At 41.0% G+C, this 115,343-nt stretch carries 96 protein-coding genes, 2 pseudogenes and 1 riboswitch (2 of these 99 cut by a window edge); of the genes and pseudogenes, 75 read left to right on the top strand and 23 right to left on the bottom strand.

Annotated elements, in window-relative coordinates:
• The 7 genes from ftsZ to ileS form a co-directional block, all read left to right on the top strand.
• Positions 1-827, top strand: partial view of a cell division protein FtsZ gene (gene ftsZ / locus K5J94_RS08630; protein WP_159543621.1) — the 3' portion only. 505 nt of this gene lie to the left of the window's left edge; the window shows 827 of its 1,332 coding nt (coding positions 506-1,332); its start codon lies off the left edge, out of view; the stop codon is at positions 825-827.
• Positions 828-829: 2 nt separating this feature from the next.
• Positions 830-1,501: a YggS family pyridoxal phosphate-dependent enzyme gene (locus K5J94_RS08625; RefSeq protein WP_221912946.1), complete on the top strand. Its 672-nt coding sequence runs from the start codon at positions 830-832 to the stop codon at positions 1,499-1,501.
• Between the two features lie 12 nt (positions 1,502-1,513).
• Entirely contained in the window at positions 1,514-2,122 is a 609-nt protein-coding gene (locus K5J94_RS08620; RefSeq protein ID WP_159564001.1) for a cell division protein SepF, read from the top strand.
• A 4-nt stretch (positions 2,123-2,126) separates the two neighbouring features.
• Positions 2,127-2,384 (top strand): YggT family protein, encoded by a 258-nt coding sequence (locus K5J94_RS08615; RefSeq protein ID WP_159543628.1) that lies wholly within the window; start codon positions 2,127-2,129, stop codon positions 2,382-2,384.
• Positions 2,381-3,175, top strand: coding sequence for a YlmH family RNA-binding protein (locus tag K5J94_RS08610; RefSeq protein ID WP_159543630.1), 795 nt, complete (start codon positions 2,381-2,383; stop codon positions 3,173-3,175). Before K5J94_RS08615 ends, K5J94_RS08610 begins: the two co-directional genes overlap by 4 nt.
• A 9-nt stretch (positions 3,176-3,184) precedes the next feature.
• Positions 3,185-3,967, top strand: coding sequence for a DivIVA domain-containing protein (locus K5J94_RS08605; protein WP_159543632.1), 783 nt, complete (start codon positions 3,185-3,187; stop codon positions 3,965-3,967).
• Between the two features lie 229 nt (positions 3,968-4,196).
• A complete protein-coding gene (gene ileS, locus K5J94_RS08600; RefSeq protein ID WP_221912944.1) occupies positions 4,197-6,989 on the top strand; it encodes an isoleucine--tRNA ligase in 2,793 nt (930 codons plus the stop codon).
• A 246-nt stretch (positions 6,990-7,235) separates the two neighbouring features.
• On the opposite strand, the gene K5J94_RS08595 is transcribed toward ileS, so the two are convergent.
• The 3 genes from K5J94_RS08595 to K5J94_RS08585 form a co-directional block, all read right to left on the bottom strand.
• On the bottom strand, positions 7,236-7,550 hold the full coding sequence (locus tag K5J94_RS08595) for a DUF1827 family protein (RefSeq protein WP_159543636.1): 315 nt from the start codon (positions 7,548-7,550) through the stop codon (positions 7,236-7,238).
• A gap of 55 nt (positions 7,551-7,605) precedes the next feature.
• Positions 7,606-8,052 (bottom strand): NUDIX hydrolase, encoded by a 447-nt coding sequence (locus K5J94_RS08590; RefSeq protein WP_159543638.1) that lies wholly within the window; start codon positions 8,050-8,052, stop codon positions 7,606-7,608.
• 122 nt (positions 8,053-8,174) lie between these two features.
• On the bottom strand, positions 8,175-10,436 hold the full coding sequence (locus K5J94_RS08585) for an ATP-dependent Clp protease ATP-binding subunit (RefSeq protein ID WP_159563965.1): 2,262 nt from the start codon (positions 10,434-10,436) through the stop codon (positions 8,175-8,177).
• A 290-nt stretch (positions 10,437-10,726) separates the two neighbouring features.
• On the opposite strand from K5J94_RS08585, the gene K5J94_RS08580 reads away from it, so the two are divergent.
• The 14 genes from K5J94_RS08580 (at position 10,727) to K5J94_RS08515 (ending at position 23,197) form a co-directional block, all read left to right on the top strand.
• Positions 10,727-10,957 (top strand): YkuJ family protein, encoded by a 231-nt coding sequence (locus K5J94_RS08580; protein ID WP_159543642.1) that lies wholly within the window; start codon positions 10,727-10,729, stop codon positions 10,955-10,957.
• 195 nt (positions 10,958-11,152) lie between these two features.
• Positions 11,153-12,010, top strand: a complete 858-nt coding sequence (locus tag K5J94_RS08575; RefSeq protein ID WP_159564002.1) for a bifunctional methylenetetrahydrofolate dehydrogenase/methenyltetrahydrofolate cyclohydrolase — start codon at positions 11,153-11,155, stop codon at positions 12,008-12,010.
• A gap of 186 nt (positions 12,011-12,196) precedes the next feature.
• Positions 12,197-13,537, top strand: a complete 1,341-nt coding sequence (gene xseA, locus K5J94_RS08570; RefSeq protein ID WP_221912942.1) for an exodeoxyribonuclease VII large subunit — start codon at positions 12,197-12,199, stop codon at positions 13,535-13,537.
• A complete protein-coding gene (locus tag K5J94_RS08565; protein ID WP_159543646.1) occupies positions 13,515-13,730 on the top strand; it encodes an exodeoxyribonuclease VII small subunit in 216 nt (71 codons plus the stop codon). The genes xseA and K5J94_RS08565 overlap by 23 nt, the downstream gene beginning before the upstream one ends.
• A complete protein-coding gene (locus K5J94_RS08560) occupies positions 13,730-14,602 on the top strand; it encodes a polyprenyl synthetase family protein (RefSeq protein WP_221912939.1) in 873 nt (290 codons plus the stop codon). Before K5J94_RS08565 ends, K5J94_RS08560 begins: the two co-directional genes overlap by 1 nt.
• Positions 14,595-15,422 (top strand): TlyA family RNA methyltransferase, encoded by an 828-nt coding sequence (locus K5J94_RS08555; protein WP_221912938.1) that lies wholly within the window; start codon positions 14,595-14,597, stop codon positions 15,420-15,422. Before K5J94_RS08560 ends, K5J94_RS08555 begins: the two co-directional genes overlap by 8 nt.
• Positions 15,409-15,879 (top strand): arginine repressor, encoded by a 471-nt coding sequence (locus K5J94_RS08550; RefSeq protein ID WP_159543653.1) that lies wholly within the window; start codon positions 15,409-15,411, stop codon positions 15,877-15,879. The genes K5J94_RS08555 and K5J94_RS08550 overlap by 14 nt, the downstream gene beginning before the upstream one ends.
• A gap of 14 nt (positions 15,880-15,893) precedes the next feature.
• Entirely contained in the window at positions 15,894-17,552 is a 1,659-nt protein-coding gene (gene recN, locus K5J94_RS08545) for a DNA repair protein RecN (RefSeq protein ID WP_221912936.1), read from the top strand.
• A gap of 178 nt (positions 17,553-17,730) precedes the next feature.
• Positions 17,731-18,570 (top strand): DegV family protein, encoded by an 840-nt coding sequence (locus K5J94_RS08540; RefSeq protein WP_159563970.1) that lies wholly within the window; start codon positions 17,731-17,733, stop codon positions 18,568-18,570.
• Positions 18,563-19,405, top strand: coding sequence for an SGNH/GDSL hydrolase family protein (locus K5J94_RS08535; RefSeq protein ID WP_221912934.1), 843 nt, complete (start codon positions 18,563-18,565; stop codon positions 19,403-19,405). Before K5J94_RS08540 ends, K5J94_RS08535 begins: the two co-directional genes overlap by 8 nt.
• Positions 19,383-19,973, top strand: a complete 591-nt coding sequence (locus tag K5J94_RS08530; protein WP_159559752.1) for a YpmS family protein — start codon at positions 19,383-19,385, stop codon at positions 19,971-19,973. The genes K5J94_RS08535 and K5J94_RS08530 overlap by 23 nt, the downstream gene beginning before the upstream one ends.
• Positions 19,974-20,070: 97 nt before the next feature.
• The gene (locus tag K5J94_RS08525; RefSeq protein WP_003104951.1) at positions 20,071-20,346 is read left to right on the top strand and encodes an HU family DNA-binding protein; all 276 of its coding nucleotides are present in this window, start codon (positions 20,071-20,073) and stop codon (positions 20,344-20,346) included.
• 752 nt (positions 20,347-21,098) lie between these two features.
• Complete coding sequence (locus K5J94_RS08520) at positions 21,099-22,955, top strand: heavy metal translocating P-type ATPase (protein ID WP_221912932.1); 1,857 nt, start codon at positions 21,099-21,101, stop codon at positions 22,953-22,955.
• 65 nt (positions 22,956-23,020) lie between these two features.
• Complete coding sequence (locus tag K5J94_RS08515) at positions 23,021-23,197, top strand: hypothetical protein (RefSeq protein WP_159543665.1); 177 nt, start codon at positions 23,021-23,023, stop codon at positions 23,195-23,197.
• 77 nt (positions 23,198-23,274) lie between these two features.
• Here K5J94_RS08515 and K5J94_RS08510 read toward each other — a convergent pair whose 3' ends face one another.
• Complete coding sequence (locus K5J94_RS08510) at positions 23,275-24,210, bottom strand: dihydroorotate oxidase (RefSeq protein WP_221912930.1); 936 nt, start codon at positions 24,208-24,210, stop codon at positions 23,275-23,277.
• A gap of 233 nt (positions 24,211-24,443) precedes the next feature.
• Between K5J94_RS08510 and K5J94_RS08505 the strand changes: the two genes are divergently transcribed.
• The 6 genes from K5J94_RS08505 to K5J94_RS08480 all read left to right on the top strand — a co-directional run bounded on the left by K5J94_RS08505 (position 24,444) and on the right by K5J94_RS08480 (position 30,903).
• Positions 24,444-25,139, top strand: coding sequence for a phosphoglycerate mutase (locus K5J94_RS08505; RefSeq protein ID WP_221912928.1), 696 nt, complete (start codon positions 24,444-24,446; stop codon positions 25,137-25,139).
• A gap of 365 nt (positions 25,140-25,504) precedes the next feature.
• Complete coding sequence (locus K5J94_RS08500) at positions 25,505-26,026, top strand: hypothetical protein (RefSeq protein ID WP_159543671.1); 522 nt, start codon at positions 25,505-25,507, stop codon at positions 26,024-26,026.
• Positions 26,027-26,119: 93 nt separating this feature from the next.
• Entirely contained in the window at positions 26,120-26,899 is a 780-nt protein-coding gene (locus K5J94_RS08495; protein ID WP_159563975.1) for a formate/nitrite transporter family protein, read from the top strand.
• A 70-nt stretch (positions 26,900-26,969) separates the two neighbouring features.
• On the top strand, positions 26,970-29,057 hold the full coding sequence (gene pbp2b / locus K5J94_RS08490; RefSeq protein WP_408022831.1) for a penicillin-binding protein PBP2B: 2,088 nt from the start codon (positions 26,970-26,972) through the stop codon (positions 29,055-29,057).
• Between the two features lie 12 nt (positions 29,058-29,069).
• Positions 29,070-29,666, top strand: a complete 597-nt coding sequence (recR, locus tag K5J94_RS08485; protein ID WP_159543675.1) for a recombination mediator RecR — start codon at positions 29,070-29,072, stop codon at positions 29,664-29,666.
• 190 nt (positions 29,667-29,856) lie between these two features.
• Positions 29,857-30,903, top strand: coding sequence for a D-alanine--D-alanine ligase (locus K5J94_RS08480; protein WP_221912926.1), 1,047 nt, complete (start codon positions 29,857-29,859; stop codon positions 30,901-30,903).
• Positions 30,904-30,937: 34 nt separating this feature from the next.
• Here the strand turns inward: K5J94_RS08480 and K5J94_RS08475 are convergent, their stop codons facing one another.
• Entirely contained in the window at positions 30,938-31,498 is a 561-nt protein-coding gene (locus K5J94_RS08475) for a folate family ECF transporter S component (protein WP_159563977.1), read from the bottom strand.
• Positions 31,499-31,535: 37 nt separating this feature from the next.
• Positions 31,536-31,626, bottom strand: a riboswitch (THF riboswitch).
• Positions 31,627-31,759: 133 nt separating this feature from the next.
• Between K5J94_RS08475 and K5J94_RS08470 the strand changes: the two genes are divergently transcribed.
• The 6 genes from K5J94_RS08470 to K5J94_RS08445 all read left to right on the top strand — a co-directional run bounded on the left by K5J94_RS08470 (position 31,760) and on the right by K5J94_RS08445 (position 41,098).
• Positions 31,760-33,121 (top strand): UDP-N-acetylmuramoyl-tripeptide--D-alanyl-D-alanine ligase, encoded by a 1,362-nt coding sequence (locus K5J94_RS08470; RefSeq protein WP_221912925.1) that lies wholly within the window; start codon positions 31,760-31,762, stop codon positions 33,119-33,121.
• Between the two features lie 97 nt (positions 33,122-33,218).
• The gene (locus tag K5J94_RS08465; protein WP_159543683.1) at positions 33,219-33,911 is read left to right on the top strand and encodes a TMEM164-related integral membrane acyltransferase; all 693 of its coding nucleotides are present in this window, start codon (positions 33,219-33,221) and stop codon (positions 33,909-33,911) included.
• Positions 33,912-34,329: 418 nt separating this feature from the next.
• Positions 34,330-35,874 (top strand): peptide chain release factor 3, encoded by a 1,545-nt coding sequence (locus K5J94_RS08460; RefSeq protein ID WP_159559736.1) that lies wholly within the window; start codon positions 34,330-34,332, stop codon positions 35,872-35,874.
• A 374-nt stretch (positions 35,875-36,248) separates the two neighbouring features.
• Positions 36,249-36,953, top strand: coding sequence for a DUF6287 domain-containing protein (locus K5J94_RS08455; RefSeq protein WP_221912923.1), 705 nt, complete (start codon positions 36,249-36,251; stop codon positions 36,951-36,953).
• A gap of 406 nt (positions 36,954-37,359) precedes the next feature.
• A complete protein-coding gene (locus K5J94_RS08450) occupies positions 37,360-38,964 on the top strand; it encodes a DEAD/DEAH box helicase (protein ID WP_159563981.1) in 1,605 nt (534 codons plus the stop codon).
• A 121-nt stretch (positions 38,965-39,085) separates the two neighbouring features.
• Complete coding sequence (locus K5J94_RS08445; RefSeq protein WP_159559730.1) at positions 39,086-41,098, top strand: KUP/HAK/KT family potassium transporter; 2,013 nt, start codon at positions 39,086-39,088, stop codon at positions 41,096-41,098.
• Positions 41,099-41,292: 194 nt separating this feature from the next.
• Here K5J94_RS08445 and K5J94_RS08440 read toward each other — a convergent pair whose 3' ends face one another.
• The gene (locus K5J94_RS08440) at positions 41,293-41,559 is read right to left on the bottom strand and encodes a GIY-YIG nuclease family protein (RefSeq protein ID WP_159543693.1); all 267 of its coding nucleotides are present in this window, start codon (positions 41,557-41,559) and stop codon (positions 41,293-41,295) included.
• A complete protein-coding gene (locus K5J94_RS08435; protein WP_408022830.1) occupies positions 41,552-42,325 on the bottom strand; it encodes a tRNA1(Val) (adenine(37)-N6)-methyltransferase in 774 nt (257 codons plus the stop codon). The genes K5J94_RS08440 and K5J94_RS08435 overlap by 8 nt, the downstream gene beginning before the upstream one ends.
• Positions 42,326-42,444: 119 nt before the next feature.
• On the opposite strand from K5J94_RS08435, the gene K5J94_RS08430 reads away from it, so the two are divergent.
• The 6 genes from K5J94_RS08430 (at position 42,445) to K5J94_RS08405 (ending at position 49,420) form a co-directional block, all read left to right on the top strand.
• A complete protein-coding gene (locus tag K5J94_RS08430) occupies positions 42,445-43,182 on the top strand; it encodes a lysophospholipid acyltransferase family protein (RefSeq protein ID WP_167547758.1) in 738 nt (245 codons plus the stop codon).
• Between the two features lie 63 nt (positions 43,183-43,245).
• Entirely contained in the window at positions 43,246-43,926 is a 681-nt protein-coding gene (locus K5J94_RS08425; protein WP_221912920.1) for a ComEA family DNA-binding protein, read from the top strand.
• Positions 43,907-46,198 (top strand): DNA internalization-related competence protein ComEC/Rec2, encoded by a 2,292-nt coding sequence (locus K5J94_RS08420; protein ID WP_221912918.1) that lies wholly within the window; start codon positions 43,907-43,909, stop codon positions 46,196-46,198. Before K5J94_RS08425 ends, K5J94_RS08420 begins: the two co-directional genes overlap by 20 nt.
• Positions 46,199-46,228: 30 nt before the next feature.
• Positions 46,229-47,266, top strand: a complete 1,038-nt coding sequence (gene holA, locus K5J94_RS08415) for a DNA polymerase III subunit delta (RefSeq protein WP_221912915.1) — start codon at positions 46,229-46,231, stop codon at positions 47,264-47,266.
• Positions 47,267-47,353: 87 nt separating this feature from the next.
• A complete protein-coding gene (gene sodA / locus K5J94_RS08410) occupies positions 47,354-47,962 on the top strand; it encodes a superoxide dismutase SodA (RefSeq protein ID WP_159548987.1) in 609 nt (202 codons plus the stop codon).
• A 393-nt stretch (positions 47,963-48,355) separates the two neighbouring features.
• Positions 48,356-49,420 (top strand): serine hydrolase, encoded by a 1,065-nt coding sequence (locus tag K5J94_RS08405; RefSeq protein ID WP_231700353.1) that lies wholly within the window; start codon positions 48,356-48,358, stop codon positions 49,418-49,420.
• Between the two features lie 159 nt (positions 49,421-49,579).
• On the opposite strand, the gene queA is transcribed toward K5J94_RS08405, so the two are convergent.
• Complete coding sequence (gene queA / locus K5J94_RS08400) at positions 49,580-50,608, bottom strand: tRNA preQ1(34) S-adenosylmethionine ribosyltransferase-isomerase QueA (RefSeq protein WP_159543703.1); 1,029 nt, start codon at positions 50,606-50,608, stop codon at positions 49,580-49,582.
• A 347-nt stretch (positions 50,609-50,955) separates the two neighbouring features.
• Between queA and nagB the strand changes: the two genes are divergently transcribed.
• The 10 genes from nagB to alaS all read left to right on the top strand — a co-directional run bounded on the left by nagB (position 50,956) and on the right by alaS (position 63,210).
• Complete coding sequence (gene nagB, locus K5J94_RS08395) at positions 50,956-51,660, top strand: glucosamine-6-phosphate deaminase (protein WP_159563987.1); 705 nt, start codon at positions 50,956-50,958, stop codon at positions 51,658-51,660.
• A gap of 66 nt (positions 51,661-51,726) precedes the next feature.
• Positions 51,727-52,443 carry a pseudouridine synthase gene (locus K5J94_RS08390; protein WP_159583241.1) on the top strand — a complete coding sequence of 239 codons (717 nt, stop codon included), beginning with the start codon at positions 51,727-51,729 and terminating at the stop codon, positions 52,441-52,443.
• Between the two features lie 77 nt (positions 52,444-52,520).
• Positions 52,521-53,666: an MFS transporter gene (locus tag K5J94_RS08385; protein ID WP_159563989.1), complete on the top strand. Its 1,146-nt coding sequence runs from the start codon at positions 52,521-52,523 to the stop codon at positions 53,664-53,666.
• Between the two features lie 77 nt (positions 53,667-53,743).
• Complete coding sequence (locus K5J94_RS08380) at positions 53,744-54,697, top strand: competence protein CoiA (RefSeq protein ID WP_159563990.1); 954 nt, start codon at positions 53,744-53,746, stop codon at positions 54,695-54,697.
• A gap of 9 nt (positions 54,698-54,706) precedes the next feature.
• On the top strand, positions 54,707-56,509 hold the full coding sequence (gene pepF / locus K5J94_RS08375; protein ID WP_221912912.1) for an oligoendopeptidase F: 1,803 nt from the start codon (positions 54,707-54,709) through the stop codon (positions 56,507-56,509).
• 51 nt (positions 56,510-56,560) lie between these two features.
• Complete coding sequence (locus K5J94_RS08370; protein ID WP_221912910.1) at positions 56,561-57,175, top strand: HAD-IA family hydrolase; 615 nt, start codon at positions 56,561-56,563, stop codon at positions 57,173-57,175.
• Between the two features lie 158 nt (positions 57,176-57,333).
• Positions 57,334-58,554, top strand: coding sequence for an L-lactate MFS transporter (locus tag K5J94_RS08365; RefSeq protein WP_159563993.1), 1,221 nt, complete (start codon positions 57,334-57,336; stop codon positions 58,552-58,554).
• A 42-nt stretch (positions 58,555-58,596) separates the two neighbouring features.
• Complete coding sequence (locus K5J94_RS08360; protein ID WP_159563994.1) at positions 58,597-59,298, top strand: O-methyltransferase; 702 nt, start codon at positions 58,597-58,599, stop codon at positions 59,296-59,298.
• A 70-nt stretch (positions 59,299-59,368) separates the two neighbouring features.
• A complete protein-coding gene (prsA, locus tag K5J94_RS08355; protein ID WP_159543721.1) occupies positions 59,369-60,316 on the top strand; it encodes a peptidylprolyl isomerase PrsA in 948 nt (315 codons plus the stop codon).
• Between the two features lie 275 nt (positions 60,317-60,591).
• Positions 60,592-63,210: an alanine--tRNA ligase gene (gene alaS, locus K5J94_RS08350; protein ID WP_221912909.1), complete on the top strand. Its 2,619-nt coding sequence runs from the start codon at positions 60,592-60,594 to the stop codon at positions 63,208-63,210.
• Between the two features lie 378 nt (positions 63,211-63,588).
• On the opposite strand, the gene K5J94_RS08345 is transcribed toward alaS, so the two are convergent.
• The 5 genes from K5J94_RS08345 to nrdH all read right to left on the bottom strand — a co-directional run bounded on the left by K5J94_RS08345 (position 63,589) and on the right by nrdH (position 70,748).
• Entirely contained in the window at positions 63,589-65,244 is a 1,656-nt protein-coding gene (locus tag K5J94_RS08345; protein ID WP_221912907.1) for an LPXTG cell wall anchor domain-containing protein, read from the bottom strand.
• Positions 65,245-65,563: 319 nt separating this feature from the next.
• On the bottom strand, positions 65,564-66,817 hold the full coding sequence (locus tag K5J94_RS08340) for a chloride channel protein (protein ID WP_221912905.1): 1,254 nt from the start codon (positions 66,815-66,817) through the stop codon (positions 65,564-65,566).
• 506 nt (positions 66,818-67,323) lie between these two features.
• Positions 67,324-68,283 (bottom strand): class 1b ribonucleoside-diphosphate reductase subunit beta, encoded by a 960-nt coding sequence (gene nrdF, locus K5J94_RS08335; protein WP_159543729.1) that lies wholly within the window; start codon positions 68,281-68,283, stop codon positions 67,324-67,326.
• Positions 68,284-68,343: 60 nt separating this feature from the next.
• A complete protein-coding gene (nrdE, locus tag K5J94_RS08330; protein ID WP_221912903.1) occupies positions 68,344-70,503 on the bottom strand; it encodes a class 1b ribonucleoside-diphosphate reductase subunit alpha in 2,160 nt (719 codons plus the stop codon).
• A gap of 26 nt (positions 70,504-70,529) precedes the next feature.
• Positions 70,530-70,748, bottom strand: coding sequence for a glutaredoxin-like protein NrdH (gene nrdH / locus K5J94_RS08325; RefSeq protein ID WP_159549789.1), 219 nt, complete (start codon positions 70,746-70,748; stop codon positions 70,530-70,532).
• 555 nt (positions 70,749-71,303) lie between these two features.
• Here nrdH and K5J94_RS08320 point away from each other — a divergent pair.
• The 4 genes from K5J94_RS08320 to K5J94_RS08305 all read left to right on the top strand — a co-directional run bounded on the left by K5J94_RS08320 (position 71,304) and on the right by K5J94_RS08305 (position 76,485).
• The gene (locus tag K5J94_RS08320) at positions 71,304-71,567 is read left to right on the top strand and encodes a phosphocarrier protein HPr (protein WP_012515399.1); all 264 of its coding nucleotides are present in this window, start codon (positions 71,304-71,306) and stop codon (positions 71,565-71,567) included.
• A 2-nt stretch (positions 71,568-71,569) separates the two neighbouring features.
• On the top strand, positions 71,570-73,300 hold the full coding sequence (ptsP, locus tag K5J94_RS08315; protein WP_221912901.1) for a phosphoenolpyruvate--protein phosphotransferase: 1,731 nt from the start codon (positions 71,570-71,572) through the stop codon (positions 73,298-73,300).
• A 349-nt stretch (positions 73,301-73,649) separates the two neighbouring features.
• Positions 73,650-75,077 carry an NADP-dependent glyceraldehyde-3-phosphate dehydrogenase gene (locus K5J94_RS08310; RefSeq protein WP_221912899.1) on the top strand — a complete coding sequence of 476 codons (1,428 nt, stop codon included), beginning with the start codon at positions 73,650-73,652 and terminating at the stop codon, positions 75,075-75,077.
• A 124-nt stretch (positions 75,078-75,201) separates the two neighbouring features.
• Entirely contained in the window at positions 75,202-76,485 is a 1,284-nt protein-coding gene (locus K5J94_RS08305) for a polysaccharide deacetylase family protein (protein WP_159796622.1), read from the top strand.
• Between the two features lie 714 nt (positions 76,486-77,199).
• Here K5J94_RS08305 and K5J94_RS08300 read toward each other — a convergent pair.
• Positions 77,200-78,288, bottom strand: coding sequence for a DEAD/DEAH box helicase (locus K5J94_RS08300; protein WP_221912898.1), 1,089 nt, complete (start codon positions 78,286-78,288; stop codon positions 77,200-77,202).
• Between the two features lie 172 nt (positions 78,289-78,460).
• On the opposite strand from K5J94_RS08300, the gene udk reads away from it, so the two are divergent.
• The 5 genes from udk to K5J94_RS08275 all read left to right on the top strand — a co-directional run bounded on the left by udk (position 78,461) and on the right by K5J94_RS08275 (position 82,084).
• A complete protein-coding gene (gene udk, locus K5J94_RS08295; protein ID WP_159543743.1) occupies positions 78,461-79,087 on the top strand; it encodes a uridine kinase in 627 nt (208 codons plus the stop codon).
• Between the two features lie 9 nt (positions 79,088-79,096).
• Positions 79,097-79,396: a DUF1294 domain-containing protein gene (locus K5J94_RS08290; protein WP_221912896.1), complete on the top strand. Its 300-nt coding sequence runs from the start codon at positions 79,097-79,099 to the stop codon at positions 79,394-79,396.
• 113 nt (positions 79,397-79,509) lie between these two features.
• Complete coding sequence (locus tag K5J94_RS08285; protein ID WP_159546210.1) at positions 79,510-80,007, top strand: GAF domain-containing protein; 498 nt, start codon at positions 79,510-79,512, stop codon at positions 80,005-80,007.
• The gene (gene dnaX, locus K5J94_RS08280; protein ID WP_221912891.1) at positions 80,007-81,686 is read left to right on the top strand and encodes a DNA polymerase III subunit gamma/tau; all 1,680 of its coding nucleotides are present in this window, start codon (positions 80,007-80,009) and stop codon (positions 81,684-81,686) included. The genes K5J94_RS08285 and dnaX overlap by 1 nt, the downstream gene beginning before the upstream one ends.
• Before the next feature lie 194 nt (positions 81,687-81,880).
• The gene (locus K5J94_RS08275; RefSeq protein ID WP_159546206.1) at positions 81,881-82,084 is read left to right on the top strand and encodes a DUF3272 family protein; all 204 of its coding nucleotides are present in this window, start codon (positions 81,881-81,883) and stop codon (positions 82,082-82,084) included.
• Here the strand turns inward: K5J94_RS08275 and birA are convergent.
• On the bottom strand, positions 82,059-83,000 hold the full coding sequence (birA, locus tag K5J94_RS08270; protein ID WP_221912888.1) for a bifunctional biotin--[acetyl-CoA-carboxylase] ligase/biotin operon repressor BirA: 942 nt from the start codon (positions 82,998-83,000) through the stop codon (positions 82,059-82,061). The genes K5J94_RS08275 and birA overlap by 26 nt on opposite strands.
• A gap of 705 nt (positions 83,001-83,705) precedes the next feature.
• Between birA and metK the strand changes: the two genes are divergently transcribed.
• The 13 genes from metK (at position 83,706) to K5J94_RS08205 (ending at position 98,188) form a co-directional block, all read left to right on the top strand.
• Positions 83,706-84,899, top strand: coding sequence for a methionine adenosyltransferase (metK, locus tag K5J94_RS08265; protein WP_159546202.1), 1,194 nt, complete (start codon positions 83,706-83,708; stop codon positions 84,897-84,899).
• A 596-nt stretch (positions 84,900-85,495) separates the two neighbouring features.
• On the top strand, positions 85,496-86,758 hold the full coding sequence (locus K5J94_RS08260; RefSeq protein ID WP_221912885.1) for a UDP-N-acetylglucosamine 1-carboxyvinyltransferase: 1,263 nt from the start codon (positions 85,496-85,498) through the stop codon (positions 86,756-86,758).
• Between the two features lie 504 nt (positions 86,759-87,262).
• Positions 87,263-87,817, top strand: a complete 555-nt coding sequence (locus K5J94_RS08255; RefSeq protein WP_221912883.1) for a GNAT family N-acetyltransferase — start codon at positions 87,263-87,265, stop codon at positions 87,815-87,817.
• Complete coding sequence (gene spxR, locus K5J94_RS08250) at positions 87,810-89,093, top strand: CBS-HotDog domain-containing transcription factor SpxR (RefSeq protein ID WP_221912881.1); 1,284 nt, start codon at positions 87,810-87,812, stop codon at positions 89,091-89,093. Before K5J94_RS08255 ends, spxR begins: the two co-directional genes overlap by 8 nt.
• 20 nt (positions 89,094-89,113) lie before the next feature.
• On the top strand, positions 89,114-89,974 hold the full coding sequence (locus tag K5J94_RS08245) for a methionyl aminopeptidase (RefSeq protein ID WP_159564192.1): 861 nt from the start codon (positions 89,114-89,116) through the stop codon (positions 89,972-89,974).
• Between the two features lies 1 nt (position 89,975).
• Positions 89,976-90,938, top strand: coding sequence for a YihY/virulence factor BrkB family protein (locus K5J94_RS08240; protein ID WP_221912879.1), 963 nt, complete (start codon positions 89,976-89,978; stop codon positions 90,936-90,938).
• A 21-nt stretch (positions 90,939-90,959) separates the two neighbouring features.
• Positions 90,960-92,249 carry a 3-phosphoshikimate 1-carboxyvinyltransferase gene (aroA, locus tag K5J94_RS08235; protein WP_221912877.1) on the top strand — a complete coding sequence of 430 codons (1,290 nt, stop codon included), beginning with the start codon at positions 90,960-90,962 and terminating at the stop codon, positions 92,247-92,249.
• Entirely contained in the window at positions 92,242-92,736 is a 495-nt protein-coding gene (locus K5J94_RS08230; protein ID WP_159564186.1) for a shikimate kinase, read from the top strand. The genes aroA and K5J94_RS08230 overlap by 8 nt, the downstream gene beginning before the upstream one ends.
• Positions 92,737-92,853: 117 nt before the next feature.
• Entirely contained in the window at positions 92,854-94,260 is a 1,407-nt protein-coding gene (locus tag K5J94_RS08225; protein ID WP_159564184.1) for an LCP family protein, read from the top strand.
• A gap of 67 nt (positions 94,261-94,327) precedes the next feature.
• Positions 94,328-95,686 (top strand): 23S rRNA (uracil(1939)-C(5))-methyltransferase RlmD, encoded by a 1,359-nt coding sequence (gene rlmD, locus K5J94_RS08220; RefSeq protein ID WP_221912875.1) that lies wholly within the window; start codon positions 94,328-94,330, stop codon positions 95,684-95,686.
• 86 nt (positions 95,687-95,772) lie between these two features.
• Positions 95,773-96,291 carry a ClbS/DfsB family four-helix bundle protein gene (locus K5J94_RS08215; RefSeq protein WP_159592376.1) on the top strand — a complete coding sequence of 173 codons (519 nt, stop codon included), beginning with the start codon at positions 95,773-95,775 and terminating at the stop codon, positions 96,289-96,291.
• Between the two features lie 548 nt (positions 96,292-96,839).
• The gene (locus K5J94_RS08210) at positions 96,840-97,661 is read left to right on the top strand and encodes an FUSC family protein (protein ID WP_231700352.1); all 822 of its coding nucleotides are present in this window, start codon (positions 96,840-96,842) and stop codon (positions 97,659-97,661) included.
• A gap of 47 nt (positions 97,662-97,708) precedes the next feature.
• Positions 97,709-98,188, top strand: coding sequence for a GHKL domain-containing protein (locus tag K5J94_RS08205; RefSeq protein ID WP_221912872.1), 480 nt, complete (start codon positions 97,709-97,711; stop codon positions 98,186-98,188).
• A gap of 213 nt (positions 98,189-98,401) precedes the next feature.
• Here K5J94_RS08205 and K5J94_RS08200 read toward each other — a convergent pair whose 3' ends face one another.
• The 4 genes and pseudogenes from K5J94_RS08200 to K5J94_RS08185 form a co-directional block, all read right to left on the bottom strand.
• A complete protein-coding gene (locus K5J94_RS08200; RefSeq protein ID WP_159545081.1) occupies positions 98,402-98,542 on the bottom strand; it encodes a ComC/BlpC family leader-containing pheromone/bacteriocin in 141 nt (46 codons plus the stop codon).
• A gap of 100 nt (positions 98,543-98,642) precedes the next feature.
• Positions 98,643-99,990 (bottom strand): annotated as a pseudogene (locus K5J94_RS08195) (bacteriocin secretion accessory protein).
• An 11-nt stretch (positions 99,991-100,001) separates the two neighbouring features.
• Positions 100,002-101,300 (bottom strand): annotated as a pseudogene (locus tag K5J94_RS08190) (peptide cleavage/export ABC transporter); the annotation flags it as partial.
• Between the two features lie 227 nt (positions 101,301-101,527).
• Positions 101,528-102,880 carry a Cys-Gln thioester bond-forming surface protein gene (locus K5J94_RS08185; RefSeq protein ID WP_221912870.1) on the bottom strand — a complete coding sequence of 451 codons (1,353 nt, stop codon included), beginning with the start codon at positions 102,878-102,880 and terminating at the stop codon, positions 101,528-101,530.
• A gap of 237 nt (positions 102,881-103,117) precedes the next feature.
• Between K5J94_RS08185 and K5J94_RS08180 the strand changes: the two genes are divergently transcribed.
• Entirely contained in the window at positions 103,118-104,629 is a 1,512-nt protein-coding gene (locus K5J94_RS08180; protein WP_159564835.1) for a helix-turn-helix domain-containing protein, read from the top strand.
• Positions 104,630-104,995: 366 nt separating this feature from the next.
• Here the strand turns inward: K5J94_RS08180 and K5J94_RS08175 are convergent, their stop codons facing one another.
• The gene (locus tag K5J94_RS08175) at positions 104,996-106,756 is read right to left on the bottom strand and encodes a thioester-forming surface-anchored protein (RefSeq protein WP_221913819.1); all 1,761 of its coding nucleotides are present in this window, start codon (positions 106,754-106,756) and stop codon (positions 104,996-104,998) included.
• A 388-nt stretch (positions 106,757-107,144) separates the two neighbouring features.
• Between K5J94_RS08175 and K5J94_RS08170 the strand changes: the two genes are divergently transcribed.
• From K5J94_RS08170 to K5J94_RS08160, 3 genes are all read left to right on the top strand, one after another.
• Positions 107,145-108,755, top strand: a complete 1,611-nt coding sequence (locus K5J94_RS08170; RefSeq protein WP_221912868.1) for an LPXTG cell wall anchor domain-containing protein — start codon at positions 107,145-107,147, stop codon at positions 108,753-108,755.
• Between the two features lie 267 nt (positions 108,756-109,022).
• Positions 109,023-110,591, top strand: a complete 1,569-nt coding sequence (locus K5J94_RS09625; protein ID WP_269437327.1) for an LPXTG cell wall anchor domain-containing protein — start codon at positions 109,023-109,025, stop codon at positions 110,589-110,591.
• A gap of 273 nt (positions 110,592-110,864) precedes the next feature.
• Entirely contained in the window at positions 110,865-112,619 is a 1,755-nt protein-coding gene (locus K5J94_RS08160; protein ID WP_221912866.1) for an LPXTG cell wall anchor domain-containing protein, read from the top strand.
• Positions 112,620-113,100: 481 nt separating this feature from the next.
• Here the strand turns inward: K5J94_RS08160 and K5J94_RS08155 are convergent, their stop codons facing one another.
• From K5J94_RS08155 to K5J94_RS08145, 3 genes are all read right to left on the bottom strand, one after another.
• On the bottom strand, positions 113,101-113,784 hold the full coding sequence (locus K5J94_RS08155; RefSeq protein ID WP_221912861.1) for a type 1 glutamine amidotransferase domain-containing protein: 684 nt from the start codon (positions 113,782-113,784) through the stop codon (positions 113,101-113,103).
• A 12-nt stretch (positions 113,785-113,796) separates the two neighbouring features.
• Positions 113,797-114,429 carry a nitroreductase family protein gene (locus K5J94_RS08150; RefSeq protein ID WP_221912860.1) on the bottom strand — a complete coding sequence of 211 codons (633 nt, stop codon included), beginning with the start codon at positions 114,427-114,429 and terminating at the stop codon, positions 113,797-113,799.
• A gap of 127 nt (positions 114,430-114,556) precedes the next feature.
• On the bottom strand, positions 114,557-115,343 hold the 3' portion of the coding sequence (locus tag K5J94_RS08145) for a dihydrolipoyl dehydrogenase family protein (protein WP_221912857.1). Its footprint extends 563 nt past the window's final position; 787 of the gene's 1,350 nt are visible here — the last part of the coding sequence; its start codon lies beyond the right edge, outside the window; it ends in the stop codon at positions 114,557-114,559.

Here is a 115,343-nt window from a genome sequence, read left to right as displayed (position 1 = left end):
ATTTACTTGAAATTGTTGATAAGAAAACACCACTTCTTGAAGCCCTCAGCGAAGCAGACAATGTTCTTCGCCAAGGTGTTCAAGGAATTACTGACTTAATCACGAGTCCTGGTTTGATTAACCTTGACTTTGCAGATGTGAAGACAGTGATGGCTAATAAGGGTAATGCTCTTATGGGAATTGGAGTTGGTTCTGGCGAAGAACGCATTGTTGAAGCAGCTCGTAAAGCTATCTATTCTCCACTACTTGAAACAACTATTGATGGTGCAGAAGATGTCATCGTTAACGTGACAGGTGGATTGGATATGACCTTGACCGAAGCAGAAGAAGCTTCTGAAATTGTTGGGCAAGCGGCAGGTAATGGTGTGAATATTTGGCTAGGAACTTCCATTGATGACAGTATGAAAGATGAAATCCGTGTCACAGTTGTTGCGACAGGAGTTCGTCAAGATAAGGCTGATAAGGCGGCAGGTTTTCGTCAACCACGAAGCTACAACCAAAGCAACCCACAACAGTCAGCAGGTGCTCAGTATGCAAATGAACAAACACAAGCACAAACGGCTTCTCAACCTAGCTTTGAACGTCGTTCAAGCTTTGACTTTGATATGGGAGAAACACGTGATATGCCAATCTCACATGGTCGCTCACCTAAGTCAACGCATAATCAAGGCTCCGCTTTTGGTAACTGGGATTTAAGACGTGATAACATTTCTCGTCCAAATGAAAGTGAACTTGATAATCAATTACATATGTCAACTTTCGAAACTCCAAATGACGATAATGGAGACGACGAATTAGAAACACCTCCTTTCTTTAAAAATCGTTAAACATGGATTTAAAAACACATAAAGATGTTGTTTATTCACAGGTTGCTAAAGCCATTGCCAAAGCAGATCGTCGTCCAAATGACGTAACGATTGTGGCTGTGACCAAAACGGTTGACATTCAAACGACCGCTCAGCTCATTGATTTAGGGGTCACTGATTTTGCTGAAAACAGAGTTGATAAATTTTTGGCCAAGCACCAAGCTCTAAAAGACAGACCGGTTCGTTGGCATTTCATTGGTAGCTTACAAAGGCGAAAAGTAAAAGAAATCATTAACGACATTGATTACTTTCACGCACTTGATTCTGTTAAGTTAGCCAAAGAAATTGATAAACGAGCCGACCATCCGATTAAGTGCTTTCTTCAGGTCAATATTTCGCAAGAAGAAAGTAAGCACGGTTTTCTAGTCTCAGAAATTGATCAGGCATTAAATGAAATTGCTGCGCTTTCAAAAATTGAATTGGTTGGCTTAATGACCATGGCTCCTTTAAAGGCGAGTAATGAGGAAATTAACCGTATTTTTCTGACAGCTAGTCAACTTCGTCAAACCTTAGCCCAAGCAAATCGCAAGCGCATGCCATTCACCGAATTAAGCATGGGGATGAGTAATGATTATCCGATTGCAATCAAAAACGGAGCAACTTACGTGCGAATTGGAACAGCCTTCTTTAAGTAAATGGAGAAAATGATGGCAGTAAAAGATTTTTTTAATAAAGCAATCTCATATTTTGATACCGATGACTTAAATGACGTTGAAGAGGAGCATTTTGAGGACGCGCAAGAAGAACCCGAGCGACCTAATCGCGTCCAAGCTACAACTGCAGCGACTCAAGCTGCTCCAAATATGAGAACAACACATGAATCCTCACAAGCCCACCCTTCTGAACGTGCTCAGCAAGCGTCAGCTCGAGCAAATATTAGCTATAAAAAAGAGCCGCGTGGTGAGAAAAGCACAGCTGCTAATCGACAAGACCATTATCAGCAGTTGGCAAATCAAGAGCAAACAACGATTGCTTTAAAATACCCACGAAAATATGAAGATGCGCAAGAAATTGTTGATTTATTAATCAGTAATGAATGTGTTTTGATTGATTTTCAGTATATGTTGGATGCCCAAGCAAGACGCTGCCTTGATTTTATTGATGGTGCAAGTAAGGTATTATATGGCAGCTTACAACGTGTCGGACCTTCTATGTATTTGTTGACCCCATCAAATGTATCTGTTAATATTGAAGATATGAATATTCCAAATCCGGGCCAGGATATTAGCTTTGATTTTGATATGAAGAGACGTTAAGCTTATGATTTTTGTACTGCTCATATTATTAAAATTAATTAAAGTATATTCTTACCTCTTGATTGCCTATGCCCTGTTATCCTGGTTTCCAGGTGCCTACAATACTTGGTTAGGAAGAATACTTAGCGACATAGTGGAACCCGTATTGAAACCATTTCAATCCTTTCACTTGCAATTTGCAGGACTCGATTTCACCATTCTTATTGTGATTTTAGTCATGAATTTTGTGAGTGACTTACTCATAAAGATTTTAGTTGGATGATAAAGGACAGTACTATATATCAGCATTTTCACCCTGACGAATATGCGTTTATTGACAAAGTAAAAGATATAATACAGCAAGTAGATCAGACCTATGCCTGGCAAGTAACCGATTTTGTCAATCCTCGGGAGCTGACCATCATTCAAAGCTTAGTTGCCCAGGCGCAACTGACTTGTTTTACGTCAAGTGATCTATTTCTAAGTGAATACCAGCGTGTTATTATTGCACCAGAGTATTATGTCTTAGATCCGGAAGATTTTGATATGGCTTTGATTGAGATGACCTATAATGCAAAGTTCAACCAGATTAGGCATTGCCAAGTTCTTGGAACCTTGCTAAATGAATTAGGTATCAAGCGATCCTTGATAGGTGATATTTTGATTACAGATGGTAACATCCAAGTAATGGTTGCACAAACACTTGTTGATTATTTGTTAGGGACAATTTCAAAGATTGGTCGTGCAAGCGTTCAGCTAAAGCAAGTCCCCCTATCTGAACTTAAACAGGTGAAGGATTTATCGGAAAAAGAGACTGATCTGTTAACGTCTAGTTTGCGACTTGATCGACTGATGGCAAGTGTACTAAAGATGTCACGTCATCAGGCTATCAGATTAATTGAGTCAGAAAAAGTAAAAGTTAACTATCGCCCACAAACCAAATCTGCCCTGACTCTTGCTGAGGGCGATTTAGTGAGTGTACGAGGCTTTGGACGGTTTCGATTCATTCGACTGAATGGTTTAACAAAACATGGTAAATATAAGGTGACGCTAGGAAAAACCTTGCATAAATAAGGAGACATAATGGTACTTACAGCACTTGAAATTAAAGATAAAACATTTAAAACAAAACTGCGTGGTTACAGCGAAGAAGAAGTTAACGAATTTTTAGATATTGTCGTTGATGACTATGAATCACTGGTTAAGCAAAATCGTCAATATGCTTCACGGATTAAGCAGCTGGAAGAAAAACTAGCTTATTTTGATGAAATGAAAGAATCATTGAGCCAGTCTGTTATTTTAGCGCAAGAAACAGCCGAAAAAGTGAAAGCTAATGCGAATTCAGAAGCGACAAATTTAGTGAGCAAGGCTAATTATGATGCGCAATATTTACTTGACGAATCAAAAGCCAAAGCCAATCAAATGTTGCGTGATGCAACCGATGAAGCCAAGCGTGTAGCTATTGAAACAGAAGAATTGAAACGTCAAACGCGTGTTTTCCATCAACGCCTCATTTCCTCAATTGAAGCACAGTTAACGTTGGCCAATGCGCCTGAGTGGAATGAATTGTTGCAACCAACTGCTATTTATCTGCAAAATTCGGATGCCGCTTTTAAAGAAGTTGTTAAAGAAGTTCTTGATGAAGACCTGCCAGAAGCTGATGACAGTGCTTCATTTGATGCAACCCGTCAATTTTCAGCCGAAGAAATGGCAGAATTACAGCGCCGTGTTGAAGAAAGTAACCGTGAATTAGAAGCGGCACAATTAGAACACACTAACAGTTTTGATACTTCCAACCAAGGCGTTAACTTAAACGAAACGCAAACCTTTAAATTAAATATTGAAGACTACGAAAAACGCGATTAAGTGTTGATATTTACAGCAAGCAAGTGATGATGAGAGACTTGTAATCCCTTGACATTTAATTATCATTTTCGCATCTTTCTAGCTGAATTCAGTAAGTTAGGAGGTCTGCTCACCTTACGAGCAATTGAGAGGCTAACTCCTTTTGTGTTAGTCTGAATTAAGGTGGTACCACGAGCTTTCGTCCTTTATTGTGACGAAGGTTTTTTATTATCAGTAAGGAGATAACTGCATGAAGTTAAAAGACACGCTTAATCTGGGCAAGACAGCCTTTCCGATGCGGGCCGGTTTACCAACCAAGGAACCTAAGTGGCAAGCCGCCTGGGATCAGGCCGATATTTATCACAAGCGTCAGCAATTAAATGAAGGCAAACCAGCCTTTCATTTACATGACGGCCCTCCCTATGCTAATGGGAATATCCATGTAGGGCATGCACTTAACAAAATTTCAAAAGATATTATTGTTCGGGCAAAATCAATGTCAGGCTTTCGTGCTCCCTATGTCCCTGGGTGGGACACTCATGGCCTTCCTATTGAGCAGGTCTTAGCTAAGCAAGGGGTTAAACGCAAAGAAATGGATCTGGTTGCCTATCTTGACATGTGCCGTGATTATGCCCTTAGCCAGGTAGATAAGCAACGCGCTGACTTTAAAAGGCTAGGAGTCTTGGCAGATTGGGAAAACCCATACATTACCTTGAAGCCTGAATACGAAGCTGAACAGGTGCGTGTCTTTGGAGCGATGGCAGCTAAAGGTTATATTTATCGCGGTGCTAAACCAGTTTACTGGTCCTGGTCGTCAGAATCAGCATTAGCTGAAGCAGAAATTGAATACCACGACATTGATTCTACATCGCTTTATTATGCCAATAAGGTCAAAAATGGTAAGGGCGTCCTAGACACTGATACTTACATTGTTGTATGGACGACAACTCCCTTTACCGTGACAGCTTCGCGTGGGTTAACTGTTGGTCCGGATATGGACTATGTAGTGGTACAACCAGCAGGTCAAAGCCGGAAATATGTGGTCGCACAAGGTCTTTTAGATAGCTTAGCGGAGCGTTTTGGTTGGACAAGCTTTGAAATCCTAGCTCAGCATAAGGGGACTGAGCTGGAAATGATTGTGACAGAGCATCCGTGGGATCCAGAAGTTGACGAGCTTGTTATTCTTGGTGATCATGTTACCCTTGATTCAGGTACAGGTATTGTCCATACGGCGCCAGGCTTTGGTGAGGATGACTATAATGTCGGAATTAAATATGGCCTAGAAGTTGCTGTTACTGTGGATGAGCGCGGCTTGATGATGGCTAATGCAGGTCCTGATTTTGCTGGTCAATTTTATGCCAAGGTCACCCCTTTGGTTCAGGAAAAATTGGGTGACCTCTTATTAGCCAGCGAAGTCATCACCCATTCTTATCCTTTTGATTGGCGGACCAAAAAACCAATTATCTGGCGAGCTGTGCCTCAATGGTTTGCATCGGTTTCGGATTTTCGGCAGAAAATTTTGTCGGCAATTGAAAAGACCAGCTTTAAACCAGCTTGGGGTCAAAAACGTCTCTATAATATGATTCGTGACCGGGGCGACTGGGTTATCTCGCGTCAGCGTGCCTGGGGCGTGCCACTTCCTATTTTTTATGCTGAAGATGGCACAGCTATCATGACAAAAGAAGTTACTGATCATGTCGCAGATCTCTTTGCAGAACACGGCTCGATCATCTGGTGGCAAAAAGAAGCCAAAGATCTCTTGCCAGTTGGTTTTACCCATCCAGGTTCACCAAATGGGCACTTCACTAAAGAAACGGATATTATGGATGTCTGGTTTGATTCAGGTTCTTCTTGGAAGGGAGTCATGGCTGCGCGAGAAGAGTTAGCCTATCCTGCTGATCTTTATCTGGAAGGCTCAGATCAGTACCGCGGCTGGTTTAATTCATCCTTGATCACTTCGGTTGCTGTTAACGGCCATGCTCCTTACAAGTCCATCTTATCACAAGGCTTTGTGCTTGATGGTAAGGGCGAAAAAATGTCCAAATCATTAGGGAATACCATTCTTCCTAGTGATGTTGAAAAGCAATTTGGAGCGGAAATTTTACGGTTATGGGTCACTTCGGTTGATTCAAGTAATGATGTCCGGATTTCGATGGATATTTTGAAGCAGACCTCTGAAACTTACCGTAAAATCCGCAATACCTTACGCTTCTTGTTAGCTAATACTTCTGATTTCAATCCTCATCAAGATGCAGTTAGTTATGAAAATCTTAGCGCAGTTGACCGTTACATGGTAATCAAATTTAATCAATTGATTGCAACCATTAACCAAGCCTATGCTGACTATGATTTTATTAGCATCTATAAATCAGTGGTGAATTTTGTTACAGTAGATTTATCAGCCTTTTATCTGGATTTTGCTAAGGATGTGGTCTACATTGAAGCAGCCCACAGCATTGAGCGCCGCCGCATGCAAACCGTGTTCTATGATATTCTGGTGAAAATCACTAAACTCTTAACACCAATTCTTCCTCATACAGCAGAAGAAATTTGGTCTTATCTAGAATATGAATCAGAAGAATTTGTCCAACTTACTGAGATGCCTTTGGCTGAATCCTTCCCTGATCAAAAAGCAATTCTAGAAGAATGGGATGCTTTTATGACTCTACGAACACAGGCTCAAAAGGCACTTGAGGAAGCTCGTAATGCCAAAGTAATCGGCAAGTCATTAGAAGCCCACTTAACAATTTATGCTAGCCAAGAAACCAAAACCCTCTTGACCACACTAAATAGCGACATTGCCTTGTTAATGATTGTGTCACAATTAACCATTACTGATGAAGCAGCTAAGCCAGCAGACGCTGTGACTTTTGATGGTGTAGCCTTTACAGTTGAGCGGGCTCAAGGTGAGGTTTGCGAACGTTCTCGTCGCATTGATCCAACAACACGCATGCGCTCTTATGGGGTGGCTGTTTGTGATGCTAGTGCTAAGGTCATTGAAGAAAATTTCCCAGAGGCTGTTGCAGAAGGCTTTGAAAGATAGGCCTAAATTCTGTGTGACAGATAAGGAGACAAACAAAAAAGAAACCAGAGCTTTCTTATTTAGATTGAAGAAAATGTCCGTTGTGACGATTTTTTTCAATCTTTTTTTACGGTATCGCTAAAAACAAAAAAACTCCTAGAAGGTTAACATGTCAACATTTCTAAGAGTAGTCACTTATTTAGCCACCGTATTTTTTACTAAAAATAAGAAGGGATGTTTGCATTTTTGAAAGAAGTCCGAGTTTTTTTAGCCTTGGGCCTTGGCCTTAATAGGAAAAGACATTTCAATTAAATTATTGGTATGAATGGTTTTGATGTGTTCATTCTGCACGATATGGGGATTTATCTTTCGTTTTAGGAAAAATTCGCGAATGACTGCTAATTCTTCGTCCTTGATAGCCCGGTATTTATTAGAAATTAAAATCTCATAATGCTTTGGCGCCTGCGTGAAAACCACATCTGTATTTCCAGCCGAATAGACTTCGACCAGCCGTGCATCAGTGTTTTGTAATTGACTCATGACGAGCTCAGGATGACTACTAGTTGTGTTAATTAGTCTCATAATTTCCTCCTTTTGCTCTGCTAGCTTCACAGGGCAAATCCTATAAACAATCGTTTTAATGATGGCGGGCTTGCCATGCTTTTACGCCCCATTGATGACTTCCGCGCTTGAGAAGTTTGATAGCTTCTGGAATAGGAAACCAAGCTAGCTGGTTAAAATCCTCTAGAGGTTCAGCTAAGTCGATATAGTCGGTGACTTCATAAAGATAGGCAGGATTGTGGAAATAGGTATCTCGGTGACGGGAATAGAAGTATTCATCAGCTTGGCCATAGTAATAACCAAGCGTGGCCGAAAAGCCGAGTTCTTCTTTCAATTCTCGCTCAAGTGCCTGCGTATGGGTCTCTGGGCCTTCAATTTCACCGCCTGGTAAAAACCATGCGCCATTGGGGGCTTGAACGAGAATGATCTGATCTTTATTTTGATTTGGAATAATGGCATAGACTCCTAAGCGTTTCTGATAGTCTACATTATCTTTTTTTTCTCCGAAAACTGGAATTGCCATAAGCTTTCTCCTTTGCCCTTATTATACTAAAAAATAGGGAAATAATCTTTGATTTTGCTAAAAATTTAGCGCTGGATGAAAAAACCTTCATTTTCAAAATTAGAAAATGAAGGTTTTGGGCTTTAATGGCTGGGCTGAGCAGCTTCTTCGCTTTGATTGGCTTTGATTGCAATGTGTCCATTACTTGTCATCATGGCACGTAAGTTTTTCTCAGTTGGGTGTTCAAGGTAATAATCGGTAATAGCATCTTCAATATGCTCTTGGATGGTGCGACGTAAGGGCCGTGCCCCCATTTTTGGATCATAACCAAGCTCTACCAATTTTTCTTTAACTTTGGTAGTGACATCAAGGTGGAGACCGTTGCGTCCAAGCCGATCATTGACATTGACTAGCATTAGATCAACAATTTTAAGAAGGTCTGGTTTAGAGAGTGCAGCGAATTCAACAATGGCATCAAAACGGTTCATAAATTCAGGGCTAAAGAAGTTACCTAGTTGTCCCAGTACCGAATTGGTCCGACCTTCGCGCGCAGCACCAAAACCAACCGACGCTTCAGCATTGCCTGTTCCAGCATTTGAGGTCATGATAATAATGGTATCTTTAAAGCTAACTGTGCGCCCTTGACCATCAGTGAGGCGACCATCATCAAGTACTTGAAGAAACATATGCATCACATCTGGATGGGCCTTTTCGACTTCGTCAAGAAGAATGAGCGAGTAGGGATTACGACGAACTTTTTCAGTTAGTTGACCAGCCTCATCATAACCAACATAGCCTGGAGGTGCTCCGACCAATTTGGATACGGCATGTTTTTCCATGTATTCAGACATATCAAAACGAATCATATTTTCGTCAGAGCCAAATAATTCAATAGCTAATTGCTTAGAAAGCTCGGTCTTTCCTACACCGGTTGGTCCTACAAACAAGAAGGAGCCGATTGGTCGATTGAGGCTGCCTAAGCCGACCCGGTTACGCCGAATGGCCTTGGCGATTTTTTCCACGGCTGCATCTTGGCCAATGACATGGCTCTTAAGATCATCAGCCAAGTGAATCAATTGTGACTGTTCTTTTGCTTTTAAGTCGCCAACTGGGATATTCGTTTTTTCCTCTACGATTGCTTCAATGGTTTTTTCAGTAATCAAAGGAATATCTTGGTCTGTGACCTCTTGTTTTTGCATTTCTTTTAGTTTGAGGATTTGGTCACGGAAATAAGCTGCGCGTTCAAAGTCTTCTTGACGGGTAGCTAGCGCTTTTTGATTTTCAGCGTCTACTAGCTTTTGATCAATTTCTTTTGGATCAACGAAATTAAGTGTTAGATTCATTTTTGAGCCTGCTTCATCCAGCAGGTCAATGGCCTTGTCTGGTAAGAATCGGTCTTGGATATAGCGATTCGAGAGATGAGCCGCAGCTAAAATAGCATCATCGCTATATTGAACATGGTGGTATTCTTCGTATTTCTTTTGAATACCCTTTAAGATAGTAATGGTTTCATCAACAGAAGGTTCATTGACTTTAACAGGTTGCATCCGCCGCTCTAGGGCAGCGTCTTTTTCAATAATCCGATATTCGTTGAGAGTGGTAGCGCCCACTAATTGGAGTTCACCACGTGCCAGAGCTGGTTTTAAGATATTACCAGCATCCATGTTACCATCGCCTGCATTGCCAGCGCCGACAATTTCATGGATTTCATCAATAAATAAGATGACGTCTTTGCGGTTACGAATTTCTTCCATGAGCTTTTGCATGCGCTCTTCAAATTGACCGCGGATACCAGTACCTTGGACCAAGCTGACCACATCTAAACGAATGACATGTTTTCCTTGCAGTTTATGCGGAACATCGCCATCAATAATTTTTTGAGCTAGGCCTTCTACAACAGCTGTTTTACCAACACCTGGCTCACCAATCAGGACGGGATTATTTTTTGTTCGCCGGTTCAGAATTTCAATCACGCGGCGAATCTCATCATCGCGCCCAATGACAGGGTCAATGCCGCCACGACTGGCAATATCGGTCACATCAATACCAAATTCATCTAAGAGTCCTTGAGGAGCTTGCGGATCTTGACGGCGGGTCGCTTGTCCAGACATGCGGTTATTTCGGCTGTTTGGATCATTTGAGAGATTATCTTGTTCTGAGCGTGGACTATTTGGAAGTTTACTAAACGGTTGGAAATTATTTAAATCATCCATAAAGTCTTCAAAAAGTGGTTTAATAGAGTCAGAAAGGGTACCTTGTTTTTGATTGCCCAATAAGCTATTTTGGGGATCTGTCTTCATAATTTGATAACAATTTTGACAAAGGTCAATTTGGCGTTGTTTGCCGTTCACATTAGTATATAGGTGAATAGAGGCTTCGTTTAAGTTACAATTTTGACAAAGCATAGGCTTTACCTCCAGTGAGTGATACGAGTTCAACTTTTAGTCAATAAAGGTCAAACTCTATATGTTCATTATAGCACCCTTTAAGCGGAAAGCAAGTAAAAAGTTTCCTAATTTAGCACTCTTAACTTTTGAGTGCTAATAGCTTGGTCTAGCTTCTAGGGGGCAAGTCATAAGCTGATAGCTACTACAAAATCAGGCCAAGCCAGGAAATAATTCACTTTTAGTGTCTGTTTATAGGTTTTTATGTTAGAATATAGTGAACACTAAACGAAACGAATAGGAGAATGGAAATGGAATCACATCTTGTGAGAATAATCAACCGTCTAGAATTGATGGTAACAGACGATGGGAACCTCAAGCGCAATTTTGAACGTGATGGTGTTGTCGTTGCTGAAGTTTCTTTTTCAAATGACCCAGAAAATGGACCAGTTTTTACCTTACGTGACGTGGAAGCACGGGAATCATACTCATTTGATAGTATTGACTTGATTGCAATGGAAATCTACGATTTATTATATTAAGTTAAAAGACTTGCTTGGGCAAGTTTTTTGTGCTTCCAGACGTTTTTAAGCCTTAAGTTGACAGCTCCTTAAGTGATGGTTTTAGGTTGGTCGCTCCTATTTTGGTCAAATGTTAACCTTAATAATGATTCGGTGGTGAAAGCCACTCTTTTTTTGCTATAATAGGTAACAGACTAAATAAAGAGGTACAAAATGATGGTAGAATTTTTAGATGGAAAAGCATTAGCCCAAAAAATGCAGGCTGAATTAGCTAAGAAAGTAACTGAACTTAAGCGTCAACATCAGATTGTTCCGGGCTTGGTTGTTATTTTAGTAGGTGATGATGCAGCTAGCCAAATCTACGTCAGAAATAAAGAGCGTGCTGCTCACGCTGCAGGTTTTAAGAGTCAGACCGTTCATCTGTCTGAATCAATCAGCCAAGAAGAATTGATTAATGTCATTATGACCTACAATGACGATCCGAGTATCCATGGCATTTTAGTTCAGCTCCCCTTACCAGACCACATTAATGACAAAAAAATTATCCTATCTATTAACCCAAGTAAGGATGTTGATGGCTTTCATCCGATGAATACAGGTCATCTCTGGTCAGGTCGGCCCCAGATGGTGCCTTGTACACCTGCAGGAATTATGGAGTTGCTCAGTGCCTACTCTATTTCATTAGAAGGCAAGCATGCGGTAATTATCGGCAGATCCAATATTGTTGGTAAGCCCATGGCCCAACTGTTGCTAGCCAAAAATGCCACAGTTACCTTAACCCATTCACGAACGAAACATTTAAAGGCCTTTACCAAGCAAGCAGATCTGCTAATTGTAGCGATTGGTGCTGGGCACTTTGTGACAAAGGATTTTGTCAAGGCTGGCGCGATTGTTGTAGATGTTGGGATGAACCGTGATGACAATGGCAAGTTAATTGGTGATGTAGACTTTGCTTCGGTTTCTCAGGTAGCTAGCATGTTAACACCTGTCCCAGGTGGCGTTGGCCCAATGACCATTACCATGTTGTTGGAGCAAACCTATCAAGCGGCCTTGCGTAAAGCAGCTAAAAACTAAATGATGTATGAGCGCCAGCTTTTGCCTTAATGACAAAGGAAGCCTTCCCTTTCAATCTGTGAAGCCGTAGGGCTTCTTTTGTCCTTTATCCTCTCATTTGTAGGGGAAAAATGGTATACTACATATGTTAGATGCACTATTATGTATGTTAGATATAACTTTTAACTCTCATAGAAAGAAAACACGATGGCTAATTATCTCTCAGTGTCTGAGCTGACGAAATACCTAAAAATGAAGTTTGATCGTGATCCTTATCTGGAACGCGTTTATTTGACAGGACAGGTGTCCAACTTTCGCCGGCGTCCTAACCATCAGTATTTCTCCATTAAGGATGAAAAAGCAGTTATTCAGGCGACCATGTGGGCAGGACAATTTAAGAAATTAGGATTTGAGCTAGAAGAAGGGCTCAAGATTAATGTCATCGGACGTGTCCAGCTCTATGAACCCAGCGGCTCTTACTCCATCATCGTTGAAAAGGCTGAGCCTGATGGCATTGGTGCCCTAGCACTGCAATTTGAACAACTAAAGAAAAAACTCGCAGAAGCAGGGTATTTTGATGCAAGGCACAAGCAGTCTTTGCCACAATTTGTTCAAAAAATCGGAGTGGTCACTAGCCCAAGTGGAGCGGTCATTCGTGATATTATTACCACTGTTTCTAGACGCTTTCCCGGCGTGGAAATTCTTTTGTTTCCCACCAAGGTCCAAGGTCAAGGCGCAGCACAAGAAGTGGTCGCAAATATTGCTCGGGCAAACCAGCGCGATGACCTGGATTTACTCATTGTAGGTCGTGGTGGTGGGTCGATTGAAGACCTCTGGGCCTTTAATGAAGAAATGGTGGTTCAGGCTATCTTTGAATCACGCTTGCCGATTATTTCCAGTGTTGGCCATGAGACAGATACGACTTTGGCTGACTTCGTCGCAGATAGCCGAGCAGCCACGCCAACTGCTGCTGCTGAGCTAGCCACACCGGTCACCAAACGTGATCTCTTATCCTGGATAGCTGAGCGAGAGAATCGGGCTTATCAGGCGAGCTTGCGTTTACTTAAACAAAAAGAAGAAAAATTGCAAAAAGCGCGCCAATCTGTTATTTTTCGCCAACCTGAGCGTCTCTATGACGGTTTTTTACAAAAACTAGATCGCCTCAATCAGAAATTAACGTATGGTATGCGCGAAGAGCTGCAACAGGCTAAGCAGGCGCAAGGTCTTGTGTGGCAGCGTCTGCAAAGCCTTGATTTGCAAAAGCAAGTGCAACGCTATCAAGATCAGATCTTACAAGATCAACGCCGATTAATGCGCGCGGTGCAAGGCATTTATGATAGCAAAGCAACTCGTTTTGACAAGGCACAAGATGCGCTTTTATCACTAGATAGCTCTCGCATTGTCGCGCGTGGCTATGCGATTGTCCAAAAAAATCACCAATCACTATCATCAGTTCAAGGGATTAAAGCAGGCGATTCTTTGCAAGTTCAAATGCAAGATGGCCAGTTAGAAGTGGAGGTTACACATGTCAAACAAGACAACATTTGAAGCACAATTACAAGAACTTGAAGCAATCGTTACACGCTTAGAATCAGGTGATGTTGCCTTAGAAGAGGCGATTACTGAATTTCAAAAGGGAATGACTATTTCCAAACAATTGCAAAAGACACTCAAGGAAGCTGAGGATACTTTAGTTAAGGTCATGCAGACCGATGGAACAGAAGTAGAAATGGATGCTTAATGATTAACATTGAACTGATTAATGAAGCAATTCACCGTTATTATCACAACAGTGCTAGCCCAGTTTCGCCCCAGCTTATTGAATCCATCTTGTATTCAGTTGATAGTGGCGGCAAACGCCTTCGCCCGCGGCTATTCTTAGAATTACTAGAAGGATTTGGTTTGGAACTCACCCAAGCTCATTATGACTTGGCTGCGGCCTTGGAGATGATTCATACTGGCTCTCTCATCCATGATGATTTACCTGCTATGGATAATGATGATTACCGGCGGGGGCGCTTAACCAACCATAAGCAATTTGATGAAGCTACGGCGATTTTGGCTGGCGATAGTCTCTTTTTAGATGCCTTTGCCCTGATTGCCCAGGCTAGTTTTCAAGCAGAATTAACGGTGCAGTTAGTGGCTTTATTATCAAAAGCCTCAGGTACTTTTGGCATGGTTGGTGGCCAAATGTTAGACATGCAAGGAGAAGAGCGGCATTTAAGCTTGGCCGAACTAGCCCAGATTCATCGCAACAAAACAGGGCAATTGCTGAGCTATCCCTTTACAGCAGCCAGTATTTTGGCCCGACAACCTCTGGAAATTCAAAGCCAAATGACCCAAGCTGGCTACTTGATTGGCCAGGCTTTTCAAGTTCGTGATGATCTTTTGGATCTGACTGCTAGTTTTTCAGAGCTTGGGAAAACGCCCAAGAAGGATGTTCAGGCTGCAAAAGCCACCTATCCTAGTTTGCTAGGTATGGAAGCATCTTATCGTATTTTAAACCAAGATTTAGATCAGGCGCTCGCTATTTTTCACACAGTGGCAGAGGAGACCCAGTTTGAGATGACAAAAATGACCCATTTGGTAGAAGGATTACGATTGCATGGCTAAAGAACGTGTTGATGTACTTGCTTATAAACAAGGACTTTTTGATACCAGAGAACAGGCAAAACGTGGTGTTATGGCAGGCCTGGTCATTAATGTCCTAAATGGCCAACGCTATGATAAACCAGGAGAAAAAATTACCAGCGATACAGAACTTAAACTAAAAGGGGAAAAATTAAAATATGTTAGCCGTGGTGGTTTGAAATTAGAAAAGGCCTTGCGGGTTTTTGATATTTCAGTGGAGGACCAGGTTACACTTGACATTGGGGCTTCTACCGGCGGCTTTACGGATGTGATGTTGCAATCGGGTGCGCAATTCATTTATGCGGTAGATGTTGGAACAAACCAATTGGTCTGGCAATTGCGGCAAGATGCGCGTGTGCGCTCAATGGAGCAGTACAATTTTCGCTACGCCACACCAGCAGATTTTACAGAAGGCTTGCCGACCTTTGCTTCAATTGATGTTTCCTTTATCTCTTTGCAGCTGATTCTGCCAGCTTTGCATCAGATTTTAGCCGATGGTGGTCAGGTTGTTGCCTTAATTAAGCCACAATTTGAGGCGGGGCGCGAGCAAATTGGCAAAAACGGAATTGTTAAGGATCCTACTGTTCATGAAAAAGTTTTAGAAAAAGTGACAACTTTTGCTTGTGACTACGGATTTACAGTTAAGGGGCTTGATTTTTCTCCTATTCAAGGGGGACATGGAAATATTGAATTTTTGATGTTTCTGCAAAAAGCTGCTGGCGCACACAATGAGGTCTTGCCTTTGATTCATCCCCTAACGCAAAAGGCACATAAGGAATTTAAAGATAATGAAAAAGAGTGAACGCTTAAATCTGATTAAAAAGATGGTGCTTGAGCAGACGATCGAAACCCAGCATGACCTGTTAGCTCGGCTAAAAGAGTATGGCTTAGAACTCACTCAAGCAACCATTTCACGTGATATGAACGAAATTGGGATTGTCAAAATACCATCTGAAAATGGACGCTATATATATGGCCTATCACAAGATAGCGGCAAAAAGCTTGTTCAACGGCCAGCATCCATTCGGCGAACTATTTTAACCATATCAGAGCCTATGCCAGGTCTGGACACTCACTTGTTTTTGCAAGTTATACCAGGCAATGCTATGGTTATCAAGAAGTATGTGACAGCAGATTTTTCTGATCGGCTATTTGCCATATTGGCAGATGATGATAGTATTTTAGTGATTGCTAAAACAGCGGCTGACTGTGAGCTCATCCGACAGACAGTTACCAAGTGGAAAGAAAGCGCACAATAATTGAAGGAGTGCCTATGTTACTAGAGATTTCAATTAAAAATTTTGCCATCATTGAAGCTATCTCCTTAAATTTTGAAAATGGGATGACGGTATTAACAGGGGAGACTGGGGCTGGAAAATCCATTATTATTGATGCGATGAACATGATGCTAGGTGCCAGAGCTAATACAGAAGTTATCAGGCACGGGGCTGATAAGGCTGAAATTGAAGGTTTCTTTACCATTGCACAAACCTCGCCTCTCCATGACATCCTTAGCGAATTAGGCATTACAGCCCAAGAAGAACTCATCATCCGGCGGGAGCTTTTTGCCAACGGTCGTAGTGTAAGCCGGATTAATGGCCAGATGGTGACTCTAGCTAACTTAAAACGCGTTGGTCAATTATTAGTTGACATCCATGGGCAGCACGACCAAGAGGAATTAATGCGCCGTAACCGCCACCAAGCTATCTTAGATGCCTTTGGCGATAGTTCTCTAAAGACTGCAAAAACTAACTATCAGACCATTTTTGATACCTATAAACACGCGCGGCGTCAGGTGCTTGAGCATCAAAAAAATGCGCAAGACCATAAAGCACGGATTGAGATGTTAGCCTTTCAATTGGCTGAAATCGAAGGTGCGGCCTTGCAGCGAGGCGAAGATGACCGGCTCATGTCAGAGCATACTAAACTGCTCAATCATAAAAAAATCGCAGATACGCTGACCAATACAGCGGTGCTCCTGGATAATGAAGATTTCTCCAGCCTAAACAATATCCGCTTTGCGATGAATGATATGGCTAGCATTGAAACTCTTGATCCGGATTACCAACAGCTTTCAAGCAATTTATCAGAAGCCTATTATATCCTAGAAGATGTTAGCAAGCAGTTAAATGATATTATAGAGGGCCTTGATTTTGATGGCGGCCGCTTACAAGCTATCGAGCAGCGCTTAGATGTCTTAAACAGCTTAACCCGTAAATACGGCGGCAAGGTCAATGATGTGCTTGACTATTATGACAATAGTTTAAAGGAATATCACTTACTAACTGGCGGCTCTGATGATAGCGGTCATCTGGCCTTAGAGCTCAAGCAGCTGGAAAAACAGTTGCGAGAAGCAGCCGATGTCCTTAGCCAGGAGCGCCGCAGATGTGCTGAGCGACTAGAAAGCACCATTAAAGCACACCTACAAGAATTATACATGGAAAAGGCAGACTTCAAGGTGCAATTTGACAAGGCAAAGTTCAGTAAAGATGGCAACGAAACCATTGAATTTTATATCCTCACCAACCCTGGTGAAGGCTTCAAACCCCTGGTCAAGGTGGCTTCTGGTGGTGAATTATCTCGCTTAATGTTAGCCATTAAGTCAGCCATCGCCCAAAAAGAAGATCGGACAAGCATTGTCTTTGACGAAGTTGATACAGGAGTATCTGGCCGAGTTGCCCAGGCCATCGCCCAAAAAATCTATAGCATTGGCCAACATGGCCAAGTCTTAGCTATTTCGCATCTTCCCCAGGTCATTGCTATTGCTGATTATCAGTATTTTATTTCCAAAGAAAGCAGTGATGATACCACTGTCTCTAGGTCGCGTTTGTTAAGCAAGGAAGAACGCATTGAAGAAATTGCCAAAATGCTAGCAGGCAGCACAGTGACCCAGGCTGCCCGCATTCAAGCTAGCCAATTATTGGACAAATAGCTGGTAGAAATCCATTTGATTTATCCTACTTAGAAAGAAGGAGTGACTGAGACATAAGTCGATTTTTCTCCTTCTTTTTTTGATGATTCCGCTAAAACAAGCGACTGCTTTTGATTTATTTGCCAATCAATGCTAAAATAAAGAGAAAAACATGTACTAGAACGGAAAAAAAGTTATTATGGGAAAGATTAAAATTGTTACCGATTCCTCAATAACCATCGAACCTGAACTTATTGATAAATATGACATTACGGTGGTTCCCTTATCTGTGATGGTTGATGGCAAGTTATATAGTGATAAGGACTTGAAACAGCCAGGCCAGTTTTTACAATTGATGAACACAAGTAAGGACTTACCAAAAACCAGTCAACCACCAGTCGGCTTGTTTGCTGAAACCTATGAACGCCTAGTAGCAGAAGGCGCACAAGCCATTATTGCCATTCACCTCTCTCCTGCCCTTTCTGGAACCATAGAGGCTTCACGCCAAGGAGCAGAAATTGCTAGCGCCCCAGTAACTGTTTTGGACTCTGGTTTTACCGACCAGGCTTTAAAATTTCAAGTCGTCACTGCCGCTAAATTAGCTCAAGCAGCTGCTGATTTAGATACTATTCTAGCCAAGATTCAAGAAGTTAAAGAAAAAACAGTCCTCTACATTGGTGTCTCTACCCTAGAAAATCTTGTCAAGGGAGGCCGGATTGGCCGAGTGACAGGTTTATTGAGTAATCTCTTAAATATGCGGGTCTTAATGGAACTCAAGAATGAAGAACTAAAATCGATTGCAAAAGGTCGTGGCAATAAAACATTCTTTAAATGGCTGGACAATTATTTAGCAGAAAATGGTGCGCGTAAGGTGTCAGAGATTGGTATTTCTTATGCGGGGGATGATTCTTTAGCAAAGCAAATCTATGCTAAAGTACAACCTGTTTTCCAAAGACCAATCAGTGTGTTAGAAACAGGCTCGATTATCCAAACGCATACAGGCGCAGGCGCTTTTGCTATTATGATCCGCTATGAATAAGAAATCATTTTGGGGCGGTTTGTTGTTTTTCCTAGTAGTGTTTGGAGTTAGTCTGGTACTATTTCAGCAGTTCATCCCCCAGTCTGACTCCCAGCTCAAAAAAACGGATTTTTTAAAGCAAAAACCTAAGACTTTATTTTATCTTGCTCTTGGAGACTCTTTAACAGAAGGAGTCGGAGACTCAACTGGGCAAGGCGGCTTTGTCCCGCTTTTAGCAGATGATATTGCTGATTATTATCATGTACAAGTCAAGCATGCCAATTATGGGGTTTCTGGGAATACCAGTCAACAGATTTTGACCAGAATGCAGACCCAAGAACCCCTGCAAAGAGACTTAAAAAAGGCCAAGTTGCTTACCATTACGGTAGGGGGCAATGATGTTTTAGCAGTTATTCGTAAACAGTTGACCGAGTTGCAGGTCTCTAGCTTTGATCAACCACGTCTGGCCTATCAGGAACGTTTACGGCAGATTATTGACCTGACCCGTAAAGACAATGCTGATTTGCCCATTTATATCCTGGGCATTTATAACCCCTTTTATTTAAATTTTCCCGAAATAAAGGACATGCAGACTGTGGTTGACCAATGGAATCAGGGGACCAAAGAGGTCACTAAGGAATACCAATCCGTTTACTTTGTGCCAATCAATGACCGGCTTTATCGAGGCGTTAATGGTCAAGAAGGCATTGATGAAGCTTCAGACAGCACTAAACCCGTTATTAACGATGCCCTTTTCTCACAAGACCACTTTCACCCTAATAATATTGGATACCGAATAATGTCAACTGCAGTTATGGAGAGTCTTAAAAAACATGAAAACAAAACCTTCAATTAATGGCTGGAAATGGGCTTTTTTGCTCATTCTTGCTTTGAATTTGGCTTTTTTAATTATTCTTGGGAGTCGCTTGATTCAACCCAGGGAAACCAAGGATTCTCAGCAAAGCATTTCTCAAAAAGCTACCAATGTTAAAGTAGGTACCTTTACGACCAACCGCCAGCAATTAAATAAAACCATTTCTGCTTATTTAAAGGCCCATCAGTCGTCTAAAATGAGTTATAAAGTCTACCTGGCTCAATCCTCTATTTTGTTTGAAGGGAAGTACCAACTTTTAGGCTATGAGGTGCCCTTGTATGTTTATTTCCAACCTAACAAGTTAGAAAATGGAGCGGTGCAATTACAGGTCACGTCATTCTCAGTTGGAACTTTACCACTGCCAGAGGCGGAGGTTTTACAGTATATTAAAGGCCGCTATGACCTGCCTTCCTTTGTAACAATTAAGCCTAAACAGTCGTCCATTGTCCTCAATGTTCAAAAGTTAAAAAATAATGCAAACATCTATTTGAAGGCGAAAAAGATTGATCTCTTAAATGACCAAATCAGTTTTGATATTTATAAGAAATAGCGTTAAATGACGTTAATCACTTGACCTGTAGGCTTTTTTTCGTTATGATTATAACTGTTAAAGCTTATTGCTTACTAAAATTTGGAGGATTTGTTAAATGGCTAACAAACAAGATTTAATTGCAAAAGTTGCAGAAGCAACAGAACTAACAAAAAAGGATTCAGCAGCAGCTGTTGATGCCGTTTTCTCTGCAATCGAAGCATTCTTATCTGAAGGCGAAAAAGTTCAATTAATCGGTTTTGGTAACTTTGAAGTACGCGAACGTGCTGCTCGCAAAGGTCGCAACCCACAAACTGGTGCAGAAATTGAAATCGCAGCTTCAAAAGTACCTGCTTTCAAAGCTGGTAAAGCCCTTAAAGACGCTGTTAAATAATGATATTAAAAGAAGCCTATTGCCTCGCGCTTTCTAGCTTGAGCAGTGGGCTTTTTCCTTTTTAGGGGGGGTACAGAGGGGGCATAAAATGTGTCACTTTCCATAGTGTCGCGAGATGTGAGGTCATCTTGTAAGCGCCCAATAACAAAGTAGCTATAAAAAATAATTCAACCTTCATTAAACTGTTAATAGAAAACAGAAAATGGAGGTTTTTCATCATGTCAACACCGATTGTCCGTTATTGGGCACTTACGTCATGTTCTTTGTACTATGGTGGTAGATTTGCAGTAATGATGTCAAAAAGTGACTGAGGCCTGTTTCTGTGTGATGAGGAATTGTTTTTTTGACTGGCTTGCCCTTTGCAGTAGCTTGGTCTTTTAAGAGTCTTGTTAGAAATAGCGATTGTTTTTTGAGCACTTGGCAATTCAGGATGTACCGTCACCCTTTTTAAAAGCCTAAGGACGAAAAAGTAGCAGCTTGGCAATGATGCTAAGTTTACTTATAGAATGCTCTTTTGCGTTGAGCTTACCAGACTTTTTTTAGTCAGCAGAATTATTGCTCAGTTCCTTTTTGGGTTTTGCCGCATCTTATTTTATCAACTAGATGAGTGCTCAACTTTTTCTGGTTACTTTTTAGAACTTCCATAACTGGTCAAGTAATTTAGAATCATTCTAAATTACTTGACTTTTTATTTAGAATTATTATAATTAATATAAAGAATTATTTAGAACAATTCTAAATGGGAGGGAATTATGAGTTGGCTTAAAGAACACCTACACCTGCTTGAAACAGGGATATGTCTTGGCTTTTTATTATTGGGCGGGGCCTTGCTATCAGTCTACCCCCAAGTGGCATCTGCTTTTTTCATAGTTGCTTTTTTAATAGGCGGCTACGCTTCTGCCAAGACAGGGCTAACTGAGCTATTTCGTTATCACCATCTCTCGGTAGACATCTTAATGATTCTGGCAGCTATTGGTGCTGGGCTGATAGGTTACTGGTTAGAAGGTGCCCTGCTAATCTTTATCTTTTCTCTCTCAAACACTTTAGAAGAGATGGCTATGGAAAAGAGTCGCCATGCGATTTCTTCCTTAATGAGCTTAAGACCTGATACTGCTTGTAGAATTGATGATCAAGGTATAGCTACCACAGTTGAGACAAAGGATTTAGTCATTGGTGATCGGCTACAGGTTCGTAAAGGCGAAGCTGTACCTATTGACGGGGAATTGTTGAGTGATTTTGGTCAATTTGATGAATCAATGGTTACTGGTGAACCCCTTATCAGTGACAAGACGCAGGGAGCTGTGCTTATTGGTGGAACAATCAATCAAGGGCAAGCCATTGAGATGCAGGTAACGGTGGCAAATCAAGATACCCTTTTTGCTAAGATAATTACCCTTGTTGAATCAGCCCAGACGAAAAAGAGTCAAACAGCCACCTTTATTGAAAGCCTGGAAGACAGTTATGTCAAAGCCGTACTGATTTTAGTGCCTGTTTTTATACTTATTAGTCATTTCATCAGTGGTTGGACATGGCTAGATGCTTTTTACCGAGGCATGATCCTTTTAACTGTTGCATCACCTTGTGCTTTAATTGCCTCAACAGCTCCGGCCAGCCTTGCGGCTATTAGCTGTGCAGCTCGTAAGGGCTTAATTATCAAAGGCGGGGAAATTGTGGATAAGATGGGGCAGATTGAAGCAGTTGTTATGGATAAAACCGGAACCTTGACCCAAGGTAAACCAGCGGTGGTTGATAGTTACTATTGTATTGATAAAACCACAGTAGATGCTCTTGTGAAATCGGCTGAAGCAGCTTCGACCCATCCGATTTCAATCGCTTTGCTGGACTATACACAAGGACAAGCTAGCTTGCCCTTACAAACGATTGAAGAAATCCCTGGCCAAGGCTTTAAAGTACATTACCAAGAACAAGAATGGCGTATTGGGAAGAAATCCTTTGCCCTAGGGCAGCACCCCGCCATTAGTGAGTCCCTAGTAAAAGCGATTGATTGCTTAGAAAGGCAAGGAAAAACCTTAGTCTTTGTTAGTGTGGATGGTCAGTTGGCTGCCTATTATGCGCTCTTAGATACCCTAAAACCAGAAAGCCTAAAAGCAATTCAGGAATTGCATGCCATGGGCATCAAAACAATCATGCTAACGGGTGATCAAACAAAAACCGCAGACTATGTGGCACAACAATTAGGAGTAGATGAGGTTGTAGCCAATTGTCTCCCCCAAGACAAGGCTGCTTATCTGAGTGAGCTTAAAGCCAAATACGGCTTTGTGGCGATGGTTGGTGATGGGATTAATGATGCTCCAGCCTTAGCACAAGCGGATGTTTCTTATGCCATTGGCTCTGGCACCGATATTGCTATGGAAAGTGCAGACAGTGTCATTATGGATGATTTAACCCGAATCCCTTATTCGATACGCCTGTCCCGCCAGTTGCGTACCATTGTTAAAGAAAATATTGTTTTTGCTTTAGCTGTTATTACTTTGTTGATTTTGGCCAATATTTTCCAACTGGTCAATCTTCCTCTAGGAGTAGTGGGCCATGAAGGATCAACCATTTTAGTCATTTTAAATGGCTTGCGCCTTTTATCTTTCAAATAAGGAAACTTGTTATTCCCCTTTTAATTGGTTATAATGAACTTAAGTGAATGTAATAGGGGGTTGCTATGATTTATATCATCCTAGCTGTTTTTTTGGGCTTTAGCCTTATTAAGATTATAGCCTTTAAAAAATATTTCGAGCAATTTGCTCCAAGCAAGCGCCGTAAGGGTCAGCGCAGCCATAAAGATTATTTTCATGGTTACATGGAAGAAGATGACAAAGATGATCGTTCCCTATTTTAAAAAAGGAAGTTGAGCAAAAGCCCAGCTTCCTTTTAGCTTATTTGGTGCAGATAGACTGCACGGTCTAGGTTTTAACCTCAGGATAAATAGTGCAGTTTTCCACGGAAATCCGCTAATGTTTCATAACCTTTCTCTGACATGATAGCCTTAAGTTCTGTGGTAATGCGCTGGAAAATCTCAGGGCCTTCTTGTTGGAGAGCAGTGCCGATTTGGACCATGCTTGCTCCGCATAAAATATGCTCAAAGGCATCGCGCCCACTTGCCACACCACCCGTACCAATAATCGCAATGGATGGTTTTAAGCGTTGATAAAAGGCGTGCACATTGGCCAGGGCAGTTGGCTTAATATAAGCACCTCCAATACCACCAAAACCGTTTTTGGGTTTAATAACCACTTGCTCATCGTCAAGGACAAGCCCATTGCCAATTGAGTTAACACAGTTGACAAAGCTTAGAGGGTATTGGTTAAAAATTGCTGCCGCTTGGTCAAAATGAACCATATCAAAATAAGGAGGTAACTTGATACCCAAGGGCTTAGTATAGTACTGGAAAATCTCTTTTAAAATGAGATCAGTTGCTTCAAAATCATAGGCAATTTGTGGTTTACCAGGAACATTTGGGCAAGAAAGATTGAGTTCTACGAGCCCTTGATAATCTGATTGCTGTACCGTTTTTAAAATAGTATGGGTGTCCTCAGGTGATAGACCAACCAGGGATAAAAAATGCTGTTTACTATTGGGCTTTTGTTGCAATTCGGTCACAAAATCTAAATAATAGGCAAAACCATGATTGGGTAAGCCCATTGAATTAATAGAGCCCAGTTTTGTTGCCTTGTAGCGTGGTTCAGGGTTGCCAGACCGCGCCTCCAGGGTGCCTGTCTTGGTGACAAAAGATCCCGCTAGGGATGCATCAATAGCCAAGAGTTCTTCTTTTGTCATACAGTAAACGCCGGCTGCATTCATCAGACAATTATCAAAAGTAAACGTTGCAATCTGTGTCGCAGTTGAAACCATGAGATCCTCCAAAAGTTGACAAATTTTTTCTATTCTATCACCGATAATCAGTTCAGGCAAGCTAAAACTGATGATGTTAAGGAAAAATATGAAATTTCCGAACAATGAATAGTTTCATGATAGTCTCATAAGCTTTTCAATTTTATGGGAATAGGCTAGCTTTTTCCCCGCTTTTTTAGTAAAATAGAGGGTGAAATAGGTTTTAAACCTTAAACAAAAGGAGACATTAACGAATGGTAAAATTAGTTTTGGCTCGTCATGGTGAGTCTGAATGGAATAAAGCTAACCTCTTTACTGGCTGGGCAGACGTTGACCTATCAGAAAAAGGAACCCAACAAGCAATTGATGCCGGAAAATTAATCAAAGAAGCAGGCATTGAGTTTGATATTGCCTTCACCTCAGTATTGAAACGTGCGATTAAAACAACAAATCTCGCCCTTGAAAATGCGGATCAACTCTGGGTACCCGTTGAAAAATCATGGCGCCTAAACGAACGTCACTATGGTGGTTTAACAGGTAAAAACAAAGCAGAAGCAGCAGAACAATTTGGCGATGAACAAGTTCATATTTGGCGTCGTTCTTATGATGTTTTACCTCCAGATATGGCAAAAGATGACGAATATTCAGCACATACCGATCGTCGTTACAGTCACCTTGATAACTCTGTGATTCCAGATGCCGAAAACCTAAAAGTTACCTTGGAACGTGCACTTCCATTCTGGGAAGACAAGATTGCCCCAGCACTTGTTGATGGTAAAAATGTCTTTATCGGTGCGCACGGTAACTCTATTCGCGCTCTTGTAAAACACATTAAACATCTATCAGATGATGAAATCATGGATGTGGAAATTCCAAACTTCCCACCACTTGTTTTCGAATTTGATGATCAATTAAACCTAACTGCTGAATATTATTTAGGTGGAGAATAAGCTGAGAATGCATCAGTCAGCCACTGATGACAGATTGAAGCTATCATCTCATTGAGATGATAGCTTCATTTTTTTTTTAACTTGAGCAGCCGGATCGGTCATATCAGCTTTGAGCTCCTCACCTTGAAATGACGCTTTCATCGGTTTTATTGATTTTCTCTTTAAGGCTTCCACAAAGCAGTGCTTGATGCCTGTGTGCTTTGGCTCTGCCCTCATTTTAGCAGTGTTAAACAGTCACTTCCTAACCATTGGTGGAAGAAGGGCTGCCATCAGAGCTTGAGAAATGCCTTTAGCACAATTGCGCTTTACATATGTCTTGACACCTGTAAAGTGAATGCTTATAATGAATGGAGAAAGGAGTAGACATGTCACAACACAAATCACGCACGATTGCCTTATCTGCTATTCTAACAGCCTTTGGTATTCTCATTCCTCTCATTATGCCCTTTAAGGTTATTATTGGCCCAGCTTCATTTACCCTAGCCAGTCATGTTCCCTTGTTCTTAGCCATCTTTGTATCACCTCTTGTGGGTATCTACGTTAGTCTGGGGGTAACACTTGGTTTTTTCCTTGCTGGTTTTCCCATTGTCATTGTCTTACGAGCACTGTCGCAAATTGTCTTTACTATCATAGCAGCCTGGTACTGGAAGTACCATCAAGCTAAACTAAAGCAAAAACCACTAGCTCTCTTTTTGTTTGCCTTTGCCATTAATGTTATTCATGGCCTGGGTGAATTATTAGCAGTCTTGCTCTTTAGCCTGACCGGCCAAATCAATTTGCCTTATCTAGGCTCCCTAGTTGTCTTGGTTGGGCTTGGGACGCTGATTCATGGACTTTGTGATTTTTACCTCGCCTACTATTTAATGAAGATGATAAAACTACGGTAAGCCCCAGTCCTTTCTGCATGAAAGGGCTTGCTTTTTTGTTTAGAAATGCTATACTTGTTAATAAATTCACATAAAAAGGAGACAAACGATAAGGTGAAAAGTCCAGAGCAGATTTTGGCTGCCACGGTGGTAGCTGGTCATCATAAGCTTGAAAAGCCTTTCTTAGCAAAGGCAATTTTAGGTTTTATTGGTGGGACCATGATTAGTTTAGGGTATCTCTTATATATTCGCATTGCAGCCAGTGCGCTAGAGACCTTTGGCCCCTTTTCAAGTATTTTAGGTGCTTGTGGTTTCCCAATTGGCTTGATCATTATTCTCATGGCAGGGGGCGAACTTATCACTGGCAATATGATGGCTGTTTCTGCTGCCTTTTTTGCAAAAAAGGCCAAAGGTTGGGATTTGCTTAAAAATTGGTTAATGATTACGATATGTAATGTGCTTGGCGCAATTTTTGTGGCTTATGTCTTTGGTCATTTTGTCGGCTTAACAGCTCATGGTATTTTCAAAGCAGAGGTCATTGAGGTTGCCCATACCAAAATTGCAGCGGGCCCCTTACAAGCATTTGTCTCGGGCATAGGTTGTAATTGGTTTGTTGGCTTATCCTTGTGGTTGAATTATGGTGCACAAGATGCTGCTGGCAAGGTTTTGGGAATCTGGTTTCCAGTAATGACATTTGTGGCTATTGGCTTTCAGCACAGCGTAGCAAATGCTTTTGTCATTCCGGCAGCCATCTTTGAGCATGGCGCTACTTGGTTTGCTTTTTTAGAAAATTTTGTCTGTGTTTATCTCGGGAATGTTGTTGGTGGGGCAGTCTTTGTTAGCCTTTTCTATTATTTAGCCTATAAACAATCGCTGGCGCTAAAAGCAGACTAAAAATTATGAGACTGGGTTAGTAAAACTCAGTCTTCTTTTTGGGTTTTGTGATAAAATAGAAAGATAGTCTGTGAAGGAGGATAAACCCATTAAAACAAGTCATGTAACCGAGGCGCACGATGTTAAGAAACCTAATATCCTTCGTCGCATTTTATTACTGTTTTTCATTATTGTTAGTCTATTTTCCATCTTGCTTGTCCGTTTAGCCTACATGCAGATAACTAATCATGCCTTTTACATGAAAAAATTACAGGCATCAACGGTTTATCGGGTGAAAAGTTCCAGACCGCGCGGCAAAATCTATGATAGCCAGGGGAAAATGCTAGTGTCAAATGCGGTTTTGGATGTGGTGTCCTTTACCCGCAGTCAAGATGCCACGGCAAAAACGATTAAGTCCTTGGCCAAGGACTTGTCGCAATATGTGCGTTACTCTGAGCAGCCTGTTTCTTTAAGAGCCCAAAAAGATTATTACCTTGCTGATCCAGAGACTTATCAAAAAGTTGTTAAGGCTTTGCCCCATTCTGACAAATATGACAAATTCGGCAATAAACACACAGAAGCTACGATTTATAAACATGCACTGCATGCGATTCCTAAAAAGGCCCTCAACTATTCGACCGAAGAATTAAAAATAATTGCTGTCTTTAATCAGATGAATCATGTGCCAACCTTTAATACTGTATCTTTAAAGACCAAGGCCCTAACAGAACAAGAAATTGCTTACTTAGTTGCTAATAAGGATAAATTACCAGGAATTTCTGTCTCAAGTGATTGGAATCGTCGCATCACAGATAGTAGCCTAGCTTCCATTATTGGTAAGGTATCAAGCCAAGAAGCAGGCTTACCCCAGGAAGAGGCACAGGAATATTTAAAGCGAGGCTATTCTTTAAATGATCGTGTTGGCACCTCTTATCTGGAAAAAGCATATGAAAAAGAATTGCAAGGACAGCATGAAATCAGAGAAATTAAAACCAACAAGGAGAATAAGGTTGTTTCAGATAAGGTGATTGCCCAAGGACAAGCCGGACAAAACCTTAAATTAACCATTTCGACTGACTTCCAAAACGAGGCGGAAGCTATCGTTACGCAACGCTTTAACGAAGAACTCTCAAAAGGCATCGCTAGGTATTCAGATGGGGCTTATGCTGTGGCTCTCAATCCTAAAACAGGGGCAATTTTGGCTATGGTAGGTTTAGACCATAATCCAAGCACAGGAGCCCTACAAAAGAATGCTCTAGGGACTATTACCAATGTCTTTACACCTGGTTCTGTGGTCAAAGGAGCAACCCTTGCTGCTGGTTGGCAAACAAAAGCTATTAATGGCAATCAGGTGTTAACAGACCAGCCCATTCAGTTTGGTAATTCCAAGCCTATTAATTCATGGTTTACAGTTGGCCAGCAAAATATTACCGCAGTACAAGCGCTTGAATACTCATCCAATACCTATATGGTTCAGGTTGCCTTAAAAATGATGGGCCAAGAATACCATACAGGCATGGCATTGATGACGAAAGGGACGAAAGAAACCATGGATAAGCTGCGAGCCACCTATGCTGAATTTGGCTTAGGAACAGCAACAGGCATTGACTTACCAGGTGAGTCAAAAGGATATCTAACAAAAGATTACAGTGCTTCAAATGTGATTACAGAGGCCTTTGGCCAGTATGATAACTACACACCCATGCAATTAGCCCAATATGCTGCTACGGTCGCTAATGGAGGAAAACGGCTTGCGCCTCACCTAGTAGCAGCCTTCTACCAGAATGATGGAAGTGATAAGTTGGGTAAAAAAATCAAAGAGCAAGCCACGCACCTGCTCAATAAGGTTAACCTGCCCGCAGAAAATATGGCTCTCATTCAAGAAGGTTTTTATCAAGTGGTCAATAGCTCTAGCCCTTATGCAACAGGTAAGTATTTGGCAGGCGGACCGACAGTTATCAGTGCTAAAACAGGGACAGCTGAAACTACTAGTAAGGATAACTTAGGGAACCCTATTGATACCTTTAACCTGAATGTGGTGGCTTACGGGCCAAGTGCGGATCCGCAAATAGCTGTAGCTATTATGTACCCCCATACGACAGATGCCTTGGCTAAGGCACATGAATTGATGGCTAAAGACATTATTAATCTTTATATGACCAAATATGCAAATAAATAAAGGAGGGTGCTTGTGCTTTACCCAACACCAATTGCAAAATTAATCGAAAGCTATGCAAAATTACCCGGCATTGGTATTAAAACGGCAACTCGTTTGGCCTTCTATACGATTGGTATGAGTGATGAGGATGTCAATGATTTTGCCAAAAATCTTTTGGCTGCAAAACGCGAACTGACTTATTGCTCAGTTTGTGGAAATCTAACCGATGACGATCCCTGTGCGATCTGTCAAGATCCCAGCCGAGATAAATCCTTGATTTTAGTGGTTGAAGACTCCAAGGACGTCAGTGCTATGGAAAAGATTCAGGAATATCATGGCCTCTATCATGTTTTGCAAGGCCTCATCTCACCCATGAACGGTGTTGGACCTGATGATATTAACCTTAAGTCCTTGATTACCCGCCTCATGGATAACCAAGTAGAAGAAGTCATTGTCGCCACCAATGCAACGGCAGATGGTGAAGCCACTTCTATGTATATTTCCCGCGTATTAAAGCCAGCTGGTATTAAAGTTACCCGCTTAGCTCGTGGTTTAGCCGTTGGCTCTGATATTGAGTATGCTGATGAGGTCACGCTCTTACGAGCCATTGAAAACCGAACAGAATTATAGTATACGACAAAAAGCGCAAAAATATTTTACAGTGATGCTAGCTACTAAAAGAGAGTGCTCATCGGTAATTAACAAAAGGCCAGGTTAGCACTGATTATGAGCGGCAGCGCCTTAGTTGGTATTGACTTTGAAATGCCCTGCAATTTTTGTTATAATGAGTTGACTTTGATACAGAAATGGGAAGAAGACAATGGGAAAAGAAACAATCATTTTATTGTATGGCGGACGTTCTGCTGAACGGGAGGTTTCGGTCTTATCAGCGCAAAGCATTATGCGGGCTATTGATTATGATAAGTATGTTGTGCAGACCTATTTTATTTCGCAAGCAGGTGATTTTTACAAGACACAAACCTTTTCTCAAATGCCTGATTCGACCGAGCAGTTAATGACAAATGCTAGTATTGACGAGGCTTTTGCTATTAAACCAAGTGATATTTATGACAAAAATGCAGTTGTCTTTCCCATCTTACATGGGCCAATGGGAGAAGATGGTTCCATCCAGGGTTTTCTTGAAATTCTCAAAATGCCCTATGTGGGCACAAATATCTTAACCTCAAGTGTTGCTATGGACAAAATCACGACTAAGCGCGTGCTAGCATCAGTTGGCGTACCACAAGTTGCCTATACTGTCTATATTGAAGGGCAGCCCCTAGAGGCAAGCATCCAAGAAACGATGGCCACATTGGATTTTCCTGTATTTGTCAAACCAGCTAATATGGGTTCTTCCGTTGGCATTTCCAAAGCTGAGAATAAAGATGAGCTAGTGGCAGCAATACAAGTGGCCTTAACATATGATAGCCGTATTTTAATTGAACAAGGCCTTGATGCCCGCGAAGTAGAAGTTGGTTTACTGGGAAATAGTGACATCCAAACGACTCTACCAGGCGAGATTGTTAAAGACGTAGCCTTTTATGATTATCAGGCCAAATACATTGACAATCAGATTACCATGGCAATTCCAGCCCAGCTACCAGCTGATAGTGCTGAACAAATGCGGCACTACGCCCGCCTGGCCTTTCAAGCCCTGGGCGGCTGTGGCCTTGCTCGGTGTGATTTTTTCTTAACCACAGATGGTCAGATCTATCTCAATGAGTTAAATACCATGCCTGGCTTTACCCAGTGGTCCATGTATCCCTTGCTATGGGAACATATGGGTCTTAGTTACAGTGACTTGATTAGCCAATTAGTCGCGCTAGCTAAGGAAATGTTTGCTGGTCGTGAGAGCCATTTAATTTAAAAAAGAAAAATAGAGTGGGATGTCACTCTATTTTTTAGTTGAGATCAGATAGTTTTTTCACTTCGGGAATATTTTGCAGAGCTGGCACGACGAGCATAGTGACAAGCACACGAATCGGGATTTCAAAGATTTTTAGCCACCGACCTGCTGCAAATTGAGCCCAAAAGGGCACATGATAGTAAATCTGGATTAATAAGGGCGTAAAAATAAAGGTCCCAATCAGCATGATTAAAATGGTTGCCACTGAAACATAGAGCCAGTCTTTTTTACGATTGATAGATAAGGGTTTATGATAGAAAAACCAGCCATAGAAAAATCCTTGTGTGGCTTCCATCAATGTCCACCAGATGATAAAATTGCTTGAACCGCTGGTGAGATTGTCAACCACATCAATGAGGGCAAAACTTAAGAAAGCCCAAAGTGGCCCAGCAATCATCCCAATAACGATATTAACAATAAAAACAAATGAGACCACTAACTGTTGGGGAATAATGGGAATGGAAAATTTTCCCACTACAATGGCCAAAGCTACTAGCATAGCAAGCGTGACGAGACGTTGCACAGTCATGGTCGGTAATTTCATAAAATGTGTCATAGTTACTCCTTTTTAATTAGTGGAGCTGTTAATCGGTAACAGCGGATGCAGTGATTTATCGCACCTAAAGTTTCGTTGCATGACGACATCCCATTCATGCACACTTAACGCAAATCACTTACTCTGTTGGAGTTAGTTTTAAACTAAACTCCACTGTTTATTGTAACATAAATTTCACCATTGAAAAGAAGGAGTTGAAATGGGGAAAATGTGTTATAATGAAGAAGAATCACTACAGATAGCGTTGAAAAAGGATAGTATATGAAATTAACATTACATGAAATAGCACGTGTGGTGGAGGCCCAAAATTCAGTTTCCGAATTTGATGACGTTCCGCTGAAAAACATTGAATTTGATAGTCGTAAGATTACACCAGGAGATTTCTTTCTTCCTTTAAAAGGGCAGCGTGATGGACATGATTTCATTGCCCAAGCTTTTGAAAAAGGCGCTGTTGCGACTTTTTCAGAAAAACCAGTGCCAGGTCATACCTATATTTTAGTAAAGGATTGCCTAAAGGCCTTCCAACAGTTAGCCAGCTACTACCTTGAGCGAAAACGAGTGGATGTGATAGCCGTAACCGGCTCAAATGGTAAAACAAGCACCAAGGATATGATTGCATCCATCTTAGCAACGACCTATAAAACCTACCAAACCCAAGGAAATTATAATAATGAAATCGGCTTGCCTTATACTATCATGCACATGCCAGCAGAGACAGAAAAGATTGTTCTTGAGATGGGGCAAGACCGTATGGGTGATATTCATCTTTTATCTGAGATTGCTAAACCTCATATTGCCGTTGTAACCTTGATCGGCGAAGCACATCTGGAATTTTTTGGCAGCCGCGAAAGGATTGCCCAAGGTAAAATGCAAATTACAGATGGGATGGATTCTCATGGGATCTTGATTGCTCCAGAAGACCCAATCATTGATCCTTATTTGCCTGAAAACCAGATGGTCATCCGTTTTGGTGCTGGCCAGGAAATCTTTGTTGAAACAATTCAAGAAGCAAAAGACTCCTTGATTTTTAAGACAAACATTTTGCCACGGCCTGTTCATTTGCCATTGACTGGGAAATACAATGCTACTAATGCAATGGTTGCAAGCTATGTTGGTAAGCTTTTAGCAGTTGCTGATGAAGACATTATTGACGCTTTAGAACACATCCAACTGACCAAGAATCGTACGGAATGGAAGTACACTTCAAATGGCGTTTCCATCTTATCTGATATTTACAATGCTAACCCCACTGCGATGCGACTTATCTTAGAAACCTTCACAAAGATTGAACCAGCAGGTCAGGGGCGTAAGATTGCTTTATTAGCTGATATGAAAGAGCTGGGCTCTGACTCAATAGCGATGCATTCTCAACTCATTACCAGTCTTGAGCCTGAGCATTTGGACTACCTAATTTGTTATGGCTCTGATATTTCTGAGCTAGCTCAGTTGGCAAGCCAACTGTTCCCTCTTGGTCATGTTTATTATTTTAAAAAGACAGCAGAGGAGGACCAATTTAGAGAAATGATGGCTTGTTTAGAACACTTGCTCCAAGCAGATGATCATCTTTTATTAAAAGGTAGCCATTCTATGCAGTTAGAGCGCATTTTAGAACAATTACTATAACTGAGTGAAAATTCATACATTTTCTTTTGGAATTATTTTTTGCATCTTGTCCTCTCATTGGGGTTAGGGTATAATGAAAAAACGAGAAAGGAATGCTATGGATTTTTTTAATATTGCCCCGGGAAGTTTTCCACAGCCATCAGTAGCGTTCTACATTAGTACGCTTTTGATGGCCCCTTTATTGATTTTAATGACTTGGCGTTACCATCATAATCGCTATTATCGAGCTTGTTTTTTAATCTTACAATTTTCACAATTGCTCGCCCTTTATGGTTGGTTTGCTCTCAAGGGCTTTCCCTTAAGTGAAGCTCTCCCCCTTTATCATTGTCGTATTGGGATGCTGGCTATTTTTTTCTTTCCTGATAAAAGCCGCCTCAAACAGTTGTTTATGCTGTTAGGAGTGGCAGGCTCATTGCTTGCCTTGTGTTGTCCAGATTTTTATCCTTATCCCTTATTCCATGTTTCCAATGTAGCTTTTTATCTGGGACATTATATGCTTTTAGTGAATGCGATGATTTATCTCTTTCAGTATTATCAGCCAGCTAAAACCAGTCTGCACTACTGTCTGACGCGTTTAGCTGTGATTAATGCTTTGATTGTAGCGGTCAATACTGTGACAGGTGGTAACTATGGCTTTTTAGCTGACCCGCCAATCATCCATACCCACTTTGTCCCTGTCAATTTCCTTTTGGTAACAGGAGTTCTTGTCTTAATTGCAAAGCTGGTTGAATTGATTTGGCTTAAGCTCATTTACCTATCACAAGATAAAACACTTCTATTGAGTAAGTAGGCCTATATTGCGAAAGCCTTTAAAATTAGCTATAATAAAAAAGCTGGAAAGTTACTTTCAAGCTCTTATGAGAATCAAGACCTACTTAGGCTTAGGGCATCTATCGCTTTGATTCTCTAGTGAGCACAACAAAAGGATAGGTTAGAAAAAATCAATAAGGTACCATCTGATACTAATCTCTTATAAACCAAGCTAGTAATCGGCTGATCTTTGATGAATACTGGTCTAGAGATGGGAAAAAAGCTGCTTGTCTACCTTGTTTTAAGCCAACCTTTAAATAAGGAAGTGAGTGAAAGTCGCTTTAACGCAAACCGACTTTTGACCCACTCCCTTTTATGTTTTTGAGGAGAAAATAGTCCAATGTAACTAGAATGATTCGTTCAACATGCTATTAAGTCACACTAATGAAGGAAAGATTATGACATTACAAGAAGAAATTCAAAAGCGGCGAACATTTGCCATCATCAGTCACCCGGACGCGGGGAAGACAACCATTACCGAACAATTGCTTTATTTTGGAGGCGAGATTCGTGAAGCCGGTACGGTTAAAGGGAAAAAAACTGGAACCTTCGCCAAATCAGATTGGATGGATATTGAAAAGCAACGGGGTATCTCAGTGACCTCCTCTGTGATGCAGTTTGATTATGCTGGTAAGCGTGTGAATATTTTAGATACGCCAGGCCATGAGGACTTCTCAGAAGATACCTATCGAACTTTGATGGCTGTTGACGCTGCTGTCATGGTGGTGGATTCAGCCAAGGGGATTGAAGCTCAAACCAAGAAACTTTTCGAGGTGGTTAAGCATCGCAATATCCCAGTATTTACCTTTATTAATAAGTTAGACCGCGATGGCCGAGAACCGCTGGAACTCTTGCAAGAATTAGAAGACATTTTAGGCATTGCGGCCTATCCGATGAACTGGCCCATTGGGATGGGAAGAGCCTTTGAGGGCTTATACGATTTACATAATCAACGATTAGAACTCTATAAAGGGAAAGAGCGTTTTGCTTCCTTGGAAGCCGGTGCGCGTTTATTTGCCAGTAACCCTTTTTACAATCAAGCCCTTGAAGATATTGAACTCTTAGAAGAAGCAGGCAATCATTTTTCAGCCCAAGCCGTTACCAAAGGCCAGCTCACACCAGTTTTCTTTGGCTCAGCTTTAACTAATTTTGGTGTGCAAACCTTTTTAGATACCTTCTTAGAATTTGCACCTGAGCCCCATGGTCATCAGACAAGTGATGGTCAGCTGATTGATCCTTTTGCAAAAGATTTTTCAGGCTTTGTCTTTAAGATTCAGGCTAACATGGATCCACGTCACAGGGACCGGATTGCTTTTGTGCGGATTGTTTCGGGCGAATTTCAAAAAGGCATGGCTGTTAACTTGACCCGAACTGGCAAGGGAGCGAAGTTATCCAATGTTACACAATTTATGGCCGAGGCGCGCGAAAATGTGCAAAATGCGGTGGCCGGAGATATTATTGGGGTTTATGATACGGGAACTTATCAAGTTGGTGATACTTTAACCGTCGGTAAGCACAAATTTGAGTTTGAACCACTACCGACCTTTACGCCGGAATTGTTTATGAAGGTTTCTCCTAAAAATGTCATGAAGCAAAAGTCCTTCCATAAAGGGATGGAACAGCTAGTGCAAGAAGGAGCTGTGCAGCTTTATAAGAATTACCAGACGGGTGAGTACATGTTGGGTGCTGTTGGACAACTCCAATTTGAAGTGTTTAAACACCGCATGGAAGGCGAATACAATGCCGAAGTGGTGATGACACCGATGGGGAAAAAGACAGTCCGTTGGATTAAAGAAGAAGATCTTGATCAGCGGATGTCTTCAAGTCGTAATATCCTAGCCATCGATCGCTTTGAGCAACCCGTTTTCCTTTTTGAAAATGATTTTGCCTTACGTTGGTTTGCAGATAAGTATCCAGATGTCACTCTGGAAGCTAAAATGTAAGAACCTGTCTCATGTGGACAGCAAAACATTTGTTTTACATAAGATAATAGGTTAATGCGCCCAAGAGCTTAGAACAAAGCTTTTGGGCTTTTTTGGCACATTGGCTCACTTGAGGGTTGGCGAACAACTAGGATCACCAGGTAAGCCTCAGGCCCATCTCAGTCTATTCTTGTGCTTAAGGCTACGTCATCTGCTACAAACACTAAAGAGCCGATTCTTGTGAGAAGGTACGGTTACTTTTGCTTAACATATTGGTTAAAAAAGCTGCCCAAAATGTCATATTTGTAATAAAGTTTACAAAAATATTACAAAACTATTGAAAAAATATTTTGGTGATGCTATACTAATAAAAAAATAAAAGGATTGTGTTAATTATGATTAAAAAATTAGCAAAATATATGACTGCTTTTGTGCTTATTTTGGCTCTTAGCTCTTCTTTAGTTGGTTGCCACAAGCAAAAGCCAGCAAAATTGCCGAAATCAGCCGCTGATCACTTTCAAAAGAACAGTAAGTCCATAAGTGACTCAAACGAGTCGCAGTCGCAGACTTCTGATTCGTCAAAGGCAAGTAAGGGCAAAGCACCAAGGAAAGCCTCACCTCAGCCAGCTGATCAGTCCTCCAAAGCAAGTATACAGGCCTCGGTTGCTGCAGCTCCCGTTCAAGGACAAAAGCAGGCTGCTAGTCAAGCTGTTACTCAAGCGCCGAGTAACTCTCAGTCAAGCATTGCTATTTCAGCATTATTAAAGGGTGACTATTCAAGCATTGCTGGTAAATGGCAAAATGACTTGGGTCAGGGCTTGCTTATCCATCCTAATGGCCAGGTGAGCACCTATCAAGTTGGTGATGGCAATGACAAAGAACTCGGCCAACAAATGATTGTGCCACATAACACAACTAATGTCCAAAACGTTTATCAGGGCGGTATTAGTAGTGTAGGAGCAGAGTCAATCGGAGCTGCCTTTTTTGTGACCCCTGCTGGTCAGACAGTACCAAATACCAATACTATCTTAGAAAGAGATACCATTTTTGTCGGTCAAAGTACTGAAGAACTGCAGCATCTCTATGTCCGAGTTCAATAAAAGGCTTTTAATAAAACTAAAGCCAGTCAAGGAAAGGACATCAGCCAAAAGAAGCAAGAAAAGGGATATAGAGATTGCTTAACAATGATATGCTGGATTAAAACATCAAAAAGACCTTCTTTTGTTTATCCTTTATTAGGGTTAGTGTTTTTGTACAAAGAGGAGGAACTCAAAGAAAGCCTAAACGAAGGTGCAAACTAATTAAGCAGGTATTGTGATAATCAGATGTTTTGCCAGGGCTAATAGGATAAAAAAACAAAGCAAAAGCATATTAAAACCCTTACATAGCTTATTTCCTATCTTTTTAGCTTTTATTATGTTACACTAAATAGGTTGTTAATCGAACGACAACTATTAAAAGGTTTATAAGGCAGCTTCGCACTGCCTTTTTAGAAAAGAGAAACAATTGAAATTTACAGAATTTAATTTATCAAAAGACATCCAATCAGCTGTTGTAACAGCAGGATTTGAAAAAGCATCTCCTATTCAGGAAATGACCATCCCTCTAGCACTAGAAGGAAAAGATGTCATCGGTCAAGCCCAAACCGGTACGGGGAAAACAGCGGCCTTTGGTTTGCCAACTTTAAATAAAATTGTGATTGAACGCAATACAATCCAAGCGCTTGTGATTGCACCAACACGTGAATTAGCGGTGCAAAGTCAAGAAGAACTCTTTCGCTTTGGTCGCCAAAAAGGTGTCAAGGTCCGCTCTGTCTATGGTGGTTCCTCAATTGAAAAACAAATTAAGGCCCTAAAATCAGGTGCTCATGTTGTTGTGGGAACGCCCGGCCGACTACTTGATCTCATCAAACGCAAGGCGCTCAAGCTAGATCATGTGGAAACCCTGATTCTAGACGAAGCTGATGAAATGCTTAACATGGGCTTTTTAGAAGATATTGAGGCCATTATTAGTGAGGTTCCCACAGAACGTCAAACCCTTTTGTTTTCAGCAACCATGCCTGAGCCTATTAAACGCATTGGTGTCAAATTTATGAAAAATCCTGACCATGTCAAGATTGAAGCTAAGGAATTGACCAATGTGAATGTGGAACAATTCTATATTCGTGTTAAGGAGCAAGAAAAATTTGATACCATGACCCGCTTGATGGATGTTGACCAACCAGAGCTTTCGATTGTGTTTGGTCGGACAAAGCGGCGTGTGGATGAATTGACGCGCGGTTTGAAATTACGAGGTTTTCGTGCCGAAGGCATTCATGGAGATTTAGACCAAAATAAACGCCTTCGTGTGATTCGTGATTTTAAAAATGACCAGATTGATATTCTCGTTGCCACTGACGTTGCCGCGCGTGGTTTGGATATTTCTGGTGTTACTCATGTCTACAATTATGATATTCCACAAGATCCAGAAAGCTATGTTCACCGCATTGGCCGAACTGGTCGTGCAGGAAAATCAGGCCAATCCATTACCTTTGTTTCGCCAAATGAAATGGGTTACTTGACCATTATTGAAAATTTAACGAAAAAGCAAATGCGTGGTTTAAAGCCACCAACTGCAAATGAAGCCTTTCAAGCTAAGAAAAAGGTTGCCCTCCAAAAAATCGAACGTGATTTTGCAGATGACACAATTCGCAGTAATTTCGACAAATTCAAAGGCGATGCCGTCCAATTAGCAGCTGAGTTTAGCCCTGAAGAATTAGCTCTTTATATCCTTAGCTTAACAGTGCAGGATCCAGATTCCCTGCCAGCTGTCGAGATTGCGCGTGAAAAACCGCTACCATTTAAATATGTTGGTGGTGGCCATGGCAATAAGTCCAATAAGGGTGGCCGTAATCGTCAAAACAAAGATCGCTATGGTCGTGGCAAGCGTCGAAATGATCGTAAACGTGGTTATCATGACGGAGAAAAACGTTACAACCAGCGTGATCGCCGTGACAGCCATGATAATGGTGGTAATCGCAAGGCAAAACGCCATGCAAATGATTACTATAACAAAGATAAACAGACCTCAAGCAAAGATAAGGGCTTTGTTATCCGCCATAAAGGTGAATAAAACAGTAAAAAAGTTGAAAGCATTTCAACTTTTTTACTATTTATTCCTTTTTAAAATAGAATCTGTTATAATGGTCTCATCCAAATTTGGAATTTTTAATTAGGCTAGGAGGACGATTGGGATGTCTAGTGCCAATCACCTGCCCTTTGACAAAGCGACAAAGGCAGGCTTTATTATTGCTCTTGGAATTGTTTATGGTGATATTGGGACCAGTCCCTTGTATACTATGCAATCGTTAGTGGAAAATCAAGGAGGATTAAGGCAGGTGTCAGAATCTTTTATTATAGGTTCTGTCTCTTTAATTTTCTGGACTTTGACACTCATTACGACTATTAAATATGTTTGGATAGCTCTAAAAGCTGACAATCATCATGAAGGAGGGATCTTTTCGCTCTATACTTTGGTTCGTAAAATGTCACCATGGCTAATCGTTCCAGCCATGATTGGAGGCGCTACCCTTTTGTCAGATGGAGCACTGACACCAGCAATGACAGTAACTTCAGCTATTGAGGGTTTAAAGGCTGTACCGGGCATTAGTGCCATTTATCAAAATCAAACCAATGTGATTGTCACCACTTTGCTCATACTTTTGACGCTCTTTGGTATTCAGCGGTTTGGCACGGGCTTTATTGGCAAATTATTTGGCCCGGTCATGTTTATCTGGTTTAGTTTCCTTGGTCTGACGGGTCTTTTTAATAGTTTTGGCCATCTCGCTATTTTTAAGGCCATTAACCCTTATTATGCCATTCATTTGCTTCTTAGTCCGGAAAATCATCGTGGTATTTTTATTCTAGGCTCAATCTTTTTGGCAACGACAGGTGCAGAAGCCCTGTACTCTGATATGGGTCATGTTGGGCGGAGTAACATTTATGTGAGCTGGCCTTTTGTCAAGGCTTGCATCCTTTTATCTTACTGTGGACAAGGCGCTTGGATTTTAGCTAATAAGCATAGTGGGATTGACCTTAATCCTTTTTTTGCCAGTGTTCCTGAAAACTTTCGCGTCTATGCAGTTATTTTGGCAACTCTGGCAGCTATCATTGCCTCGCAGGCTTTAATAACGGGCTCTTTTACCCTCGTGTCTGAGGCTATGCGCTTGAAAATCTTCCCACTATTTCGGGTCACCTATCCGGGGGCTAATTTAGGGCAACTCTATATACCGGTGATTAACTGGGCACTTTTTCTGATTACATCTAGCACAGTGCTGTATTTTCGTAGTTCGGAACATATGGAAGCAGCCTATGGCTTAGCGATCACTATTACCATGCTGATGACGACTGTTTTGCTTAATTACTTCTTAATTAAAAGGGGTACCAGTTCCATCTTAGCCCACCTGCTCATGTCTTTTTTTGCCCTGATTGAGTTTATTTTCTTCTGGGCTTCCGCGGTCAAATTTTTACGTGGCGGTTATGTTGTTGTCTTGATTGCACTTGCGATTATCTTTTTAATGTTTATCTGGCATCAAGGAACGCGTATTGTTTTCAAGTATGTGAAATCTCTTGATTTAATGGATTATAAAGATCAGATCAAGGCCTTGCGTGATGATGAGCGGATTGATTTTTACCAAACCAATGTTGTCTACCTAACAAACCGCATTCGGGATAATTTAATTGATCGTTCCATTCTTTACTCTATTTTGGATAAGCGGCCTAAACGCGCACAAGTTTACTGGTTTGTTAATGTCAAAGTAACAGATGAACCCTATACGGCCAAATATAAAATTGATATGCTAGGAACCGACTATATGGTTAAAGTAGAGCTCTTTTTAGGCTTTAGGATGCCCCAGTCTGTCCCTCGTTATCTGCGCACCATTGTTCAAGACCTAATGGAAAGTGGTCGTTTACCCAAGCAAGTTCAAGATTACTCCATCACCCCTGGTCGAACGGTTGGAGATTTTAAATTTGTGATTATCGAAGAACGCGTCTCCAACGCCCGAAAGCTCAGCGGATTTGAGCGATTCATTATGCAAACCAAAGCAAGCATTAAACACTTTACAGCCACACCAATGCGCTGGTTTGGCTTACAGTATTCAGAAGTCGCCGTTGAGGTTGTGCCCCTCATTTTATCGGATATTTTGAAATTACCTATTAAAGAATACGTTCCTGCTATCGAAAGTGATACCAGTGCTAAAAAATAACAAAGTGAGGCAAAACCACAAGGACTACAGGCAGTTCATGTGCTTTGTCTCACTCTTTTTTTGACGGATGCTTAATATCGCTAAGCAAGGCCTAAGGCCTGATAAGGCTGCGCTAACCAATGAAGCTAGGTAGGCAGGTGTTCTCTTTTGCACTTAGCCAAGCTGTTAAAAATTAGCCATATCGATAAATAGGGTTAGGGTTTTGTTTGCTGCCTTGCAATATAAGCTAATTTTTCTTGTCGACTTTTTTGTTTAAAATAGCTCTCAGCACTCATGGCTGCTTGCTTACTGGGAAAAGCTTCGACATATCGAAGAACGACTGGCCGCCTATGGCGTGTGTACTTAGCCCCCTTACCCGCATTATGTGCTTTGAGGCGTTTTTGGACATCAGTGGTGTAACCAGTGTATAAGGTGTGGTCTGCGCATTCTAAAACATACATGTAGGCTTGCTGTTTACTCATGCGGGCCGTCCTTGCTTGTTGGTTTTTGACCAAAATAAATCTCAAAAATGGTATCGGTATAGTCCCCATTATCTTGGTGGACAATAAGCGGTGCTAACACCTGCATCCCCTCAATGGAGCCGTCTTTAATAGCTTCGATGAGTAGTAGATTAGCTTGACGCTGAGCTTTTGGATAGACAAATTGGATACGTTTTGGGGCGAGCTTGTATTTGCGCAAGCAATCAATAATCTCAATAAATCGATCTGGACGATGCACCATGGCCAGACGGCCGTTCGATTTGAGGGCGTGTTGACTAATTTGGCAGATCTCTTCTAGATTGGTTGTGATTTCGTGCCGCGCCAGCAGATAATGCTCAGAAACATTCTTACGTGACGTCTCTGTCGCTTTAAAATAGGGCGGATTACAGAAAATAAGGTCAACGCCTGAACGGGGAACATGCGTTAGTAAGTTCTTCAAATCATCCTGAACCATTGTAACTTGTTCCTCTAAGTGGTTCAGGCTAATGGAGCGCTTGGCCATATCTGCTAGGCGCTCTTGCAGTTCGATTCCAATAAGCTTTGCTTTGGTTTGTGTACTTGCAAACAGGCCGACTGCACCGTTACCTGCGCACAAATCAACGATAAGCCCTTTGCTTGGGATGCGTGGAAAGCGTGATAGTAAAACACTATCAATGGAGTAACTAAAGACATCCTTGTTTTGGATAATTTTGACATCGCTAGAGAACAGCTGATCAATTCGTTCCCCGTCTTTGAGAGTTATATTCATAATAATTATTATAGCAAAATTCTGAGTCTGCTGACAGTCTTCTCCCAATGCTTACTCAGGCTTTGCTATTAGTCGTAATCATGGTACAATAAATAAGATATTTATGAAGGAGAATGCCTGTGTTTTATGCTTATTTAAGAAGCCTTGTTATGGCACTGTTATGGGTAGCTAACGGCAATGCCCATTATCATCATCAAGATCGCATCTTGCCTGTGGAGGAAAATTACATTTTAGTGGCTCCTCACCGAACCTTCTGGGACCCTGTCTATATGGCCTTTGCTGCCCGTCCTAAGCAATTTATCTTTATGGCCAAAAAAGAGTTGTTTCAGAACCGGTTATTTGCTTGGTGGATTAAAATGTGTGGAGCCTTTCCGATTGATCGGGATAAGCCTGGTTCGGATGCCATCAGGTATCCTGTTAATATGTTGAAAAAAGCCGATAAATCCTTGGTTCTTTTTCCAAGTGGGAGTCGTCATTCAAATGAACTCAAGGGAGGGGTAGCTGTTATTGCCAAGATGGCAAAAGTTAAGATTATGCCCGCAACCTACGCTGGACCACGTACCCTTAAAGGCCTTCTTAAAGGCGAACGGGTGGATATGAACTTTGGTCAAGCTATTGATGTTTCTGATATTAAACGGATGGATGATGAGGGGATCCAAGAAGTATCACGGCGAATACAAGCAGCCTTTACAAGGCTAGATCAAGAAACATCAGCCTACCAGCCAGGTAAACGCCTGAATATCCTGACTTATCTTTATCGTATTCCTCTAGGCTTGCTCTTGCTTGTGGTGGTGCTTTTAACTATGATTTTTAGTTATCTGGCAAGTTTTGTCTGGGATCCTGATAAACATCATTAAAAAATGTCTACAAGGGCATTTTTTTGTTGGCTTTTTTCGAATAATACAATGAAAGGAGACGAGATGTTCAATCAGATAAAACAAAAGCTAACAGTAATTACCACGCTGCCATCACGTAGACCCTATCTACTCATGGCTTTTTTACTATTACTTTTAGTGCTCATGCTTCTTGTTAGTGTCACTAGCTGTCATCGATCAGCAAGCTCCAAGCCGGCTTCGCCAGCTGAATTCAGCTTTACCAGTCAGAGTTCACCAGACACTACTAGCCAAGAACAAGACACTAAAAAAACAGAAGACATCGTAGTAGATGTGAAAGGCGCGGTCAAAAAAGAGGGGGTTTATCAGTTAGCAAAGGGCAGTCGTTTAACAGATGCTATTGCTTTAGCGGGTGGTCTAACAGAGGATGTTGATCGAAATGCAGTGAACTTTGCTATCAAGTTAACCGATGAGTCGGTGGTTTATATTGCTCGAAAGAGTGACCACAAGGCTCCTGTGACGGTTAGTCAAGCACAAGAGGCAGCCCAAGGACCCTCTTCTCGGGCCTCAAGGCAAGCGATTAATATCAATCAAGCCACATTAGCAGATTTGATCCAAATACCAGGAGTAGGTGAAAAGCGGGCTCAAGAGATACTTACTGTGCGAGAACAGCTGGGAGGTTTTAACAAGTTAGAAGATTTAAAAAAAGTATCAGGTATCGGACCTAAGATGATTGAAAAACTAAAAGATGAGATTACGATTGATTAAGGCTTATTGTATCAAACCCGTTCATTTGGCGTTTTTAGTTTTGTTACTTTATTTTACCTTCCACACTTTCTTTCAAGCCTTTGAAGGGTATTGGTTGATTATTTGGGGCCTTGTTTTTCTTCAATTAGCGCGCCAATATTGCTGGCAAAAACTTCTTTTTACCGGAGGCTGTTTGCTTATTTTTAGTTGCTGGTTCTTTTGGCAGTTTAGTAAAGTTCAGGTAGAGCCATCAGCAAGAAATGTTGATTTAGCCCAGGTAACTCTGAATCCTGATTCCATTACCATTGATGGTGACTTAATGACAGGAGTGGTTCATAGTAAAGGTCAGGCCTATCGGTTGTCCTATCGCCTCCAAAGTCAAAAAGAACAACGGTTTTATCAGAAGTTGACCTCAATCGTTCAGTTACAGGGTGATTTCATTGTGGAGCAGCCAAGTGGGCGGCGAAATCCCAAAGGTTTTGATTACCAAGCTTACTTGCGCCATCAGCAATTAAAGGGCCTGCTTGCACCCAAACATCTCAGAGTGACAGCGATGTGCCAGCCACAGCGATTGACCGAGTACCTTGCAGTTTGGCGCCGAAAAGCAATCGTTTATGCTCAGACGTCATTTCCAAAACCATTATCACATTACATGACAGGACTCTTATTTGGGTATTTGGATAAGGATTTTTCAGAAATGGCTGATCTCTATAGCCAATTGGGGATTATCCATTTGTTTGCCCTATCTGGTATGCAAGTTGGTTTTTTCATGCGGTCATTTCGTAAAGTCATGCTTGGTTTACAGCTACCCTTAGAAATTATCCCTTATTGTGAACTGATTTTTTCTGTGATGTATGCTGGAATGACAGGTTATAGTATTTCGGTCTTACGAAGTCTGATCCAAAACAGTCTATCACAATTTCGCGTGCGAGGACTAGATAATCTAGCGCTTACCTTTTTGATAATGTTTTTCTTGCAACCCTTTTTTCTAGCGACCATTGGTGGCCAACTCAGTTTTAGCTATACCTTTATGCTGATAGTAATGACCTTTGATGAGCTGAGCGGTAAAAAGCGAGCGGTGTTTCAATGTTTAGCAGTGTCTTTAGCTGTTATTCCAATCATCTTATTTCATTTTTCAACATTTAACCCGCTTGCCATTCCACTAACTTTCATTTTTGGCCTCTTTTTTGATCTATTCTTGCTCCCTTATTTGTGCTTGGCTTTTTGCTGCACACAAGTATTGGCGAAGCTTCTAAATCCTATCAATCATACTATAAATGCAGTGCTTCATCAGCTAGAAAGAGGAATTCATTTATTAGCTGAGTGTCTTTTTACCCAAATGACTTTTGGTAGTCCCTGTGTTTGGCTCTTGGTCCTGTTGCTTTTAATGATAGCGGTGGCTTATGATTTTCGAAAGAAGACATCACGACTAGTTGCTAGTCTTACTATAGTATTTGCTCTTTTTTGGGGAATGGGCCAAGCCGTCTATAATGAAATCACTATTGTCGATGTGGGTCAGGGTGATAGCATTTTGTTAAGAGATATGTACCAAAAGACAATTTTAATTGATGTTGGCGGTTATCCTAGCCCACCTAAGGAAGCCGCATGGCGTAAGCGACATACAAAAGCTAATGCTGAGCGAACCTTGATTCCCTACCTAAAGAGTAAGGGTATTCGTACCATTGATCAGCTCATTATTACACATGCTGACTTTGATCATCGTGGTGATTTGCCTTGGGTACATCAACATTTTAAGATCAAGGAAGTCTTGGTTAGCCCAGGCAGCCTTAGCAATAGACAGTTTGCTCAACAATTGCAGAAATTCAAACTCAAGGTCAAAATTTTAAAAGTTGGTGACAAAATCCCGATAATGGGTTCTCATCTGGTAACCCTTTATCCCTTTCAAGCTGGTGATGGAAAAAATAATGACTCCTTGGTCTTATATGGACACTTACTGAATCAACGTTTTTTGTTTACAGGAGATATTGAAGAAGAGGCCGAGGCTGCCTTACAAGAACATTACCCTTCTTTAAAGGTAGACATCTTAAAAGCGCCTCATCATGGCTCCAAGGGTTCATCAACAGAAGCTTTTCTCAAGCAAATCCAGGCAAAAACAGTCTTGATTTCAGCTGGCCAAAACAATCATTTTAAGCACCCGCATCCTCAAACGCTAGAGCGTTACAAAAAGCAAAAGATGACTGTTTATCGTACCGACAAAGATGGGGCGATTCTTTTGAAAGGCTGGCGCAACTGGCATATTAGTACCACTCGAAAAATGCATAAAGATGACTAGTATTTACGAAGAAGATGGTATAATAAAAATATGATTGCATTGGAAGAATTACAAAAACTGACAGTTGACCAACTCGGTCCTTTGACCCTTGTTACAGGAGATGATGTTGGTCAATACACTGAGCTTAGAGATACACTTTTAAGCAAAATTGGCTATGATAAGGATGACCTCACTTATTCTTTTTTTGACTTGTCAAACACTAGTTATAAAGAAGCAGAAATGGATTTGGTTAGTCTTCCCTTTTTTGCTGACTATAAATTTGTGATTTTTGATCAATTGTTAGACATTACAACAGCGAAGAAGGCTTATTTTAAAGAGCAAGAGCTAAAAGCTTTTGAAGCTTATCTGGAAAAGCCACTTGAGAGTACACGCTTAATCATCCTTGCCCCTGGTAAATTAGACGGGAAGCGTCGCTTGGTGAAATTACTTAAGCGCGATGCTCGTGTCTTTGAGGCGACTCCGCTTAAGGAGCAAGAGTTTAAACGTTTTTTTCAAGCTTATGGTGATCGTTTAAGTCTCTCATTTGACAGTGGTGTCTTTGATAGGTTATTAGTAAAATCAAATGGTGATTTTGGTCAAATGGTTAAAAACCTAACCTTCTTAAAAGACTATAAACCAGATGATTCTATTACGTTAGATGACATAGAAGAGGCTATCCCCAAAACCCTCCAAGATAATGTGTTTCAATTAATAAAACATTTATTACGAAAAAACGCTTCTAAGGCTAGCTCTTTGGTGCATGATTTGCGTCTACAAGGTGAAGATGAGATTAAATTGATTGCTATCTTACTGGGGCAATTCCGACTTTATTTGCAGCTTGCCATTTTACAAGAGAGTGGGAAAAATGAGCAGCAAATGCTGGCCCATCTTTCTACAGTCATGGGCCGTAAGCTTAACCCTTATCAAATCAAGTATGCTTTAGCCGATACAAGATCTCTTTCTATTGCTTATCTAAAAACCGCGGTAGGGCAGCTCATTGAGACTGATTATCAGATAAAAACAGGAGTCAATGATAAAGCATATCTCTTTGATATTTGCTTGCTAAAGCTAATGGCTAGCCCGCTCTGATAACCCTTTATGGTCTGGGCAAATTAGTTGAAAGCTCTATCAAATTGCGTTACTATGGTTTTAGACTATAGGAAAGAGGATAAAACAATGGCAATTACCTTACCAGATCTTCCGTATGCGTACGATGCACTTGAACCGCAAATTGATCAAGAGACAATGACTCTTCATCATGATAAACACCATGCTACCTATGTCGCTAATACGAATGCGGCTTTAGAAAAGCATCCTGAAATTGGCGAAGACTTAGAAACCTTACTGACCAATCCTGACACCATTCCTGCTGATATTCGACAAGCACTAATCAACAATGGTGGAGGCCACCTTAACCATGCTTTGTTCTGGACATTATTATCTCCAGAAAAAACTGAAATTACAACAGATGTGGCTAAAGCTATCGATCAGGCCTTTGGTTCTTTTGATGCCTTTAAAGATGCGTTTACTAAAGCTGCTACTGGTCGTTTTGGTTCTGGCTGGGCTTGGCTTGTAGTAAATAAAGAAGGTAAGCTAGAAGTGATTTCTACAGCTAACCAAGATACACCGATTTCCCAAGGCCTAAAACCCATTCTTGCTTTAGATGTCTGGGAACATGCCTATTATTTGACGTATCGCAATGTCCGGCCAAATTATATCAAGGCCTTCTTTGAAATTATCAACTGGAATACAGTTGCTGAATTGTATCAAGCTGCGCTAGCTTAATACCTCTTTAAGCAAATTTTAATACCTACCAAGTTATCTTACGAACTTACAATGCCTGTAGATTGAAGAATGTCCTTTTGGGTCTGTTTCTTCAATCCTTTTTATTTGCTACAATAATAGGCTTAATTATCTCTGGCGAACATTTCGGTTAGTTTGCTTCAAAGACTTAGTTGATAAACACTGGCGTTCAAGTTGGCCGTGTATCTGAGTGGAAAATCTTGCCCAAGGGCCAGTTTAGTCAGATTATGATAGCTTATTTTATTACAAACGGTTGACAAAAAATATATTTTTAGTTACATTAGTAATAATTATGAAATATTTTTGTAAAATAAAGAAATCCTGATCGTTATTTCTTGGATTTTTTATTATTAACCAGGCAAAGGAGTTCAAGTTTTGGATAAGAAAAACCGCTCTGTCTTGAGGGAACAATCTACTCTGCTTATTCTGACCTGTGTCACCTTATTCCTTGCAGGAATTATCCTATCCACGTTACTGATTGCTAATGCGAAAAGTGAAGATAGGCCATCAAAAGCAGTGGTTAAGCACGAACAAGCTAAAAAACCTTTTAAGCCTAAGTCAGTTGAAAAATCTCAGGCAGCTAAACAAGCTGTGATGGCACATGATTTAGAGCGAATGAATGCTCTCAATCTTTATTATGACTATCCCAATCTCTCCTTAGCTGCTACGGTTAAGGCTTATTTACAAGAATATGGTATTGATCCCTCACAGGTAGCCTTTTCTTACAAGGATGTGCGCACAGGTAAAACAGATGGAATGAATGAAGTGGTGCCAATGACTGCAGGGAGTACTTACAAACTTCCTTTAAATATGCTTGTGCTTGATGAGGTCGCAAAGGGTAAACTCTCGCTGACAGAACGCTTTGATATTACCCATACCACCTATGAGTATCAAGGAGAGCATGCTGCCTATGTTAGCCAATTTAAGGGCGCGATGACCATTCCTCAGATGCAGGAATATTCGCTGGTTTACTCTGAAAACACACCAGCCTATGCTCTAGCTGAGCGATTTGGCGGACTTGATCAGGCATTTAAAGCCTTCGATCGTTACGGAAAATCACGTTCAAAAGAACTTCCAACGATCGCTCGAGCGGGCAATAAGACGACAGCAAGTTATTACCTGCAAGTTCTAGATTACTTATGGAAACACCAGGACAGCTATAAGCCGATTCTTGATTGCATCGGCCGTTCCTTTCCTGGGCAATATTACAAAACCTATCTCCCTGATCTAATCATCTATCAAAAGCCAGGCTATGTTCATGAAGCGCTCAATGTTGCTGCTATTGTTATGGAAAAGTCACCCTACCTCGTTGCAATCTATACGCGTCAGCTAGGAGGAACAACTCCAGAAAGTCAGGAGATTAGCCCTTTAGGCTATAATCAATTAGCTGCGCTGACCTATGTGATAAATGAATGGCACCGGGTTAACCAAAATCCCTAAAGCTTGGGCCAAAGTTTTCTTTGGTATAAAAAATAGCAGGACATTAAACTCTCTTAGAATTTAATGTCCTGCCATTTTAGTCATTTTAGTGTATTACAAGGCCCAAGGTCTCGTTAGGACTAAGTCTTAAAAATAAGCCTTTTTCAATCTTTAGTGCCTTTACATCACAAACATGGCATCGCCAAAGCTAAAGAAACGGTATTTTTCGTGAATGGCATGCTGATAGGCTTCTAAAACAAAGTCTCGCCCAGCAAAGGCTGCCACTAACATGACAAGTGTTGATTTGGGAAGGTGAAAGTTGGTTGAAAAGGCATCAACAACTGTAAACTGGTAACCAGGTTTGATAAAAATAGTTGTCCAGCCAGAATCTGCTTGGATTTCTCCTTTGAACTTAGAACCAATTGTTTCGAGGGTGCGAATGGATGTCGTTCCTACGGCTACAACGCGGCCGCCTTTGGCTTTGACTGCACGCAGTGTTTGCGCAGCTTCTTCACTTAGGGAATAAAACTCCGAGTGCATCTCATGTTCTTCAATATTATCCACTGAGACTGGTCGAAATGTGCCTAAACCAACGTGTAACGTGAGATAGACCAGGTGCACTCCCTTTGCTTGAATGCGTTCCAATAGCTCTTGTGTAAAATGGAGCCCAGCAGTCGGAGCAGCAGCTGAGCCATTTTCTTTGGCATAGACTGTCTGGTAGCGTTCTGCGTCGTCTAATTTTTCGTGGATATAAGGGGGAAGAGGCATTTCTCCTAAACTTTCCAAGACTTCTAAGAAAATCCCAGTATAAGAAAAGGCAACGATGCGGCCACCATGTTCAAGCTCTTCTAATACCGTAGCTGTTAGGCGTCCGTCTCCAAAAGAGATTTTTGTGCCGACTTTTAAGCGTTTAGCTGGTTTGGCCAAAACTTCCCATTGGTCCTCTCTGATGTTGTTTAAAAGGAGCAGTTCCACGTGGCCAAGTGTGTCTGTTTTTTGGCCGTGGAGGCGGGCTGGTAGGACACGAGTGTTATTCATAACCAAAGCATCACCTGGGTTCAATTGATCAATGATATGGTCAAAATGGCTATCAACCATTGTTTTTTGCTGGTGATCAATGATTAGTAATTTTGAGCTATCACGTTTCTCAAGCGGGGTTTGGGCAATCAGCTCCTCAGGCAGATCAAAATCAAAATCATTGGTATTCATAGCTACTCCTTTGTTACTATTGTTACTTTTCTTTTAGCTGTACTATTATATCACGACTAGGCAGGAACGTCATCTGATTGACCAGTTACTTTTCTTTGATGACCAAATGAAAAGCCAGGTCTATTGTCTCCGCTAACCATGAACAGCAAAATAATCAGTGTGGAGGAAAAGGTTTAGAGAGTTGGCTGTTTTTCGTTTAAAGCAGGCTATGTTTAAGGTGTAGGGAGGAGATTTGTTTGTTTTCTACCAACCTTATTGACAAATTGTTGGAGAATTAAAAATAGTTTCCTTGACAAAAATTGGTATATACCATATAATAGGTATATACCAGTAAAGGAGCTTAGCAGATGAAACTAATTCGTGTTGAAAACCCAGCAGAAGGTGGCAAAATTGCCTTTACTCTCCTTAAGGAGCAAATGAAAGCAGGTGCTAAGACTTTAGGCTTAGCAACAGGCAGTACGCCAGAAACGTTCTATCAAGAAATCGTAAAGAGTTCACTTGATTTATCAGATATGACCAGCATTAATTTGGATGAATATGTAGGCCTAGCTGCTAGCAATCAGCAAAGTTACCATTACTTCATGCATAAGCACTTATTTGATGCTAAACCCTTTAAGGAAAACTTCCTACCAAATGGTTTAGCAAAAGACTTGGCAGCTGAAGTCAAAGCTTATGACCAGCTGATTGCTAAACACCCAATTGACTTTCAAATCTTAGGCATTGGGCGTAATGGGCATATTGGTTTTAATGAACCAGGCACATCGTTTGAAGTCACCACACATGTGGTTGATTTAGAACCAGACACCATTGAAGCGAACAGTCGCTTCTTTGCAAGCAAAGACGAGGTGCCTAAGCAGGCCATTTCTATGGGGATTGCTTCGATTATGCAATCAAAAATGATTGTCTTATTGGCCTTTGGCAAGGAAAAAGCAGAAGCAGTGAAGGCCATGGTTGAAGGACCAGTTACCCAAGACTTGCCAGCTAGTATTCTTCAAAAGCATCCCAATGTTGTTGTGATTGTTGATCAAGCAGCAGCTGAACTGTTAGACTAAGAGCAACGTTAGAGCCAATCGCAAGGCTCTTTTTTTCTTGTGCCAAAGTATGCTAAACTAGTTACTATGCGATTAGATAAACTATTAGAATTAGCAAAAATTGGCTCGCGCAAGCAGGTCAAGCAACTTCTGGCCCGCAAGCAAGTGCTTATTGATGGGCTACCAGCTTGGTCTGCGGCGCAAAATTGTGATCCAGGTTTACAAGTCATCACGGTTAAAGGGCAGGTTATTAGGGATTTTGCAGCCCAGTATTTTCTCTTGCATAAGCCTGCGGGCGTTGTGTCTGCTTGTTGGGATACTACCTATCAGACGGTCCTTGATCTGGTTGATCCTAAGCATGTTTATGATAACCTTTATCCGATTGGTCGATTGGATCGCGATACAGAAGGCCTAATATTAATCACAAATAATGGTCCGCTAGGATTTCGGATGTTGCATCCGAAATACCATGTGTCTAAGACCTATTTTGTCGAAGTGAATGGCTATTTAGGCCAAGATGCTTGTCAATTCTTCAGCCAGGGCGTGGTCTTTGCTGATGGGACCAAGTGTAAAGCTGCGCTTTTGGAAGTTATGGCTAGTGGAGCGACCCTTTCTCAGGCCCAGGTAACTATCTCAGAAGGTAAATTTCACCAAGTTAAGAAAATGTTTTTGGCTTATGGGGTTAAGGTTGTCTATTTGCGCAGAACGGCTTTTGCTGGTTTTACTTTGGGCCAACTGCCTGTGGGTGCTTTTCGGACTTTAACTGCGGAAGAACTGCGGCACTTAAAAACGTTCTTAGACTAGTGTGTTCATTCACAATACTTGCAGAATTGTGAAACACTCTATATACTAGTGACGTATTATTAAAAAGGAGTTTTTCAATGAAAGATAAGTTATCATCAAAAGTGGCGATTTTATCGATTTCCATTTTTTTGATGTCGCATTTGGCTATTGCTCCAGCAATTCCTAAGATGTTTGAGTTTTACCATGCGCAAAATCCGCAGCTTGGGCTAGCATCTGTAGAAAATTTGGTGACCATCCCGGCCATGATGATTACGATTTTTGTCATGCTCAGTCCCTTTGTAGTGGCCAGGTTAGGTAAGAAAAAAACAGTTCAATTGGGTTTGATCCTTATTTTAATTTCTGGTTTGGTCTCGTTTTTTACACGTCAGTTTGTCGTTGTTTTGGTTTGCCGCTTATTGTTGGGAATTGGGATTGGTTTGTATAATTCTCTTTCCATTAGTATTATTAGTGATCATTATACTGGTCAAACTCGGGCTAATATGATTGGTCTACGTACGGCTACTTTAAATATTGGTAAGGCTCTAACGACCTTTATTGTTGGTTTGGCGCTGCTGGTTGGTGTTAACTATACTTACCTCGTGTATTTATTGGTTATCCCGGTCTACTTTTTCTTTAGCAAATTTGTGCCGGAATCAACACAAGATCCGCATTCTGTTAAGGCTATGGCTACTTTTGATCGATCGGCCTTGTATTTGATGTTAATAACGTTTTTTGTGGGGATTAGTTACATTGGGGCAACCATTAAAATACCAACTCTTTTAGTTAGCAAATACCACTATTCGAGTTTTTTTGCCAGCAATATCTTAACCGTTTTGGCTGTTAGTGGGATTATCATTGGTATTGTTTTTGGTTATCTAACACGTGTGCTAAAAGAAGGAACCCTGTTACTCATGATTGTGGCTATGGGACTTGGCAATCTGCTGTTAACTTTTGGAAATTCAAAAATCCTCTTTGTTGTTGCGGCTATTTTGATTGGTGCCAGTTTTGTAGGTACGATGTCATCTGTCTTTTACTATATTGCTAAGCACTATTCCCTAGCTCATAATAATTTTATAACGAGCTTAGCACTGACAGCAGGAAATATCGGAGTTATCTTGACACCTGTGGTATTAACCAAATTACCTAGTGCTTTACACTTAGAAGCTTTTATCACACCCTTTTATATGACCAGTGCCTTAATGTTGGTTTGTATGGGACTTTATAGTTTACTCAAAAAAGTTTAAATCATTGCCTGTTGCCGTACACAACAGGCATTTTTTTCGAATAGATAAGTGAGGTCTATTTGGAAAGGAAGTTTGTGATGCTCTCAGCGATTAATCAGCAAGGCCAGGTCATCTCTATTTTGAAAGAACCGCCTAAAGATGCCATTTATTTTTGCCCAGTGTGTCATGGCGAGGTGCTCGTACGCCGGGGACCGATAAAACGCCCGCATTTTGCCCACCGGCAGTTAAGCCAGTGCCCACATGAAAGCTCAAATGAATCAGCCGAGCATCTCGGTTTAAAAGCACTCCTTTATCATTCCCTATCTGCTAGTGCAGATGTCATTGTGGAGTATTATTTGCCAGAAATTGCCCAGATTGCCGATCTGTGTGTTAACCACAAACTGATTTTAGAAGTACAATGTAGCCCCTTATCGCTTGAGAGACTGAGCCAAAGGACACAGTCTTATCAGGCAGCTGGCTTTACGGTGCTTTGGTTATTGGGCCAAAAGCTGGCGCTTAAGCAGCGACTGACAGCTTTGCAGCGGGCCTTGCTGCAGTTTTCCTGGCAAATTGGCTTTCACGTGTGGGAGCTTGATTTACAAAAATCAGTGATTCATTTGCATTATATGATACACGAGGATTTATTTGGCCGCCTGCATTATCTCACTTATTCCTATTCTTTAAAAAAATCGATCCTGCCCTTGTTGCGGTGGCCATATGTGCCTAAGCTGTCTCCGACAATGCAGGTCACAACAGATCGGGATTTGCTTTTGAAAATTCAAAGAGCCTTATACCAGCGTGACCCTCGTTGGTTAAAAATCCAAGAGCAGGCTTATTTGCAAGGGGAGAATATATTATCTTACTCAGCGCAAGCCTTTTACCCACCACTTAGGCCCATTATAATTGATGCAACGCACTGTTCTTATCATCCAAAACTGCTCAGCTATTATCAAGCCTATGACAGTTATTACAAAGAAATGTCTAATAAGCATGTGCAAACGCTTTATGCTCCAGACTTTTATGTTAAAATGAAAAGGAAGAAAATATACTAGGAGGATTCTATGTCAGATAATCGCAGCCATTTAGAAGAAAAATATACGTGGGATTTAGGGACCATCTTTGCCAGTGATGATGATTGGGAGCAGGAGGTGCAAGCTCTTAATGCCGCACTTGATCAGGCTAAGAGTGATGCCGGACACTTGCTAGATAGTAGTAGTCAGTTATTACGCATTACCCAGACCCAACTGGCCTTATCACGCCGGATTGAGACAGTATATGTGTATGCGCACATGAAAAATGACCAAGATACAACTGTGGCTAAATATCAGGAATATCAGTCCAAGGCTGCAGCTTTATATGCCCGCTTTGGAGAAGTTTATTCCTTCTATGAACCAGAGATTATGGCTTTAGATGAAGAGACTTTGATTGACTTTGAGGTTCAAGAAGCTGGCCTAAAGCCCTATCGTCATTATTTTGAGCGTCTGCTTAAGAATAAAAAACATGTATTGACGCCGCATGAAGAAGAGCTCTTAGCTGGGGCACAGGAAATTTTCAATGCTCCTGAGGATACCTTTGGCATTCTAGATAATGCTGATATTTCGTTCCCAACGATTGTAGATGATCAAGGCCAAGAAGTGGAAATAACGCATGGTAATTTTATCAAACTGATGGAATCAAAAGACCGTAAAGTCCGGCAAGCTGCTTTTGAGGCTCTCTATCAAACCTATGAACAATTCCAGCATACTTATGCAAAAACCTTACAAAGCAATGTGAAAGTCCATAATTTCCAAGCACGTGTTCACCACTATGATTCAGCGCGTCAAGCAGCTATGTCTGCTAATTTTATTCCAGAAGCTGTCTACGATACGCTACTTGCCTCTGTTCATAAGCATCTGCCTCTTTTGCATCGCTACCTTAAGTTACGGCAGGAGGTTCTAGGACTTTCAGAATTAAAAATGTATGACATTTATACCCCTTTGTCGGAGGTGGACCTGGCCGTATCTTATGATGAAGCACTGGCCAAAACAGAAAAAATCTTAGAGGTCTTTGGTCCTGATTATGCCAAGCGAGTGCACCGTGCCTTTACTGAGCGTTGGATTGATGTTCATGTCAACAAAGGGAAACGTTCAGGCGCCTATTCTGGTGGTGCTTATGACACCAATGCCTTTATGCTGTTGAACTGGCAAGATACATTAGATAGTATGTATACCCTAATCCACGAGACAGGTCACAGCATGCACTCAACCTTTACCAGGGAAACGCAACCTTATGTCTATGGTGATTATAGTATCTTTTTAGCCGAGATTGCCTCAACAACTAATGAAAATATTTTGACAGAAGCTCTCCTTAAGGAAGTGACTGACGATAAAGAGCGTTTTGCGATTCTAAATCACTATCTTGATGGCTTTAGGGGGACCGTTTTCCGCCAAACACAGTTTGCGGAATTTGAATTAGCAATTCACCAAGCTGATCAGGCTGGCCAGGTGTTAACCAGTGATTATCTAAACAACCTCTACGCCACCTTAAACGAAAAGTATTATGGCTTACCAAAAGCCGAAAATCACTACATTCAATATGAGTGGGCACGTATTCCGCATTTTTATTATAACTATTATGTCTACCAATATGCTACTGGTTTTGCTGCGGCCAGCTACCTAGCGCACAAGATTGTCCATGGTCAGCCAGAAGATATTGAGCGTTACTTGGATTACTTGAAAGCGGGTAACTCAGATTTCCCACTAGCAGTTATCGCCAAAGCAGGTGTTGATATGACAGATACGACTTATCTAGATGAGGCCTTTGCTGTCTTTGAAAAACGTTTAACAGAATTAGAAGCACTAGTGGCAAAAGGCGTATTACATTAAGATGGGCTGTAAGCCTTAAAAATCAAAGAGATAAGGGTGAGGGTGTGAGATATGACAAAAACAGCATTTATTTGGGATTTTGATGGAACCTTGGTTGAGTCTTATGAGGCCATTCGCCAAGTGATTCAAGAAATGTATCATGTGTATGATCTACCTTTGGATGAGGCATGTGTCATGGACTTTATCTTAAAAGAGTCTGTTTACTCGCTACTAAAGGACATTGCGCGGGCCTATCGCATTCCCTTTAAAGAGTTGCTGACATTCTTTAACCGTGAACAAGAAGCGCGTGATCATATGATAACTTTGATGCCAGCCACTAAGGAGGTTTTAGAGTATACTCAAGAACAAGGAATTGATAACTTTATCATTACGCACAAAGGTGCAACGACCCAAGCTGTTTTAGAAAAGCTAGGCATAGCCACTTACTTTAAGCACGTCCTTACAGCACAAGATGGCTTTAAACGAAAACCGCATCCAGAATCCATTACCTTTTTAGTGGATACTTATCAGTTAGATAAGCAGCATACCTATTATATAGGTGATTGTTTGTTAGATGTTCAGGCAGCTGAAAATGCTGGCATTAAATCACTTAATCTCACCCAGCCTGATTCTAAGGGAAATAGTCATATTGACTCTTTATCAGCCATTACTGCCCTTGCTTTATAAACTCAAAGAGACAAAAACCTTGATTTCGAGCGCCAAGCTTTTTGTCTCTTTTTCAGTTAAACATAATCTTTGACGAAAGGTCTAAGTTATCATAAAATAAAATCCTGACGATAAATAAAAAAACAAAGAAAATATTCGTTTTTTGGAAAGAGGTTTTTGTGAAAATAACCAATCGATACGTTGTAGCAACTGCAGGGGTAATATTACATTTGATGCTGGGCTCTACCTATGCTTGGAGTGTCTTTCGTAACCCCATGATGACAGAGACAGGCTGGTCTCAGTCCTCCATTGCCTTTGCGTTTTCATTAGCTATTTTTTGCCTAGGCATGTCGGCAGCGTTTGTTGGTCGCTTTGTCGAACGTTTTGGTCCTCGTCTTGTTGGCTCTTTTTCGGCCATTTTCTATGGTGGCGGGACGATGCTGACTGGTTTAGCCATTCAGCATCATAATCTTACCTTACTGTATTTGGGGTATGGGCTTATTGGTGGGTTAGGGTTAGGCGCAGGATACATCACCCCAGTATCAACCATTATTAAGTGGTTTCCTGACAAGCGCGGCTTGGCTACTGGCATGGCGATAATGGGCTTTGGTTTTGCCTCTTTATTAACCAGTCCCATTGCACAGCTCTTAATGACGAGTAGGGGAGTGGTTGAGACTTTCTATTTATTAGGCTTTCTTTATTTTAGCGTTATGATTATTGCAGCGCAGTTTATTCAAAAACCGAGCGCTAGCGAATTTGCAGCTGTAAGTAAGAGCATACCAGGCGGTGCGGCCTTAGAGCAAGGGTACAGTGCTCATGAAGCGATTCGCACACCAGAATTTTATACCTTGTGGTTCCTTTTGTTCATTAATATCGCTTGTGGCTTAGCTCTGATTTCGGTAGTTGCACCCATTTCGCAAGATCTTGCACATTTGACACCTACTGATGCGGCCTTAGCTGTAGGCTTAATGGGGATTTTTAATGGCTTTGGACGTCTGGTGTGGGCTTCTTTATCAGATTGGTTGGGACGATCCATGACCATGATTCTCTTGTTTGTAGTCAATATTCTGATGATGCTTATGCTGATGGTTGTCCATGTCCCTATCATTTTTATTGGTGCTTTGGCTATTCTCATGACCTGTTATGGGGCGGGCTTTTCGCTCATTCCTCCTTATTTGAGTGATCTTTTTGGGGCGAAGGAACTTGCTACCTTGCATGGTTATATTTTAACAGCTTGGGCTGTTGCAGCCTTGGTAGGTCCCATGTTACTTTCTATCACTTTTGAGATTACTCATTCCTATTACAGCACACTTGGATTATTTATTGGGCTCTACACCCTTGCATTTGGCGTTGCACTCAGACTGCATCTGAGCTTGTCTCGTCAAAAACAAATTCTTTAAAAACTCTAGTAAAGTCTAGAGTTTTTTTATATAATGAGAGGTATGGTTCAAACGTACAGTCAAAATGCAAATCGTAACATGCGCCGTCCGATTATTAAGGAGGATGTCCTGCAATTCTTGCGCACCAAGCAGACTCAAAATCAGGGTCATTTAGCAGAATTAGAAGTTTTTGCGAAGTCCGAAAACATTCCGATCATCCAACACGAAGTTGTTGCTTATTTTCGTGTCCTTCTTAAAGCATTAGCACCAGCAAAAATACTTGAAATTGGTACAGCAATTGGCTTTTCTGCTCTGGTTATGGCAGATGTCCTACCGGAGGCTAAAATTGTAACCATTGATCGTAATGACGAAATGATTGCTTTGGCCCAAAAAAACTTGGCGCGCTTTGATCAGCGCAAGCAAATTACCCTTTTACAAGGAGATGCAGCAGATATTCTCAAAGAAGTTGAGCAAGACTTTGATTTTGTCTTTATGGACTCGGCTAAGTCAAAATACGTCGTATTTTTACCGGAAATTTTACGCCATTTAAAGGTTGGTGGAGTGATTATTATTGATGATGTCTTTCAAGGTGGTGACATCGTTAAACCAATCGAAGAAGTGCATCGCAGTCAGCGAGCGATCTATCGTGGCTTACAAAAGTTATTTGAGGTGACACTAGATCATCCTGCTCTAACAAGCAGCTTAATTCCGCTAAGCGATGGGTTATTAATGATTCGTAAGGACCAAGAAGTTGAGCATTTGTAACAGATTAAGTATTATTTAAGAATTTGTGTTATAATAAATTGGTTAAAGACAAAAAAAGGAGTTCATCATTATGAAGACATCACGCAAAATCCTCACAGGGGTAGTCACAGTTGCTTCAGTGCTAACACTGGCAGCCTGTCACTCAACCAGTGAAGGAACAAATGTTATCACAATGAAAGGTGATACAATCACTGTCAGTGATTTTTACAACGAAGCTAAAAACTCTAGCGCTGCACAACAATCCATGCTTAATCTGGTATTATCACGTGTGTTTGAGTCACAATATGGTAAGCAAGTGTCAGAAAAAGAAGTCAAACAATCATATGACAAGACTGCTAAACAGTATGGCTCATCATTCTCAGGTGCTTTGCAACAAGCTGGTTTAACTCCTGAAACGTATAAAAAGCAAATTAGAACAACAATGCTTGTTGAGCACGCTGTTAAAAAAGCAGCTAAGAAAGAACTGACAGATAAAAATTACGAAAAGGCTTATAAAGATTACACGCCAAGTATGACAACGCAAGTCATGGCCCTAAATGATGAAGAAAAAGCTAAAAAGGCTCTGGATGATGTCAAGGCAGAAGGGGCTGATTTTGCCGCAATTGCTAAGGATAAAACAACAGCAGCAAATAAGAAAATTGATTATACTTTTGATTCTGCTAGCACAACACTGCCAAGCGAAGTAATCAAGGCAGCAAGTAAGCTTAAAGAAGGTGACCATTCAGAGGTGATAACTGTCTTAGATTCAGCAACTTACCAAAAGAAATTCTACATTGTGAAAGTACTTAAAAAAGCTGAGAAAAAAGCAGACTGGAAATCCTCTAAACCTCGTTTGAAAGAAATTATCTTAAAAGAAAAAACAAATGATACCAACTTCCAAAATAAGGTGATTTCATCAGCTTTAGATAAAGCAAATGTGAAGATCAAGGACAAAGCCTTTGCTAATATCTTGGCACAATTTGCTTCAAAGAAAGATACAAAGGCAAATAATAATCTAGGTACACCTGTAGGTCAATAAGGATAAGAGATTGACCGACTGGATAAAAAACGATATACTTATAAAAGTTAAGAATTGTCTTTCGGCGATTGGATTCAGAGAAGTGACGGGAGCTGCGAGTCATGGACAATCAGAAAGTACATGCTACTTAATGAAATAGTTGAATATAATAATGAGAATGACAAGTTCATTGAATAGAGGTGGTACCGCGGTTTTCGCCCTCTGTTAAATGAACTTGTTTTGTGTTTGTAAAGGCCAAGCCAACTTGCGCTTTACAAAATAGAAAAGGACATGCTATGAAACAAATGACTTCTGCTGAAATTCGTCAAATGTGGCTAGATTTCTGGAAATCAAAAGGTCACTCTGTTGAGCCATCAGCTAACCTGGTCCCTGTCAATGACCCAACGCTTCTATGGATTAACTCTGGTGTGGCAACTCTCAAAAAATATTTTGATGGTTCTGTAATTCCAGAAAACCCACGGATTACTAATGCTCAAAAGTCCATTCGGACAAATGATATTGAAAATGTTGGGAAAACAGCTCGCCACCATACCATGTTTGAAATGCTTGGTAATTTTTCCATTGGTGATTATTTCCGTGATGAGGCAATTGAGTGGGGCTATGAATTGCTCACAAGTCCAGAGTGGTTTGCTTTCCCAAAAGACAAACTGTATATGACTTATTACCCAGCTGATACTGATTCTTACAACCGCTGGATTGCTTGTGGGGTAGAACCTAGTCATTTGATTCCCTTAGAAGAAAATTTTTGGGAGATTGGTAAAGGTCCTTCAGGGCCAGATACAGAGATTTTCTTTGACCGCGGCGCAGCCTTTGACCCTGAAAATATTGGCATTCGTCTCTTAGAAGAAGACCTTGAGAACGATCGTTACATCGAAATCTGGAATATCGTCTTATCCCAATTTAATGCTGATCCTGCAGTGCCCCGTTCACAATATAAAGAACTGCCTCACAAAAATATTGATACGGGAGCAGGCCTAGAGCGTTTAGTTGCTGTTATTCAAGGGGCTAAAACTAACTTTGAAACAGACCTTTTCTTGCCAATCATTCATGAGATTGAGCAGATGTCTGGCAAAACCTATGACCCAGATGGTGACAACATGAGCTTTAAAGTCATTGCCGACCATATCCGGGCTTTGGCATTTGCCATCGGAGATGGGGCCTTACCTGGCAATGAAGGGCGTGGCTATGTACTTCGCCGTTTGCTGCGCCGGGCTGTCATGCATGGTCGCCGTCTGGGGATTCATGAAACCTTCCTTTACAAATTAGTCCCAACAGTTGGCCAGATCATGGAAAGTTACTATCCAGAAATTCTTGAAAAACAAGACTTTATCCAAAAAATTATCAAGCGTGAAGAAGAAACCTTTGCACGGACTATTGATGCCGGGTCTGGTCATTTGGATCAATTGCTAGCGCAGCTCAAGGCCAGTGGCCAAAACACTCTGGAAGGTCAAGACATCTTCAAACTTTACGACACCTATGGTTTCCCTGTGGAATTAACAGAAGAATTAGCAGAAGATGCAGGTTATCAGATTGATCACGCTGGCTTTAAAGCAGCCATGAAAGAACAGCAAGAGCGAGCACGTGCAGCTGTGGTCAAGGGTGGCTCAATGGGGATGCAAAACGAAACCCTTGCTGGGATTACAGAGCCATCGACTTTCTTGTATGAAACAGAGAGTGTTGATGCCCGTTTGACTGTGATTATTGTTGACAATGAACGCAGCCAAGTGGTTTCAGAAGGTCAGGCCTTGCTGGTCTTTGATCAGACACCTTTTTATGCAGAAATGGGTGGCCAGGTGGCTGACCATGGCGTGATTAAAAATAGCCAGGGTGAGATAGTTGCACATGTGACGGATGTGCAAAAAGCGCCAAATGGCCAAGCCCTACACACCGTCAAGGTCCTAGCTAGTCTAGCTTTAGATGAGGTTTATCACCTCGAGATTGATACTAAACGTCGTTATGCAGTGGAGAAAAACCACACCGCAACCCATTTGTTGCATGCGGCTCTTCATCGAGTTGTCGGTGAGCATGCTACCCAGGCTGGCTCGTTAAATGAAGCAGACTTCCTTCGCTTTGACTTCACCCATTTTGAAGCTGTGACAGCTGCTGAGCTTCGCCAGATTGAAGAAGAAGTCAACCAACAAATCTGGAATGCCCTTGCTATCACAACAACAGAAACGGATGTCGAGACGGCTAAAGCAATGGGAGCGATGGCCCTCTTTGGTGAAAAGTATGGCAAAACGGTGCGCGTGGTCCAAATCGGAGATTATTCGGTTGAACTTTGCGGGGGAACCCATTTGCACAATTCCTCAGAAATTGGCCTCTTTAAAATCCTCAAAGAAGAAGGGATTGGTTCAGGAACCCGCCGTATTTTGGCGGTTACCGGCCAAGCAGCCTATGAGGCCTTCCGCAAGCAAGAAGATGCCCTAAAAGAAATTGCCCAGACATTAAAGGTCCCTCAAATGGACCAAGTTCCTGCTAAGGTTATGAGCCAAAGTGAGCAGCTCCGCGATTTGCAAAAGGAAGTGGCTGAGCTCAAGGAAAAAGCAGCAGCCGCCCAAGCCGGTGATGTCTTTAAAAATGTCAAGGAAGCTAAGGACTTGCGCTACATTGCCACCCAAGTTACGGTCTCTGATGCCGGTGCCTTACGCACCTTTGCTGATAACTGGAAGCAAACAGACTACTCAGATGTGCTGGTACTTGTCGCTGCCATTGGTGAAAAAGTCAATGTTCTTGTGGCCAGCAAGACCAAGAACGTTCATGCTGGAAACGTGATTAAAGCCTTGGCCCCAATCATCTCTGGTCGTGGAGGCGGTAAACCAGATATGGCTATGGCTGGTGGATCAGATGCTAGTCAAATAGCAGAGCTGCTAAAAGCTGTACCAGAGCACCTATAAGCCTGTCAAAAGGCTGCTTGCCTTGCTAGTCGCCTAGATAGAATGCTGCTAAGTATCAAAATAAAAAACGAGTTGCTACTTTACAATTCGTTTTTTAATGTGCTGAAAGCAAGAAAACTCACATCATTCTAAGGTCAGTAATTTTATTTTTTCTAAAATGATGAAAACAAAGAGAGGCTGACTTTTTCCTTGTGGGTGTTTGTCGCCCTGCTGGCTATCACATGAGCTTTGTGTTGTGTAAAGATGAGCAAAACCCTTCCTGCTGGTAGCAAGAAGGGTTTTGATGTGGATTGAGTCTTAGCTAGCGCCCAAGGAGCGTGGTCCCTAGCTTACTTATAGGAAGAGGAGTTGAAATCGGCTTGCCGATGACAGCGGTGCTTAGTCTTTCTTGCGCTTGAGGCTAAGGACACCAGCAGAGGCCATAACAGACAGAGCAGCTGCCGTGAAGAAGCTAGTAGCCGCCTCACCAGTGGCAGGTAGTTGGTTGGCGCTGTGCTTGCCACCTGGTACTGACTGAGCAGCAGGTGCTGCTTGGCTTGCTGTGTTAGCAGCAGCTTTGCCTTTGTTTTGCTTGTCAGCTGGTGTTTGTGTGGTTTTGCCATCTTTGGCATTCTTAGCGTTGGCATCCTTGCTTGGAGCAGCCGGTGTTAGCGCCGTCCATGGGATACTGTGTTTTTCAGGCTTAGCCTGTGGAGTTTGGGCACTTGGCGTGTCTGTGCCTGCTTCTGGCTTAGCTTGCGGTGTTTCTGGAGCTTTTGGCTCAGCTGGTTTTTCCTCAGGAACTTTAGGTTCTGGTGCAGGCTTAGGTTGCGGTGTAACCTCTGGTTTTTGAGGAGTCTCTGGCGTGCTTGGAGCTTTTGGCTGATCCTCAGGCTTCGTCTCAGGAGTCTGAGGTGTGTCCGGCGTTTTCTCATGCTCTTTTTTAAGCATGTCAAGCTTAGCCATCAAGTCTTGCAGTTCTTTTTCAAGCTTAGCCTTGTCCTCAGCGCTGAGCTTACTTTGGTTTTCAAGCTTAGCAGTCGTTTCAGTTAGCTTACTTTCAAGACCCTTGATAGCGTTTTCCTTTTCAGTGATTTTTGCTTGCACATCAGCTAATTGAGCTTGAAGTTTAGCTTTATCGGCTTCACTGAGCTTGCTTTGGTCTTGCAGCTTAGCCTCAACTTCTGCTTTGTCCTTGCTGAGCTGCTCTTTTTCAGCCGTTAGTGCAGCGACCTGAGTCTCAGCAGCCTGCTTTTCAGAAGTTAGCTTGTTAACAGCAGCTTGACCTTTTTCTACCTCAGCTTGCAGATTAGAAACTTGCGTCTTTTTAGCATCCAGTTCAGCTTGCAGCTTTGCTTTTTCAGCGTTATTTTTAGAGTTAGTAGCATTGAATTTTTCTTGAAGACCAGCTAAGTCTTTTTCTTCTTTTTCCAGTTTAGATTTTAAGTCTTGATTTTGTTTAGTTGATTCGGTAATTTTTTCACCGAGTTCTTTAACTTTCTCTTCGCTAACTTTTAAAGATTGAGAGGTAGCATCGGCTTGTTTTTGGAGCGTTTCCATGTTAGTCTCTAATCTAGTGTTTTCTTTTTGAGCATTTTCTAAATTATCTTGAAGCTTTTGCCGCTCGCTTTTTAATCCCTCTGAAATAGTCTTTTCTTGCTTGACCTGTTTGGTTAATTTTTCTTTTTCAGAAGTTAATTCAGTAACTTTCGCTTGCTCTTTTTTTATTTCCTTTAAGGCAAAGTCAAAAGCGTCATCAAAATTGGCAATTCTTTGTTCATGGGTTATTTTTTCCAGCTGCTCTGATAGTGCTTTGGTTTTGTCAACTAAATCATGTGAAGTTAAAGAGTTTTGCTGCCCTCTTAATCTGTTTGTAGCATTTACCAGATTCTGTATTTCAATTCTTAAATCGCTTCCTCTTTTAAGCAGTCTGTTAATCTCAGTTATAGCTTTTTGTTTTTCATCCGCTCGTACACTCCCCTGCCCATTCAACAATCCCGCGCTGATGACTAGGCTGGCTAGTACTGCTTTTTTCCCCCAATGACCTTTTGCCATGTTCCTCTTATCTCCTTAGTTCGTTCATTTATCTGCTATTTTGCAGCAAAGAACAGTATATATATATATATATATACTCAAGGTCAGAAATTGCTGTGTTAGAAAACTTGAGATTAAGTGCTTAGAAAGCGTTTTAAAGGCTGTTTTAATAGGATTTTAGAATGGTAGTGGCTAAAGGAAATAGAATTATGAAATCAATTAGGTAAAAGAAAAATTTTGCCAGGACTGTCATTGTTAATCGCGTCATTACTGCATCTGGCAGTATAAAAAATAGGAAGATCGCGTGGTTCAAAGCATGAAGGCACGGTCTTCCTATTTTTTATTGCTTTTTTAATGAATGAATGATTGGCTGGAAACGACGCCATAGCTTAGGACTGTAAGCTATCAGCATAGCTAGTGCTAGGGGAATGGATTGGGACCAGGCTTGGCCTGATATTTCAGTGAGAAAGACAATGGCCGCCAAAGGAATGTCATTGATGATAGCTAGAAAGAGGGCAGCGCCAATAATCAAGGCCAATTGAGGATCAACGTTGGTTTGTAGTAGCTGATTACTGTAGTGAGCTAGGAGGTAGGCCAGACCCCCGCCTATCATCATTGCGGGAGCAATTTTCCCGCCATAGGTGCCAACAGCTAGCGTCAAGAGCACAGCAACGACTTTAGTCAGGACTAAGCTTAGGGCGTAGTGGGCATTATAAGGCTGGTGCTGTAGATAGAGTAGGCCCGCCTTGCCATTGCCGAGTATTTGCGGGGTGACATAACTAAGACAAGCAACGACAAAAAAGGCTGCCAGGACGTGCCAAATATAGCTGGTTTTTGTGCGATCGACCTGAGGCAGGCGAGCGATCAGTCTTTGCAAACCAAAGCCTAGTACGCCAAGCAAGGGCGTGGCAAGTAGAATCCACAGCCACAAGGAGGTGGTCCAAGGCGAGAGCGTGATCTGGTATTGGACATCTGCTCCGATGAGGAGACGAACGGTTCCAACGGCGACGAAGGCTGTCACGATAGCAGAATAGACCGTTTTTCCTGAGCGCTTTAAAAAAATGCTTTCAAGGATGAAGATACTCGTAGCCCAGGGGGCATTGTAAACAGCTCCTAGGGCAGCACCAGAGGCGCAGCCAAGTAAGAGGCTGCGCTCATGTGCGCTTAAAGGCAGCTGTTTTGTCCAGCCTTGGGTCAAAGCAACTGCAACTTCACGAGAAGCCCCTTCGCGACCAAGGGGTGAGCCCATGGAGACAGTGGTCATCTGTAGAAGTCCGTGGCAGAGATGCGTGAGCGGATTAGGCTGCTTATTGTTTTGCACAGTTGTTTTGATAGATTGCAAGGGAACAAGGAAGCGACTCATGCTATACCAACCACTACCTGCTACCAGACCGGCTGCCATGACCGAGCCAAAGCGGCGCCAAGGGTGCACTTGGGCAATCTTTTGGCTAAAAGAGCCATGGCTATAACCAAAGGACAGTGCTTGAATGAAGTGAATCAGTTCGATTAAAACGACCGCAACAAGTCCTGCGGTTATACCAGTCATAAGCAGCAGACAGGTCCATTTCAGCCAGGATACTAGTAATTTTTTCATATGTTCTATTATAGCAAACTTGACCAGAAGATGCTTTTCAAATGGTGAGTTTCCATCAGCTCTGGTAAGTCAGGTAGGGACATGTTATTGTATTGCTGTAGCTAAAAAGACCCCGGAGGGTCTTGTTGTTGCCATGTCATCAAGGGTAGTGGCTAAAGCCACAGACAAGGCACAATTGCCAGTGGGCCCCTTTTTCACTAACTCGTCAAGGCTAGGGGATGGCTACTGGATGTTCTCAACAAGATCAGCTGAGTTGGATTCTACGCTTATAGCCCGTAGTTGTAGTCTTCATCAGCCATAGCTTCCACGGATCCGAGTAGGTACCCATTTCCTACCTGTGAGAGTCAAAAGGTCCAGTGGAGCTTTTGAGTTTTTTCTCACCCGGCTTATAGCCCGTAGTTGTAGTCTTCATCAGCCATAGCTTCCACAGACCCGAGTAGGTACCCATTCCCCACTTGTGAGAGTCAAAAGGTCCAGTGGAGCTTTTGAGGTTTTTCTCACCCGGCTTATAGCCCGTAGTTGTAGTCTTCATCAGCCATAGCTTCCACAGACCCGAGTAGGTACCCATTCCCCACTTGTGAGAAAAAGTCATGGTTGGAGGTTCCGGTTGAAATACCATTCATGACAATAGGATTGACATCATTAGCGGTGTCTGGGAAAAGGGGGTCCTGTCCAAGGTTCATGAGGGCTTTATTAGCATTGTAACGCAGGAAGGTCATGACTTCATCAGTCCAACCAACGCCGTCATAAAGCGTCTTGGTATAGAGTTCTTCATTTTCATAGAGTTGGAATAATAAGTCATACATCCATTCTTTGAAGCTTTCTTGTTCGCCTTTTGATAATTCATTAAAGCCGAGCTGAAACTTGTAGCCAATATAGGTACCATGAACGGATTCATCACGAATAATTAATTTAATGATTTCAGCAACGTTGGCAAGCTTATTATTTCCTAAATAATAGAGTGGGGTAAAAAAACCTGAGTAGAACAAGAAGGTCTCAAGATAAGTAGAGGCCACTTTCTTTTGAAGCGCATCGCCATTTTCATAAATGTCGTTAATGATCTTTGCTTTTTTTTGCAAGTATTCATTGTTATTAGTCCACTCAAAAATCTCTTCGATTTCTTTTTTAGTATTTAAGGTTGAAAAGATAGACGAATAGGATTTGGCATGGACAGATTCCATAAATTGGATATTATTAAGCACAGCTTCTTCATGCGGTGTCCGAACATCGGCGCGAATCGCTTCTACTCCGGATTCGGATTGCATAGTATCCAGCAGGGTCAAGCCGCCAAAAACCTTGCCTACTAAATCCTTTTCCTGGGCGGGCAATTTGCGCCAATCATCCAGGTCATTGGATAGAGGAATGCGTGTATCTAACCAGAATTGTTCGGTTAATTTCTCCCAGGTTGACTTATCAATCACATCTTCGATTTCATTCCAGTTAATAGCTTCATAATAGGTAGTCATAGGTAATATCTCCTAAAGAGTACGAGCTGCTCTAAGAGCAGCAGTCAAGTCGGTGCCAGATTAGATGACACAGGATTCACATTGATTAGAACCGACCTCATCACCATTATCAGTAAAGGTCCGAATATAATAGATGGACTTGATCCCTTTATTAAAAGCGTAGTTACGAAGGATAGAGAGGTCACGTGTTGTTTGCTTACTCTTTGTTTTCCATTCATAGAGTCCTTGTGGTAACTCGCTTCGTAGAAAGAGCGTCAATGACAAGCCTTGGTCCACGTGCTGTGTCGCAGCGGCATAAACATCAATGACTTTTCGCATATCCATGTCATAAGCAGAAGTATAGTATGGAATCGTGTCTGTAGCTAAGCCGTTTGCTGGGTAGTAAATTTTCCCAATTTTCTTTTCTTGCCGCTCTTCAATCCTTTGGGTAATAGGATGAATAGAAGCAGAGCAGTCATTGATATATGAGATCGAACCATTTGGAGCTACCGCCAGGCGGTTTTGATGATAGAGTCCCTCTTTCATAACAGCCTCACGTAGCTCTTGCCAGTCTTTCGCCTGAGGAATAAAGTGGTCGGCAAACAGCTCCTTGACTTTGTCGGATTTTGGGACAAATTGCCCGGTCACATACTTATCAAAGTAGCTACCATCAGCGTATTTGGAATTTTCAAAGCCAACAAAGCTGGTCTTGCGTTCCCGAGCAATCTGGTTAGATTCAACCAAAGTCCAGTAATTCATCAGCATAAAATAAATATCAGTGAATTCAATAGACTCTGGGCTACCATATTCCATATGATGTTGGGCCAGATAAGAATGAAGACCCATCGCGCCTAAGCCGATAGTATGGGCTTGCTGATTTCCATTTTTGATGGTTGGTACAGCGTCAATTGCTGAAGAATCAGTCACATAGGTCAGTGCTCTGGTCATGGCTTTAATAGAATGGCCAAAATCAGGCGAAGTCATCATGTTTAAAATGTTGGTTGAACCAAGGTTACATGAAATATCCGTTCCCATTTCCAGGTATTCCTGGGCATCATTGATGAAACTTGGTTTTTGCACCTGTAAAATCTCTGAACATAAATTGCTCATGATAATTTTACCATCAATTGGATTAGCTTTATTGGCTGTGTCAATATTGATGATGTAAGGGTAACCGGATTCTTGTTGGAGTTTAGAGATTTCTGTTTCTAAATCGCGAGCCTTGATCTTCGTTTTAGTAATGTTGGGATTGGCGACTAATTCATCATACTTTGCCGTAATATCAATATAGTTAAAAGGGATGCCGTACTCACGCTCAACGCTGTAAGGACTAAACAGATACATGTCCTCGTTCTTTCGAGCCAATTCATAGAATTTATCAGGAACAGTTAAACCAAGTGAGAGGGTTTTGACCCGAACTTTTTCATCAGCGTTTTCTTTTTTTGTGGATAAAAAGGCGATGATGTCTGGGTGAAAGACATTTAAGTAAACGACTCCCGCACCTTGGCGTTGCCCTAATTGATTAGAGTAGGAAAAACTATCTTCGAATAGTTTCATGACAGGAACAACACCAGAGGCTGCTCCGGCATAGCCTTTAATGGGAGCTCCAGCCTCACGCAAGTTAGACAAGGTAATACCAACACCACCACCAATGCGAGAAAGTTGGAGGGCTGAATTGATCGAGCGACCAATAGCGTTCATATCATCGGTAACTTGGATAAGAAAACAAGACACCAATTCCCCGCGCCGGCTGCGACCAGCATTCAAAAAAGAAGGGGTTGCAGGTTGGTAGCGCTGATTAATCATTTCAATGGCTAAGTCTTTGGCTAACGTTTCATTACCATCAGCAAAATACAAGGCATTGAACATGACCCGATCTTCAAGACTCTCTAAATAGTAGTTCCCATCATTGGTTTTTAAAGCATACTGTTGATAAAACTTATAAGCTGCCATAAAAGATTTAAAGCTAAAGTGCTCTTTTTGAATCTTGGCAGCTAATTGTTCGATAAATTGCGGTGAATATTTTTCAATAAAAGCCCGCTCAATGTAGTCATTATCAAGTAAGAAAGTAATTTTTTCTGTGATTGATGAGAACTGCTTGGTATTAGGGATGACATTTTCCTTAAAGAAGGCTTGTAGCGCTTCTTTGTCCTTGTGTAGGGGAATTTGTCCATTAACAGGACGATTGATTTCGTTATTGAGGCGAAAGTATGAAATGTCGCCGAGATTTTTTAAGCTCATAGCCTTATCCTTATCTAGTGGAGATGCTAAATAATTTCTTTTAATTTAGCTGGTTGGAAACCGGAAAAAACATGCTCAGCTGTTTCGATAACTGGAACAGAAGTAAATCCTAAACGTTTAACATAATCAATTTTTTCAGGCATTTCATCAATATTAATTTCCTGATAGGCAGCTCCATTTTGCTCGAGGAATTTCTTGGTCATCTTGCACTGCATACAATTGTTTTTGGAATAAACCGTAATCATTATGTATCTCCTTTTCTGTGATCATCTGACTATACTAGGATATAAAATTTAAGGTCAAAATGCAAGCTATAGAATCGAAAAGAACACAATATTTGGGGGCATATTTTTTTAATTAATACTACATGTTGTGTGAATGTTCTTAAGAAGCGCAGCTATTATTATCACCAAAAAATGTCTGTGGGCTTGTTTGTGCACCCCTGATAGGAACAGTTAAACAATGCAAAAGTAGCCAAAGCCATCAAAAAGACTAGTTTATTGAGCCATGAGTGCCTGTAGTGCATGAAAGTGAGATTAAAAGGTTGAAAATAAGTAATCTAATAGAAAAAGAGAAGTTTTTGCCTTACGAACTGTAAGGAAAATCGCTATTATTTAAGGAAGAAAGTTTCTAAATAGCCCCAGTGAGATGCTATGAAAAAAGTTAGAAAAAATTTCAAGTCATTTTTCACATAAGGACATTTAATCTTGAAAATAAAATAGCAATATGCTATAATCTGATGTTGTAAGGGTTATCATTGGATAGCTCAAACTACACAACTATTAAAAGGAGAACCATCTATGGCTTCAAAAGATTTTCATATTGTTGCAGAAACAGGAATTCATGCTCGTCCAGCTACTTTATTAGTACAAACAGCTAGTAAATTCGCTTCAGACATTACGCTTGATTACAAAGGTAAAGCGGTAAACCTTAAATCAATCATGGGTGTTATGAGCCTAGGTGTAGGACAAGGCGCTGATGTAACCATCACTGCTGAAGGCGCTGATGCTGACGATGCAATTGCAGCAATTGAAGAAACAATGACTAAAGAAGGATTGGCTTAAAAATGACAGAAATGCTTAAAGGAATTGCTGCCTCTGATGGTGTTGCTGTTGCTAAAGCATATCTACTGGTTCAACCGGATTTGTCATTTGAGACTGTAACAGTCGAAGATACAAGTGCAGAAGAAGCTCGCCTTGATGTTGCATTACAAGCTTCACAAGACGAGCTTTCTGTTATTCGTGCCAAAGCAGTAGAGAGCCTTGGAGAAGAGGCAGCAGCAGTATTTGACGCTCATTTAATGGTTCTTTCTGATCCAGAGATGATCAGCCAAATTAAAGAAACCATTCGCGCTAAACAAGTTAATGCAGAAACTGGACTTAAAGAAGTGACTGACATGTTCATCACTATCTTTGAGGGTATGGAAGATAACCCTTATATGCAAGAAAGAGCAGCGGATATTCGAGACGTTGCCAAACGTGTATTAGCGCATCTTTTGGGTGTTAAGATGCCAAATCCAGCTACTATTGATGAAGAATCAATCGTAATCGCTCATGATTTGACACCTTCAGATACAGCACAATTAAACAAGCAATTCGTTAAAGCCTTTGTAACCAACATTGGTGGGCGGACTAGTCACTCAGCAATCATGGCTCGGACTCTGGAAATTGCTGCTGTGTTAGGTACTAACGATATTACTAGCCGTGTTAAAGATGGTGATATTCTTGCTGTTAACGGTATCACCGGAGAAGTCATTATCAATCCAAATGAAGACCAAATTCTTGCTTTTAAAGCAGCTGGTGAAGCCTATGCTAAACAAAAAGCAGAATGGGCACTCCTAAAAAATGCACATACTGAAACAGCTGATGGTAAACATTTTGAATTGGCAGCAAACATCGGAACGCCAAAAGACGTTACTGGTGTTAATGATAATGGTGCCGAAGCTGTTGGCCTTTATCGGACGGAATTCCTCTACATGGATTCCCAAGATTTCCCAACAGAAGATGAACAATATCAAGCCTACAAAGCTGTGCTTGAAGGGATGAATGGCAAGCCAGTTGTTGTTCGGACCATGGACATTGGTGGAGACAAAGAATTACCTTATTTTGACCTACCAAAAGAAATGAATCCTTTCCTTGGTTTCCGAGCACTTCGGATTTCAATCTCTGAAACAGGCGATGCCATGTTCCGTACACAAATTCGTGCCTTGTTACGCGCTTCTGTGCATGGACAATTACGCATCATGTTCCCAATGGTAGCTCTTCTTAAAGAATTCCGCGCTGCTAAGGCTGTATTCGAAGAAGAAAAGGCAAACTTGTTAGCTGAAGGCGTAGCAGTTGCTGAGGATATTCAAATTGGGATTATGATTGAAATTCCAGCAGCGGCTATGCTAGCCGACCAATTTGCTAAGGAAGTTGATTTCTTCTCAATTGGAACCAACGACCTTATCCAGTACACAATGGCTGCTGACCGTATGAATGAACAAGTATCCTACCTTTACCAACCATACAACCCATCTATCTTGCGTTTGATTAACAATGTCATCAAAGCAGCTCACGCAGAAGGCAAATGGGCTGGTATGTGTGGTGAAATGGCAGGTGATCAACTAGCAGTACCATTACTTGTTGGAATGGGCTTAGATGAATTCTCCATGTCAGCTACCTCAGTTCTTCGGACACGTAGCTTGATGAAGACGTTGGATTCAGCAAAAATGGAAGAATACGCTCAACGTGCTTTAACAGAATGCTCAACTGCTGAAGAAGTGCTTGAACTCCAAAAGGAATACCTTCCACAATAAGAAACCCAACAGGTTAAGGAATCACTAAGTGGTTCCTTTTTTGCGCGTTGCTAGCTGACTTAGGGAAGCGGTATGAAGACAGGTTCGTTTTTAAAAATAGCCGTTTTTCATAATCGGTAGTATCCTTATAGGAAATCTTTATAGATGGCCCAACTGAATTTGCAAGATTGGCTAGGTCAGGCTGTCATGCTGTGCAAATAGATTGAACACAGGCCACAGGCAGATGAGTAGAAAATGATTGCAGGCCATTTCTTTAAGTGTACCTTATACTAGCAGCATGCTAAGGACTTGGAGGGAACCGTTGAATGTGATAAAATAGAATTACTATTGTAAAAAGGAGATCATATTTGTGACTAAACAATATAAAAACCTTGTGAATGGAGAATGGAAGACTTCGCAAACGGAGATGACCATCTATGCTCCAGCAACAGGTGAGGCCTTAGGGACCGTTCCTGCTATGTCACAGCAAGAGGTGGATGCTGTTTATGAAGCAGCACATCAAGCAGCTCCTGCCTGGCGAGCACTTTCATATGTTGAACGTGCGGCTTATCTGCACAAAGCTGCAGATATTCTAGTCCGTGATGCGGCTAAGATTGGTGCAGTCCTTTCAAAAGAAGTGGCCAAAGGGCATAAAGCAGCTATCAGCGAGGTGATCCGAACTGCAGAAATTATTAATTATGCAGCAGAAGAAGGCCTCCGCATGGAAGGAGAAGTCCTTGAAGGCGGTAGCTTTGAAGCAGCAAGTAAGAAAAAAATTGCTATTGTTCGTCATGAACCAGTAGGTTTGGTCTTAGCCATCTCACCGTTTAACTATCCGGTTAATTTAGCTGGCTCTAAAATTGCTCCTGCCCTTATTGCCGGCAATGTTGTAGCCTTTAAACCACCAACACAGGGCTCCCTTTCTGGTTTATTATTAGCACAAGCCTTTGCAGAAGCTGGTCTACCTGCTGGTGTTTTCAATACAATTACGGGTCGCGGGGCTGTGATTGGGGATTACATTGTTGAGCATGAGGCTGTTAATTTCATTAATTTTACCGGTTCTACACCAGTAGGCGAGCGGATTGGTCAGTTGGCTGGTATGCGTCCGATTATGCTAGAACTGGGTGGTAAGGACTCAGCCATTGTCCTTGAGGATGCTGATTTGGATTTGGCGGCTAAAAATATTGTAGCGGGTGCCTTTGGCTATTCTGGCCAACGTTGTACCGCTGTTAAACGTGTCCTTGTCATGGATCAAATCGCTGATGAGTTGATTGCTAAAGTCAAGAATCGTGTGGATCAGTTGACAGTTGGTATGCCAGAAGACGATGCTGATATAACACCATTGATTGATACCAAGGCAGCAGATTTTGTCGAAGGTCTTGTTCATGATGCCAATGAGAAAGGCGCTAAAGCTCTAGCGCAATATCAACGCCAAGGAAACCTCATTAGCCCACTGATCTTTGATCATGTGACCACAGACATGCGCCTAGCCTGGGAGGAACCTTTTGGACCGGTGCTTCCATTTATCCGTGTGCATTCCGTAGAAGAAGCGATTGCTATTTCGAATGACTCAGAATATGGTTTACAGGCTTCTGTTTTCACCAATAACTTTCCCCAAGCCTTTGCTATTGCAGAGCAGCTAGAAGTGGGTACGGTTCATATTAATAACAAAACCCAACGTGGTACAGATAATTTCCCATTCTTAGGTGCTAAGAAATCCGGTGCTGGGGTCCAAGGAGTCAAGTATTCGATTGATGCCATGACCAACTTGAAATCAATTGTATTTGACATTCAATAACGATTTTTAATTGACAGAAAGATTAGGTTCCTTAAATGAAACTTAATCTTTTCTTTTGGTCTTAAATTTGTCTTGTTTTCTCAATCTTTCTTGTGTTACAATATCATACATGAAAGGCTAAAAAATGAAGAAAAAATTAATAATTACTATAATTGTCTTAATAGCTTTGTTAGGTGGCCTCTTTGTTGCACATAAAGTGATGATGCATCAATCACAAGAAAAATTGATTCAAGCGCACAAAGAAGCTTTAATCCAACAATTTTCTGAACAGGATCGCTTAACGATTAAGCGACCGAGAAAAAGGCAATTCCATTTTACCTTAGCGGATAAAAATAATCTTATTGCTCGGGAAATCGCTAAAGGAGATGGCAGTAAAGAGACCATACAGCCAATGCAGCTTGTTTTTATTGAACCTAAGATCATTGAAACACCAATCAAAGGTATCCGTCGCGTCAAGGTGCAAAGAGTTCAGTATGATTATCAGTGGACAGCTTATCAAAAAACATCTGAAAAAGACTTGCGTGATTTTTATATTGATAGCAAAAATACACTTTTTGGTTTAGATCAGCTGTTAGGTGGTAAGGTAGATTTCTTAAGTCAATTAATAAAAAAACAAGATCCGTCCTTGCAGACGTCAGAACAGCAGCTAGAAGAGATGTTTAAGCACCCTTCAACAAAAAAGCTTCCGTTTAAAATAGACCAGCACCAACTGGTTATTGACTCGCAGATAGCTTTACCCATTTCAGATCTTTTTGAAGTTATCAATCCCGCTTACTTACCAAAGGATGAGCAAGCAAATTATGCGGACTATCAAAAGAAAAAGGAAGAGGCTTTAAAAAAAGCGCGTGAAAATCGTAAAGTTATTGCCTTGACCTTTGATGATGGCCCAGATGCTGAGACTACGCCTCAGGTGCTTAATATTCTAGCAAAATATCATGCGGTCGGAACCTTTTTCATGATTGGTTCAAAAGTAGCTGGTCATGAAGCCCTAGTTAAAAAGGTTTATGATCAAGGAAATGAAATTGGGAACCATACCTGGACACATCCTAATCTAACCCTGCTATCGCCTGACCAGGTAAAAGCAGAAATTAATCAAACCAATCAGGTGCTCGAGAAAATTACCGGTAAAAAACCAGTCTTTTTAAGACCGCCGTATGGTGCAACCAATGAGCGCGTGAAGGAAATAACTGGTATGGAACAAGCGATGTGGACAGTAGACACTAGGGATTGGGAAAATCATAGCACTCAAGGAATTATGACGAATCTTAAAAATCAAGCTGGACCAAATGGTGTCGTTTTAATGCATGACATTCATCAAACCAGTGTCAATGCCTTACCTTCAGTTATTGAATATTTGCAAAGCCAAGGCTACTCTTTTGTAACCCTTAGCCAGCTTTACGCATCTTAGTGTTATTGACGCTTTTAGTGTTATTGACACTTAATGATAGCTATTCAAGCTCAAACAAGGCTTGTCCGCTTAGCAGATCAACTCTAACCCTGCAAGCTTGGCCGCTTCTTAAGGCCAAAAAGCAAAATAGTGACTACGGTTTGACTAATAACTGATAGATGAAAATATCATTTGTTCTAGCAAAGAAATGAAGCCATCTCATCACTGTATGTTCAGCTAGTCATTGTAAGGCAACATCAAACTCAGCAAAGCTTAATAGTAAAAAGTGCGCCCCTAGGATAAGGAAGCGCACTTTTTGACTCACTATGTGGCTTTTTAGTTCCTTTTGCTGCGAATGAGGCATCACCAATGCCCAAAATACGAGGGGCTTTCTTCCAAAGCTTTTTTATCACCATCCCTTTAGGCTAAGTAAAGGAGTTGCTTACTTGCCTAGCTGTTCCAAAGCCGAGGTGCTGACAGCAGCGGGTAAGACCTGCCTTGGTCTTACTGAAAAAGTAGCGCTCAAAAAAATTAACAACTCATCAAAAGCGAATGGCACACTGAAAATAATTTGCCACTTACTTTTAAAATATTGCCAACAAAGCTCGGGTGTAACTTGCTAGGGTGTAACTTGCTAGGGTGGTCAAGTTCAGTAAGAATCCTTGATGATAAGAGCTTTTCCCTAAGCCTGCTTAATAATCAGGACAAATGAGATTCTAAGTTAGTTGACCAAGTTTAGTTTTTCCTAAAACTTAGTAGCTGGTTTTTGAGGGTTACTTGTTTTACTGGTGCAAACTTCTTTAGCTTTTTGAGGTCTTCAGGATGGGTAATAAATGTGATGACAGCTCCTTGTTGCCCCATTCGACCAGTTCGCCCTGCACGGTGGGTATAGGATTCTTTATCTCTTGGCACATCAAAGTTTATGACGTATTCTAATTGTTCAATGTCAATGCCGCGAGCAACTAAGTCAGTTGCTAGAAGTAAGGGCAGTTGATGCTGCTTAAAATGTTCTAAAATGGTTTTTCGCAATTTTACATTCACATCACTAGCTAGGGAGACCGCATTGATACGGTTAAACTGTAGTTTTTCTTCACTAGCTCCTAAGTCTGAGAGGTTGTTGAAAAACACCAGCCCACGAAAGTTAGGCAGATTAGCCAGTTTACGTAGGGTTTCCAGCCGCTGACGTTTGTCAACCTGCATATAGAAATGTTCAATTTCTGGCTGTGCTTGATCTGAGAGATCAAGCATTGTAGTAGCATCAGCCAAAGAGGCGGTGGCGACCTTACTTGTTGCTGAAATATAAATCATTTGGTGTTGACGTGGCACGTGATGGGTCACCTTATGGACAAAATCAATTTGTGAATCTCCTAGTAATTCATCGTATTCATCTAAGATAATGGTATCAACCGCCATCATTTTGATTTTCTTTAGTTTGACAAGCTCATAAATCCGCCCTGGTGTACCGATGAGAATTTCCGGCCCCTTTTTTAACCGCTCTATTTGCCGTTTTTGACTGGAGCCAGATAGAAATAGCTGAGCGCTTAAGCCGATTGGACTGGCCCACTCTTTGGTTACTTCAAAGATTTGGCCAGCCAATTCGGAGTTAGGGGCAAGGATTAGGAGTTGCTGTGCCTTACCTTTTTTAACCTTTAGCAGAGCAGGAAATAAATAGGCCAAGGTTTTGCCGCTTCCTGTTGGACTGACACCTAATACATTTTGATTGCTAGAAATAACATCAAACAGTTTCTCTTGAATGGGGGTTAATTGTGCATACTGCAGTTGGGCTAACTTATCTTGCCAGGGTGTGGGGAATTTACTAAACATAACAGGTCCTTTTTTATTTAATTGTTACCATTATATCATGAAATGCTGCTAGCTATCCAGCTGGCAACTTGTCTATAAGCGTTATTGTGGGACAAATGTGTGGTAGGACAAGTAGAAAAAAGCACTGAAATTTGGTAAAATAAATAGCAGAACTTAGAATTTGGAGTTAGAAATGCCTAAAAAACCCATTATCATTGGTGTGACTGGAGGATCTGGTGGCGGAAAAACCAGTGTCTCTAGAGCCATTCTAGATAGTTTCCCCAATGCTCGAATCGCAATGATCCAACACGATTCTTACTATAAAGATCAGTCTCACCTTAGCTTTGAAGAGCGCATTAAAACCAACTATGACCATCCCTTAGCTTTTGATACTGATTTTATGATTGAACAGCTTAAGGAATTGCTCGAAGGACGTCCGGTTGACATCCCTATTTATGATTACAAGCAACATACCAGAAGCAATAAAACCTTTCGCCAAGAGCCTCAAGATGTCATTATCTTAGAGGGCATTTTAGTGCTTGAAGATGAACGTTTACGTGATCTCATGGACATCAAACTTTTTGTGGATACTGATGATGATATTCGCATTATTCGACGAATCAAACGTGACATGGTTGAGCGCGGTCGAAGTCTAGATAGTATTATTGAGCAGTACACCACTGTTGTGAAGCCCATGTATCATCAATTTATTGAGCCAAGCAAGCGCTATGCTGATATTATAGTCCCAGAAGGGGTTAGCAATGTGGTAGCGATTGACTTAATCAACACTAAAATTGCTAGCATTTTAGCAACCGTCTAAAGGTACTCTATGCTATTACTAGTCAAGAGTGACTTTCAAATAGTGGTATGCTTGACCTTGTTGATGTGGAATGTAATGGTGTTTGGCCTGTATGGGTACGATAAGAGACAGGCCCTTTACCATAGGTGGCGTGTCTCTGAACGAACACTCTTGTTTAGCAGCCTTTTATTTGGTGGCTTAGGAGCTGCATTTGGGGGTTATTGCTTTCATCACAAGACACGTAAATGGTATTTTAAAGCCTGCTGGTTGCTTGGTTTGCTTGTTTTGGGACTAGGAGTTTATACCATCTGTGCTTTGCCCGCTTTATAAAAGAATAAGAAGGTGTCAAAACGCGTCAGCTATGGCGGGCTGTGGCACCTTTTTTGTAGGAAAATGCTGCCGCAGACCTGTGCCTCAGATTATTTTGTGATATAATAAAACACATGAACATTACAGAAAAAGAAAATAATTATGCCATCTTTCTTGCGCAAGCAGAAGCTCTTTTTGCAACTGAGCATAATGCTCTTGCTAATTTAGCGAATGCCAGTGCGTTGTTAGCGATGACTTTGCCCAATACTGTTTTTGCTGGTTTTTACTTATATGATGGGACAGAATTAATTTTAGGTCCCTTTCAAGGTAAGGTTTCTTGTGTGCACATTGGCCTTGGCAAAGGTGTTTGCGGTGAGGCTGCGGCGACTAAGCAAACCATGATTGTCCAGGATGTTAAGCAGCATGCCAATTATATTTCTTGTGACTCCGCTGCGCGCAGCGAGATTGTCCTGCCCATGTTTAAGAATGGCCAGCTCCTTGGTGTTTTGGATTTAGACTCTGCAGTTGTCGGGGATTATGATCAGGTTGATCAAAAAAATCTGGAAGCTTTTGTGGAGATTTTGTTGGCTAATACGGATTTTAACTTTGACATGTTTGGAGCTAAAAAATAATGTATCAAGCACTCTATCGCAAATACCGCAGTCAGACTTTTGAGGAGATGGTCGGTCAAAGTCTCATCTCCCAAACGCTTAGACAGACTGTTGAGTCAGGTAAGATTAGCCATGCCTATCTTTTTTCGGGGCCTCGGGGCACGGGAAAAACCAGCGCTGCAAAAATCTTTGCAAAGGCGATGAATTGTCCCAATCAAGTAAATGGGGAGCCTTGTAATCGCTGTGCCATTTGCAAAGAAATCACTAATGGCAGCCTAGAAGATGTCATCGAAATTGATGCGGCTTCTAATAATGGTGTGGATGAAATTCGAGAGATTCGTGACAAATCGACCTATGCTCCCAGTCAGGCAGAATATAAGGTCTATATCATTGATGAGGTACACATGTTATCAACAGGTGCCTTTAATGCTTTATTAAAAACGCTAGAAGAACCAACTGCTCATGTGGTTTTTATTTTAGCAACAACGGAATTACATAAAATTCCTGCTACTATTTTATCTCGAGTTCAACGTTTTGAATTTAAAGCCATTAAACAAGCAGATATTGTCCATCACTTGACGCATATCCTGGATCAAGAAGGCATCAGCTATGAAAACAAAGCGCTTGAGCTTATTGCTCGTCGTGCCGAAGGCGGCATGCGTGATGCCTTATCAATTCTTGATCAGGTTCTCAGTCTTTCAAGTGACCATACCGTCACCTTGACAATCGCTGAGGAGATGACGGGGACGATTAGTCGCCAAGCTCTAGACAATTATGTCTTGCATGTGAGCCAGACAAAAACTCAGGCTGCTCTAGCGGATTTGGCCACGATTTTTGATAGTGGTAAGAGTATGTCACGCTTTGCGACTGATTTGTTGATTTATTTGCGTGATTTATTAATGGTTAAGGCTGGTGCTGAAAGTTTTCAATTTTCTTCCACTTTTGAAAGTAATCAGCAACTCACTAATGAGAGCCTTTTTCAGATGATTGATTTAGTTACTAAGCATTTGCCTGCGATTAAAAAGGGCACCCACCCACGCATCTATGCAGAGATGATGACCATTGAACTCGCACAAAGCCAAGAGAGTGTTGCGCAGCCGATTATCCCTGAAAACCTCCAAGGAGTTATTGATGATTTAAAGCATGAGGTTTCTGAATTGAAGAAACAGCTTTCCCAAAGCGCCCAGTCAGGTCGTCAAACAGCTGGGGCTGGGGTAAGTGCTTTGCAAAAACGTGGGCAACAACAGTCCTACAAGGTTGATCGTACCAAAATTTTGACCATCATGGAGGAAACGGTTCGTGATAGTGAGCAGTCACGCGGCTATCTGGAAGCCTTGAAAGAGGCTTGGAATGAAATCCTAGATAGCATTGGTCCCCAAGATCGCGCGTTATTGCTAGGCTCTGAACCAGTTTTGGCTAATAGCGAAAATGCTATTTTGGCGTTTGATGCGGCTTTTAATGCTGAACAGGCCATGCTTCGAACTGATCTTAATGACATGTTTGGTAATATTATGAGTCAAGCAGCAGGTTTTTCACCTAATATCTTAGCTGTACCTAGAGCTGATTTTAATCGCTTGCGCAGCGAGTTTGCTAATCACTTTAAGGGCAAGCAAAAACAAGCACCTGAGGTAGCACCTGCTGCTGAAATTCCTGTTGAATTTGATTTTTTGAGTGAGCGGATGACAACAATTGAGGATTAGTTATTTGAATTTGCACTGTTAGCAAAGAATGTCAGCTATACCTATGCTCAATATAGAACTTAACCTAGCGGTGTGGCTTTGGTTGGGCTAATCCCTTTTAGTCAGTTTAGAGTTAGTAGGGCGAGACGCATAAAGGCATTTTCTCTATAATCCCGATTTTTGTCCCGCCTTCTTTTTATTGTTATAATAGATATATGAGTAGAAAACAGTTTTTATTTTTCGCCTTTATTTGTGGTTTTGAAACCTATTTTTTCAACGATGCTTTTATGAATGGTGATTATTTATTTGCCGGTTTTTGGGGATTTTTGTTGCTGCGTGACCTACGTAAGGTTCGAGCAATCACTAGGTTTTCCAAGTCTCTGCTTGAAGCGGCTAAAGCGTCCAAGAAGAAAGACTAATTTCACCACTGTGTAAGGTTTCAAGAGAGCCATCCTTTTTTTGGACAATGAGGTAGCCCTGATTAGTTATGTCAATAGCTTTGGCTTGGATTTCTTGCCCCTGTTGCATATAGTTCACTTGTCTATTTAAGACAAGTGATTTTTCTTTATAAACTTTGATATGATCATCAAGGGGGATGGTGAAGAACAAATTCCAAATTTCAATGATTAATTGATTTCTTGTGATGCTTGGTGTCTCCGTAAATAAGGAGGTCGCAATAACAGATAACTCTTTTGGCATATCCGTAATATAAAAATTAAGCCCAATGCCAATAATGACATCGGTGATTAAACCGGTTTCCACAGAAGCTATAGCCTCAGTCAGGATACCAGCTACTTTTTTCCCGTTTAAATAAATATCATTAACCCATTTGATTTCGGTTTCAATCCCCGTCAAGCGAGCAATCGCTTTAACAATGCTTGAAGCCGCTATCATGGTATAGGGATCCAATTCTTGATAGCTTTGATTAGGACGAATATGCAACGACATATAGATGCCGCCCGTTTTTGAAGTATAAAAGTGCCGATCTAAACGCCCCTTTGCACTAATCTGGTGAGGTGCCAGATAAAGGCTAGGCCCGGTACTTCCTTTGGTCATTGCTGTTTTGGCATCTATCTGGGTGGAGACACTGGTGGCGTTATAGATAACAGGTATCCCTAGATGACGAGCAATCTCATCGGGGAGTAATAAGTCACCACTGATGATTTTATAGCCTTGTCGTTTGCTGGTTTGGATTTTAATTCCTTGTTGTTCCAGGGCCTTAATCCCTTTCCAAATCGCTGTGCGCGACAGATGGAGATCCTTGGCCAACCTTTCTCCACTAATATAGGTATCTGCTTGTTGCAAGCGCTGATAAATTTTTTCGGATGTTTTCATAGATACAGTATATTATATTAATCAGAGAATGCAAAGAGGTCCCAATAGATGAAAATAAACATTTTGCTCTGGTCGTTACATGCAGAAATGAGGCATAAAAACAGGATTATTTCTAACCATAAAAGCTAGTTTTTTATGCTGAGGTAAGGTGCTACTTGTTTGGTTAGCCTAGTTTTTTATCATTATAGTGACTGGATAATAAATTCTTTTCGCTATCATACTTAAAAATGATATAATAATAGGGTTAATGAGTCCCGAAAAGGCGGTTTTAGTTGTTTAAGTAAGGATTATAAGGTGAAAAGCCTTTACTTACTGTAGTCTAAGATGAGATTGCTAAAGTTTATCAAGGAGTCCTCTTTGAAGTAATGGAGTTTACCACGTGGATATGCTGGGTTTAACGATCTTTTTATAACCTCGTTTAGGCTTGCCCTATTGCGATAGCTTGCATGAGTCTTTTATCTTTTGCTATGAAGTCATGGTTAACAACTACTTTCAGTAGAAGCTACTGGGAGAGACCGGTTCTTTGTAACTCGACATCAAGGCAGGCAAATTTCCTTGCAAATCCTTGGCTGCTAAGTTCTATTGGAACTTGGTAAGAGTCATTACCAGCTTTGTTTGCTTGATTTACTGGTTTAAACAAAACAATAGAGTCAACTAAAAGCTTAGGTAAATCACTTCAATTTATATTTTAGGGGGGACATTTTTATGTCAGAACGTAAACTTTTCACGTCTGAATCAGTATCTGAGGGGCATCCAGATAAGATTGCAGACCAAATTTCGGATGCGATTTTAGATGCGATTTTAGCAAAAGATCCTGAAGCCCATGTTGCAGCTGAAACGGCTGTCTATACGGGTTCTGTTCATGTCTTTGGGGAAATATCAACCTCAGCTTATGTTGATATTAATCGTGTTGTCCGAGAGACCATTGCAGAAATTGGCTATGACAAGGCTGAGTATGGCTTTTCTGCTGATGCGGTTGGTGTCCATCCTTCCTTGGTGGAACAGTCAGCTGATATTGCCCAAGGGGTTAATGAAGCATTGGAAATCCGCCAAGGGGAACAAGATGCTCTCAATCTTATTGGTGCAGGGGATCAGGGCTTGATGTTTGGCTTTGCTATTGATGAAACGCCTGAGTTAATGCCGCTGCCGATTTCTCTTTCCCATAAGTTGGTTAAGAAGTTAGCAGACTTGCGTAAATCAGGGGAATTACCCTATTTGCGCCCAGATGCTAAGTCGCAGGTCACGGTCGAATATGATGAAAATGATAAGCCTGTGCGAGTTGATACAGTTGTGCTATCTACCCAACACGATCCCGATGTCAGCAATGAGCAAATTCGTAATGATGTGATCAAAAAGGTTATCAAAACCGTTATTCCAGCTGCTTATTTGGATGCACAAACTAAATTTTTTATCAACCCAACGGGGCGCTTTGTCATTGGTGGACCCCAGGGTGACTCTGGTTTAACAGGCCGTAAAATCATTGTAGATACTTATGGTGGTTATGCTCGCCATGGTGGTGGTGCTTTTTCTGGCAAAGATGCCACCAAGGTGGACCGCTCAGCCTCCTATGCCGCACGCTATATTGCCAAAAACATCGTTGCTGCTGAGTTAGCCAAAAAGGTAGAAGTACAATTAGCCTATGCCATCGGTGTTGCACGTCCTGTCTCTGTGCGAGTCGATACCTTTGGGACGGCTACAGTGCCAGAAGCAGCCCTAGAAGCTGCAGTACGGCAAGTTTTTGACTTAAGACCAGCAGGAATCATTAAAATGTTAGATTTAAAACGCCCCATTTATCGCCAAACGGCTGCTTATGGTCACATGGGCCGCACTGACATTGATCTACCATGGGAAAAAACAGATAAACAAGCAGATTTAAAAGCAGCACTTGCAGCCCTATAGTTTTTTTAAAAATTAGGGAAATAGGCCAATTGGTTGCTGGGAGTTGCACTAAAAACCAGGTGTCCTGAAATAAGAACAAGGAAAGACGAATGAGAGGAAGACAGTTTGTTGTCGGATAGGACTCATTCGTTTTTTTAGTTGAGTGCTTGACCGATGATGTGCTTATTGTTTATTCGTTCAATTAACTTGTCAAGCACCTGGCTGTTTCGGCAGTCTGCTCATACCTTTCTTACCATAAAAGCAAGCAAAGAATCAGGCACACGTAGCCGCAAACTCGAACCTGACCTCAACAATACAAGCTAGTGCCCTTTTTAAGTTTGTTGTTAGTAAAGAAATTTTTAGGAGGCAAGCTAAGATAGTTTATCCGGCTTGAGCTGTTTTCTCATTACTAAATTTTTAATCTAATATTTGCATCAGGGTGCTTTGGGGTTAAGTGAATTAATCTGGTCTTAAGTCAAGCCCTCTGAATATTTAAGACCAATACAGTTTATCTATTTTTTGCATTGCTGTACCAATCACCAATAGCTCTAATTGTAAAGTTTTCAGAATTATGATAAAATGAAAAGGTTGAATTCAAGTATTGGAAAGATAGACTTATGCGAAAAATTATAATTAACGGTGGGAAGCCGCTCAAAGGTGAAGTGGTGGTTTCAGGTGCAAAGAACAGTGTGGTAGCCTTGATTCCAGCAATTCTCCTCTCTGAGGAGACAGTTCGCCTGGATGGGGTTCCAGCCATTAGTGATGTTGATAGTTTGGTAGAAATCATGGAATTGATGGGCGCTAAGGTTCAGCGCACAAAGGACACGCTCCAAATTGACCCTTCCGATGTTAAAAGTATGGCCATGCCCTATGGGAAAATCAATAGCTTACGGGCGTCCTACTATTTTTATGGCAGTTTATTAGGGCGGTTTGGTCAAGCTACAGTTGGTTTACCTGGTGGTTGTGATCTAGGCCCTCGTCCAATTGATTTGCATCTTAAGGCTTTTGAAGCCATGGGTGCTAACATTTCTTATCGTGGTGAAAACATGCATCTAGAAGTGCCAAGTGGTCGCTTACATGGTGCACACATTTATATGGATACCGTGAGTGTGGGCGCCACTATTAACACCATGATTGCAGCTACTAGAGCTAAGGGCAAAACAACTATTGAAAATGCGGCGCGTGAGCCAGAGATTATTGATGTAGCAACCCTCTTAAACAACATGGGTGCACATGTCCGAGGAGCAGGAACAGATATTATTACCATCGAAGGTGTAGATGATTTGCATGGTACCAGCCACCAGGTCATTCCAGACCGGATTGAAGCCGGAACTTACATTGCCATGGCTGCAGCTATCGGAGAAGGAGTCAAAATTTCAAATGTGCTCTATGAACACTTGGAAAGCTTTATTGCTAAGCTAGAAGAGATGGGTGTTCGTATGACAGTTGAAGAGGATGCTATTTTCGTTGAAAATCAAGCCGAACTTAAAGCAGTCACCATCAAAACCTCCCCCTATCCAGGCTTTGCTACCGACCTTCAGCAGCCCTTAACGCCCTTATTACTGATGGCAAATGGCCGAGCAAGTATTTTTGATACAATCTATGAAAAGCGTATTAATCACGTACCAGAATTGGCTCGCATGGGGGCCAATATATCACTATTGGGTGGCAAAATCATTTATCAGGGGCCTAATCGGTTAATCGGAGCACCAGTAAAAGCGACTGATCTAAGAGCAGGCGCAGCTCTAGTGACAGCCGGGCTAATTGCACAAGGGCAAACGGTGATTACTAATATTGAGTTTATTCTACGTGGTTATGCTGATATTATTGAAAAATTAAGAGCTCTAGGTGCCGATATTTCCTTGGTTGAAGAAGATTAGGAAAACCTGACATTTCCTTCAGATTAAAGAAATACTCCATTTTAGGACGATTTCTTTAATCTTTTTTGTTGAACTGGCTCAGGCAAGCTACAGTTGGGTGAGACTATGAAGGCTAGCTAGATGGAAAAGCTGACATCATGTGGGCGATGCTGTTAAGTAGTCATGCATGATAGCTAAAAAGTGCAGCGGCTAATTGCTAATGCGCTAGCAGCGGTACTTGGCTACTGAAACACTGGCAAATGGGTGTTATCTCTATATTCGTAAAAAATGCTAGGATTTTGCAGATTTAAAAAATAAATCTTTTTCATCCATCGAAACTAAGAAAAGTAGGACTATAAGGCTCAGTAAATGCATCAACTATTAGTCTATTTGCTTGAGTGGGGGCATTAGCACAGATAGTTTTTCTTGTGGCAATACTAGTACAGATTTATCAAAAAAACAACTGTTATAGATAAATGCTTTGGATTTTGTTATAATGGATCTAAACTAGGCTTAGGGGGCAATATGGATTACTGGACACAGCTCGCCCGTTTTTCCGTGATTGAGACAGAGCGTCTCATTTTACGGCCATTTACATTTCAAGATAGCGAGGCTTTTTATCAAATTGTAGGGAAACCTGAAAATCTACCTTTTATTTTTCCTGCCTGCCCAGATAAGGTGGCAAGTGATTACCTCTTGACTCATAAGTTTTTAAAGCAACCTTTAGGAACGTGGGCTATCTGTGATAAAGTTAGCTTAAGCTTGCTTGGGGCCCTTTCCTTTGAAAATAGAATCAGCCACAAATCATCAGTTGAGATTGGTTATTTTATTAAGCGACAGACTTGGGGGCAAGGTATTATGACCGAGGCTTTGCGCACGATTGTTTGGTTTGCATTTAACGAATTTGGTTTGCAAGAATTGACTATTTTGACACATTTGGAAAATCAAGCGAGTCAACGCGTTGCTAAGAAGGCTGGTTTTAAAAAGCAAGAGCAGTTTAAAGGAAGTGACCGTTTTACTAAAAAAACAAGGCACTATGTCAGATATCAAATGAAACTAGGTGATTATCACTATGAGTAAACATCAAGAGATCCTCGACTATTTAGAAAATCTTGCTATTGGAAAACGCGTCAGTGTCCGTAGTATTTCCAACCACTTGAAGGTTAGTGATGGAACGGCCTATCGGGCTATTAAGGAAGCGGAAAATCGTGGTATTGTGGAAACCAAGCCACGTAGTGGAACTGTCCGAGTTGAAAAAAAGGGCAAGATGCGCATTGATAAATTGACCTATACAGAAATTGCGCGGATCAGTGATTCTAAGGTCGTTGCTGGGGAGAGCGGCCTGGCACGCGCTTTTAGTAAGTTCTCAATTGGTGCCATGACGCAAAAGAATATCCTTCGCTATTTAGTCAAGGGTGGTCTTTTGATTATTGGTGACCGTGAGGAGATTCAATTACTGGCTTTGGAAAATCGCAATGCAGTCCTGGTGACGGGCGGTTTTGACGTTTCAGAGCATGTCATTGATCGGGCCAATCACTTAAAGATTCCGGTGATGGTGACCCATTATGATACTTTTTCAGTTGCTAATCTGATTAATCAGGCCTTGGCCAATTTCCGAATTAAAACGGACTTGAAAACAGTCGGGCAAGTGTTCATTTTGCCATCAGAATATGGTTACCTGTCGGAAGATAACAGTATTGAGCAGTACAACGGTCTTATCAAAGATACGCAGGAAGTCCGATTTCCAGTAGTAAATCAGGCTAATCGGGTTGTTGGTGTTGTTAGTATGCGTGATGTCGTGGATCATCCTAGCACAACGGCTATTAAACACGTCATGAGTCACAATCCAATCATAGCTAGACCTAATATGAGTTTAGCCAATATTACGCAGAAAATGATTTTTGAAGATTTGAATATGTTGCCTGTAGTAGATGACGCTGAGCACTTGATTGGTGTTATAACAAGACGGCAAGCAATGGAAAATCTCCAACAATCACAACTCTCCCATCTTAATACTCATAGTGAGCAGTTAGCAACCGGTTTAGAAGAAAAGCAGGATTTTTTCCAAACTATTGTTGAAGCAAATATGATTGACAATATGGGCAACTTAACACATGGTGTTATCTCGGAGCTGTTAAAATTGATTACTCATAAAGTTTTCACCCGCAAACACCAAAAAAATATCATTATTGAACAAATGATGTTATACTTTTTACAAGCGTCACAGATTGACGATCACTTAAAAATTTACCCAAAACTGATAACAGAAAATCGACGTAATGGAACTTTGGATTTTGAAATCTATGTTGAGAATACTATTGTTGCAAAAGCCATTGTTACCACGAAATTTAATTAGATAGAGGAGAACAATATTAAATGATAACATTAAAATCTGATCGCGAGATTAAAGCTATGGATAGAGCTGGAGATTTTTTAGCAAGTATCCACATTGGCTTACGTCAGATTATTAAACCAGGTGTGGATATGTGGAAAGTAGAAGAATATGTCCGCCGACGTTGCAAAGAAGAAAATGTCTTACCATTGCAGATTGGAGTTGATGGGACGATCATGGACTATCCCTATGCCACTTGTTGTGCCCTTAATGATGAAGTGGCTCATGCTTTTCCTAGACACTATATTTTAAAAGATGGTGATTTACTAAAAGTTGATATGGTCCTAAGTGAACCTCTGGATAAAGCATCCTTAGATGTTTCGGCACTGGATTTCAATAACACTGCTGCTATGCGAGAAGTAACAGAAGCCTATCAAGGTGGCTTAGCAGACTCTTGTTGGGCTTATGCTGTAGGCACCCCTTCAAAAGAAGTGCAAGATTTGATGAATGTGACACGCGAAGCCATGTATTTAGGCATTGAGCAAGCCCAAGTTGGTAACCGCATTGGTGACATCGGAGCTGTGATTCAAGAGTATGCTGAAAGTCGTGGCTATGGTGTTGTTCGTGATTTGGTTGGCCACGGAGTGGGACCAACTATGCATGAAGAACCAATGGTTCCTAATTATGGCCGAGCAGGGCGCGGTCTTCGTTTGAAAGAAGGCATGGTCTTAACCGTTGAGCCAATGATTAATACCGGCACTTGGGAAATTGACACCGATATGAAGACAGGCTGGATGCATAAAACTTTAGATGGTGGCCTTTCTTGTCAATATGAGCACCAATTTGTAATTACCAAAGATGGTCCGGTCATCTTAACCAGTCAGGGAGAAGAAAGAACTTACTAGAATGGCGCAAAAAAAATTCTTTGAGCGGATCATGGACAAATGGCAGTATGAGCCAATCCAAGCCTTCATGAGACATTTGCAGAGTGCGGAGATGGATTTATCATCTATTGCTGTGGCCTATTATTTGATTCTTACAGTGTTTCCGCTAATTATCATCGCAGCCAATATTTTTCCATACTTAAATATTAATACTAATGACCTTTTAAGTTTTATGAAACAAAATTTGCCGCATGACATCTATCGACCAGCTGCAATGGTGGTGATGAATATCTTTTCTAAGCCTTCTGGCTCGGTTCTTGGGGTTGCAACACTCACGGGGCTATGGACCATGTCAAAGAGTTTAACGTCTTTACAACGGGCAATTAATAAAGCTTACGATGTGACTCAACATCGAGATTACTTAATTGGACATCTCGTTGGCCTTTTTATCAGTATTTTTATCTTATTCCTGCTAACTTTTGTGATGATTTTTTCAACACTTTCAAGAGCTACCATTCAGGTTTTAGATAACCATTATCATTTAAGTGATAATATAACCTCTTTGTTCTTAATTTTAATTCAGCCTGCCACACTGCTGATTATTTTCTTGGGACTGATGGTTTTATATTTTATCTTACCTAATGTCAAGATTCATAAGATTCGCTACATTTTACCAGGAACAGCATTAACCGCATTTGTTTTAACCTTTTTAAGTAATATCATTGCCAATTATGTTGTACGCAATGTCGAGAAAATGGTTGATATTAAAGCTTTTGGTTCGGTTATGATCTTTATTATCATGTTGTGGTTTATCTTTTTAGCCCGGATTTTGATTTTAGGAGCAATTTTGAATGCCACTTACCAAGAGTTAGACCAGGGACATTTGGAAACCCGTAAGGGAGATGTTGCCTCCATTATCAAGAAAACCCTGGGCAATGACAGCACCACACGGGAGGAAAAAAAGTTATCTGATATGCTAAAATAGTACAGGAATGAAGGAGTTATCATGCAATTAATAACCAAGAGTCAGGCCTTACAAGGAACAATTACCCTACCAGGTGATAAATCGATTAGCCACCGGGCACTTATCTTGGGGGCCATTGCCCAAGGCGATACAGAGATTTTAGGTCTACTAGATAGCGAAGACGTGGCGCGCACACAGACGGCCTTTTGTCAGCTTGGGGTGACTATTATTGAAGAGTCCGATAAAGTAATCGTTCAGGGGCGCGGCAGTAAGCAACTCAAAGCTGCGCTAAATCATCAGCTTGATATGGGCAATGCCGGAACTGCCATGCGACTCATTGCCGGTGTTTTGGCTGCTCAACCTTTGACAGTTAGCATGGTTGGCGACAGCAGTCTCTCAAGGCGCCCCATGGACCGGATTTGCTTACCCTTAAATCGCATGGGAGCTCAAGTAACAGGTCAAAAAGATAAGGCTTATCCGCCTTTACGCGTTAAAGGTCAGCCAAATCTCAGACCAATCACTTATGAGATGCCTATTGCTTCAGCCCAAGTCAAATCAGCTATTCTCCTGGCTGCATTGCAAACCAAGGGCGAAACAACTATCATTGAACCGGTGCCTACCCGCAATCATACTGAGCAAATGATTACTTTGTTTGGCGGGGATATTAAGACTGATGGTCATACCATAACAATCCGTGGTCCCCAGACTTTACGGGGAACTCAGATTAGGGTTCCTGGTGATATTTCCAGTGCTGCCTTTTGGCTAGCTGCGGGTCTTCTTGTTCCTGATTCGGAAATCTGCTTAAAACAGGTGGGGATTAATCCCACTCGGACAGGGATTTTAGATGTGATTAGGCAAATGGGTGGAGACATTGAGCTCAAAAACCAGGACAAACAGCAGGAAATGGCTGATATTCTGGTTCGTAGCTCCAGCTTAAAAGGAATAACGATTCAAGGCAGCCTTATTCCCCGGCTGATTGATGAATTGCCCATTATTGCCCTGATGGCCACTCAGGCAGAGGGGCAAACCCTGATTAAAGATGCTCAGGAACTGCGGGTAAAAGAGACAGATCGTATCCAAGTTGTCGCTGATCTTCTCAAAGCCATGGGTGCTCAGGTCACCCCCAGGCCCGATGGTATGATTATCCATGGGCCAACGCCCTTGCACGGTTTTAAAGCAGATGCTAAAGGGGACCACCGGATTGGCATGGTTGCCGCCATTGCAGCACTTTTGGTTACAAAAGGCACAGCTTTTTTAGAAAATGCCCAGGCCATTCAAACCAGTTATCCGCAATTTTTTCATGATTTAGAAAGGTTACAACAACATGGCTAAACTATTATTAGGTTTTATGGGAGCCGGAAAAACCACGATTGGCTCTCTTTTAGATGATCGTTTCATTGATATGGACACTGTTATTGAAGAACGCATTGGAATGAGCATCGCCCAGCTCTTTGCTCTCAAAGGCGAAGCGGCTTTTCGTAAGCTTGAGTCAGAATTACTCCAAGAGCTCTTAAGCACTTGTTCAGATCAGCACATCATTTCAACTGGAGGAGGCGTTGTAATCAGTGAACAAAACCGAACGTTGCTACGTCGCAATCGAAAAAATAATATTTTATTAACGGCTTCCTTTGAAGTTTTGTATGACCGAATCAAAAATGACACAGTTTTTCAGCGGCCGCTTTTTCTTAATAATTCAAAAGAAGATTTCCACGGTATTTTTGAGCGCAGAATGCACCTGTATGAAGGACTATCTGATTTAGTGATTAATGTGGATCATCGGACACCAGAGGAGATTGTGCGTATCATCAATAGCATTTAAGCAGTTAAGCGAGCTCTTTCTTAGCACCGCTTAGGAATGAGCAAGGACATTCACATCAAGTTAGGTTATAATAGAATTATTCAAAAAGATCTAAAATGAAAATAACGTGGATATGATATGACAAGAAATGGAAAAGGTGGCTTAAACCACCATGAAGAATTAAGATATTATTATTTGCTGCGGCATCTAACTTACCTCAGCGATGGCGAAAAACGCGAGTTTCGCTATTTAAAGGCTAAACTGGAGCAGGGGCAAACAGCTTTGACGAGCGATCCCAGCGCAGCTCATTCCCAGAGACCAAAAGGCAGCAGAAAGACACAAGACAATCCTTTTGCTGATTTTGAAGCTGATGACACAGCAGGCTACACTCCAAAAGGTATTATGGCTTATCCGACGGAGCAGAAGCGTTCAATCCGGCACAAAAAACAGCCCGCTGCTGTTGCCCAGCCTAAGAGAACCAGAACTTTTGTTACCCCTGCGTATGACTCAGATGATGGCAGCCCCCGCACTACTAAAAAAGGTAAAAGAAAGTATCGAACTTATTTTAAATGGCTTGCCTGGCTCCTCTTCTTGGTGTTTCTTGGGATGGTTTTCATGTTTGTCAAGGGGATCTTTGATGTCTCTCACAGTACCAAGGATGTTCAACCAGCTATTAAGGAAACCTTTCATGGCCAAGATACCAAAGATGGCACCAATATTTTGGTCCTAGGTTCAGATCAGCGAGTGACCCAGCAATCAACCGATGCTCGGACAGATACCATTATGGTGATCAATGTCGGCAATAAATCTCAAAAAATGAAGATGGTCAGCTTCATGCGCGATACCCTCATCAATATTCCAGGCTATAGTTATAGCGATGAGAGTTATGATTTGAAACTGAATAGCTCTTTCAATTTTGGCGAGCAAGATAAACATCAGGGGGCCGAATTTGTCCGCAAAGCTCTGAAACGCAATTTTGATATTGACTGTAAATATTATGTCATGGTGGACTTTGAAACCTTTGCACAAGCGATTGACACCCTTTTCCCAAATGGTGTAAAAATCAATGCGAAGTTTGCCACGATTAATGGAACAGCAGTCGATCACGTAGAGGTTCCTGATGATTTGCGAATGAAAAATGGGGTGGTGCCTGATCAGACTATCAAAGTAGGCGAGCAACGCATGGATGGTCGAACCCTGCTAAACTATGCTCGCTTTCGTAAGGATGACCAAGGTGACTATGGTCGCACAGTACGCCAGCAGCAGGTCATGTCTGCGGTCATGCAACAGATTAAAGACCCAAGTAAATTATTTACCGGCTCAGCAGCAATCGGTAAGATTTATGCTTTGACTTCGACCAATCTCTCCTTTCCTTTTATTGCTCATAAAGGCTTAAGCAGTGTGACAGCTGGTAAGGGTGTAGAGCGGGTCACTATTCCCCAAAACGGGGACTGGGTTGATGAATATGATATGTATGGAGGACAAGCCTTGGCCATTGATTATGCAAAATACCAAGATCAATTGGCACAATTAGGCTTACGCTAAAATGTGATATAATAAGGAGTAACGCTAGTTACTCTTTTTGAGTTGCCCCCTAGAAAAAGGAAAACGTATGTTAAGAAAAAATGATATTGTAGATGTGGAGATTCAGGATCTGACTCATGAAGGTTTAGGTATCGCCAAATATGACGGCCTTGTCTTCTTTGTTGAAAATGCCCTGCCCGGGGAAAAAATCCAGATGCGTGTCTTGAAAATCACTAAAAAGATTGGCTTTGGTAAAGTGGAGAACTTTTTAGAACTCTCGCCTAACCGCAATCAAGGACTTAATCTGGCTTATTTACGCACAGGGATTGCTGATATTGGGCACCTAGCTTACCCCCAGCAACTGATGTTTAAAGCGAAGCAAGTGAGTGATGCTCTTTATAAAATAGCTAAGCTGCCAGATTTTGCAGTGTTACCAACCTTGGGGATGGATCAGCCCTATGCTTATCGCAATAAGGCACAAGTTCCTGTCCGTCGTGTCAATGGTCAACTAGAAACTGGTTTTTTCCGGAAAAATTCCCATGAGCTCATGCCAATTTCTGACTACTTGATTCAAGATCCAGAGATTGATCGCCTAATCAACTTTACCAGGGACTTACTGCGTCACTATGACCTGAGCCCCTATAATGAAATCGAAAAGACAGGACTTATCCGAAATGTAGTCGTGCGTAAGGGCCATTATTCGGGTGAAATGATGCTGATTCTGGTCACTACCCGACCCAAACTCTTTCGAATAGACCAAGTCATTGAGAAAATTATTGCAGCCTTCCCAGCAGTGGTATCCATTATCCAAAATATCAATGACCAAACAGGCAATGCCATTATGGGAAAGGATTATCGTACTCTCTATGGCAAAGCAACCATCACTGACAGCATGCTTGGCAACCAGTATGACATCTCAGCACAGTCCTTTTACCAAGTCAACACCGTCATGGCTGAAAAACTTTACCAAACAGCGATCAATTTTTCTGACCTTGCGCCAGATGATATTGTCATTGATGCCTACTCAGGTATTGGCACCATTGGCCAGTCCTTGGCAAAGCAAGTCAAGCACGTCTATGGCGTTGAAGTAATCGCTGCCGCAGTTGAGGATGCTAAGAAAAATGCCAAGCGTAATGGCCTCACGAATGTGACCTATCTTGCTGCCGCAGCTGAAACAGCAATGACCCAATGGTCTCAAGAAGGCGTAAAACCAAATGTGCTAATCGTTGACCCGCCGCGTAAGGGGCTAACCGAGAGCTTTATCCAAGCAAGCGCAGCCATGGCACCAGAAAAAATCACTTACATCTCTTGCAACCCAGCCACCATGGCGCGTGACATCAAGCACTACCAAGAACTGGGCTACCAGTTGACCAAGGTGCAGCCTGTGGACTTATTCCCGCAAACGCATCACGTGGAGGTAGTGGGATTATTGGTGCGAGAGGGATGACAATGAAGCAGGAGTTGTTTTTTGCCTAAAAAGTTAGAGCAAAAATCTAGTAAATGAAGGTCAGCACAGCTGTGAGAGGTGGTTTTATGAGAGCATACAAAGATAAAGACGAACTCAAAGCTGAAATAAAAAAATCATTTGAGAAATATCTTTTAGAATTTGATACTATTCCAGAACGTTTAAAAGATAAGAGGGTTGATGAAGTCGATAGAACTCCAGCAGAAAACCTTGCTTATCAAGTGGGGTGGACAAGCTTAGTTCTTAAATGGGAGGAAGACGAAAAAAAGGGGATTCCTGTAAAGACTCCATCAGATAAGTTTAAATGGAATCAACTTGGCGAGTTGTATCAGTGGTTCACAGATACTTACGCTCATTTATCATTGCAAGAGTTGAAAGCAACCTTAAATGAGAATATTAATTCTATCTATGTCATGATTGATTCGTTGAGTGAAGAAGAATTATTTAAACCACATATGAGAAAATGGGCTGATGAAGCGACTAAAACAGCCACTTGGGAAGTATATAAGTTTATTCATGTAAATACAGTTGCACCTTTTGGAACTTTTAGAACCAAAATCCGAAAATGGAAGAAAATAGCGCTATAAATTACAGTTTTTTAAAGAGAATATCAGAAGTTTTGAGGGCTAAATTTTCAAGATAATTTCTAGGAATCATAGAACTGGAAGTAAGGCTGGGAAACTAGTGTGACAGCTACAGAACATAATTTTAGATCAAGTCCTGTTTTTAGGCTCATTGTCAACACGAGAAGGTGACAGTGAGCTTTTTTTGTGGTATAATGAATTGAGGACATATTCATATCTTTTTATACTTGTTTAGCGACTTTTAGTATATTAGGCGAATATATCTTTTTTTGTACACTTCATTTACAATGCGGGAATTTTAGAAAAGAGTTTTTTATAATAAAAATATGAAATATTTAAAACATTTAAAGTCTTACTTTACTCTCACAGAGGTTAATGATAATCCCTTTCGCTCAATTATCTTAATGCTCGCTATATTGATTATTCTATTAGTGGGCTACTTCAGTAACAGTTATTCCGTATCTAGTATATCTTCCATAGGTCTATTCACCTTATTTTATTATCGAAATATTCCTTCAAAATCCTTGATGAAATTTTTAGGAATTATTGGAGTGACTTTATTATTAGCTTTTGTCTTAGGTCTCCTATCTACTATATCGCCATGGTTATCACCTATTGTTGTTGGAATTGTTGCCTTTATTAGTCGTTTATTGACACGACTATATAATATCCATAAACCTGGAGCTTTATTTTATGTAATGGTTTGTGCGATGGGCGCAAGTTTGCCTCTTCCGCTATCGAAGATTTTTGGGGTAATTTGCTTTTTTACTCTCGGTATTTTTTTAAGTTTGCTTGGCGGATATGCTATTAAACGCTTAGATAAACGGAAAGAAATACGTTTTTTAGATAAAACGTTCACCGAAGCTTTTGAACAAGATGCTATTGCCCTTGTTGATGCAGTATTTTACAGCATGGCTCTATTTTTAACAGTTTATATTAGCCACGCTTTAGAATTAAATAAGCCTTATTGGGTAACAATGGCTTGCGCTTCTATTCTATTAGTTGAAAATCTTGAAGCGATGAAAAAGCGTCATGTTCAGTATTTATTAGGTGCTTCACTAGGTTTAATCTTATCTATTTTTTTATTGCAGCTAAACATCAGTGGATTATTATTGGTGTTAATGATTTCTTCTTTATATGGCCTATCCCAATACTATGTAGTGCGTAATTATGCCGTTGCAAATATTTTTATCAATCCTATGACTATTTTATTATCAACACTAGTGAGACAGACAGATTCAACATCGTTGATCGAGCTTCGATTTGTTGGGATATTATTAGGTAGTTTTATTGGTTTAGGAACAGCTTGGATAATGAAGCAGACATTAAATCACTATGTAACCACTTTATCTGAAAAAGATGGGCATAAGTAATCCTTTTTGAATGGTGATGCTGTTATTGAGAGCATTATCTTTTCGATTTGCTTTATAGAATTCACAATTTAGACTTGTGCAGTCAAACTCTCAACTTAATCGCTATACTAATGTGTGGCGATTTTTTATCTACCACGGCTCAAAGTTTATTTATTCCGGTTTCTTTAGAAATAGAAAAGCCAATCTTGCTAAGAAATATGGAACAGATTGATTTTTTAACGGTTATTTCTATATTATTCGATAATGCATTGGAGGCAGCGGCAGAAGCTACAGAAGATGCTGGGATCGTCATTTGTTTCTTTGAAGATGCTAGAAATAAGAAGCAAATTTTTATTATTCAAAATGCGACAAAAGAAAAACAAGTGGATGTTAGCTTAATTTTTAAAAGAGGAATATCCTCAAAAGGAGAAGAAAGAGGGATTGGATTATCTAATGTTAAGAATATTTTGAAATCATATCCAAATACGTCTTTGAGAACTCTAAGTGATCATTTTATTTTCCAACAGATTTTAGAAATAGAAATATAAAAGCCGTCTGTTCCTCAGTGATTAGAAATAATGACTAATAAAAACAATCACTAATAAAAACAATCACTAAGGAACAGATGGTTTTAAGTAACTCACTAAGAGTACCCTCTCAGTTTATCAATGAAAATGAGGACATTTTGATTGTTTTAGCTACGATCTTAACTAAGGAAGTTGATATTGGTTACATCTTTTAAAGGTTGATAATTTCAGCGTTTACGATGCTATGGCTTTTCTTTTAGCTTTGCCCATTATTTCGCCTAGAATACGTGTAACAAAGCTATTTCCGCCTTTAACTGTTCGTAACTCGGCCTCAGAAAGAAGGGAAAAGTTAGTTATACTTTGTTTTTTGTCCATTTTAAAAACTCCTTTTAGCTTATAATCTTATTATATTAAAAATGTGCCGAATTAGCTTAGCGATTCCTAAAAAGGACATTTTTCATCATGAAATGCCTATTTAGAAATTATTTAAAATCTTATCCTTATAATAATCAAAGTAGGTTTTCTTTGCAATGATACTTGTTACACGCCCTTCAAGACCGTATTGCACATGGTTGCGTTCTTTTTCAGGCAACTGAGCAAGCGCTGTAATTTTAAAAAGATTACCTTGCTCAGTTTTTGTAGCCGTTTGAGCAATTGATTGAATCTTTCCGACAACTGTAACGGCTTGCTTTCCTACTTTCTCAAGGCTCAGGCGAACAATCTGGCCCTCTTGTAGAGAGGGGAACATATTCTGATGTGACATAATAGGTAATGAGAACCTCTTTGATGTTGGCAAGGTTTGGATAAATTTGCGCAATTTCGCTTCCACTTGGAATAAGATTTTTCCCTTCAAATTCGCTATTTAAGTGGACAATGCCTGTTTCTGGAGCTGTGATTGTATTATTTTTTAGTTGCACGTCAGCTTGTTCAATTTGAGCTTTAAGTTCAGTTAGTTGATTGTCAACGGTAGTCAGTTGCTGGGAAGCAGTCTGTAGGAACTGCGTTCGTAGAACTTCCACCTTTGTCTCAAAACTGTTGTCATAGGTCGCAACACTCCCTGTACTTGCTCTTTGGATGGTTAAGCTACCGATAGAGGATTCAAGAGCTGAGATGCTTTCCTTGATTTGTGAAAGGTATTGGTTTTCCGATGCAGCATCTGGATGTTGTTGAGCCTGAGCTAAATAACGCGTCAATCTTGCTTGATGAGGGTTGCCTGCTGATAGCTTTGCCGTTTTAGTGCTGATAGCTTGATAAAGCTCTTCATATTCGGTGATTTGTTGATAGAGATTATGCATTTGACTCTCAATGGCACTAGCAGTCTGACTAGCAATTGTAGCTTGATGATTAACTTCGGTATTAGTCTTTGAAATACCTAACTCAAGGTCTTGAACCTGTTTGATAAAGTTGTTAAAGGTACTGATATAGCCAAATTCATCCTCTCCTGTAAAAAGCTTTGTGCCTTGCTTCAGGCTTTTTTTGAGGGTTTCAAGCGCTGACTTTTGTCTCCTAAGCTTTTCGAAAGCTTTTTTTTGAGCACTTTCCCCGGTCTGTGCATATTGAATGATGCTATCCCCTTTTTTGACCAGCTGATTATTGATGAGTTTATTAATTGTGATTGGATTATTGCTAGTTGATTGGATTGAAGCGATGACTTTAGTTGGTCTAATCTCCCCTCTTGACGTGACGGTTACCTCTTTTTGGGCCAAGAGAGAAAAAAACAGAAGAAAACTCACCAATAAAGCGAAGGGAATTATCAAGAGTGTCGCAAAATTATGGTAACGTCGCTGATAAAATTCAGCACTTTTAAACAAATTGGGGTTCATGATAATGCTCCTTACTTGCTAAATAAATGATGGTAAAAGCCTTGTTTAGCCATTAATTCTTTATGTGAACCAACCTCAATAATCTTCCCCTGATCAAGGACAATGACTTGGTTGGTTCGCTCCGCTATACTGAGCCGGTGCGCGACAAAGATAATGGTCTTATCTGCCACGGCCATAAGGTTATCAATGACTTTTTTCTCAGTCAGCACATCAAGCCCACTGGTTGCTTCATCAAGGATCAAAACAGGTGCTTTGGTTAAAAGAGCTCTAGCAAGGGCAATTCGTTGCTTTTGTCCTCCAGAAAGTCCAGCTCCATCAGAAAGTTCTGTGTGATAGCCCATCGGCATCTGTTCGATGTCTTTTCTAATTTCTGCCAGGTCACATGCTTTTAGAATATCCTCTTGGCTAATCGCTTGATTAGCACCAAGTGTCAGATTTTCCAAGATTGAACCACTAAAGATATAGGCTTGTTGAGGAAGATAGTTGATGTGTTGCCGCAAAATCTTTTTATCTATTAGTTTAAGATCGTGCTGCTTGAGGGCAATTCGTCCCTTGTAAGGCTCAAAGAAATTGACAATTATTTTTGCTAATGTTGTCTTACCCGAGCCACTAATACCGACTAGACTGACCTTGTCTCCTTTTTTAATGGTTAACTGGATGTCAGATAAGGTATCAGGCCCAAAACCATATTTATAGGACACACCTTCAAACTCTATATCGCCATGTAAGCATTGAGTGTTGGTCAATGGCTGTGCATCTTTGAATTCAGACTCAACGAGATAAACTTCATTAAGTCGGTTATTAGCCACCTTGGCAGATTGTAATTTAGTTTGTAGGTTGATGATATTTTCCAAAGGATTGGTAAAGTAAGATAACAGGGTATTAAAGGTGATGAGTTGTCCAATGGAGATTTCTCCTTTTATAACGCGTTGAGCTCCAAACCATAAGATAATAACGTTTAAAACCAGCTGTGCCCCTTGTTTGAGGCTACTTTGCAAAATAGAGTACTGGCTGAGTCTAAAGGACTTATCCAGGTAATCTACAAAGTCACTATCAATTTTCTGGTAACAACACTCTTCGCTAGTCAGTGATTTAATCGTTTCGATCCCATTAATATCTTCGATAATGGCTGAGCTGACCATGGAATTACTCTGCATGACAGCGTTATTCATCTTCTCAAAGGGCTTCATAAAGGTAAAAATGATAATGATGTAAATAGGAACTGAAATCAGCGAGAGAAGAAAGAGATTGGTATTTTGTACGAGCAACGCACTGCCGACAATTATCAAAATAGAGACATCTAGAAAAGAGACAAAAGGCGTCTTGTATTTAAATCAAAGCAAATCAAAGCAAATCATTGTTTCGCACCTACGGAGCGAAACGAACTAAAGCCACTAATAAAGAGAGGCTCCATAAGGCCAGTTGCGGTCTTATGGAGCCTCTACAGAAATAATAGAGCTTTCCCAAAAGAAGTTTGTCTTTAATTAAAGGTGTGAGCAAGTTATTTTGAAAGTATTGTTACGAGTCAGCTATTTTATTATTTCGTTTTAAACTTTCTTTTAAAAAGAGGTAATAAGGGAATCAATAAAATAGTTACGGCACCCATGAGACTGAATAAACCTAATTGTTTTTTCTCTTTTGTTTGTGGTAAGGTGACCTGTTTGCTTATTTTGTTGTTGAGAGTGTTATGATTTGGCTTTTGGATACTATTGATGTTACTGATATTACTGATATTGTCTGCTTGGCCGACCATTTCTGATTGAGGATTCCCAAAGGTTGTAATTGGTTGACCTTGGCTACCTGCCATAATATCAGAAACCTTCGTTGTTCTCTTACGTGTTTGGCAACCCATGTTACTTAATAGGGCATCATAGCTTTGCTCTCCCATTGATTTATTGTTGGGTTGACGGAACATTGGACTATTGCGGATGCCCCTTTTAAGACCAAAGCTGGTAGATTTTCTTGGCAGATAAATTCGATCACCACCTATAATCATTCTCAAATCAGCTGCTGTTAGTTCTTTATATTTTGGCATATGCTTTTTAGGAATCTTAGGACTATTTAACTCAAAATGCATTTTAGGTTTGGCCTGCTCATGCCCGGTTTTGCGGAATGCTACAGACTCTGGGTATTTAAATGTTCTTTGCTCAGCTTTTCTGAACAGACCAGACGTTGCTTGTAGTTGGCTAGGCTTTTCTTTTGGAGGCATTACCCTAGTTCTCAAAATATTTTGGCAGTGTTTTCTTTTTCCTGGTTTTTGATTTGCCCTTTTCGAGCCGTCAGATGTTTGATTGGTTGTAGTTGGCGGTGCATGTGTAGCTCCATGAATTAAATAGTCAAATGCGGCTCTCTCTTTCTTGCTAAGTTTTGTAGTAAGAATAGTATCTGGGTCTTTTAAATGATGACTAAAATGCCAAAGGGCTAATAGGGTTACTTTGTGACTGGATTTTTCGTCAAGACCTTTTAGCTTTTTAACAGTTGGATAGCCCCTTTGTAACACAGATATGAGTGCTTTTTCCATAGCGCTCGCTGTTTTTGTTCGATTAGCCTTTTTCCTAACCGTAGCTGGCAATTGTGGGCTTTTTTTGACTAATAGCCTATTGAAGAAGGCTTTATCTTGTCCTCCTTGAAAGGTTTTTTGGTCTTTTTTACTATCTGGATGGTGATGAGGTTGCTTAAAATAATACACAACATAGTGAGCTTTCGAGGAGTGCTTTGGGGCATGTGTCAGTGCTGGTTGTAATAAGAAGGATGACTTAGCTTTTGTCCCAAGGTCATGTCTAAAATAGGGTTTGAGCCTGAGATAGAGACTTTCTTTTGTGACGTTTGCTGGAAGTACAAGGTATACTGGGGGAGTAAGCAGTATTTTTATTAATATTTTTCTTTTCATTCTATTATTTTACTCTCCTTATTATAGTATTATTAACAAATTTGTAATAGAAATAGTTTACTTTATTGAAAAATGGGAATCAATATATTAAGAGTGATTTGCTTATTGTTTTTCAACTGAGAATAGTCTATAATGTAATAATAAATGTTTGAATATTTAGAAAATACAAAATTTACTTGAATTTTCAAACAAAAGATATTATATTAAAGAGAGTATGATTTATTTTAGGAGAATGCTTTGCTTGAAAATTATGTCGAAAAATCGATTAGTCGTCAGATTATAATGATGAGCTTATTATTTGATAAAAAAGTGCTTCCGCTAGAAATGATTCAATATAAGACAGGCCTATCACCGTCTAAAATTAAAGACTGCATCAAGCGATTAAGTGAACTATTTGAAGGTAAGATTAAATTTAAATGTGATAAAACGAAGATCAGCTGTATAATCTTGTCCAAAGAGCCTTTTGATGCCTTTCATATGATCTATAGTCAATCCATTAGGCTGCAAGCCCTTAAATTTTTACTACCAGTCGCTCCCAAGAATAGGATCAAATCAGTATCTCGTTTTGCTAAGGAACATTTTATTTCTACGCCATCAGCTTACCGTATTATTCAATATATGGTTCCTTTTATAGAAGAATGTGGTTTTAAACTAGAAGACAATAATATTGTAGGCGAGGAGTGGCGTCTGCGTTATCTGATTGCTCTTTTGCATGCTAAATTTGGGATTATTACCTATAATATTTCTGATGAGGATTTACATTTTATCCATGAATTTGTCTTTTCTACTAAGCGTAAGAAGAGTCCACACCCTTTGTTGGATAAGAAATACTTATTCTTTGATGTGTTATTAACCTTATCATGGAAACGCAGGGATTTTACTGTTGCAATCCCCCACCAACCCATTTTTACAAAGTTAAAGGAACTGTCCATATATACTTATTTTGACCTTTTCTTCAATGAAAAAGGCAGGGCACTCTTGAATGTGGATTTCCCAAACCATGAGATTGACTATATTTTTCTAGTGTACTTAACAGTCAATAATGCTTTGGTGATAACAGAATTTTCTGAAGACGATTTTGCAAAGCTATTTCCCATTATCCAAGAAGATCGCCGCTACGGCGAATTGCTGACGGAGCTAAGCTTATTGTTTAAGCAGTATATTGTCTTTGATCGCAACTGTATTCGCACTCTATTACCTTATATTCGTAAAACGTTATTTGATTTGCAGTGTTTTATTCCTTCAAAGTACTATTATTCAGCAGAATACCACGGGAACCAAAAACTGCTTGAGCGCTTAACCTTACTGATTAATAATTGGATCAAAAGTAACTCAGGAGGAGGCAATCTAACCTCTGCCAACTTACATTTATTGTGCCTGCGCTTAGAGCAGCTTATCAAAGAGAATCTCCCGCCTCTAGTAATAGCAGTAGTGGAAATTAATAAAAGGAATATGGACATCCTGTATAGTTTAGTCTTTCAGTATGCTCATATCAATCAAGTTAAGGTTCAGTCATTTAACGTTTTATTAGATTCGTACACATTTGACGAACAAACCACGGATTTGATTATTACAACAGCAGAATTAACGTCTTTTATAAAGGAACGGTTGAACTTAAGTCAAAGGACAAAAGTCATGGGGCTTAACTTTGATTTTATTGATGCTCAATCAGATGATGTACTAGAGGTTATACGAGAGCTAAGGAAACAGCAATTTCAAGATGCCATCAATTGTATCCTAGATGATTAGAGAAAAAAGATTGTAGGAGGCGCACAGGACACAATGGCCATAGGGTATGGCCTAAGCTAGCGCAGCTAAAGTCAGCTCAGCTAGCACTTGCCAAATTTGTGGCTGCTGGTCTGACAGGGACCAACAGACGGTAGATTGTTAAAGGAAATCTAAAGCAAGCCATAAGAAAGTTGTCACAGCCTGAACAAACAGAGCTTGTAATATTTGGCACACGTGATATTGGGTGCTTACCTTGCACACAAGCCTACCAACTAGTGAAACGCTGCACATGGGAACAAAAAAAGACAAACGTCAAAAATGAGGTTTGTCTCGTTTCTGTATCTGCGAAAGCTATACCACAAAAGTACTGTTAAGCTTGCATTACTTTTAGTTATTATCCTTAAAGGGGTATTTGAAAATAGCTCGTAAGGAAATGAGTAAGAGAATTACTGGCATTAGGAGGCTTAAAGGCAAATGCTTTTGATCTGACGTTTGAGGTAAGCGTCTCTCCTTACCAGCTTGCTTTGTGTCGCTATCAGCTGTTGAATGCTCAGCGTCTTCAAGAGTTGTTAATGGGTCGCAGGAGCCAGACATACCTGCTGAGCTATGTTCAGAAATATCGATCACGTGACCTTGTCCGCCTAGGATAACATCAGGTTGTTTGGTGTCGTCAGTCTCAGTGATATTGCCGAACTGGCCGCTCATCCCAGAGAGTCTTTCTTCTGTGTTGATTACCTGATCTTGTCCGCCTAGGATAACATCAGGTTGTTTGGTGTCGTCAGTCTCAGTGGCGTTACCAGACTGGCCGCTCATCCCAGAGAGACTTTCTTCTGTGTTGATCACCTGATCTTGTCCGCTTAGGATAACATCAGGTTGTTTGGTGTCATCAGTCTCAGTGATATTGCCGAACTGGCCGCTCATCCCGCCTTGGGTAGACTCAGATGTTTCAATAGGTTGCCCTTGGCTGCCCATTATGACCGTTGGTTTTTGCGTATCTTCGGTTTCTGTTTGGCTAGCGCAGGAGCCAGACCTGCCTTCTTGCGTGTCTTGTGTTATTTCAATGGTTGGGGTATGGCCGCCTGTTTGTCCAGCTTGCTGCGTTTCCCCAGCTTCCCCAGCTAGTTTACCTCCGTGGCCCATGATATGAGGAATCTTAGAATCTTCTGTTTCAATTAGAATCTCTGACTGGCCAGGGTATTTTTCAGTGCTATTATGGTTTTCAGTGATTAGAGGTGACTGCTCGCCTTCAAGACCTTGTAGGGGGCTATCATTTTTACCCCAAATACCAGGCATTTGCGGAGCACCAGCCCCCCTTTCCCCAGCAGGATAATGAGTATCTCCGGCTAAGTCAGCTAAACCACCTCCTTGTCCTATAATAGGAGTATTGCTTTCTTCCAATGTTTCAACGCTTCCTACACCACCTGAAATGATACCGGAAAGGTTGTCCTCTTCGAGTAAAAGAAGATTACTATGAATTTCTGTTTCAGAAGCTGGTATTTTAGGTATCAAAGTCGAACCGAGCAGGTTTTGGTATCCTTTTTTTCCTGAGGTCATAGTTCCTTCTTTATAAATATAAATATTTAGAGTCATTTCCGAAGGTTCTTCTTTTTCTCCAGCTACTTTCCCTTTTTCAACTAAATTATTATAGGCATTTTGTTCATCTTCACTTAAGCTATACTGACTGATATTGTTAAGGCCGTCTGTAAAGTACCAAATAGCCAATTGAGTCACTTTTCTACTTGAATCATCATCTAATTTTTCAAGCTTACCAGTAGGATATCCACTGCTTAAGACTGATAATAAAGCTGCTGCAGGGTTTTTTATATTTATCTTACTGTTTAATTTTCTAAATAACTCATTGGTTCCTTGTTGTTTGCTGTACTCAGGTAACGAGTATTGCATTTTTGTTGGATCCGTATATACGGATTCCCAAGCCTCTGGCCACTCTTTATCTCTGTTAAAACAATACACCACATATTTGGCTTCAGTGCTTCTCGTTGAGCTGACCTTTGGTGTTACGTATAAAAAGAAAGGTGATTGGTCTCTTGTTCCATCATTCCACCCGTAATAGTCCTCTGCCCAGACTTGTAAGCTTCCTCCGGCAGAGCTTATGGAAAATATAAAGCATGCTGCAGAAGCAGCCAGCATTTTTCTTAATGATATAGCCTTCAATGAGTTCCCCCTCTGTCCCCTTTACGATTGTTTATAAACAGACCTAGTTTACCTTATTAGAAAATAGGAATCAATTTTTTAGCATTACTTTTTTTATTGTTTTTTTACTTAGGAAAACAAATACTATAAACATAAAAGATTAACTCCCCTGTTATTAGCAACTCCGGATATTTAGCACTCTAAGTCAGCAGATTTGAGCATTAGGAATCCAGTGATAGCTTAATGGAATCGCTACCGCCTTCTTGTTCTTAAATTTTGTTTTTGTTTAAAAAGCGACCTTTAATATATATATATATATATATATATATACTGTTTCTTGCTGCAAACTAGCAGAGAAACGAGAGAAACTAAGGAGAAAAAAGAAATGGCAAAAGGTCATTGGGGGAAAAAGGCGGTACTTGCAAGCCTCATCGTCAGCACAGGATTATTAAGCAATCAAGGGGTCGTGAAGGGGGATCAAGCAGCTGCACAAATGGTTAGACAAACAAAAGAGAAAGTGGTCGGACTAGAAGCAAAGTTAAAGAAACTGTCTTCTAAAGCAGATACAATAACAGTGAGAGCAGCAGCCGATTTGTATGATTTGTCGACCGATTCTGAATATCAAGAGATACTAAGAATACTTGAAGAGATCACTCATGAAACTGAGCTTCAGAAGCTTACTGAAAGCTATGAAACTATTTCAACTGAAAATAACGAATTAGATAATGAAAATAATGAATTAAAACAAACGGCTGAGAAATTAAAGTTAGAAGTTAAACAAACTCAAGAAGAGAGCGAAAAACTAAAAGCTGAACAAGAAAAAATTAAGACAGAATTAGCAGATTCAACCAAGAACAATACTGAGTTGCAAGCTAAAGCTAAGCACCTACAAGCGCAAGCTGATGCTACTGCTCAAAGCTTGAAAGAAAGTCAAGACAAGGTTGCTGAAGCGACTAAACAAAATAACGATTTACAAGCCCAGCTAGAGCAAGAAAAGAAAGGTGTAGCTGATTTACGAAACCAACTTCAATCTACTGAAGCATCTAATACTGAAGCTCAAACTCGATTGAAACAAGAGTTAGAGGAAAAAAATGCTAAAGTTACTGAGTTAGAAACTCAAGTTGCTGAGTCAACTCAAAAAGTTAAAGAGTTAGAAGAGGCTCAAAAAGACGCTCAAGCTAAAGTGGCTGACTTGACCAATCAAAATGCTGAGATTGAAGCTAAGCTACAACAACAAGGTGAGCTTAGCGCCCAAGAAAAAGCTCAGCTTGAGCAAGAACTAAAAGATGTTCAAGCTAAAATCACTGAAAAAGAAGAGGCTATCAAGGTACTAGAAGACAAACTAACAGCGACTGCTAAAACCATGAAAGCTTTGGAAGATGCTAAAGCTCAAGTTGAAGAGAAGCTTAAAAATCAAAGCCAGCTCAGCGCTCAAGAAAAAGCGCAGCTTGAAAAAGACCTGCAAGACTTGATGACTAAGCTTGACACGCTTAAGAAAGAACATGACAAAACTCCGGACACGCCTCAGACTCCTGAGACGAAGCCTGAGGATCAGCCAAAAGCACCAAGCACGCCAGAAACACCTCAAAAACCCGAAGATACACCGAAAACCCCAGGCGCTCCAAAAGCTCCACAGGTGCCTGAGGTCAAACCAGACACTAAACCAGAGGATAAACCTCAAGCCCCAGGTAAGCATAGTGTGCCATGGACAGTGTTGACTCCAGCGACTCCAAGCACGGATGCTAAAGACAACAGTGCCAAAAACGGCAAAGATGGCAAGACCATGCAAACACCAGCTGACAAGCAAAATAAAGGCCAAGCAGCTTCTGCTAACACAGCAAGCCAAACAGCACCAGCTGCTCAGCCAACACTAGGTGCCAAACACAGAGCTAACCAATTACCTGCAACAGGTGAAGCGGCTAGCTTCTTCACAGCTGCTGCTCTGTCTGTTATTGCATCCGCAGGTGTCCTTGCACGCAAACGAAAAGAAAACTAGTCAGATTTGGCTTACATTTCTACCTCATAACCTAAAAACTTAGTGATTAGCAAAATGACCTTCTACAATAGCCATGGGAGGTCATTTGTGCTGGCTTTAATCACAGTTGCCACTTCCTAAAGAGCCCGTTACATTAACCCTTAAAACGCTTTCTGTTAGTTTGATCATAAGTTTAAAATACCAGAAATTACTGACCTTAAGTATATATATATATATACTGATGTTTGCTGTAAAAAAACTTATAAATGAGAAGGAGATGGAGAGTAGATGGCGAAACATCATTGGACGAAAAAGGCGGTACTCGCAAGCCTCATCGTCAGTGCAGGACTGTTAGGTAACCAGGGGGAAGTGAAGGGAGAGGTTACTCAGAATGGACAACTAGCGCTAAAAATGAAGGAAAAAGTTGAAGAATTAGAGGGAAAAATCTCCAAAGCAAAAAATAAAAGTATTACACTGAGATCACATGTAGGACAAGGATTCGAGGAGCAGTTTCATAAAGAATATGATGACCTAACAAAACTCTTGGAGGATATAACTCACGAGAAAGCTCATCAAAAAACACAATTAGAGCATGATTTGCTTGTTAAAGAAGTCAAATATAAAAATCACGTCTTGACACAACGTGAAAAAGAACTCTCTAAACGCGATAAATCACTGGCAGAAGTTAAATCACAGTTGGAAAAAGTTCAATTGGAACATAAAACGCTTTTTGATGAAGTAAAATACAAAGAGAAGGAATTGTCGACCCTTAAGCAAGAGAGTAAGACTCTTTCTACCAAACTTACAGACTCTCAACAAGCTAATGAAGAGTTACAAACTAGATTAACTGATTTAGAAAATAAAGTAAAAGATACAGAAACTGAGTTAAGTGAGTCTAAGAACCGTGTTAAGCGATTAGTTAAAGAGTCTGAACAAGCTAACCAAGATAAAGCAACCTTACAAGCCAAGCTTGAGCAAGAAAAGAGAGGTGTAGCTGATTTACAAAACCAACTTCAATCTACTGAAGCATCTAATACTGAAGCACAAACTCGATTGAAACAAGAATTAGAGGTAAAGAATGCTAAAGTTAGTGAGTTAGAAAGTCAAATAGCTGAATCTATTCAAAAAGTTCAAGCGTTAGAGACCGCTCAAAAAGAGGCTGAGGCTAAAGTAGCTGAATTGACTAACCAAAAATCTGAGATTGAAGCTAAGCTACAGCAACAAGGTGAGCTTAGCGCCCAAGAAAAAGCACAACTTGAGCAAGAACTAAAAGATGTTCAAGCTAAAATCACTGAAAAAGAAGATGCGATTAAAGCTTTAGAAGAAAAACTAACAGCGACTGCTAAAACAATGAAAGCTTTGGAAGATGCTAAAGCTCAAGTTGAAGAGAAACTTAAAAATCAAAGTCAGCTTAGCGCTCAAGAAAAAGCCCAGCTTGAAAAAGACCTGCAAGACTTGATGACTAAGCTAGAAGCCCTCAAGAAAGAACAGCCAAAAGCACCAGAACCACCGCAAGCTAAGCCAGAAGCAGGCAAAGACAAACCAGGACAAGCGGCTCCACAGGCTAAGCCTGAGAAACACAGTATTCCTTGGACGGCTCTAACACCTGCTGCTCCAAGCAAGGATGCCAAAGACAGCAAGACCACGCAAGCACCAGTTGACAAGCAAAATAAAGGCCAAGCACCTTCTGCTAACACAGCAATCCAAGCAGCACCAGCTTCTAAGTCAATATCAAGTGCTCAACACAGAGCTAACCAATTACCTGCAACTGGTGAGGCGGCTAGCTTCTTCACAGCTGCTGCTCTGTCTGTTATTGCATCTGCAGGTGTCCTTACACGCAAACGAAAAGAAAACTAGTCAGATTTGGATTACATTTCTACTTCATAACAGAAAAACTTAGTGATTAGCAAAATGACCTTCTACAATAGCCATGGGAGGTCATTTGTGCTGGTTTTAATCACAGTTGCCACTTCCTAAAGAGCCCGTTACATTAACCCTTAAAACGCTTTCTACCAATTGAATCATAAGTTTCAAATTCATGGAATTACTGACCTTTAATATATATATATATATACTGTTTCTTGCTGCAAACTAGCAGAGAAACGAGAGAAACTAAGGAGAAAAAAGGAAATGGTAAAAGGTCATTGGGGGAAAAAGGCGGTACTTGCAAGCCTCATCGTCAGTGCAGGACTATTAAGCAACCAGAGCGTTGTGAAGGGGGATTCTTTTGATACTCCGCAGTCACCGATAGCGAGAGAAATGACGAAAAAAGTTGAAGAATTAGAGAAAAAAATCACTAAAGCAAAAAAACAAAGTATTTGGCTGACATCACATGTAGGATCAGGACATGAGGAGCAGTTTTATAAAAAATATTATGAATTAACAGAACTCCTAGATGATATTACCAATGAGGGAAAGCTAGAAAAAAGTAAGAAGAATGTATATAATGCTCTGGAGGCAGTTGATACTGCTCTTGGGGAAATAATTAATTACAAGGAACAGATTAAAAAACAGACCGAAGAGAATGAGGAATTAACTTCGAAGGTTAAAAAAGCTCAAAAAGAGAGTGAAAAACTAAAAGCTGAGCAAGAGAAAATTAAGACTCGACTGGAAGACTCTAACAAGGCTAATGCTGAGTTAAAAGCTCAAGCTAAGGACTTACAAGAGCAAATTCAAAAGACTACTCAAAGCTTGAGAACAAGTGAAGACAAGGTTACCGAAGCAACAAAACAAAACACTGAGTTACAAGCCCGACTTGATAAAGGCAAAGCTGAGTTAAGTGACCTTCAACAACGTTTTGAAGATGCTACACAATCAAACATTCAAGAAAAAGCCCAACTAGAACAAGAGTTAGAAAAGAAAAAAACCGAGGTTGCTGGACTTGAGGGTCAAGTCGCTGAGTCAACTAACAGACTTAAAGACGCTCAAGCTAAAGTGGCCCAACTAACTGGTGAAAAAGATAGCTTGGCTAAGCAAAAAGCCGAGGTTGAGACACAGCTTAATAGCCAAAAAGAACTTAGTGACAAAGAAAAAGCTGAGTTAGAAGCTAAGCTGAACGATCTTAATGCTAAAATCACAGATAAAGATGCTTCTATTAACAAGCTGAAAGAACAGTTGGATACAAGTTCTCAAAAAGTGAAAGATGCCGAAGCTAAAGTCGCTGATTTGACCAAGCAAAAAGCCGAGATTGAAGTTAAGCTACAACAAAAAGGTGACCTTAGCGCTCAAGAAAAAGCCCAGCTTGAAAAAGAGCTGCAAGACTTGATGACCAAACTAGAAGCTCTCAAGAAAGAGCATGGCAAAACTCCGGATATGCCTCAGACTCCTGAGACGAAGCCTGAGGATCAGTCAAAAGCACCAAGCACGCCAGAAACACCTCAAAAACCAGAGGTTACACCGCAACCTAAGCCTACACCAGAACCTAAAGTTCCTGAGGAAAAACCATCTGAGCCAAAAGCTCCTGAAGTGCCTGAGGTCAAACCAGAAGAAAAACAAGATAAGCCAGGTGCGCAAACTCCACAGGCTAAGCCTGAGAAACACAGTATTCCTTGGACAGCGTTGACCCCAGCGGCTCCAAGCAAGGATACTAAAGACAACAGTGGCAAAAATGGCAAAGACGGCAAAACCGCACAAGCACCAGCTGACAAGCAAAACAAAGGCCAAGCACCTTCTGCTAGCACAGCAAGCCAAGCAGCTGCTACTAGCACACCAAGTCAAGTACCACATTCTGTTAAGCCAGTATCAAATGCTCAACACAGAGCTAACCAATTACCTGCTACTGGTGAGGCGCCTAGCTTCTTCACAGCTGCTGCGATTGCTGTTATTGCATCTGCAGGTGGTATTATTACTGGTAAGCGTAAAAAAGATCAATCTAGAGATGCTTAACCTTCGCTACAAAGTCTAAACTTTAGTGATTAAACGGTTGGAGACTCTACCAACTGCTCATTCCAAAAACCAGCTTTTTTTCCAATAGCACTTCTTGGAAAAAAGCTGGTTTTGTTTATAAAATTCGGCAATGTCAAGGCAGCTTGACCTGATCACCAAACCACAAGTTTAAAAATAAAACAAAACACGACCTCAGGAGTCTATGCTGCAGATTGAGGGCAGACTAAGCTTATCATGTTTTTACATATAAAAGTTCTACAATAGCCAGTGTGGGCTTACCTACCCACGATAGAAATGATAGCACTAGCTTTCTGCTGTGCCATTATTGCCTAAAGCATTAGCTTTTTGATAAAACCATCGTCAAAAAAACCATCTGTTGAGACCTTGCGGCTCATAGCAGATGGTTTTTGCTGTCTTATGTATAGTGATGTTATTCCTCGTAGGGCTTGATGTAGAGAAGTCGTTCAGGGTTGGCTGTTGGCTAAGCTTTTGCCAGGTAGTCCACAATAGCTTGTGCTAAGGCTTTGGCCGATTGTGGATTTTGTCCGGTAAAGACTCGGTGATCACTAGCTACGGTACTTGTGAATGGTTTACCAACCCTGACCGTGGCCCCACCTTCTCTGAGTGCACTTTCTGCTAAAAAGGGAACCATGTCTTGGGTACCATTTTTAGTTTCTTCTTCATTGCTAAAACCGGTTACTTCTTTACCAGCGATGAGGTTTTTTTCAGCAGCATCTTTGATAGGAAGCAGTCCAACAACACCGTGACAGACGGCAGAGACAATGCCTCCTTGGTCATAGATTTGACTGGCTATTGTGGCTAATGACTCGGAGTGCGGGAAATCCCACATGGTACCATGACCACCGGTATAGTAAATAATATCGTAGTCACTAGCTGTTACTTGATTGGGTGATAGCGAAGCGCCGAGGATTCGGTTTTGGAAGTCAGCATTACGGTAGTAAGCTAAGGAAACGTCATCCATATCTGCTAAGCTATTAGGATCCAAGGGAACATAGCCCCCTTTTGGACTGACAACGTCAATCGTGTAGCCAGCCTTTGAAAAGATATCATAGGCATGCGTTAATTCACTTAGCCATAAGCCAGTTAAGCGATCGGCGTCACCGTAAGTACCAACATTTGTCACAACCATTAAAACTTTAGTCATAGCAGCGCCTCCTTAATAAAATTTGGTAATATCTTTAGCATCTAATCGAACAGACTCGTAGCCTTTGTCCTTGGCGACACCCGTAGCCACAATCACCACAGGCACATAGCGTTCAGGATCTAAATCAAATGCTTGAGCTAGCTGATCTTTTTCGAACCCACCAATAGCGTTGGTGTCATAACCATGAGCGCGTGCCACTAGCATGAGCTGCATGGCAAGCAAGCTGGCATCAATATGCACAATATGTGACATTTCTTCACGGCTAGCATTATCATAAGTCGGAACAATCTTAGCTAATTGCTCTTGCTTAACAGCCTCTGGCATCTTATTTTCCTTAACTGCTTTGCCATAGATTTCTTCAGCCCTTTCTTGACTGCGCATATCACCAAAAATAAGGATCATCGCAGCTGAGGTCTCATTTTGTAAGGTGTTAAAACGGATCAGAGGTTTTAACTTAGCCTTAGCCTCAGGGCTTTCGACTATGACTAAACGCCAAGGTTGCATGTTAACAGATGATGGCGCCTTGGCTGCTTCATCAATCATTGTTAGCATTTCATCTTTTGAAATTTTGATTTGTGGGTCAAAAGACCGGATGGAACGACGTCCAAATAAGAGGTCGTCAAATTGATTGTTTTTAAATGACATATAACCGTCCTTTATATTTTTTTAGAGAATGGATGATAGCTACATCACTAGCACTGGACACATCTAGCAGCAGGTGTGTGCTAGTCGCTGAGCAATTTGTAATTTGTGCTAAGCACCGTGTGAGCTTTTACTCATTTAAAGCTTGAATCAAGCTAGTGAGGACACCGCTAGAAACACCAGGGAAGGCAAAAATCATTGCATTAAGCTCTTTAGCACTAAGGCCTTGGTTAATGATTAGAGTGAGTAGGTTAACCATTTCCCCTGCTTCACCGCCTAGCATAGTAGCTCCTTTGAGGGTTTTATCACGCCCAATAACCAGTGTTAATTTAGCATTTTCTTCGAGCTTTGTTTGGAATTTTAATTGTTGACCAAATGGAATATCAACCACCCGGTAGTCATCAGGGTGAGCCTTAGCTTCGTCATTTGTTACGCCGACTTGTGATAGGCGTGGCATAGTAAAGACAACATTTGGAATAGCTGGGTATTGGATAGGATCACTATTTCCTAAAATGACAGAAGCGATATAGTTTGATTCGAAAGTAGCAGTTGGTGTTAATTTTGGAATTTTTTTAGAAACCACATCACCTGAAGCAAAGATATTTGGCACAGCTGTTTGCAAGTGATCATTAACCACAATGCCACCACGGTCTGTTTCAATACCTAAGGCTTCTAGTCCCAAATCTTCCGTGTTAGCAATGCGACCTGTCGCATCAAGGATATAGTCGGTTTCTACGGTTAATCCTGAATCCGTTTTAACCACATAACTGCCATCATCTAAGGCTGTGGCTTGCGTAACTGCTTCGTTAAAGTGGAAGACAGCTCCTTCTTCGGTTAGGGTATCAACAATTGTTTGCACGTAGTCTTTAGGGTAGGCAGCGAGTGCACGGTCACCAAACTCAATAATGTGAACTTCT

Source organism: Streptococcus halichoeri (assembly GCF_019774635.1).
Taxonomy (GTDB): domain Bacteria; phylum Bacillota; class Bacilli; order Lactobacillales; family Streptococcaceae; genus Streptococcus; species Streptococcus halichoeri.
The sequence above is the reverse complement of the archived record's forward strand: the minus strand, read 5'-3'. Positions and strand labels throughout refer to the sequence as shown.

What these genes read in the sequence shown, in the direction of transcription:
- K5J94_RS08625 (WP_221912946.1), top strand. Translation starts at nt 830, where the DNA reads ATGGATTTAAAAACACATAAAGATGTTGTTTATTCACAGGTTGCTAAA.
- K5J94_RS08620 (WP_159564001.1), top strand. Translation starts at nt 1,514, where the DNA reads ATGGCAGTAAAAGATTTTTTTAATAAAGCAATCTCATATTTTGATACC.
- K5J94_RS08615 (WP_159543628.1), top strand. Translation starts at nt 2,127, where the DNA reads ATGATTTTTGTACTGCTCATATTATTAAAATTAATTAAAGTATATTCT.
- K5J94_RS08610 (WP_159543630.1), top strand. Translation starts at nt 2,381, where the DNA reads ATGATAAAGGACAGTACTATATATCAGCATTTTCACCCTGACGAATAT.
- K5J94_RS08605 (WP_159543632.1), top strand. Translation starts at nt 3,185, where the DNA reads ATGGTACTTACAGCACTTGAAATTAAAGATAAAACATTTAAAACAAAA.
- ileS (WP_221912944.1), top strand. Translation starts at nt 4,197, where the DNA reads ATGAAGTTAAAAGACACGCTTAATCTGGGCAAGACAGCCTTTCCGATG.
- K5J94_RS08595 (WP_159543636.1), bottom strand. Translation starts at nt 7,550, where the DNA reads ATGAGACTAATTAACACAACTAGTAGTCATCCTGAGCTCGTCATGAGT.
- K5J94_RS08590 (WP_159543638.1), bottom strand. Translation starts at nt 8,052, where the DNA reads ATGGCAATTCCAGTTTTCGGAGAAAAAAAAGATAATGTAGACTATCAG.
- K5J94_RS08585 (WP_159563965.1), bottom strand. Translation starts at nt 10,436, where the DNA reads ATGCTTTGTCAAAATTGTAACTTAAACGAAGCCTCTATTCACCTATAT.
- K5J94_RS08580 (WP_159543642.1), top strand. Translation starts at nt 10,727, where the DNA reads ATGGAATCACATCTTGTGAGAATAATCAACCGTCTAGAATTGATGGTA.
- K5J94_RS08575 (WP_159564002.1), top strand. Translation starts at nt 11,153, where the DNA reads ATGGTAGAATTTTTAGATGGAAAAGCATTAGCCCAAAAAATGCAGGCT.
- xseA (WP_221912942.1), top strand. Translation starts at nt 12,197, where the DNA reads ATGGCTAATTATCTCTCAGTGTCTGAGCTGACGAAATACCTAAAAATG.
- K5J94_RS08565 (WP_159543646.1), top strand. Translation starts at nt 13,515, where the DNA reads ATGTCAAACAAGACAACATTTGAAGCACAATTACAAGAACTTGAAGCA.
- K5J94_RS08560 (WP_221912939.1), top strand. Translation starts at nt 13,730, where the DNA reads ATGATTAACATTGAACTGATTAATGAAGCAATTCACCGTTATTATCAC.
- K5J94_RS08555 (WP_221912938.1), top strand. Translation starts at nt 14,595, where the DNA reads ATGGCTAAAGAACGTGTTGATGTACTTGCTTATAAACAAGGACTTTTT.
- K5J94_RS08550 (WP_159543653.1), top strand. Translation starts at nt 15,409, where the DNA reads ATGAAAAAGAGTGAACGCTTAAATCTGATTAAAAAGATGGTGCTTGAG.
- recN (WP_221912936.1), top strand. Translation starts at nt 15,894, where the DNA reads ATGTTACTAGAGATTTCAATTAAAAATTTTGCCATCATTGAAGCTATC.
- K5J94_RS08540 (WP_159563970.1), top strand. Translation starts at nt 17,731, where the DNA reads ATGGGAAAGATTAAAATTGTTACCGATTCCTCAATAACCATCGAACCT.
- K5J94_RS08535 (WP_221912934.1), top strand. Translation starts at nt 18,563, where the DNA reads ATGAATAAGAAATCATTTTGGGGCGGTTTGTTGTTTTTCCTAGTAGTG.
- K5J94_RS08530 (WP_159559752.1), top strand. Translation starts at nt 19,383, where the DNA reads ATGAAAACAAAACCTTCAATTAATGGCTGGAAATGGGCTTTTTTGCTC.
- K5J94_RS08525 (WP_003104951.1), top strand. Translation starts at nt 20,071, where the DNA reads ATGGCTAACAAACAAGATTTAATTGCAAAAGTTGCAGAAGCAACAGAA.
- K5J94_RS08520 (WP_221912932.1), top strand. Translation starts at nt 21,099, where the DNA reads ATGAGTTGGCTTAAAGAACACCTACACCTGCTTGAAACAGGGATATGT.
- K5J94_RS08515 (WP_159543665.1), top strand. Translation starts at nt 23,021, where the DNA reads ATGATTTATATCATCCTAGCTGTTTTTTTGGGCTTTAGCCTTATTAAG.
- K5J94_RS08510 (WP_221912930.1), bottom strand. Translation starts at nt 24,210, where the DNA reads ATGGTTTCAACTGCGACACAGATTGCAACGTTTACTTTTGATAATTGT.
- K5J94_RS08505 (WP_221912928.1), top strand. Translation starts at nt 24,444, where the DNA reads ATGGTAAAATTAGTTTTGGCTCGTCATGGTGAGTCTGAATGGAATAAA.
- K5J94_RS08500 (WP_159543671.1), top strand. Translation starts at nt 25,505, where the DNA reads ATGTCACAACACAAATCACGCACGATTGCCTTATCTGCTATTCTAACA.
- K5J94_RS08480 (WP_221912926.1), top strand. Translation starts at nt 29,857, where the DNA reads ATGGGAAAAGAAACAATCATTTTATTGTATGGCGGACGTTCTGCTGAA.
- K5J94_RS08475 (WP_159563977.1), bottom strand. Translation starts at nt 31,498, where the DNA reads ATGACACATTTTATGAAATTACCGACCATGACTGTGCAACGTCTCGTC.
- K5J94_RS08470 (WP_221912925.1), top strand. Translation starts at nt 31,760, where the DNA reads ATGAAATTAACATTACATGAAATAGCACGTGTGGTGGAGGCCCAAAAT.
- K5J94_RS08465 (WP_159543683.1), top strand. Translation starts at nt 33,219, where the DNA reads ATGGATTTTTTTAATATTGCCCCGGGAAGTTTTCCACAGCCATCAGTA.
- K5J94_RS08460 (WP_159559736.1), top strand. Translation starts at nt 34,330, where the DNA reads ATGACATTACAAGAAGAAATTCAAAAGCGGCGAACATTTGCCATCATC.
- K5J94_RS08455 (WP_221912923.1), top strand. Translation starts at nt 36,249, where the DNA reads ATGATTAAAAAATTAGCAAAATATATGACTGCTTTTGTGCTTATTTTG.
- K5J94_RS08445 (WP_159559730.1), top strand. Translation starts at nt 39,086, where the DNA reads ATGTCTAGTGCCAATCACCTGCCCTTTGACAAAGCGACAAAGGCAGGC.
- K5J94_RS08440 (WP_159543693.1), bottom strand. Translation starts at nt 41,559, where the DNA reads ATGAGTAAACAGCAAGCCTACATGTATGTTTTAGAATGCGCAGACCAC.
- K5J94_RS08435 (WP_408022830.1), bottom strand. Translation starts at nt 42,325, where the DNA reads ATGAATATAACTCTCAAAGACGGGGAACGAATTGATCAGCTGTTCTCT.
- K5J94_RS08425 (WP_221912920.1), top strand. Translation starts at nt 43,246, where the DNA reads ATGTTCAATCAGATAAAACAAAAGCTAACAGTAATTACCACGCTGCCA.
- K5J94_RS08420 (WP_221912918.1), top strand. Translation starts at nt 43,907, where the DNA reads ATGAGATTACGATTGATTAAGGCTTATTGTATCAAACCCGTTCATTTG.
- holA (WP_221912915.1), top strand. Translation starts at nt 46,229, where the DNA reads ATGATTGCATTGGAAGAATTACAAAAACTGACAGTTGACCAACTCGGT.
- sodA (WP_159548987.1), top strand. Translation starts at nt 47,354, where the DNA reads ATGGCAATTACCTTACCAGATCTTCCGTATGCGTACGATGCACTTGAA.
- queA (WP_159543703.1), bottom strand. Translation starts at nt 50,608, where the DNA reads ATGAATACCAATGATTTTGATTTTGATCTGCCTGAGGAGCTGATTGCC.
- nagB (WP_159563987.1), top strand. Translation starts at nt 50,956, where the DNA reads ATGAAACTAATTCGTGTTGAAAACCCAGCAGAAGGTGGCAAAATTGCC.
- K5J94_RS08390 (WP_159583241.1), top strand. Translation starts at nt 51,727, where the DNA reads ATGCGATTAGATAAACTATTAGAATTAGCAAAAATTGGCTCGCGCAAG.
- K5J94_RS08385 (WP_159563989.1), top strand. Translation starts at nt 52,521, where the DNA reads ATGAAAGATAAGTTATCATCAAAAGTGGCGATTTTATCGATTTCCATT.
- K5J94_RS08380 (WP_159563990.1), top strand. Translation starts at nt 53,744, where the DNA reads ATGCTCTCAGCGATTAATCAGCAAGGCCAGGTCATCTCTATTTTGAAA.
- pepF (WP_221912912.1), top strand. Translation starts at nt 54,707, where the DNA reads ATGTCAGATAATCGCAGCCATTTAGAAGAAAAATATACGTGGGATTTA.
- K5J94_RS08370 (WP_221912910.1), top strand. Translation starts at nt 56,561, where the DNA reads ATGACAAAAACAGCATTTATTTGGGATTTTGATGGAACCTTGGTTGAG.
- K5J94_RS08360 (WP_159563994.1), top strand. Translation starts at nt 58,597, where the DNA reads ATGGTTCAAACGTACAGTCAAAATGCAAATCGTAACATGCGCCGTCCG.
- prsA (WP_159543721.1), top strand. Translation starts at nt 59,369, where the DNA reads ATGAAGACATCACGCAAAATCCTCACAGGGGTAGTCACAGTTGCTTCA.
- alaS (WP_221912909.1), top strand. Translation starts at nt 60,592, where the DNA reads ATGAAACAAATGACTTCTGCTGAAATTCGTCAAATGTGGCTAGATTTC.
- K5J94_RS08345 (WP_221912907.1), bottom strand. Translation starts at nt 65,244, where the DNA reads ATGGCAAAAGGTCATTGGGGGAAAAAAGCAGTACTAGCCAGCCTAGTC.
- K5J94_RS08340 (WP_221912905.1), bottom strand. Translation starts at nt 66,817, where the DNA reads ATGAAAAAATTACTAGTATCCTGGCTGAAATGGACCTGTCTGCTGCTT.
- nrdF (WP_159543729.1), bottom strand. Translation starts at nt 68,283, where the DNA reads ATGACTACCTATTATGAAGCTATTAACTGGAATGAAATCGAAGATGTG.
- nrdE (WP_221912903.1), bottom strand. Translation starts at nt 70,503, where the DNA reads ATGAGCTTAAAAAATCTCGGCGACATTTCATACTTTCGCCTCAATAAC.
- nrdH (WP_159549789.1), bottom strand. Translation starts at nt 70,748, where the DNA reads ATGATTACGGTTTATTCCAAAAACAATTGTATGCAGTGCAAGATGACC.
- K5J94_RS08320 (WP_012515399.1), top strand. Translation starts at nt 71,304, where the DNA reads ATGGCTTCAAAAGATTTTCATATTGTTGCAGAAACAGGAATTCATGCT.
- ptsP (WP_221912901.1), top strand. Translation starts at nt 71,570, where the DNA reads ATGACAGAAATGCTTAAAGGAATTGCTGCCTCTGATGGTGTTGCTGTT.
- K5J94_RS08305 (WP_159796622.1), top strand. Translation starts at nt 75,202, where the DNA reads ATGAAGAAAAAATTAATAATTACTATAATTGTCTTAATAGCTTTGTTA.
- K5J94_RS08300 (WP_221912898.1), bottom strand. Translation starts at nt 78,288, where the DNA reads ATGTTTAGTAAATTCCCCACACCCTGGCAAGATAAGTTAGCCCAACTG.
- udk (WP_159543743.1), top strand. Translation starts at nt 78,461, where the DNA reads ATGCCTAAAAAACCCATTATCATTGGTGTGACTGGAGGATCTGGTGGC.
- K5J94_RS08290 (WP_221912896.1), top strand. Translation starts at nt 79,097, where the DNA reads ATGCTATTACTAGTCAAGAGTGACTTTCAAATAGTGGTATGCTTGACC.
- K5J94_RS08285 (WP_159546210.1), top strand. Translation starts at nt 79,510, where the DNA reads ATGAACATTACAGAAAAAGAAAATAATTATGCCATCTTTCTTGCGCAA.
- dnaX (WP_221912891.1), top strand. Translation starts at nt 80,007, where the DNA reads ATGTATCAAGCACTCTATCGCAAATACCGCAGTCAGACTTTTGAGGAG.
- K5J94_RS08275 (WP_159546206.1), top strand. Translation starts at nt 81,881, where the DNA reads ATGAGTAGAAAACAGTTTTTATTTTTCGCCTTTATTTGTGGTTTTGAA.
- birA (WP_221912888.1), bottom strand. Translation starts at nt 83,000, where the DNA reads ATGAAAACATCCGAAAAAATTTATCAGCGCTTGCAACAAGCAGATACC.
- metK (WP_159546202.1), top strand. Translation starts at nt 83,706, where the DNA reads ATGTCAGAACGTAAACTTTTCACGTCTGAATCAGTATCTGAGGGGCAT.
- K5J94_RS08260 (WP_221912885.1), top strand. Translation starts at nt 85,496, where the DNA reads ATGCGAAAAATTATAATTAACGGTGGGAAGCCGCTCAAAGGTGAAGTG.
- K5J94_RS08255 (WP_221912883.1), top strand. Translation starts at nt 87,263, where the DNA reads ATGGATTACTGGACACAGCTCGCCCGTTTTTCCGTGATTGAGACAGAG.
- spxR (WP_221912881.1), top strand. Translation starts at nt 87,810, where the DNA reads ATGAGTAAACATCAAGAGATCCTCGACTATTTAGAAAATCTTGCTATT.
- K5J94_RS08245 (WP_159564192.1), top strand. Translation starts at nt 89,114, where the DNA reads ATGATAACATTAAAATCTGATCGCGAGATTAAAGCTATGGATAGAGCT.
- K5J94_RS08240 (WP_221912879.1), top strand. Translation starts at nt 89,976, where the DNA reads ATGGCGCAAAAAAAATTCTTTGAGCGGATCATGGACAAATGGCAGTAT.
- aroA (WP_221912877.1), top strand. Translation starts at nt 90,960, where the DNA reads ATGCAATTAATAACCAAGAGTCAGGCCTTACAAGGAACAATTACCCTA.
- K5J94_RS08230 (WP_159564186.1), top strand. Translation starts at nt 92,242, where the DNA reads ATGGCTAAACTATTATTAGGTTTTATGGGAGCCGGAAAAACCACGATT.
- K5J94_RS08225 (WP_159564184.1), top strand. Translation starts at nt 92,854, where the DNA reads ATGACAAGAAATGGAAAAGGTGGCTTAAACCACCATGAAGAATTAAGA.
- rlmD (WP_221912875.1), top strand. Translation starts at nt 94,328, where the DNA reads ATGTTAAGAAAAAATGATATTGTAGATGTGGAGATTCAGGATCTGACT.
- K5J94_RS08215 (WP_159592376.1), top strand. Translation starts at nt 95,773, where the DNA reads ATGAGAGCATACAAAGATAAAGACGAACTCAAAGCTGAAATAAAAAAA.
- K5J94_RS08200 (WP_159545081.1), bottom strand. Translation starts at nt 98,542, where the DNA reads ATGGACAAAAAACAAAGTATAACTAACTTTTCCCTTCTTTCTGAGGCC.
- K5J94_RS08185 (WP_221912870.1), bottom strand. Translation starts at nt 102,880, where the DNA reads ATGAAAAGAAAAATATTAATAAAAATACTGCTTACTCCCCCAGTATAC.
- K5J94_RS08175 (WP_221913819.1), bottom strand. Translation starts at nt 106,756, where the DNA reads ATGCTGGCTGCTTCTGCAGCATGCTTTATATTTTCCATAAGCTCTGCC.
- K5J94_RS08170 (WP_221912868.1), top strand. Translation starts at nt 107,145, where the DNA reads ATGGCAAAAGGTCATTGGGGGAAAAAGGCGGTACTTGCAAGCCTCATC.
- K5J94_RS09625 (WP_269437327.1), top strand. Translation starts at nt 109,023, where the DNA reads ATGGCGAAACATCATTGGACGAAAAAGGCGGTACTCGCAAGCCTCATC.
- K5J94_RS08160 (WP_221912866.1), top strand. Translation starts at nt 110,865, where the DNA reads ATGGTAAAAGGTCATTGGGGGAAAAAGGCGGTACTTGCAAGCCTCATC.
- K5J94_RS08155 (WP_221912861.1), bottom strand. Translation starts at nt 113,784, where the DNA reads ATGACTAAAGTTTTAATGGTTGTGACAAATGTTGGTACTTACGGTGAC.
- K5J94_RS08150 (WP_221912860.1), bottom strand. Translation starts at nt 114,429, where the DNA reads ATGTCATTTAAAAACAATCAATTTGACGACCTCTTATTTGGACGTCGT.